The sequence below is a fragment of the Sphingomonas sp. QA11 genome (assembly GCF_028473665.1).
Lineage (GTDB): Bacteria > Pseudomonadota > Alphaproteobacteria > Sphingomonadales > Sphingomonadaceae > Sphingomonas > Sphingomonas phytovorans.
On sequence record NZ_CP098774.1, the window covers coordinates 3000172 to 3112706 of the forward strand.

The 112535-nt window shown below is 64.1% G+C and carries 113 protein-coding genes and 1 pseudogene (2 of these 114 only partly in view); 61 read left to right on the top strand and 53 right to left on the bottom strand.

Annotated features, from left to right (window positions below):
* Both NDN01_RS13805 and NDN01_RS13810 read left to right on the top strand, forming a co-directional pair.
* A protein-coding gene (locus NDN01_RS13805; RefSeq protein WP_272622077.1) for an alpha/beta hydrolase crosses the window boundary here: on the top strand, window positions 1-309 show its final stretch. 756 nt of this gene lie to the left of the window's left edge; 309 of the gene's 1065 nt are visible here — the last part of the coding sequence; its start codon lies beyond the left edge, outside the window; the stop codon is at window positions 307-309.
* 73 nt (window positions 310-382) lie between these two features.
* Complete coding sequence (locus tag NDN01_RS13810) at window positions 383-754, top strand: hypothetical protein (RefSeq protein ID WP_272622079.1); 372 nt, start codon at window positions 383-385, stop codon at window positions 752-754.
* A 46-nt stretch (window positions 755-800) separates the two neighbouring features.
* Here NDN01_RS13810 and NDN01_RS13815 read toward each other — a convergent pair whose 3' ends face one another.
* From NDN01_RS13815 to NDN01_RS13855, 9 genes are all read right to left on the bottom strand, one after another.
* Window positions 801-1154: a HesB/IscA family protein gene (locus NDN01_RS13815; protein ID WP_272622081.1), complete on the bottom strand. Its 354-nt coding sequence runs from the start codon at window positions 1152-1154 to the stop codon at window positions 801-803.
* On the bottom strand, window positions 1154-1621 hold the full coding sequence (locus tag NDN01_RS13820) for an SUF system Fe-S cluster assembly protein (protein WP_272622083.1): 468 nt from the start codon (window positions 1619-1621) through the stop codon (window positions 1154-1156). The genes NDN01_RS13815 and NDN01_RS13820 overlap by 1 nt, the downstream gene beginning before the upstream one ends.
* Window positions 1622-1628: 7 nt before the next feature.
* A complete protein-coding gene (locus tag NDN01_RS13825) occupies window positions 1629-2843 on the bottom strand; it encodes a cysteine desulfurase (protein WP_272622085.1) in 1215 nt (404 codons plus the stop codon).
* Between the two features lie 172 nt (window positions 2844-3015).
* The gene (locus NDN01_RS13830) at window positions 3016-3768 is read right to left on the bottom strand and encodes a SufD family Fe-S cluster assembly protein (RefSeq protein WP_272622086.1); all 753 of its coding nucleotides are present in this window, start codon (window positions 3766-3768) and stop codon (window positions 3016-3018) included.
* 103 nt (window positions 3769-3871) lie between these two features.
* On the bottom strand, window positions 3872-4615 hold the full coding sequence (gene sufC / locus NDN01_RS13835; protein WP_272622087.1) for a Fe-S cluster assembly ATPase SufC: 744 nt from the start codon (window positions 4613-4615) through the stop codon (window positions 3872-3874).
* Entirely contained in the window at window positions 4615-4935 is a 321-nt protein-coding gene (locus NDN01_RS13840) for a hypothetical protein (protein ID WP_272622089.1), read from the bottom strand. The genes sufC and NDN01_RS13840 overlap by 1 nt, the downstream gene beginning before the upstream one ends.
* The gene (sufB, locus tag NDN01_RS13845) at window positions 4935-6398 is read right to left on the bottom strand and encodes a Fe-S cluster assembly protein SufB (protein ID WP_272622091.1); all 1464 of its coding nucleotides are present in this window, start codon (window positions 6396-6398) and stop codon (window positions 4935-4937) included. The genes NDN01_RS13840 and sufB overlap by 1 nt, the downstream gene beginning before the upstream one ends.
* Complete coding sequence (locus NDN01_RS13850; RefSeq protein ID WP_272622093.1) at window positions 6398-6811, bottom strand: SUF system Fe-S cluster assembly regulator; 414 nt, start codon at window positions 6809-6811, stop codon at window positions 6398-6400. Before NDN01_RS13850 ends, sufB begins: the two co-directional genes overlap by 1 nt.
* A 94-nt stretch (window positions 6812-6905) precedes the next feature.
* The gene (locus NDN01_RS13855; RefSeq protein WP_272622095.1) at window positions 6906-7763 is read right to left on the bottom strand and encodes a helix-turn-helix domain-containing protein; all 858 of its coding nucleotides are present in this window, start codon (window positions 7761-7763) and stop codon (window positions 6906-6908) included.
* 248 nt (window positions 7764-8011) lie between these two features.
* On the opposite strand from NDN01_RS13855, the gene NDN01_RS13860 reads away from it, so the two are divergent.
* The 3 genes from NDN01_RS13860 to NDN01_RS13870 are packed head-to-tail and all read left to right on the top strand — an operon-like array spanning window position 8012 to window position 12585.
* The gene (locus NDN01_RS13860; protein ID WP_272622097.1) at window positions 8012-9058 is read left to right on the top strand and encodes a quinone-dependent dihydroorotate dehydrogenase; all 1047 of its coding nucleotides are present in this window, start codon (window positions 8012-8014) and stop codon (window positions 9056-9058) included.
* A gap of 32 nt (window positions 9059-9090) precedes the next feature.
* Window positions 9091-10755, top strand: a complete 1665-nt coding sequence (ggt, locus tag NDN01_RS13865) for a gamma-glutamyltransferase (protein WP_272622099.1) — start codon at window positions 9091-9093, stop codon at window positions 10753-10755.
* A 45-nt stretch (window positions 10756-10800) separates the two neighbouring features.
* A complete protein-coding gene (locus NDN01_RS13870; protein WP_272622101.1) occupies window positions 10801-12585 on the top strand; it encodes an AMP-dependent synthetase/ligase in 1785 nt (594 codons plus the stop codon).
* A gap of 115 nt (window positions 12586-12700) precedes the next feature.
* On the opposite strand, the gene NDN01_RS13875 is transcribed toward NDN01_RS13870, so the two are convergent.
* A complete protein-coding gene (locus NDN01_RS13875) occupies window positions 12701-15592 on the bottom strand; it encodes a M16 family metallopeptidase (protein WP_272622102.1) in 2892 nt (963 codons plus the stop codon).
* A gap of 266 nt (window positions 15593-15858) precedes the next feature.
* Between NDN01_RS13875 and NDN01_RS13880 the strand changes: the two genes are divergently transcribed.
* Window positions 15859-16668, top strand: a complete 810-nt coding sequence (locus NDN01_RS13880; RefSeq protein ID WP_272622103.1) for an aspartyl/asparaginyl beta-hydroxylase domain-containing protein — start codon at window positions 15859-15861, stop codon at window positions 16666-16668.
* A 28-nt stretch (window positions 16669-16696) separates the two neighbouring features.
* Here the strand turns inward: NDN01_RS13880 and NDN01_RS13885 are convergent, their stop codons facing one another.
* From NDN01_RS13885 to NDN01_RS13915, 7 genes are all read right to left on the bottom strand, one after another.
* On the bottom strand, window positions 16697-17398 hold the full coding sequence (locus NDN01_RS13885) for a fimbrial biogenesis chaperone (RefSeq protein ID WP_272622105.1): 702 nt from the start codon (window positions 17396-17398) through the stop codon (window positions 16697-16699).
* On the bottom strand, window positions 17386-19881 hold the full coding sequence (locus NDN01_RS13890) for a TcfC E-set like domain-containing protein (RefSeq protein ID WP_272622107.1): 2496 nt from the start codon (window positions 19879-19881) through the stop codon (window positions 17386-17388). Before NDN01_RS13890 ends, NDN01_RS13885 begins: the two co-directional genes overlap by 13 nt.
* A gap of 3 nt (window positions 19882-19884) precedes the next feature.
* Window positions 19885-20340: a hypothetical protein gene (locus NDN01_RS13895; RefSeq protein WP_272622109.1), complete on the bottom strand. Its 456-nt coding sequence runs from the start codon at window positions 20338-20340 to the stop codon at window positions 19885-19887.
* Window positions 20341-20401: 61 nt separating this feature from the next.
* A complete protein-coding gene (locus NDN01_RS13900) occupies window positions 20402-20980 on the bottom strand; it encodes a hypothetical protein (RefSeq protein WP_272622111.1) in 579 nt (192 codons plus the stop codon).
* Between the two features lie 96 nt (window positions 20981-21076).
* Window positions 21077-21655 carry a hypothetical protein gene (locus NDN01_RS13905; protein ID WP_272622113.1) on the bottom strand — a complete coding sequence of 193 codons (579 nt, stop codon included), beginning with the start codon at window positions 21653-21655 and terminating at the stop codon, window positions 21077-21079.
* A gap of 1244 nt (window positions 21656-22899) precedes the next feature.
* Entirely contained in the window at window positions 22900-23157 is a 258-nt protein-coding gene (locus NDN01_RS13910) for a hypothetical protein (protein ID WP_272622114.1), read from the bottom strand.
* A 39-nt stretch (window positions 23158-23196) separates the two neighbouring features.
* Window positions 23197-23547, bottom strand: a complete 351-nt coding sequence (locus NDN01_RS13915; RefSeq protein WP_272622116.1) for a hypothetical protein — start codon at window positions 23545-23547, stop codon at window positions 23197-23199.
* 345 nt (window positions 23548-23892) lie between these two features.
* Between NDN01_RS13915 and NDN01_RS13920 the strand changes: the two genes are divergently transcribed.
* Window positions 23893-24162, top strand: coding sequence for a hypothetical protein (locus NDN01_RS13920; RefSeq protein ID WP_272622118.1), 270 nt, complete (start codon window positions 23893-23895; stop codon window positions 24160-24162).
* 222 nt (window positions 24163-24384) lie between these two features.
* On the opposite strand, the gene NDN01_RS13925 is transcribed toward NDN01_RS13920, so the two are convergent.
* From NDN01_RS13925 to NDN01_RS13935, 3 genes are all read right to left on the bottom strand, one after another.
* The gene (locus NDN01_RS13925; protein ID WP_272622120.1) at window positions 24385-24534 is read right to left on the bottom strand and encodes a hypothetical protein; all 150 of its coding nucleotides are present in this window, start codon (window positions 24532-24534) and stop codon (window positions 24385-24387) included.
* Window positions 24531-24869: a hypothetical protein gene (locus NDN01_RS13930; protein WP_272622122.1), complete on the bottom strand. Its 339-nt coding sequence runs from the start codon at window positions 24867-24869 to the stop codon at window positions 24531-24533. The genes NDN01_RS13925 and NDN01_RS13930 overlap by 4 nt, the downstream gene beginning before the upstream one ends.
* 163 nt (window positions 24870-25032) lie before the next feature.
* A complete protein-coding gene (locus NDN01_RS13935; protein ID WP_272622124.1) occupies window positions 25033-25374 on the bottom strand; it encodes a hypothetical protein in 342 nt (113 codons plus the stop codon).
* 354 nt (window positions 25375-25728) lie between these two features.
* Between NDN01_RS13935 and NDN01_RS13940 the strand changes: the two genes are divergently transcribed.
* The 13 genes from NDN01_RS13940 (at window position 25729) to NDN01_RS14000 (ending at window position 35672) form a co-directional block, all read left to right on the top strand.
* Window positions 25729-27273 carry a DUF1800 domain-containing protein gene (locus NDN01_RS13940; RefSeq protein WP_272622126.1) on the top strand — a complete coding sequence of 515 codons (1545 nt, stop codon included), beginning with the start codon at window positions 25729-25731 and terminating at the stop codon, window positions 27271-27273.
* A 14-nt stretch (window positions 27274-27287) separates the two neighbouring features.
* Window positions 27288-28502 carry a DUF1501 domain-containing protein gene (locus NDN01_RS13945; RefSeq protein ID WP_272622128.1) on the top strand — a complete coding sequence of 405 codons (1215 nt, stop codon included), beginning with the start codon at window positions 27288-27290 and terminating at the stop codon, window positions 28500-28502.
* A 47-nt stretch (window positions 28503-28549) separates the two neighbouring features.
* Window positions 28550-28774 (top strand): hypothetical protein, encoded by a 225-nt coding sequence (locus NDN01_RS13950; RefSeq protein ID WP_272622130.1) that lies wholly within the window; start codon window positions 28550-28552, stop codon window positions 28772-28774.
* Between the two features lie 163 nt (window positions 28775-28937).
* The gene (locus NDN01_RS13955; RefSeq protein ID WP_272622132.1) at window positions 28938-29360 is read left to right on the top strand and encodes a DUF2147 domain-containing protein; all 423 of its coding nucleotides are present in this window, start codon (window positions 28938-28940) and stop codon (window positions 29358-29360) included.
* 276 nt (window positions 29361-29636) lie between these two features.
* Window positions 29637-30212 (top strand): NifU family protein, encoded by a 576-nt coding sequence (locus NDN01_RS13960; protein WP_272622134.1) that lies wholly within the window; start codon window positions 29637-29639, stop codon window positions 30210-30212.
* An 81-nt stretch (window positions 30213-30293) separates the two neighbouring features.
* Window positions 30294-30890 (top strand): malonic semialdehyde reductase, encoded by a 597-nt coding sequence (locus tag NDN01_RS13965; RefSeq protein ID WP_272622135.1) that lies wholly within the window; start codon window positions 30294-30296, stop codon window positions 30888-30890.
* Window positions 30883-31518, top strand: a complete 636-nt coding sequence (gene tsaB / locus NDN01_RS13970) for a tRNA (adenosine(37)-N6)-threonylcarbamoyltransferase complex dimerization subunit type 1 TsaB (RefSeq protein ID WP_272622137.1) — start codon at window positions 30883-30885, stop codon at window positions 31516-31518. Before NDN01_RS13965 ends, tsaB begins: the two co-directional genes overlap by 8 nt.
* The gene (locus NDN01_RS13975) at window positions 31515-31991 is read left to right on the top strand and encodes a GNAT family N-acetyltransferase (protein WP_272622139.1); all 477 of its coding nucleotides are present in this window, start codon (window positions 31515-31517) and stop codon (window positions 31989-31991) included. The genes tsaB and NDN01_RS13975 overlap by 4 nt, the downstream gene beginning before the upstream one ends.
* A gap of 110 nt (window positions 31992-32101) precedes the next feature.
* Window positions 32102-32518 carry a MucR family transcriptional regulator gene (locus NDN01_RS13980; protein WP_272622141.1) on the top strand — a complete coding sequence of 139 codons (417 nt, stop codon included), beginning with the start codon at window positions 32102-32104 and terminating at the stop codon, window positions 32516-32518.
* A 117-nt stretch (window positions 32519-32635) separates the two neighbouring features.
* On the top strand, window positions 32636-33058 hold the full coding sequence (locus tag NDN01_RS13985) for a Fur family transcriptional regulator (protein ID WP_272622143.1): 423 nt from the start codon (window positions 32636-32638) through the stop codon (window positions 33056-33058).
* A gap of 5 nt (window positions 33059-33063) precedes the next feature.
* On the top strand, window positions 33064-34008 hold the full coding sequence (locus NDN01_RS13990) for a lysophospholipid acyltransferase family protein (RefSeq protein ID WP_443025120.1): 945 nt from the start codon (window positions 33064-33066) through the stop codon (window positions 34006-34008).
* A complete protein-coding gene (gene miaB / locus NDN01_RS13995) occupies window positions 34005-35327 on the top strand; it encodes a tRNA (N6-isopentenyl adenosine(37)-C2)-methylthiotransferase MiaB (RefSeq protein ID WP_272622145.1) in 1323 nt (440 codons plus the stop codon). The genes NDN01_RS13990 and miaB overlap by 4 nt, the downstream gene beginning before the upstream one ends.
* 27 nt (window positions 35328-35354) lie before the next feature.
* Window positions 35355-35672: a hypothetical protein gene (locus NDN01_RS14000; protein ID WP_272622147.1), complete on the top strand. Its 318-nt coding sequence runs from the start codon at window positions 35355-35357 to the stop codon at window positions 35670-35672.
* A gap of 3 nt (window positions 35673-35675) precedes the next feature.
* Here the strand turns inward: NDN01_RS14000 and NDN01_RS14005 are convergent, their stop codons facing one another.
* The gene (locus tag NDN01_RS14005) at window positions 35676-36137 is read right to left on the bottom strand and encodes a helix-turn-helix domain-containing protein (protein WP_272622149.1); all 462 of its coding nucleotides are present in this window, start codon (window positions 36135-36137) and stop codon (window positions 35676-35678) included.
* An 80-nt stretch (window positions 36138-36217) separates the two neighbouring features.
* Between NDN01_RS14005 and NDN01_RS14010 the strand changes: the two genes are divergently transcribed.
* The 4 genes from NDN01_RS14010 to NDN01_RS14025 all read left to right on the top strand — a co-directional run bounded on the left by NDN01_RS14010 (window position 36218) and on the right by NDN01_RS14025 (window position 39676).
* The gene (locus NDN01_RS14010; protein WP_272622151.1) at window positions 36218-37048 is read left to right on the top strand and encodes an oxidoreductase; all 831 of its coding nucleotides are present in this window, start codon (window positions 36218-36220) and stop codon (window positions 37046-37048) included.
* Window positions 37049-37234: 186 nt separating this feature from the next.
* A complete protein-coding gene (locus NDN01_RS14015) occupies window positions 37235-38233 on the top strand; it encodes a PhoH family protein (protein WP_272622154.1) in 999 nt (332 codons plus the stop codon).
* Window positions 38226-38738 carry an rRNA maturation RNase YbeY gene (gene ybeY / locus NDN01_RS14020; RefSeq protein ID WP_272622156.1) on the top strand — a complete coding sequence of 171 codons (513 nt, stop codon included), beginning with the start codon at window positions 38226-38228 and terminating at the stop codon, window positions 38736-38738. Before NDN01_RS14015 ends, ybeY begins: the two co-directional genes overlap by 8 nt.
* A gap of 8 nt (window positions 38739-38746) precedes the next feature.
* On the top strand, window positions 38747-39676 hold the full coding sequence (locus tag NDN01_RS14025; protein WP_272622158.1) for a hemolysin family protein: 930 nt from the start codon (window positions 38747-38749) through the stop codon (window positions 39674-39676).
* 22 nt (window positions 39677-39698) lie between these two features.
* Here the strand turns inward: NDN01_RS14025 and NDN01_RS14030 are convergent, their stop codons facing one another.
* Window positions 39699-41318: an NAD(P)/FAD-dependent oxidoreductase gene (locus NDN01_RS14030; protein ID WP_272628211.1), complete on the bottom strand. Its 1620-nt coding sequence runs from the start codon at window positions 41316-41318 to the stop codon at window positions 39699-39701.
* A 129-nt stretch (window positions 41319-41447) separates the two neighbouring features.
* Between NDN01_RS14030 and NDN01_RS14035 the strand changes: the two genes are divergently transcribed.
* The 4 genes from NDN01_RS14035 (at window position 41448) to NDN01_RS14050 (ending at window position 47131) form a co-directional block, all read left to right on the top strand.
* A complete protein-coding gene (locus NDN01_RS14035; RefSeq protein ID WP_272622160.1) occupies window positions 41448-42494 on the top strand; it encodes a protein CsuE in 1047 nt (348 codons plus the stop codon).
* Window positions 42495-43272: 778 nt separating this feature from the next.
* Window positions 43273-44502 (top strand): HlyD family secretion protein, encoded by a 1230-nt coding sequence (locus tag NDN01_RS14040; RefSeq protein ID WP_272622162.1) that lies wholly within the window; start codon window positions 43273-43275, stop codon window positions 44500-44502.
* A complete protein-coding gene (locus NDN01_RS14045) occupies window positions 44499-46619 on the top strand; it encodes a peptidase domain-containing ABC transporter (protein ID WP_272622164.1) in 2121 nt (706 codons plus the stop codon). Before NDN01_RS14040 ends, NDN01_RS14045 begins: the two co-directional genes overlap by 4 nt.
* A 176-nt stretch (window positions 46620-46795) precedes the next feature.
* A complete protein-coding gene (locus NDN01_RS14050) occupies window positions 46796-47131 on the top strand; it encodes a hypothetical protein (protein WP_272622166.1) in 336 nt (111 codons plus the stop codon).
* Between the two features lie 67 nt (window positions 47132-47198).
* Here the strand turns inward: NDN01_RS14050 and NDN01_RS14055 are convergent, their stop codons facing one another.
* On the bottom strand, window positions 47199-47648 hold the full coding sequence (locus NDN01_RS14055; RefSeq protein WP_272622168.1) for a hypothetical protein: 450 nt from the start codon (window positions 47646-47648) through the stop codon (window positions 47199-47201).
* A 258-nt stretch (window positions 47649-47906) separates the two neighbouring features.
* On the opposite strand from NDN01_RS14055, the gene NDN01_RS14060 reads away from it, so the two are divergent.
* A protein-coding gene (locus NDN01_RS14060) for an IS630 family transposase (RefSeq protein ID WP_272628134.1) occupies window positions 47907-48970 on the top strand; the annotation gives its coding sequence in 2 pieces (ribosomal slippage) (window positions 47907-48398 and window positions 48401-48970; 1062 coding nt in all).
* Here NDN01_RS14060 and NDN01_RS14065 read toward each other — a convergent pair.
* Window positions 48971-49498 carry a hypothetical protein gene (locus NDN01_RS14065; RefSeq protein WP_272622169.1) on the bottom strand — a complete coding sequence of 176 codons (528 nt, stop codon included), beginning with the start codon at window positions 49496-49498 and terminating at the stop codon, window positions 48971-48973.
* Window positions 49499-49855: 357 nt separating this feature from the next.
* Complete coding sequence (locus tag NDN01_RS14070) at window positions 49856-50305, bottom strand: hypothetical protein (protein ID WP_272622172.1); 450 nt, start codon at window positions 50303-50305, stop codon at window positions 49856-49858.
* Between the two features lie 858 nt (window positions 50306-51163).
* Between NDN01_RS14070 and NDN01_RS14075 the strand changes: the two genes are divergently transcribed.
* The gene (locus NDN01_RS14075) at window positions 51164-52027 is read left to right on the top strand and encodes a S1/P1 nuclease (RefSeq protein ID WP_443025121.1); all 864 of its coding nucleotides are present in this window, start codon (window positions 51164-51166) and stop codon (window positions 52025-52027) included.
* 298 nt (window positions 52028-52325) lie between these two features.
* On the opposite strand, the gene NDN01_RS14080 is transcribed toward NDN01_RS14075, so the two are convergent.
* Both NDN01_RS14080 and NDN01_RS14085 read right to left on the bottom strand, forming a co-directional pair.
* The gene (locus tag NDN01_RS14080) at window positions 52326-53129 is read right to left on the bottom strand and encodes an acid phosphatase (RefSeq protein ID WP_272622174.1); all 804 of its coding nucleotides are present in this window, start codon (window positions 53127-53129) and stop codon (window positions 52326-52328) included.
* A gap of 53 nt (window positions 53130-53182) precedes the next feature.
* Window positions 53183-55000 (bottom strand): gamma-glutamyltransferase family protein, encoded by a 1818-nt coding sequence (locus tag NDN01_RS14085; RefSeq protein ID WP_272622175.1) that lies wholly within the window; start codon window positions 54998-55000, stop codon window positions 53183-53185.
* A 395-nt stretch (window positions 55001-55395) separates the two neighbouring features.
* On the opposite strand from NDN01_RS14085, the gene NDN01_RS14090 reads away from it, so the two are divergent.
* On the top strand, window positions 55396-55725 hold the full coding sequence (locus tag NDN01_RS14090; protein ID WP_272622177.1) for a DUF6968 family protein: 330 nt from the start codon (window positions 55396-55398) through the stop codon (window positions 55723-55725).
* A gap of 187 nt (window positions 55726-55912) precedes the next feature.
* Here the strand turns inward: NDN01_RS14090 and NDN01_RS14095 are convergent, their stop codons facing one another.
* Window positions 55913-56314, bottom strand: coding sequence for an OsmC family protein (locus NDN01_RS14095; RefSeq protein ID WP_272622178.1), 402 nt, complete (start codon window positions 56312-56314; stop codon window positions 55913-55915).
* 216 nt (window positions 56315-56530) lie between these two features.
* On the opposite strand from NDN01_RS14095, the gene NDN01_RS14100 reads away from it, so the two are divergent.
* Entirely contained in the window at window positions 56531-57658 is a 1128-nt protein-coding gene (locus tag NDN01_RS14100) for a dipeptidase (RefSeq protein ID WP_272622180.1), read from the top strand.
* A 65-nt stretch (window positions 57659-57723) separates the two neighbouring features.
* Here the strand turns inward: NDN01_RS14100 and NDN01_RS14105 are convergent, their stop codons facing one another.
* A complete protein-coding gene (locus tag NDN01_RS14105; RefSeq protein WP_272622182.1) occupies window positions 57724-59682 on the bottom strand; it encodes an amidohydrolase family protein in 1959 nt (652 codons plus the stop codon).
* A 520-nt stretch (window positions 59683-60202) separates the two neighbouring features.
* Here NDN01_RS14105 and NDN01_RS14110 point away from each other — a divergent pair.
* A complete protein-coding gene (locus tag NDN01_RS14110; protein WP_272622184.1) occupies window positions 60203-63289 on the top strand; it encodes a TonB-dependent receptor domain-containing protein in 3087 nt (1028 codons plus the stop codon).
* 171 nt (window positions 63290-63460) lie between these two features.
* On the opposite strand, the gene katG is transcribed toward NDN01_RS14110, so the two are convergent.
* On the bottom strand, window positions 63461-65662 hold the full coding sequence (gene katG / locus NDN01_RS14115) for a catalase/peroxidase HPI (protein WP_272622186.1): 2202 nt from the start codon (window positions 65660-65662) through the stop codon (window positions 63461-63463).
* Window positions 65663-65856: 194 nt separating this feature from the next.
* Between katG and NDN01_RS14120 the strand changes: the two genes are divergently transcribed.
* The 3 genes from NDN01_RS14120 (at window position 65857) to NDN01_RS14130 (ending at window position 68493) form a co-directional block, all read left to right on the top strand.
* A complete protein-coding gene (locus NDN01_RS14120) occupies window positions 65857-67182 on the top strand; it encodes a PQQ-dependent sugar dehydrogenase (RefSeq protein ID WP_272622188.1) in 1326 nt (441 codons plus the stop codon).
* Window positions 67183-67470: 288 nt separating this feature from the next.
* Entirely contained in the window at window positions 67471-67956 is a 486-nt protein-coding gene (locus NDN01_RS14125) for a winged helix-turn-helix transcriptional regulator (protein WP_272622191.1), read from the top strand.
* A gap of 69 nt (window positions 67957-68025) precedes the next feature.
* The gene (locus NDN01_RS14130; protein WP_272622193.1) at window positions 68026-68493 is read left to right on the top strand and encodes an acetyltransferase; all 468 of its coding nucleotides are present in this window, start codon (window positions 68026-68028) and stop codon (window positions 68491-68493) included.
* Here NDN01_RS14130 and NDN01_RS14135 read toward each other — a convergent pair.
* A complete protein-coding gene (locus NDN01_RS14135) occupies window positions 68486-68788 on the bottom strand; it encodes a polyhydroxyalkanoic acid system family protein (protein ID WP_272622195.1) in 303 nt (100 codons plus the stop codon). The two genes, NDN01_RS14130 and NDN01_RS14135, sit on opposite strands and share 8 nt — an antisense overlap.
* Window positions 68789-68799: 11 nt before the next feature.
* Window positions 68800-69219 (bottom strand): VOC family protein, encoded by a 420-nt coding sequence (locus tag NDN01_RS14140; protein WP_272622197.1) that lies wholly within the window; start codon window positions 69217-69219, stop codon window positions 68800-68802.
* 143 nt (window positions 69220-69362) lie between these two features.
* Between NDN01_RS14140 and lnt the strand changes: the two genes are divergently transcribed.
* The 3 genes from lnt to trmB all read left to right on the top strand — a co-directional run bounded on the left by lnt (window position 69363) and on the right by trmB (window position 73055).
* Window positions 69363-70979: an apolipoprotein N-acyltransferase gene (lnt, locus tag NDN01_RS14145; RefSeq protein WP_336298302.1), complete on the top strand. Its 1617-nt coding sequence runs from the start codon at window positions 69363-69365 to the stop codon at window positions 70977-70979.
* A gap of 74 nt (window positions 70980-71053) precedes the next feature.
* Complete coding sequence (metK, locus tag NDN01_RS14150) at window positions 71054-72271, top strand: methionine adenosyltransferase (protein WP_272622199.1); 1218 nt, start codon at window positions 71054-71056, stop codon at window positions 72269-72271.
* A gap of 103 nt (window positions 72272-72374) precedes the next feature.
* Entirely contained in the window at window positions 72375-73055 is a 681-nt protein-coding gene (trmB, locus tag NDN01_RS14155) for a tRNA (guanine(46)-N(7))-methyltransferase TrmB (RefSeq protein WP_272622201.1), read from the top strand.
* Here trmB and NDN01_RS14160 read toward each other — a convergent pair whose 3' ends face one another.
* The 3 genes from NDN01_RS14160 to NDN01_RS14170 form a co-directional block, all read right to left on the bottom strand.
* Window positions 73056-73751 (bottom strand): PilZ domain-containing protein, encoded by a 696-nt coding sequence (locus NDN01_RS14160; protein ID WP_272622203.1) that lies wholly within the window; start codon window positions 73749-73751, stop codon window positions 73056-73058.
* A gap of 230 nt (window positions 73752-73981) precedes the next feature.
* Window positions 73982-74242 carry a YjhX family toxin gene (locus NDN01_RS14165; RefSeq protein ID WP_272622205.1) on the bottom strand — a complete coding sequence of 87 codons (261 nt, stop codon included), beginning with the start codon at window positions 74240-74242 and terminating at the stop codon, window positions 73982-73984.
* A 172-nt stretch (window positions 74243-74414) separates the two neighbouring features.
* Entirely contained in the window at window positions 74415-75548 is a 1134-nt protein-coding gene (locus tag NDN01_RS14170) for a GNAT family N-acetyltransferase (RefSeq protein ID WP_272622207.1), read from the bottom strand.
* A gap of 79 nt (window positions 75549-75627) precedes the next feature.
* Here NDN01_RS14170 and NDN01_RS14175 point away from each other — a divergent pair, with 79 nt between their 5' ends.
* Together NDN01_RS14175 and NDN01_RS14180 are read left to right on the top strand one after the other, a co-directional pair.
* On the top strand, window positions 75628-76089 hold the full coding sequence (locus tag NDN01_RS14175) for a DUF2721 domain-containing protein (protein ID WP_272622209.1): 462 nt from the start codon (window positions 75628-75630) through the stop codon (window positions 76087-76089).
* Between the two features lie 53 nt (window positions 76090-76142).
* Window positions 76143-76493: a DUF4345 domain-containing protein gene (locus NDN01_RS14180; RefSeq protein ID WP_443025122.1), complete on the top strand. Its 351-nt coding sequence runs from the start codon at window positions 76143-76145 to the stop codon at window positions 76491-76493.
* A 43-nt stretch (window positions 76494-76536) separates the two neighbouring features.
* Here NDN01_RS14180 and NDN01_RS14185 read toward each other — a convergent pair whose 3' ends face one another.
* From NDN01_RS14185 to NDN01_RS14195, 3 genes are all read right to left on the bottom strand, one after another.
* Window positions 76537-78135 (bottom strand): amidase, encoded by a 1599-nt coding sequence (locus NDN01_RS14185; protein ID WP_272622213.1) that lies wholly within the window; start codon window positions 78133-78135, stop codon window positions 76537-76539.
* Window positions 78136-78235: 100 nt separating this feature from the next.
* Entirely contained in the window at window positions 78236-79987 is a 1752-nt protein-coding gene (locus NDN01_RS14190; protein ID WP_272622216.1) for a chloride channel protein, read from the bottom strand.
* Window positions 79988-80648: 661 nt separating this feature from the next.
* Window positions 80649-81194: a hypothetical protein gene (locus tag NDN01_RS14195; RefSeq protein WP_272622218.1), complete on the bottom strand. Its 546-nt coding sequence runs from the start codon at window positions 81192-81194 to the stop codon at window positions 80649-80651.
* Window positions 81195-81310: 116 nt separating this feature from the next.
* Between NDN01_RS14195 and NDN01_RS14200 the strand changes: the two genes are divergently transcribed.
* The 3 genes from NDN01_RS14200 (at window position 81311) to NDN01_RS14210 (ending at window position 84202) form a co-directional block, all read left to right on the top strand.
* The gene (locus NDN01_RS14200) at window positions 81311-82585 is read left to right on the top strand and encodes an MFS transporter (RefSeq protein WP_272622220.1); all 1275 of its coding nucleotides are present in this window, start codon (window positions 81311-81313) and stop codon (window positions 82583-82585) included.
* Window positions 82586-82604: 19 nt separating this feature from the next.
* Window positions 82605-82976: a PRC-barrel domain-containing protein gene (locus tag NDN01_RS14205; RefSeq protein ID WP_272622222.1), complete on the top strand. Its 372-nt coding sequence runs from the start codon at window positions 82605-82607 to the stop codon at window positions 82974-82976.
* Between the two features lie 206 nt (window positions 82977-83182).
* Complete coding sequence (locus tag NDN01_RS14210) at window positions 83183-84202, top strand: MlaA family lipoprotein (RefSeq protein ID WP_272622224.1); 1020 nt, start codon at window positions 83183-83185, stop codon at window positions 84200-84202.
* Between the two features lie 15 nt (window positions 84203-84217).
* Here NDN01_RS14210 and uvrB read toward each other — a convergent pair whose 3' ends face one another.
* The gene (uvrB, locus tag NDN01_RS14215) at window positions 84218-86416 is read right to left on the bottom strand and encodes an excinuclease ABC subunit UvrB (protein ID WP_272622226.1); all 2199 of its coding nucleotides are present in this window, start codon (window positions 86414-86416) and stop codon (window positions 84218-84220) included.
* Between the two features lie 160 nt (window positions 86417-86576).
* Here uvrB and NDN01_RS14220 point away from each other — a divergent pair, with 160 nt between their 5' ends.
* From NDN01_RS14220 to NDN01_RS14230, 3 genes are read left to right on the top strand one after another with little or no spacing between them, the layout of a single operon-like run.
* Window positions 86577-86744, top strand: coding sequence for a hypothetical protein (locus NDN01_RS14220; RefSeq protein ID WP_272622228.1), 168 nt, complete (start codon window positions 86577-86579; stop codon window positions 86742-86744).
* Window positions 86745-86771: 27 nt separating this feature from the next.
* Window positions 86772-87317, top strand: coding sequence for a DUF3617 domain-containing protein (locus NDN01_RS14225; RefSeq protein WP_272622230.1), 546 nt, complete (start codon window positions 86772-86774; stop codon window positions 87315-87317).
* Window positions 87318-87336: 19 nt separating this feature from the next.
* Window positions 87337-87732, top strand: coding sequence for a VOC family protein (locus NDN01_RS14230; protein WP_272622232.1), 396 nt, complete (start codon window positions 87337-87339; stop codon window positions 87730-87732).
* 34 nt (window positions 87733-87766) lie between these two features.
* On the opposite strand, the gene NDN01_RS14235 is transcribed toward NDN01_RS14230, so the two are convergent.
* Window positions 87767-88222 carry a hypothetical protein gene (locus tag NDN01_RS14235; RefSeq protein WP_272622234.1) on the bottom strand — a complete coding sequence of 152 codons (456 nt, stop codon included), beginning with the start codon at window positions 88220-88222 and terminating at the stop codon, window positions 87767-87769.
* Window positions 88223-88371: 149 nt separating this feature from the next.
* Here NDN01_RS14235 and NDN01_RS14240 point away from each other — a divergent pair, with 149 nt between their 5' ends.
* Entirely contained in the window at window positions 88372-88878 is a 507-nt protein-coding gene (locus tag NDN01_RS14240; RefSeq protein ID WP_272622236.1) for a hypothetical protein, read from the top strand.
* Window positions 88879-88881: 3 nt separating this feature from the next.
* On the opposite strand, the gene NDN01_RS14245 is transcribed toward NDN01_RS14240, so the two are convergent.
* The 6 genes and pseudogenes from NDN01_RS14245 to NDN01_RS14270 all read right to left on the bottom strand — a co-directional run bounded on the left by NDN01_RS14245 (window position 88882) and on the right by NDN01_RS14270 (window position 94514).
* Window positions 88882-90042, bottom strand: coding sequence for an MBL fold metallo-hydrolase (locus NDN01_RS14245; RefSeq protein WP_272628216.1), 1161 nt, complete (start codon window positions 90040-90042; stop codon window positions 88882-88884).
* A gap of 142 nt (window positions 90043-90184) precedes the next feature.
* Complete coding sequence (locus tag NDN01_RS14250) at window positions 90185-91552, bottom strand: MFS transporter (protein WP_272622238.1); 1368 nt, start codon at window positions 91550-91552, stop codon at window positions 90185-90187.
* A 35-nt stretch (window positions 91553-91587) separates the two neighbouring features.
* Window positions 91588-92508 carry a DMT family transporter gene (locus NDN01_RS14255; RefSeq protein WP_272628218.1) on the bottom strand — a complete coding sequence of 307 codons (921 nt, stop codon included), beginning with the start codon at window positions 92506-92508 and terminating at the stop codon, window positions 91588-91590.
* Window positions 92509-92604: 96 nt separating this feature from the next.
* Window positions 92605-92688, bottom strand: a pseudogene (locus NDN01_RS25980) (hypothetical protein); the annotation flags it as partial.
* Between the two features lie 125 nt (window positions 92689-92813).
* The gene (locus NDN01_RS14265; RefSeq protein WP_272622240.1) at window positions 92814-92990 is read right to left on the bottom strand and encodes a hypothetical protein; all 177 of its coding nucleotides are present in this window, start codon (window positions 92988-92990) and stop codon (window positions 92814-92816) included.
* A gap of 3 nt (window positions 92991-92993) precedes the next feature.
* On the bottom strand, window positions 92994-94514 hold the full coding sequence (locus NDN01_RS14270) for a fumarate hydratase (protein ID WP_272622242.1): 1521 nt from the start codon (window positions 94512-94514) through the stop codon (window positions 92994-92996).
* Between the two features lie 144 nt (window positions 94515-94658).
* On the opposite strand from NDN01_RS14270, the gene NDN01_RS14275 reads away from it, so the two are divergent.
* A complete protein-coding gene (locus tag NDN01_RS14275; RefSeq protein ID WP_272622245.1) occupies window positions 94659-97316 on the top strand; it encodes a putative bifunctional diguanylate cyclase/phosphodiesterase in 2658 nt (885 codons plus the stop codon).
* 81 nt (window positions 97317-97397) lie between these two features.
* Here NDN01_RS14275 and NDN01_RS14280 read toward each other — a convergent pair whose 3' ends face one another.
* Window positions 97398-98057, bottom strand: coding sequence for a glutathione S-transferase family protein (locus tag NDN01_RS14280; RefSeq protein ID WP_272622247.1), 660 nt, complete (start codon window positions 98055-98057; stop codon window positions 97398-97400).
* Between the two features lie 12 nt (window positions 98058-98069).
* Window positions 98070-98717, bottom strand: coding sequence for a dihydrofolate reductase family protein (locus tag NDN01_RS14285; protein ID WP_272622249.1), 648 nt, complete (start codon window positions 98715-98717; stop codon window positions 98070-98072).
* Between the two features lie 76 nt (window positions 98718-98793).
* On the opposite strand from NDN01_RS14285, the gene NDN01_RS14290 reads away from it, so the two are divergent.
* Entirely contained in the window at window positions 98794-99303 is a 510-nt protein-coding gene (locus tag NDN01_RS14290; protein WP_272622251.1) for a winged helix-turn-helix transcriptional regulator, read from the top strand.
* Window positions 99304-99421: 118 nt separating this feature from the next.
* On the opposite strand, the gene NDN01_RS14295 is transcribed toward NDN01_RS14290, so the two are convergent.
* Window positions 99422-99970 carry a hypothetical protein gene (locus tag NDN01_RS14295; protein WP_272622253.1) on the bottom strand — a complete coding sequence of 183 codons (549 nt, stop codon included), beginning with the start codon at window positions 99968-99970 and terminating at the stop codon, window positions 99422-99424.
* Window positions 99971-100094: 124 nt separating this feature from the next.
* On the opposite strand from NDN01_RS14295, the gene NDN01_RS14300 reads away from it, so the two are divergent.
* From NDN01_RS14300 to NDN01_RS14315, 4 genes are all read left to right on the top strand, one after another.
* Window positions 100095-100796 carry a response regulator gene (locus NDN01_RS14300; protein ID WP_272622255.1) on the top strand — a complete coding sequence of 234 codons (702 nt, stop codon included), beginning with the start codon at window positions 100095-100097 and terminating at the stop codon, window positions 100794-100796.
* A complete protein-coding gene (locus NDN01_RS14305; protein WP_272622257.1) occupies window positions 100793-102169 on the top strand; it encodes a sensor histidine kinase in 1377 nt (458 codons plus the stop codon). Before NDN01_RS14300 ends, NDN01_RS14305 begins: the two co-directional genes overlap by 4 nt.
* Window positions 102170-102564: 395 nt before the next feature.
* Window positions 102565-104511, top strand: a complete 1947-nt coding sequence (locus NDN01_RS14310; RefSeq protein WP_272622258.1) for a ribonucleoside-diphosphate reductase subunit alpha — start codon at window positions 102565-102567, stop codon at window positions 104509-104511.
* A 127-nt stretch (window positions 104512-104638) separates the two neighbouring features.
* On the top strand, window positions 104639-105088 hold the full coding sequence (locus NDN01_RS14315) for an endonuclease domain-containing protein (RefSeq protein ID WP_272622260.1): 450 nt from the start codon (window positions 104639-104641) through the stop codon (window positions 105086-105088).
* Window positions 105089-105159: 71 nt separating this feature from the next.
* Here the strand turns inward: NDN01_RS14315 and NDN01_RS14320 are convergent, their stop codons facing one another.
* Window positions 105160-105402, bottom strand: coding sequence for a DUF2171 domain-containing protein (locus NDN01_RS14320; RefSeq protein ID WP_272622261.1), 243 nt, complete (start codon window positions 105400-105402; stop codon window positions 105160-105162).
* Window positions 105403-105457: 55 nt separating this feature from the next.
* On the opposite strand from NDN01_RS14320, the gene NDN01_RS14325 reads away from it, so the two are divergent.
* Genes NDN01_RS14325 through NDN01_RS14350 form a run of 6 tightly spaced genes read left to right on the top strand, consistent with a single transcriptional unit; the run spans window position 105458 to window position 109028 of the window.
* The gene (locus tag NDN01_RS14325) at window positions 105458-105673 is read left to right on the top strand and encodes a hypothetical protein (RefSeq protein ID WP_272622262.1); all 216 of its coding nucleotides are present in this window, start codon (window positions 105458-105460) and stop codon (window positions 105671-105673) included.
* A complete protein-coding gene (locus NDN01_RS14330; protein WP_272622263.1) occupies window positions 105670-105984 on the top strand; it encodes a hypothetical protein in 315 nt (104 codons plus the stop codon). Before NDN01_RS14325 ends, NDN01_RS14330 begins: the two co-directional genes overlap by 4 nt.
* Window positions 105981-106172 (top strand): hypothetical protein, encoded by a 192-nt coding sequence (locus NDN01_RS14335; protein WP_272622264.1) that lies wholly within the window; start codon window positions 105981-105983, stop codon window positions 106170-106172. Before NDN01_RS14330 ends, NDN01_RS14335 begins: the two co-directional genes overlap by 4 nt.
* Window positions 106169-106444 carry a hypothetical protein gene (locus NDN01_RS14340; protein WP_272622265.1) on the top strand — a complete coding sequence of 92 codons (276 nt, stop codon included), beginning with the start codon at window positions 106169-106171 and terminating at the stop codon, window positions 106442-106444. Before NDN01_RS14335 ends, NDN01_RS14340 begins: the two co-directional genes overlap by 4 nt.
* Window positions 106445-106453: 9 nt before the next feature.
* Window positions 106454-107518 carry a ribonucleotide-diphosphate reductase subunit beta gene (locus NDN01_RS14345; RefSeq protein WP_272622266.1) on the top strand — a complete coding sequence of 355 codons (1065 nt, stop codon included), beginning with the start codon at window positions 106454-106456 and terminating at the stop codon, window positions 107516-107518.
* 49 nt (window positions 107519-107567) lie between these two features.
* Window positions 107568-109028 carry an ATP-binding protein gene (locus tag NDN01_RS14350; RefSeq protein WP_272622267.1) on the top strand — a complete coding sequence of 487 codons (1461 nt, stop codon included), beginning with the start codon at window positions 107568-107570 and terminating at the stop codon, window positions 109026-109028.
* Between the two features lie 245 nt (window positions 109029-109273).
* On the opposite strand, the gene NDN01_RS14355 is transcribed toward NDN01_RS14350, so the two are convergent.
* Both NDN01_RS14355 and NDN01_RS14360 read right to left on the bottom strand, forming a co-directional pair.
* Window positions 109274-109783: a hypothetical protein gene (locus NDN01_RS14355; RefSeq protein ID WP_272622268.1), complete on the bottom strand. Its 510-nt coding sequence runs from the start codon at window positions 109781-109783 to the stop codon at window positions 109274-109276.
* 134 nt (window positions 109784-109917) lie between these two features.
* Window positions 109918-110796: an alpha/beta hydrolase family protein gene (locus NDN01_RS14360; RefSeq protein ID WP_272622269.1), complete on the bottom strand. Its 879-nt coding sequence runs from the start codon at window positions 110794-110796 to the stop codon at window positions 109918-109920.
* Between the two features lie 304 nt (window positions 110797-111100).
* Here NDN01_RS14360 and NDN01_RS14365 point away from each other — a divergent pair, with 304 nt between their 5' ends.
* The gene (locus tag NDN01_RS14365) at window positions 111101-112246 is read left to right on the top strand and encodes a glycosyltransferase (protein WP_272622270.1); all 1146 of its coding nucleotides are present in this window, start codon (window positions 111101-111103) and stop codon (window positions 112244-112246) included.
* Window positions 112247-112291: 45 nt separating this feature from the next.
* Here the strand turns inward: NDN01_RS14365 and NDN01_RS14370 are convergent, their stop codons facing one another.
* Window positions 112292-112535: the final stretch of a hypothetical protein gene (locus tag NDN01_RS14370; RefSeq protein WP_272622271.1), read on the bottom strand. Its footprint extends 3176 nt past the window's final position; the window shows 244 of its 3420 coding nt (coding positions 3177-3420); its start codon lies off the right edge, out of view; its stop codon occupies window positions 112292-112294.

Below are 112535 nucleotides of genomic sequence, written 5' to 3' on the forward strand. Positions count from 1 at the left end.
GACCTGCCGGTGAAGGACGGCGTGGCCCAGCCGGACGTCCTCGCGCGATGGGCGGCCAATGCGCCACTGGCCATTGTCGACCAGTATATCGGCAACCTGCGGCACTATCGTGCGATCTCGATCGATGTCGGAGACAGGGACGGACTGAAAGTCGACGCGGAGAAGCTTCACACCGTGCTCGACAGCTATGCCATCGCCAACGGCTTCGAAATCTATCCAGGCGACCACACCAACAATGTCGCAATCCGGTTCCAGGATCAGGTGATCCCGTTCTTCAGCCGCAATCTCGTCTTCGAGAAGAACCGTTGAAGTTGCCGACACGAAGAGAATGGCCAATCCCGACCGCAATCGAACGATCATCGACCATCAGAGGAAGACAATCATGAAGCCTGGCTACGCAGCCGCCGCTATGCTGATCTTTGCGACCCCGGCCTTGCCGGCCCATGCTCAGGATTTCGATCCGATGGCGTTAGCCGACACCAACGCCGACGGCAAGGTGAGCCTGGCCGAGGCGACTGCTTTTTCCGCTCAGGGCTGGACCTTCGTCGATCAGTCGAACGCGGGGAAGATCAAGAAGGAGACCCTGCCCGACTTCATGCAGCCTTCCTTCGCGAGCACGAAGGCGGACGCCGAAGGCTATGTCTCCAAGGATGCGTTCCTCGCGGCCGTGCCCGATCGTTTCAAGGCAGCCGATACGAACGCGGACGGTTTCCTCAGCGATGCCGAGCTTCGAGGCTTTCTCGGAATGCCGTGATCATGCGGCATCTTCCCCGCACGGGCGGCGGGAAGATCGGATCGTTTCAGACCGTGAAGCTTTCCCCGCACCCGCATTCGCCCTTGGCGTTGGGGTTCTGGAATACGAAGCCGGCGGTGAAATCATCCTCGACCCAGCTCATGGTCGATCCGATCAGGTAGAGGATCGACCCGCCGTCGACGAACAACGTCCCGCCCGGCGTTTCGATACGCTCGTCGAACGGCTTGGCCTCAGTGACATAGTCGACCGAGTAGGCGAGCCCGGAGCAGCCGCGACGCGGCGTGGACAGCTTGACGCCGATCGCGCCCTCGGGCGCCTTGCCCATCAGCTCGGCGATCCGCGCCTCGGCGGTCGGGGTCAGGATCAGCGCCGCGGGGCGCACGCGCGTGGTCGTCGCCATCACAGCATCCCCAGTTCGAGCTTGGCGTCGTCGCTCATCTTCTGCGGATCCCAGGGCGGATCCCAGACGAGATTGACGTCCGCGGTGCCGACGCCCGGCACCGATCCGACGCGCAGTTCCACCTCGGCGGGCATGGATTCAGCAACCGGGCAATGCGGCGTGGTGAGCGTCATCGTCACCGAGGCATGGCCTTCATCGGTTACCTCGACGCCGTAGATCAGACCGAGATCGTAGATGTTCACCGGAATCTCCGGATCGTAGATCTCCTTCAGCGCATCGACCACCGCCTCATACAGCGCGCCGCCCGGCTCGCCGGTGGAAAGCGCCTCGGGCTTCTGTGCCAGGAAACCTTCGAGATAGTCGCGCTTGCGCTCGAACGTTTCGGTCACCCCGCCATCGACGCGCGCCTTGGGCGGCGCCTCGACCGAGGCGACCTCTTCAACCACAATCTTCCGCTCTTCGTTCATGCGAACCCTACCCGAAAATCCGTGTTACCCGCTCGATCCCGCGCACCAGCGCATCCACGTCAGCCGCGCCGTTATAGACGCCAAAGCTCGCCCGTGCCGTCGCCGGCACGCCCAGCGCCTCCATCAACGGCTGAGCGCAATGATGCCCGGCGCGGATCGCGACCCGCTCCTCGTCCAAGATGGTGCCGATGTCGTGCGGATGCACCCCCTCGATCGAGAAACTGACGATCCCGGCCGAATCCTCGGGGCCGTAGAGCGTCACCGAATTGATCTGCGACAATGCCTCGCGCGTCTTCGCGACCAGAGCCGTTTCGTGCGCGTGGATCGCGTCGAGGCCAATGCGCTCGACATAGTCGATCGCGGCATGCAAGCCGAGCGCGCCGACGATGTGCGGCGTCCCCGCCTCGAAACGGCCCGGCGGCGGGGCATAGGTGGTTTTCGCGAAGGTGACCCGGTCGATCATCGATCCGCCGCCCTGATAGGGCGGCATCGCCTCGAGCAGTTCAGGCCGCGCCCACAGCACGCCAATGCCGGTCGGGCCATAGAGCTTGTGGCCGGAGAAGACGTAGAAATCGCAGTCGAGCGCCGCGACATCCACGGCCATGCGCGGCACCGCTTGGCAGCCGTCGAGCAGGATCTTCGCGCCGACCGAATGGGCGATATCGGCAGCGCACCGCGCATCCAGAAGCGACCCGAGCACGTTCGAGACATGCGCCAGCGCGACCAGCTTGTGGGCAGGCGTGATCATCGCGGCCATCGCGTCGAGATCGATACGGTGATCAGGGGTGAGTGGGATGACGTCGATCGCGGCACCGACACGCTCCGCGGCCATCTGCCACGGGACGATGTTGGAGTGATGCTCAAGCGTCGAGAGCAGGATTCGGTCGCCCGCCGTCAACTGCTCGCGCGCCCAGCATTGGGCGACGAGGTTGATGCCCTCGGTCGCGCCACGCACGAACACGATCTCGTCGGCGCTGCCGGCACCGATGAAGCGGGCGACCTTCTTGCGCGCCGCCTCATAGGCAAGCGTCATGTCGGCCGAGCGCTGGTACACGCCGCGATGAACGGTGGCGTAGGTTTCGGCATAGGCGCGGTCGATCGCGTCGATCACGGGCCGCGGCTTTTGCGCCGTCGCCGCGGTGTCGAGATAGGCCCAGCCCTGCGGGATCGCCGGGAAGTCGGCGAGCAGGTCGAGCGGGCGGGTGGCGGTGAGCGTGGTCATGCGCTAGCGCCCAGAACCCTTCGCCCCTTATGGGAGAAGGTGGCGCGCAGCGCCGGATGAGGGGGAATGAGGTTCGGGATGCTCGCAAGCATCCCCCTCACCCTTCCCATGCCTTCAGCATGGGCCCCTTCCCTCTCCCACAGGGGGAGAGGGAGAAGAAGACTCTCCCCGCTCACAGCATCCGCTCCAGCGCAGCCTGCGCCGCCGTTTCCAGCGCCTCGCGCTCGCCCGCATCGGCAACGTCGTCGAACACCGATCCGATGAACGCGCGCAGCAGCAGCGCCTTGGCTTCGGCCGGCGCGATGCCGCGGCTGGCGAGGTAGAAGAGCGCCATCGCGTCGAGTTCACCGACGGTCGCGCCATGCGCGCACTTCACGTCGTCGGCGTAGATTTCCAATTCGGGCTTGGCGTTGGCGGTCGCGGTTCGCGTCAGCAGCATTGCCTTCACCGACTGGCTCGCATCGGTCTTCTGCGCATCGCGTGCGACCGCGACCTTGCCGAGATAGCTGCCGGTCGCGCGCGCGCCGAGCACCGAGCGGACGACCTGGTTGCTGGTGGCGTTCGGCTCGATGTGGCGCATCGTGGTCACGATCTCCAGCGTCTGCTCGCCGCCGCCGAGCATCGCCCCGCCAAGCTCGAAATGCGCGCCGTCGTGCAATGTCACATCGATCGCCACCCGGCCGAGCTTGCCGCCGGTGTTGAGCACATGGAACGTCGCCCGCGCTCCCGCCGCGAGGATGACGGCATAATCGCGGATCGCCACCGTATCGGTATCAGCGTCCTGCACGATGACGCGCGTGATCTCCTCACCGGCTGCGACATGGATCGTCTCCGGGGTTGCCACCGGCCAAACGGTCGCGACAGCGTCCAGATCACTATAGCGCCACGCTTCATCGCGGCGGGTGGGGATAGCAAGCGAGGTCATAGCGCACGCCCCATCGTCGCGCCTTCGCGTCTCCGCGTGAGCACGTAATTGGATTCACGCGAAGACGCGAAGACGCGAAGGAAAAGGGAAATGCCTGCGGCGCTCACGCTGCCATCGCTCCATAGCCCTCGGCTTCGAGCTCAAGCGCCAGCTCGGGACCGCCCGAGCGCACGATCCGGCCGTCCGCCAGCACATGCACGAAGTCCGGCTTCACATAATCAAGCAGCCGCTGGTAATGCGTGATCAGCAGCACCGCCTTGTCGGGCGCGCGCATGATACGGTTGATGCCGTCGCCGACGACGCGCAGCGCGTCGATGTCGAGGCCGGAATCGGTCTCGTCGAGGATCGCCAGCTTCGGGCCGATGATGCCCATCTGGACCATCTCGTTGCGCTTCTTCTCGCCGCCGGAGAAACCGACATTGACCGGACGCTTGAGCATCTCCTGGTCCATCGACAGCAGGTCGGCCTGGGCGCGGGCAAGCTTCAGGAACTCGCCGCCCGACAGTGGCACCTCGCCGCGCACCTTGCGCTGCGCGTTCAGCGCCTCGCGCAGGAACTGGACATTGGACACGCCGGGAATCTCGACCGGATACTGGAAGCCGAGGAACAGGCCCGCCGCCGCGCGCTCGTGCGGCGCCATCTCAAGCAGATCCTGACCGGCGAAGCTGACCGAACCCGAGGTTACTTCGTAACCGGGCCGCCCGCCGAGCACATAGCCAAGCGTCGACTTGCCCGCACCGTTCGGCCCCATGATCGCATGCACCTCGCCCGCGTTCACGCTGAGCGAGAGGCCCTTGAGGATTTCCTTGCCGTCGATTTCGGCACGGAGGTTTTCGATTTTCAACATCAATTCTGCCTCTTGGTGGAGCGCATCGCAATCACGCGTTCCAGATACTCATCCTTGCGAGCCTCGATACAGGCGGTCAGCGCCGCCGCATCCTTCGGCCTGGTCGCGGCGCACGCCACGCCTGCATCGCACCAGAACCTGTCCAGTTCAGCATCGCCGACCGAATGGGTAACCCGGCACACCCGCAACCGCCCCTTGCGGTCGATCTTCATGCTCACCCCGACCCGCTTGAGCCGCTGGCCGAGTACGACGATGTCTTCGATCGGTTCTTCCGGCGGCGCAGCCGGGCCGGCGAGTTGCAACGCCAGGGCGAGCATCATCACCCGACGCTCCCCTCGAGCGAAATCCCCAGCAGCTTCTGCGCCTCGACCGCGAATTCCATCGGGAGCTGCTGCAGCACCTCGCGCGCGAAGCCGTTGACGATCAGCGCCACGGCCGCCTCGGAATCGAGGCCGCGCTGCATCGCGTAGAACATCTGGTCTTCGCTGATCTTCGAGGTGGTCGCTTCATGCTCGATCTGCGCCGATGGGTTGCGCACCTCGATATAAGGCACGGTGTGCGCGCCGCACTGGTCGCCCAGCAGCAGCGAATCGCACTGGGTGTAGTTGCGCACGCCCTCGGCGGTCGGCGCCACGCGCACCAGGCCGCGATAGGTGTTGTCGGACCGGCCGGCGGAAATGCCCTTCGACACGATGGTCGAACGGCTGCCCTTGCCGAGATGGATCATCTTGGTGCCGGTATCGGCCTGCTGGCGGTTGTTGGTCACCGCAACCGAATAGAATTCGCCGACGCTGTTCTCGCCCGCGAGCACGCAACTCGGATATTTCCAGGTGATCGCGCTGCCGGTCTCGACCTGGGTCCAGCTCACCTTGCTGTTCTTCCCCTGGCAGAGCGCGCGCTTGGTGACGAAATTATAGATGCCGCCCTTGCCCTCGGCGTCGCCGGGATACCAATTCTGCACCGTCGAATATTTGATCTCGGCATCGTCGAGCGCGACCAGTTCGACCACGGCCGCATGGAGCTGGTTCTCGTCGCGCATCGGCGCGGTGCAGCCTTCCAGGTACGAAACATACGCCCCCTTGTCGGCGACGATCAGCGTGCGTTCGAACTGGCCGGTATTCTCGGCATTGATACGGAAATAGGTGCTGAGCTCCATCGGGCAGCGCACCCCTTCCGGGATGTAGACGAAGGTGCCGTCGGAGAAGACGGCGCAGTTGAGCGCGGCGAAATAATTGTCATGCTGCGGCACGACCTTGCCGAGCCATTTGCGGACGAGATCGGGATATTCGCGGATCGCCTCGCTGATCGACCGGAAGATCACGCCCGCCGCTTCGAGCTCCTTGCGGAAGGTCGTCGCGACCGAGACGCTGTCGAACACCGCATCGACCGCCACCTTGCGCGCGCCCTCGACCCCAGCGAGCATCTTCTGCTCCTCGATCGGGATGCCGAGCTTTTCGTAGACGCGCAGGATCTCGGGATCGACCTCGTCGAGGCTGCCGACCTTGGGCTTGGCCTTGGGCTCGGCGTAATAATAGGCGTCCTGATAATCGATCGGCGGCACGTTGAGCTTGGCCCAGTCGGGCGGCGTCATCGTCAGCCACAGGCGGTACGCCTTGAGCCGCCAGTCGAGCATCCATTCGGGCTCGTTCTTTTTGGCCGAGATGAAACGGACCGTGTCCTCGCTCAGGCCCTTTGGCGCGAATTCCTGCTCGATGTCCGAATGGAAACCCCATTCGTACGTCTTGTTCGCGGCGGCGTGCGCTTCTGCGTTCTTCGTGGCCATTATGCCGGCACCTGCGACAGGCTGGCGAGGCTGACGCCCGCGAGCGCGCCCTTTACCGCTCCGTTGACGACGTTCCAGTGCGGCTTCACCCGACAATTCTCCTCGATGCAGCAATCATGGCTGCCCTGGTCAACACAGGCCGTCATCGCGATCGGCCCCTCGATCGCCTCGACGATATCCGCCAGGCTGATCGCCGCGGCCGGGCGCGCAAGGCGAAAGCCGCCCCCGGTGCCCCGCGTACTCTCGATCAGGCCCGCGCCGGAAAGCCGGCTGACCAGCTTCTGCACGGTCGGCAAGGGCAGCCCCGTTTCTTCCGCCAGCAGGGTCGCGTTGAGCCGCGCCGCGCCGCCGCAATGGCGGGCAGCGGCGGACATCATCACGACCGCATAATCTGCAAGGCTGGAAAGGCGCATCTGGTCCAATCGGATTGATTCGTTCCGATTGGGCATGTGGGAGCCTGAAGCCCGAAGGTCAACCCCGTTCCTCCCCGGCTCGGGGCGGGTAGAATCATGTATCGCTGATCAGCGGGCTCACCTGGCCGCCAAGCGCGACTCGCTGGCTGATCGTCAGTTGCGACAACAGGCTGGGTTCAGCCTTGATCTGGCGCGGCGTGTAGCCAGTGAACTGCTTCACCTCGCGGATCAAGTGGGACTGATCGTAGAAGCCCCGCGCGATCAGGTCGTCGACCGACTGGCTTTCCGACACCAGGGCCACCGCGGCGCGGAGTGCGCGATATTTGCGCGCGAGCAGCTTCGGCGGCGCACCGTACAGCGCCTTGCACTTGCGCTCGACCTGGCGGCGAGAGAGCTTCGTCGCCGCCACCAGATCCTCCATCTCGGGCGACGGGCTGGCGGCGAGCCAGCTGTCGACATGCCGCACGAACGCAGTCGCGCTGCGGTCACAGCCACGCACCAGCTCCCGGATCAACTGCTCGGCGATCGCCACCCGCGCCGGGATGTCCGACGCGTCGCGCAACGCGTTGGCGGCAGCGCGCAGCCTTGGCCCGCCGAACAAGCCGGTCGCGTCGATCACCCGGTTGAGCATGCTCGAGGCATCGTTGCCGACCAGCGCCGCCCATCCACTCGCGGTCACGCCCATGCCAAGCACCAATACCGGCCCCTCGCACCTGACCCGCATCGCGCCGCTGGTCGGGCCGATGATGTGGATGTCCGACGCCTCCTGCAATGTTCCATCGGGGAAGCGATAGTCCGAGCCGCCCGGCGACAGGCGGAAGCGGAACTGCGCATGGTCCGCGCGCTCCATGTCCTCGAACAGCGGGACGTCCGCACGGAAGTGATAGAAAAGCGTGATGTACTCGGTGAGGTCCGCGGCCGGGACCGCGTAGTCCAGCTGGATATCCGCCACTGTTGCGCCCCTTTTTATGGGAGAGGCGTAACCCGCTCTGCGCCCAATGAAAAGAGGCCCGGCCGGCAAGCCGGCCGGGCCCAAGTGAAAGAGACCCCTGTTGGGAGCTCTTCGGGTCGCAAGGTTGTTAGAACAGTGGCGGGTTCTACTGTATTGGATGAAAGCGCCACATCGGTCATATCCGTCGCAATCTCGTCGCAGGTCGAATGATTTTTGACCAGCGCGTGCCGCGCTGCCAAAGCGCCGGAATGACTTTCTCCCTTCTCCGCCCCGCCCTGTTCAGCATCGAAGCCGAGCGTGCCCATGGGCTGACGATAAGGATGCTTGAAGCCTGGGGGCAGGCTGGCACGCCGTTCGCCACCGAATCGACCGATCCGCGCCTTCGCACGACCGTGGCCGGGCTGGACTTCTCCAGTCCGATCGGGCTGGCCGCCGGGGTTGACAAGGATGGCCGGGCGATCGACGGGTTCTTCGCCCTCGGACTGGGTTCGGTCGAGATCGGCACGCTCACGCCGGTGCCGCAACCGGGCAATCCCAGGCCGCGCCTGTTCCGCCTGGTCGAGGACCGGGCGGTGATCAACCGGATGGGTTTCAACAATGGGGGGCTCGACGCGGCGCTGCCCCGTGCCGCGGCCGCCAGGCGGCGTGGCGTGCTCGGCATCAATGTCGGCGCCAACAAGGATGCCGCCGACAGGATCGCCGACTATCGGGGCGGTGTGGAAAAGGCGGCCCTGATCGCGGACTATGTCACGATCAACATCAGCTCGCCCAACACGCCGGGCCTGCGCGATCTGCAACACGGCGCGGCGCTGGCCGAACTGCTCGCCGCATCGGACGAGGCCCGCCGCCTGCCGTCGCGACGCCCCCCCTTGTTCCTGAAGGTCGCCCCCGACCTTGAGCCCGCTGCGATTGACGAGATCGCCCGCGCCGCGACCGAGCATCATATCGACGGGCTGATCGTCAGCAACACGACCATTTCCCGCCCCGGCCTGCGCTCGCCCCGCGCGACCGAAACCGGCGGACTTTCCGGTGCGCCGCTCACCGCGCTCGCGCGTCAGCGACTCGCCGATTTCCGCAAGGCGACCGGAGGGGCGCTGCCGCTGATCTCGGTCGGCGGGATCGGCAGCGCGGAGGAGGCCTATGCCCGAATCCGCGCCGGAGCGAGCCTCGTCCAGCTCTACACGGCCCTTGTCTATGAGGGCCCCGGCCTGCCGCATCGCATTGCCCGCGGCCTGTCCCTCCTGCTGAAGCGGGATGGGCATGATCATATCGCTGATGCCGTCGGGGCCGGTTGACGTAACGTTTGTCACCGCTACCACATGGCCCCATGAAGAAGCTCCTGCTCGCGCTCGCCGTCCTGCTCTATTCTCCCGTCGCATCAGCCCAGGGAGTCGTCACCTCGGCCGATCCCCGCGCGACCGAGGCAGGCCGGCAGATATTGCGGGAAGGCGGCACCGCAGCCGACGCGGCGATGGCGATGATGCTGGCGCTGACCGTGGTGGAGCCGCAATCGAGCGGCATCGGCGGCGGCGGCTTCCTGATCCGCAACGACGGCAAGACCGGCAAGATGGAGACGATCGACGGCCGCGAGGCAGCGCCCGCCGCCGCGACGCCGCAACGTTTCCTCGGTCCGGACGGCAAGCCGATGCCCTTCAGCCACGCTTTCCAGGGCGGCAAGTCGATCGGCGTTCCCGGCAATATCCGGCTGATGGCGCTGACCCACAAGAAATGGGGCAAGCTGCCATGGAAGGCGCTGTTCGCGCCCGCGATCGAGCTGGCCGAGGATGGTTTCCAGGTCACAAAACCGTTGAACGACCGGATCGCCGGCATGTCCCGGATCTGGGAGAATTTCCCGGAAATCGCCAGCCAGTATACGGTCGACGGCCAGGCTCCCGCGGTCGGCGCGACGCTCAAGAACCCGGCGCTTGCCGCCATCCTGCACAGGATCGCCGACGAGGGCCCCGAGGCCTTTTATGCAGGCGACAATGCGCGGGCGATCGTTGCGGCCGCGACCGGTACCAGGATCAACACCAGCGATATCACCCTCGCCGACCTTTCCGCCTATCAGGCCAAGGAGCGGGCGCCGGTGTGCGGCACCTACCGAACGTACAGGATCTGCGGCATGGCCCCGCCATCGTCCGGCGCGGTGACGGTGCTCCAGATCCTCGGCATGCTGAGCCGTTTCGACCTGAAGAAGATGGGGCCGGCGTCGCCGGTCGCCTGGCATCTGATCGGCGAGGCGATGGAACTGGCCTATGCCGATCGCGAGAAATATCTCGGCGACACCGATTTCGTGCAGGTGCCGCTCAAGGGCCTGATAGATCCGGCCTATCTCGCCCAGCGCTCCAGACTGATCTCCACCACCGCGACGCTGCCGGTCTATGAAGCCGGCACGCCCCCCGGCGCGCAGGCGCGAACCGCCGCGGTACAGGACGAGGTTCACGGCACGACCCATTTCATCGCGATCGACAAGGCCGGCGACATCGTCGGCATGACCTCGACCGTCGAGGGACCGTTCGGCAGCCAGCTGATGGCGAACGGCTATATCCTCAACAACGAGCTGACAGATTTCACCTTCGCCCCCGAGAGGGACGGAGCACCGATCGCCAACCGGGTCGAGGGCGGCAAGCGGCCCTTGTCCTCGATGGCGCCGACGATCGTCTACGATTCGAAGGGCAAGCCAGTGTTCACCGTCGGCGCGGCGGGCGGCAAGACGATCATCATGCAAGTGGCGAAGGCGCTGATCGCGCATCTCGACTGGGGGATGAGCGCGCAGGATTCGATCGGCCAGGGACTGATCTATTTCAGCGGCCGGACGTTGATCCTCGAAAAGGGCACGTCGCTCGAGCCGATGAAGGCGCCGCTCGAGAAACTGGGCCATCAGGTGGTGATATCAAGCCTCGGCCTCAAGGCGAACGCCGCCGAGCTGACAACCAAGGGCTGGGTCGGCGCGGCGGATCCAAGGAGCGTCGGCACCGCGCTCAGCGAGTAGAAACCCGCGCAGCCGAACACGGCGCGCCCCTCCCCGGGAGAGACCATGCGAACGCTCGAACATTTTCCCAACCTCGTCACGATGTTCTTCACGCGAGCGCGGGAAAAGGGCGACAAGCCCTTCCTCTGGCACAAGACCGGCAACGAATGGGTGCCGACCAGCTGGCGTCAGACGGCCGACAAGGTCGCGAGCCTTGCCACCGCGTTGCGCGCGATCGGGCTCGAGCCCGGCGACCGGGTGATGCTGGTCGCGGAGAACCGCCCGGAATGGTGCATCAGCGACCTCGCCATCATGGCGGCGGGCTGCATCACCGTGCCGACCTACACCACCAATACCGAACGCGACCACGCCCATATCATCGAGAATTCGGGCGCAAAGGCAGTGATCGTCTCGACCGCGAAGCTCGCCAGGACCCTGCTCCCTGCCGCGATCCGCGCGACCGATGCGAAGATCGTCATCGGCATGGAGGACATCCGTGTCGGACAGTCAGGGGCGCTGAGCGTGCACAGCTGGCACAAGCTGATCGCCGAGCATTCGACCGATCCGTCGGCGATCGATTCGTCGGCGACGCGCGACGACACCGCCTGCATCATCTACACCAGCGGCACAGGCGGCGCGCCGCGCGGCGTGAAGCAGCATCACGGCGCGATCCTGCACAATGTCGACGGCTGCTGCACGATCATCAGCGAGGATTTCGGCTGGGACGACGAGGTCTTCCTCTCCTTCCTGCCGCTCTCGCACGCCTATGAACATACCGGCGGGCAGCATTTCCCGATCGGGCTGGGCGCCGAGATCTATTATGCGGAAGGGCTCGACAAGCTTGCCTCCAACATCGAGGAGACGCGCCCGACCATCATGGTCGTCGTGCCGCGCCTGTTCGAGGTGCTGCGCACCCGCATCTCCAAGGCGGTGGAGAAGCAGGGCAAATTCTCCAACTATCTGCTCGGCAAGGCGCAGGACATCGGCGCCAAGGAATATGAGGGGAAGATGGGGCTGCTCGACCAGCCGATGAACCTGTTCCTCAAGGCGACGCTCAAGCCCAAGATCCAGAAGCGCTTCGGCGGGCGGATGAAGGCGATGGTGTCGGGCGGCGCGCCGCTGACGCCGGAGGTCGGCATCTTCTTCCAGTCGCTCGGGCTGACCTTCCTGCAGGGCTATGGCCAGACCGAGTCGGCCCCGGTCATCTCGTGCAACCGCCCGTCGGTCGGCCTGCGCATGGACACGGTCGGCCCGCCGCTCAAGAACACCGAGGTGCGCATCGCCGAGGACGGCGAGATCCTGGTGCGCGGCGAACTGGTCATGCACGGCTATTGGCGCAACGATGCCGAGACGGCCAGGGTGCTGAAGGACGGCTGGCTTCACACCGGCGATATCGGGCTGATCGACCCCAAGGGCCGGATCAAGATCACCGATCGCAAGAAGGACATCATCGTCAACGACAAGGGCGACAATGTCGCGCCGCAAAAGGTGGAGGGCATGCTGACCCTCCAGCCGGAGATCGTCCAGGCGATGATCTATGGCGACCGCAAGCCGTACATGGTCGCGGTCCTCGTCGCCGACCCCGAATGGACCCAGGAATGGTGCGCGAAGAACGGCGATGCGTGCGATTTCTCGAGGCTTGCCGAGAATAGCAGCTACCGCACCGCGATCGGCGCGGCGGTCGAGCGGGTCAACAAGGACCTGTCGGTGATCGAGCGAATCCGCCGCTTCATCCTCGCCGACGAGCATTTCACGATCGAGAACGAGCAGCTCACGCCGTCGCTGAAGATCCGGCGGCACGTGCTGAAGGAAGTCTACGGGCCGCGCCTGGACGCCTTGTACAAGGGATAGTCAGTTCCTCCCAGCACGGGGCGGGGGCTTTCCGCAGACGGCATGTTTGCGGAAGCCCCCCTCCACCACGCGCTGAAGAAGCGCGCGGTCCCCCTCCCCGTGCCGGGGAGGAATATCATTTCGTCGAGGCGATCGTTCCCGCAGTGGATTTCGGGATGACCTCCATCGTCCAGTCGGTGTCGGGCCGGAGATATTTGCGCGCCGTTTCCTGGAGCTGGGCCGACGTCATCGTCGATATGTCGCTGAGCACGCTGCGGAACGCGGCGATGCGGCGTGGATCATAGGTCGCGCCTTCGAGCTGGAGCATCCAGAACTGGTTGCCGGTCGATTGGCGCATCAGCGCCTGAGTCATCGGGCCGATCGTCCGCTTCAGCTCGTCGTCGCTGACCGGATTGGCGACCAGATCGGCGGCAATCTCGCGCGAGAGCTTGAAGAACAGCGGGAGATTGACCGGCGCGACCTGGCCGACCGCGATCAGGCGGCCACCGCTCGGCAAACCGATCGGCCAGCTGCTCGACACGTTGGGGCTGTAGCTTGCGCCAGCCTCCGAGCGGAGGCGATCGAACAAACGGTCGCTGAAGATTGCAGCAAGCACGTCGAGGCGGCGACTCTCGGCGATCCCGTCGACCCCACCGCCGGTCGGCCAGGCGATCACCGCCGCCGCCTGGTTCTCCGGACCGTCATGCGTGCGGACCACGGGCGTGGCGTTGTGCGCTGGGAAGCGGACCGGCGGCACGGGCTGCGCTTCGGCCGCGCGCGGCTTCAGCGCGCCGACGGTACGCGCGACCGCGTCGATCGCCTTGTCAGTGCCGATATCGCCGAACACCTGCACCTCGATCGGGCCGGTCGCGAGCAGCGGCTCCCACAAGGCGCGGAACGCCTCGGGCGTGGTATTGCGGATCTCGTCACGGGTCGGCGTGCCCCAGCGCGGATCACCGGCGCGGAGGAGTCCGTCAAGATCGCGCGCGAGCACGCCGTCGGGCGAGGATTCGAGCCCGGCATAATTGGCGAGCACGGCGGTCTTCGCGCGGGCCAGCGGGCTCGGGTCCCAGCCGGGCGCGGCAAGCTTCGCGGCCATCAGACGGAGCTGATCGGACAGGTCGCGCGGCGAGGTCATGGCGGCGAGCTGGAACGCGTCGTCGTCGACGTCGAAATCGAGGCCGATGCGGCGACCCGCGGCCATCGCGTCGATATCGCCCTGCTTGAGCTTGCCGATACCGCCGGCGATCAGCGCATAGTTGGCCGCCCAGGCGGGCGATTCACGATCGGCCGGCAGCGCGTTGAAACCGCCGCCGAAACGCACGCGGACATAGACCCGGTCGGCCTCCGACGTGGTCGAATAGACCATCAGCCTGACGCCGTTGGAGAATTGGACCTGTTCAAGCCCGAATTCGGAAATCTTCTTGCGAGCGACCACCTTAGCCGGCGGGCCGAGCCGCGGGAGCTTCGAGAAATCCACCGCGGCCTGGGCGCTGCGGATTCCGGCGACGCCCTTCACATCGGCGCCTAGCACTGCCGCGAGCCTGGTCGCTGCATTGCTCTCCGGCTTCTGCGCGCTGACGATCGCACGGGTGGCGGTGCCTTCGAAGATCTTCTTCGTCGAGGCGAGGATTCGCGCCGGCGAGAACATGCCCTTGCGCCGTGCTTCGAGGAACACGTTCTGGATCACCGCCGCGCTGGTCGTCGTCTCGCGGATATCGACTGCCTGGACCATGTCGTCGGCGAGCTTGCTGCCGGCATCGGCGCGCGCGGTATCGACCATCGTCTTGTAGGCGATACCCTGTTCCGCCAGTTCGCGATCGATCTCCGCCTGGGATGGCGGGGCGGCCTGCGCATCAGCGATCACCGCGCGCACATCCTTCAGCGCGGCTTCCCAATCGTCGCCGACGGGCGCGACCTGAACGAAGGTGACGTTGGCCGATCGCGCCGGATCGTCAAGCCCGACCCGCGCCGAGAGATAGCTGCCGCCGGCGCGGGCGCGCGTTTCCAGCCGCCGGTTGATCACCGCGGTCGCGACCATGTCGACCAGCCGGTTCTGGTTGAAGACCACCGTATCGGCATTGAACTTCCACGGGCGCAGCACGGCCATCATCGCCATGGTCGGCAGGCCGGGCTCGACGATCGCGCTGGTGGTCGGCTCCTTCGCGCTGGGCACGCCGAAATCGGGCTCTGCCGGTGCCGGGCCGGTGCCGCGCCACGCGCCGAAATATTTGGCTACGAGCCGTTCGAACACCGCCGGATCGAGATCCCCCGAGACGACGACCACCGCGCGTTCGGGCCGGTACCAGCGATCGTGGAAGGCCTTCACCGTATCGGACGTCGCCGCCTCGAGCGTCTTGGTGTGACCGATGGGCGAGCGGTCGGCGAAGGGCTGGCCGGCGAAGAACAGGGCGTTCATCGCATCCGACAGGCGGACCTGCGGCCCAGGCTGCTCGCGCTGCTCCGCGAGCACGGCGGGGCGTTCGGCATTGAGCGCTGCCTGGGTGATATTGGGCTTGCTGACCATGCCGGCGAGAATCTTCAGGCTCTCGTCGAGCGACGCCTCGGTCGCGCTGGGCAGGTCAAGCTTGTAGACGGTCTGGGTCGGCGTGGTCTGGGCATTGCTGTCGGAGCCGAAGGTGGCGCCGAAACGCTGCCACACGCGCTTCGTCTCCCCATCCGGCACGAATTCCGAGCCACGAAACGAGAGATGCTCGATCAGATGCGCGTAGCCGAGCTCGCTGTCCTGCTCCATCAGCGAGCCGGCATCGATCCGCACCCGCACCGAAACCTGCCCCGGTGGCACACCATTCTTCCGTACCGCATAGCGCAGTCCATTGGTCAGCGTGCCGAAGCGCCAGGCGGCATCGGGCACGATGTCGCTGCCCTTGTAGAGCCAGGGATCGCGGCTCGCGATGTTGGAGCCGGAAGCGGCGGCAGGAACGGTCTGCCCGCTGACCGTCGGCGACAGACCGAGCAGGAGCGAGGCAATGAGCGACAGGCGCAACACGCGCGGGGTAAAATACATGGTTCCGATCCTAGCGGCGTAATCCGGCCGCGACCAGCGTTGGTGCGGCAAAGCTGAACCTGCCGTGAAACACCACGCCCTCGCCACGATTTGGACGAAGACGCCCGATAACCATTCAGCCTTCCCCGATCGCGGGGCGAGTTCGACAATGGCGCATATGTGGCTTTTCCGGGCCGGTGCGCTGCCGATAGTGTACGGAGGCGTGGTACCAGATGAGCGTCGAGACGAGACCGGACGCCAGCTCTTTGTGGCGCAAATCGGGCAAGATGTCCGACGGGCGCACCACGCGCATCCCCGATCTCAACGTTATTTCCGGATTGCCCAGCCCCAGCCCGACGCTTGAGGCGGAACGCAACCGGCCGCTGATCATCAAATATGGCAAGCATCTCCGCGGACTTTTCGACCGGCTGATTTCTTCCTCCTCGCTCGTCTCGAACGAACCGGTGCTCGACGTGCGCGACTTTCCCTGGACCGCCCTGCTGCGCGAGCACTGGCACGACATCCGCGACGAGGCGATCGCGGTCGCGTTGCAGGGTGACGCCTCGCCGAGCCTCGCCACCATCTCCCCCGATCACCGCGCGATCGCGGCGGTCAATATGTGGCGGTCCTTCTTCCTGTGGGGCTATGGCTTCGCGATCGAGGACAATCTGGAGCAATGCCCGAAGACCGCAGCGATCGTCGCGCGGATTCCCGGACTGAACAGCGCCTTCTTCTCGATCCTGGCGCCGGGCACGCACATTCCCGACCATCGCGGCGTGACCAAGGGCCTGATCACCTGCCATCTCGGCCTGATCGTACCGCGCGACGGCGACGTGCGGATGCGTGTTGACGACCGTATCGTGCGCTGGTCCGAGGGCGAGACGCTGGTGTTCGACGATACCTACCAGCATGAGGTGTGGAACGACACGGCGGGCACCCGCGTGGTGCTGCTGATCCAGTTCGCCCGGCCGCTGCACCGCCCGGGCAAATGGATCGCCGACCTGTTCCTGGGAATCGTGCGGCGATCCGCCTTCGTTCAGGAGGCGCGCGACAATATCCAGACCTGGAACGAAGCGGTGAAGCAACTGGACGTTTGATCGCGCGGCAGCGGGCCCGAACGGCCTGTCAGAATCGCTGTTGCGACGATGTCGACCCCATGGTCACGCGATATTCGACCGGCGCGGTGCTGGTCAGGGTCTGCTGCCAGACCTGTCCGGCATAGAGGCGCTTCGCGGGAAGCTTGGTGCAGCTGGCGGATGGCGCCGGGTCACATTGCCTGCCTTCATAGACCTCTACATTGCTGTTCCCCTGATTGCGCAGGGTGAGCACATTACCAGCCCGATCGCCCACCAGTTTCGTGACCGGGGCGGCGGGGCGATAGATCACGAGCACGTCATAGCCGACCAGCAGCTTCAACGCGGTCACCGGAGCATTCACCGGCCCGGCGACCGGTTTCACCGTGACCCGGTAGATCCGGTCCACCGCGCCGCGCGGCACGACGGCGGCAATCCGGATGAGCTTGTGCTCGCCCGGCTGGAGGATCAGGCGCTGCGGCGTGACCAGCAGGCCGCCAACGCCCGGATCAGTGATCGGCAACCGCTTCTCGTCGACCGCCCCTGGCGATACGATCTCCGACGGATCGACGACGACATAGGCGATTTCCTTTCCGTCGTTCGAGACATCGATATCCTGCGCCACCGCCCCGGACGGTCCGATATCAAGGACTGCCTGGCTCAGCACGATCCCGGCATGCGCGGCGGATGCCATCGGGATCGTCACGATCGCCGCGATACCGCCCAGTGCCCGCTTTATCTTTACGAGATGCATTTCACGTCTCCGAGAGCGGTATAGCCGTTTGTCGACCGCACCGCGCCCAGTTTCGCGCGACAGGCCTGCCCGTCCGCGCCGCGCGCGGTGATCTCCGCATCGCCGGATGCCTGGAGCTGGAAATAGCCGCGATGGTCGGTCGCGGCGACCGCCCCGTCAGTGGTGATGTCGGCATCGGCGACCGGACTGCCGTCGCCGCGTATCAGATGGCCGAACATTGCCAGCACCGTATCGGCTTTCCAATCGAGCCCCGCGACCGTGCCGGGATAGACATCGACCGACCGGGTCTGCGCGTCGAAGGCAACCAGATCGCCGCCCACCGGAAGTATCCGCACCCTGTACCGGCGATAAGGCGTCACGGCCAGGGTCAGGTGCTCGCCCGGCCCGATCTCCCCACGCGCGGCATCGTCCACCATGACCTGGAACCGCGTATCCCGCGCGGAACCACGGATGCCGACCGTGATGATACTGTCATTCTGGTCATGCGTCCCGACGCGCAGCACGTCATGTCCGCCGCCGAGCCCGGCCGCGATCGAGGTCTGCAACGTCATGGCATATTGGGTGGCGTTGCCCGAACCGGCAAAGCGCTGGACCAGGCTCGCCGACGCATAGCCCATCGGGCCGCGCTGATCGGCGGACGCCTGGAGCACCGTGCCGTCGGCGCTATGCTGCACCACTGCGGCACCGGCCAGTTCGCCGCCCATGACATTGTCGCGCTGGATCGTCGCCGCGACCTCCTCGATATCGCCGATGGCGCGATTACCGCCGCCGATGCCGGTCTGCGCCCCGGCGCGCGCACTCAGCGTGGAACGACCGCCGAATATCTGCAACTGGAGACCAAAGGCGACGGAATGGCCCTGGTTCGTCTCGGCATAGCTGCCGTCGAAGGTCATCTGCAACCGATCATGATGCAGGATCGGCCAGCGCACGACCGGCCCGACCGCATAGGAGGCGGCGTGCCCCTGATCGTGGCGATAATATCCGGTCATCCCGATCTGCGCGCCAGCCAAGTGATAGGAAAGATTGCCGACGATCTGGGTGAAGCTCGGGCTGGATGCCTGCACGCGGGCCGCGGCGATGTCGAACGGCGATGACAGGCTGTTGATGTAATCGTCGAACGGAATCAACGCGGCCCCGTCCCCGCTGTGCACGTGGCGGAAATCGAGATTGTAGCTCAGCGCGCCGCCGGTGGTCGACCCGATCTGCACGCCCTCCCCGACATCCCCGCTGCTCGACCCGAGAAGCGCCACCCGCGTCTGGACGATCGGGGAGAGATAGGTGAGACCAACCTCGCTCAGCACCTTGTGATCGGTCGCCATCACCACACCGTCCCAGGCAAGATGTGTCCCGAGCCGCCCGGCGACCCCGGCGCTCAGCAGCGGCGTATGCGCCACCGACACCCATCGATCCTGGCGGTCCAGCGCCAACAACCCCGCATTGGCGAAGAAGATGATCCGGCCGATCGGTGCGATCGCCGCGCTTTTGGTGAAGAAGCGATGTTCTGTCCGCGTCGCACCGCTCGCTTCCTCGATCCGGATATCGATGGGATAGGAGCCGTCGGGCAGGTTGCTGGTATCGAGCGTCTGGTTGCCAGCCTCGAAGCTGTGCGAGCTCATCAGCTTTCCCTCGCTGTACAGGTCGACGCGTGAGCGCTGGCCGAGGAACACGATGAGCGGACTGCCGGTCAATTGCAGGCGATCGGCGCGTGTATCGAATTGCGATCCGATGCCGACGCCCAGGATGCGCCGCCGCCCGACCAGGTCCGCGCCGGGCGTGTAGAACAGCCCGCCGACATAGCGAAGATCCGGCCGGTCGAGCTGGCCGGCAAGCGTATCGACGTCGAGCCCGCGCCCCGACGAAACCGACATCTCCGAGATCAGGCGGCCATTGCCCGCGGCCAGCACCGCCCGGTTGCGAAAATTATAGACCGCCTGCTGCCCGCTGCCGCCGGCGATGGCGGCGCCGATCGTATCCACCAGCGATATGTTCCTGCCATCGGGTTCGAGGAAGCGGTCGGCCGATACCGGTCGCGCAAGAAGGAGTTTCGGGTTCAGATAGAGATCGATCCGGAAATGTTGCTGGTCGAACACGATCGCCGCCGGTTCGGGCGTCGGCCGCTCGCAGGCAGCAGCGGTATCGAAGCACACAAGACGCGCATGAGGATCGAGATCACCGCTCAGGGCGCGGATCATCGCCGCGGGATCGGCGACGTCGGGGATTGCCGCCGCCACCTGGTCGGGATGAAGGATATGGACCCGCGCCGGATCGGCCTCGATCTCGAACTGACCGATCCGTCGCCCGCCGAAATAGATGTCGGCGACCAGGTTTCGCGACTGGTTGAGATCGGCGAAGTCGCTCGGCATGCCGGCAGTCACTACCGGCGCGCCGGTGCCGCGATCGGCAGCCCCGGCGGCCGGACGCGGAAGGGCGACCAGTGATGCGACCGTGCCAAGCAGGAAACAGATGGTCGCCGGAGCGCGCATCGTTCAGTCCGGCGCGAGGACGATCGTGAGCGTGCCGCCATAGCCGCCCGCCGTCGCGGCGCTGAGCGAGGCAGCGCGCAGGATCACGATAAGGCTGGCATTGCTCGTCTGGAGGACCGGGCAACTGAGCAGCGTGGTCTGCCCGGCAAGGGCGGCACCGGAGGAAAGGCTGGTCCCCGATGTCTGCCCCGAGGTTGCAGACCACTGCACTTCATAGGGCAGCAGGCTCGATCCGTTGGCGAGCGTGAACGCGCCCGATGCACCGGATCCGCTCGCGGTGACGGTATAGCGGCCGCCCAATATGCCACTATAGGCGCAGACCGATTCGCTCTGGAGCTGGTCCACGCCGACATTGGTGATCGTGCCGAAGGCGAGATCGCTGAGATGCGTGATCTGCACCGACTGCGCGGCCGCTGGCAACGGCACCGCAAAGGCCGCCGGCACAACGAGCCGCATCAATGTTCGAAACAGGGAGGAGCGGCAGGTCATGGTCGGTGTGCCACGCGCGCCGCTCAGCCGGTCATTGCGGCGTCACGAGCAAGGTCAGCGTGCCGGTGTAGCTGGTCCCCGACACCATATTCTGCAGGTTCGGCGACGTGATCGACACGATCAGGCTGGACGTGGTGGTGGGACTCGTCACGCAGGTCGGTGTCAGGGCAGTACTGGTCTGGCCGGTCAGGGCGGTGCCGGAGGTGAGCGCGGTGCCGCTGGTCTGCGCCGCGCTCGAGCTCCATTGCACGCTATAGGGAACACTCAGCGCGCCATTGGCGAGCGTGAAGGCGCCGCTGGTGCCGCTGCCGGTCGCCGTGATGCTGTACCCCTTGGTCGCCGTGTTGCTCCACACGCAATCGCTCTGCGCACTGCTGGCGTCGCTACCCGGATCGACGGCCGAGAAGCTCACATCCGTAAGCCCGGTGATCTGCGCGCGATTGGCGACACTCGCGGCGATGCTGACCGTGCCGGTAGAGGCCGCCCCCAGCGAGCCCTGGGTCGCGGCATCGGCCGAACCGGCCATCACCAGCGAGCATGCCGCAGCGCCGACAAGTGCCGTGTGGCGAATGGTGGAGACATCCGAGTCCTTGCTTGAACGAAAGCGCATGATGCAATTCCTGCCTTCAGCCAAAACTGCGCGGATATCGGCCGATCCGGCCCCCGCATTTTCCAAAGAATAACGACGGTGCCCTGCCCGGCCCCTTTATTGCGGGGTCACGAGCAGCGTCAGCGTGCCGGTGTAGCTTGTCCCCGCGACCATGGTCTGCAGGTTCGTCGAGGTGATCGACACGATCAGGCTGGATGTGGTGGTAGGACTCGTCACGCAGGTCGGCGTCAGGGCGGTGCTGGTCTGGCCGGTCAACGCCGTGCCGGAGGTGAGCGCGGTGCCGCTGGTCTGTGCCGCGCTCGAGCTCCACTGTACGCTATAGGGGACGTTCAACGCGCCATTGGCGAGCGTGAAGGCGCCGCTGGTGCCGCTGCCGGTCGCGGTGATGCTGTACCCCTTGGTCGCGGTGTTGCTCCACACGCAATCGCTCTGTGCGCTGCTCGCCGCGCTGCCGGGGTCGACGGCGGCGAAGGTCACATCGGTAAGCCCGGTGATCTGCGCACGATTGGCGACGCTGGCGGTGATGCTGACCGTGCCGGTCGAGGTCGCCCCCAGCGAGCCCTGGGTCGCCGCCTCGGCCGAACCGGCCATCACCAGCGAGCACATCGCCACGCCGACAAGCGCCTTGTGGCGAACGACACCGACATTAAAACCCCTGCTTGAACGAAAGCGCATAGCTGAATCCCGTCCTCGACCAATAGCGTGCGGACGCCGATCAATCCGGCACCTCCGCCTTTTCCGTACTTAGCAATGGCGGCTTAATGGATTCGGGGCTAACGCCTATGTAAGATCGCTATAGTAATTGTACCTAAGCTGGGCACCGCCCAGGCACAGTCACTTCGCTTGTCCAGAGTTACACAGCGTAATGACCGACGTGCCTTTTCGATCCAATTTTGCGCTGGACGATAAATCGGGCTGGCTTTGCACCCCTTCGGGCGAAAGCGTCAACTCAGCGGCTCAAGACGCCATATCATGAGGAACCCCCGCCCGGCATCGTCGATGTCGACGGCCTGAACGATGCTCCCGCCGACTGATCACGATCACACCAGCCATGCGTCGCAGCGAGCCACACGCTGTTGCGATGACAACAGCGTCGTGGTGGCGAATTGGCGAATCCTTCAGCTGCCCCTACAAACCCTGGCACGCCACAGCCAGATCCCGACGGCGGTCGCCTCCACTGAGTGGAGCGGCCGGGGATACCCGGCAAACAAACTTGGCGAGAAACAAGATAGGCAACTATTGCTGCAGCGTTGAAACACACATCGCGACCGCAGTTCTAACGGGTCGCCTTCCACTCGCCGGATCGATAAATGGGTAGAATAACGCCACCCACTCTAAATAGTGGCGTGACACCCCAGAGAAAAATCACGGGAAGAAGTACATCTGGCCCGGTTGCTGTACGGCCCATCCGCTTGACGCTCTTATACCAGAGCAGCTTGTCAATCCCGTAAAATGCAATCCGATTTCCTTGCCCGATGCTGCGGCCGTCATAGCCTGACTGAGCAGTGCAGGACACGAAGATTTCATTGCTGAATATGGCGCCGTTACGTCAAAATCGAGATTGCACAAATAAATATATCCAAACCCGAAATCCGTCGCGACAAAAGAGTATCTGTCGACTACCACTGAAGTCGGCTTTCCACGACACACTATATCAGCCTGCGCCTGTGTCGATAGTATCAGCGAGGCAGTTGTAATAAACAATCTCAGAAAAATACGTTTCATTTTCCTTAACCCTTTCGCGTTTAATCCAGCTAACCTGGATTCCACCCCAATTTAGTTCATCCAGACATCTGTTCCAGTAGTGCCCCACCATCGCTCAGCCGACCGTCGGTAGTTTACGAAGAATATTCTGCAGTACCAAGCTACCTCTGGATTTACATACAAAGTAACAGGTTTTCCGAGATTATACGCCATAGTCATTGTTGCCACGAACGTTTCGTAAACCGTGGAGCTTTTTCCACGAACGCGAAATTGAGATCGCAATTAGTCATGGTGGTGTTCAGCGCGACACGAAAGTGCATGGCGCCGGTGTCATTGACCTGAAGCACCGCTATTTTTCCGGAATATGTGTCGCTCGCCTGCGCCAAGCCGGGGATCAGGGCAACGAGAATCAATCCAAGAGCAGCTCTATATTTCATTGCATTGACCTCACTCGCTGATTTTTCCAGGAGCACAATGTTCCGTTGCCGCGCAATTTCAGCAGAATGCGAGCCCTATTGCGAAGTGATATCGCCAATTTGGCAAAATCCGCCTGCTACTGGAATGGTAATAATCTGCACGGTTTTGCCTAAGGAATAGAGCGTCAGAAGCGTTGCCACGCGTGTCTGATAATTGTCGTCCGATGCATTGATGAACGCCATATTGTTAGTAAAGCCGGGAAATCCGCTGTCCAGAAAGACACGGAAAGCATAATTGCTACCGCCGGAATTGCCTATGGTCGCAATCCGGCCCGTGGCCTGACCAGCATAGCCCGGACTTCCCGATAGTCCAACGAGCGCTATCGCCATCGAAGCCATGATTACCTTCCTGAGCATCATGCAATCCTCCCCCAACAAGCCGATCATCTTCCGACCGATCCATGGTCACGGCTGCAATTCGATAAAACAATCCATCGAAGTGCCCGCCATTAAATAAACGGATGAGTCCTCATCTGCACCGTCAGACCCACATCGGCCGACCCAATATTATGAACATGATCGCCAAGATATAAATGGCAGCGCAAAAAAATGAAAACCAGAGGACAGTGAAACGGACTACCAGGGCGGCAGTGCCGATTTATAGTAGCCTGGCCACCGACAGGCGAGCGTAGCCCAGGCCAGCCCTGTCGCGCTCACTTCTTGTCGCCGACCGGCGCAGCTGCGGCGCTGGTACGCAATTGAACGGACAAGGGGACCGAAACACTGATCGGGATGAGTTGGAAGCCGGCCAGGGGCACGACGATGAACGCCACTGAAGACGGCGTCGGAGTGGGAGTCGGCGTCGGGGTGGGTGTAGGCGTCGGAGTGGGCGTAGGCGTAGGTGTCGGCGTGGATGTCCATGGCGGGCACGTGGCTACGCCGCTTGTCGCGATGCTGTATTGCATCCGGTTTCCCGCCGGATCGAAGCAGGTGGTCATGGTGACGCCGTCGCTCGGCCCACCCGTCCGGCTGCTCGATATCAGTCGCCCCAGCGCGTCATAGCTATATCTGGTCGTCTCGCCCGCCGAAGCTGCGCTGCCAGCAAACACCCCGGACGCAACCCCGGTCAACAACAGATACCGCATACGCATGACATTTCCCCCGGTGAGCAAAAGCGCCTGAAGATACCGCCGAGACCAACGACAGGCACCGCGATCACTCGAACTGAGCGTGGTGCGGCAACCGGCTCGCGTCAATCGCGACGGAAGTTTTTTTAGCGCCATTTCAGCAGACATTCGGAATGCCGGCCGTTACCGCCCATTTCACCTCGCGAATGGAGGACACAATGACGCCGGTCGCCACGGTCGTGCCACGACGAATGGCTTTCCCCGACCAGCCATTGACGGCCGAATCCTTCAGCACGGTGGCCTTCAATATAGTCTTATATACGAAATATTCTCTCTCGTAGAGATGACAGAATTACAGGTCCCGGTTCCATAGATAATCAAGTTGCGACCAGCTGAATATGCGGTCAGGAGCGCAGACAGCAACGCTTTGCCAGCGTCGCCATTGGGAAGCTCCATTGCCCACAGGTCCTCGGTTGCGCATGCCGGTTTGCCGGTACGCGTTCCAGCCATCATGAAAGCAGATCCATCGGGACCTGCCGACACGTAGATATCGACCACTTTGCCGGTTTGCGCGCTCGCCATCGCCGATGACGAAGAAAAAAAAGCGATCGACGCGATCATTGTTCCGAGCATCCGTTTCATTGCATCGCTCCATTGCAGATTACAGCCAGGAGGCGGACGCAGCGCCCCCGCATACTACCGAACAGTTGGCCGACACTGCTCGCGTCGCCGCCGATCCGGCGCAGTTTTCCAAGACCACCATCGCCGCGGTCCCTGACGGATTTTTGGAACAACCCGACGGGAATCATTCGTTGACCAGCAGGATTCCCACGGTCTCCGTATCGCCCCAGATGGAGCAAGTACCGGTCCCGTGAATACTGATCGACTTGCGAAGCGCATATGCCGTCAACAGCACCGACAACTGGGCCTGGCCCTGGACCGTGCTCGCGTCGACCACCCAGCGCGTGGCGTACCCCGCGCCGCAGGATGGCGGCGCCGTGCGCGTTCCAGCATGCATAAAAATTACCGCGCCGTTTTGTGTCGCCTGCGGCTGAGTGATGGTGCCGCTCGATGCGTCGGATGCATGCGCCGGCAGCGCCACGACGCACCATGCCATGGCAGCGAACTTCAGGATGGTTCTCATCATGTGATTCCTTGGAGAATTTCGACGCGGGCGACGTCGAGCGGAGGATTCCCCACCACGGACACAGCCCAGACCAGCGACAGCCGACACGTTCCTGACATGACATTCCCCCGGAACGAAGCGAATCGACGAACCGGAGTCCGTCACATTTCGACATCGCTGCTGGCGAACGTCCTCAAACCCGTCAATCAATCTCTCCGGATAGCTCGATTTATTGTGACCATTCCGGATATTCTTCCGACATCCGGGCCTTCCGGCGGAGCTGTCGCGATTTCGCGAATCCGAAGCCATCCCTCGTTCGTTCAGCCGACAGCAATCACGCCGGTGCGATGAAAGCCGTCCGGGACAACGAGTTGCATGCTTATGCCGTTGCCGTCGCTTGCCTTTTTACCGTCCCCACCCCGCCTCGGCGCCCTGGCGTCGCTTGTGCTGCTGGCCGGCGCCGCCGCGCCGCCTGGCGGCGATGGACGGGACATGGCGATAGTCGATCGGGTGACCTGGGGGACGACGCCGTCGTCCGCCGCCGCGCTGACCGCGCATAAGGCAGCCGATCTGATCGACGCGCAATTGCGCATGTCTGCCGACGCACCGCTTCCCGCGGCGGCACAGGCGCAGGTCGATGCGATGGAGATCGCGCGCACGCCGATGGCGGCGCTGGTCGTCACCGTCGATGCGGAGAACCGGGCGGCCAATGCGCTGACCGATCCCGACGCGAAGAAAGCGGCGCGCGACGCCTATAACAAGCATATCGGGGCGCTCTCCACCGAGGCAGCGACCCGATCCATCCTGCGCGATCTCTATTCGCCGGCGCAACTGCGCGAGCAGATGACCTGGTTCTGGTTCAACCAGTTCAACGTCCAGGCGGCCAAGCGCGACATCCGCGCGATGGTCGGCGATTATGAGGACCAGGCGATCCGCCCGCATGCGCTTGGCCGCTATCGCGATCTGCTCGAGGCGACGCTGCGCCATCCGGCCATGCTGCGCTATCTCGACAATGACCAGAATGCCGCCGGCCATATCAACGAGAATTACGCCCGCGAGATCATGGAGCTTCACTCAATGGGTGTCGGATCCGGCTATACCCAGAAGGACGTGCAGGAGCTGGCGCGGATCCTGACCGGGGTCGGCGTCGACCTGAAGCCCGATGCGCCCAAACTGAAGCCGGCGCTCCAGCCACTGCTGGTCCGGGCTGGTCTGTTCGAGTTCAACCCGGCGAGGCATGATTTCGGCGACAAGGTCTTTCTCGGCCACCGCATCAAGGGATCCGGCTTCGACGAGGTGGAACAGGCACTTGACCTGATCGCCGCTTCGCCCGCGACGGCGCACCATGTCTCCGAACGCCTGGCAACCTATTTCATCGGCGATGCGCCGCCCGCCGCGCTGGTCTCCGACATGGCCGCGGCGTTCCAGCGCAGCCACGGCGACATCGCCGCGGTGCTGCGCACCCTGTTCAAATCGCGCGCGTTCGAAGCGTCGCTCGGCACCGCGTTCAAGGACCCGATTCATTATGCGGTGTCGGCGGTGCGCATGGCCTATGACGGCCGCGTGATCGCCAATGCCGGGCCGATCCTGAACTGGCTCAACCGCATGGGCGAAGGCCTGTATGCGCATGAGACGCCCGACGGCTATCCGCTGACCTCGGCCGCCTGGACCGGGCCGGGGCAGCTTGGCGTGCGATTCGAGATCGCGCGGCAGATCGGCGGCAGTTCGGCGGGGCTGTTCAAGCCGCCCGTGCCCGGGGCGACAGACCAGCCGGCCTTCCCGCAACTGCAGAACGCGCTGTATTTCAACAGCCTGCAACATCGCCTGTCGGCGCCGACTCACACCGCGCTCGACCAGGCGGTCTCGCCGCAGGACTGGAACGCGCTGTTCCTGTCCTCCCCTGAATTCATGCGCCGCTGATGTCGGAGGAAACCATGATCGACCGCCGCACCCTGCTCAAGACCGCAGCGATCGCCGCGCCCCTGGTGCTGGCCGGCCGCGCCTTTGCCGCCCCCCAGGCCGGCGGCGCGCGCATGCTCGTGGTATTCCTCCGCGGCGCCTATGACGCAGCCAACATCATCGCGCCGACCGGCAGTGATTTCTACGCGACAGCGCGACCGACCCTGGCGCTGAAGAAGCCCGATCCGGCCAATCCCGACGCCGCGTTGCCACTCGATGCCGACTGGAGCCTGCATCCCGCACTGAAGGATTCGATCCTGCCCCTGTGGCAGAAGAAGCAGATCGCCTTCGTGCCCTTTGCCGGCACCGACGATATGAGCCGAAGCCATTTCGAGACTCAGGACACGATCGAGCTGGGCCAGCCGATCGGCGGCACGCGCAACTATCAATCGGGCTTCATGGCACGTCTGGCCGGGGCGATCGGGACCGACAAGCCGATCGCCTTTACCGACCAGATGCCGCTGATCTTCCGCGGGGGCAGCCGCGCCATCCCCAATGTCGCGCTGAACGGCATCGGCAAGCCGGCGATCGACCCGCGCCAGGCGAAACTGATCGAGGCGATGTACAAGGGCCAGCATCTCGGCGCGAGCGATCTTGGCGGATCGGTCGCGCAGGGCTTCAGCGTGCGGGACACCGTCTACAAGTCGATTTCCGAGGAAATGATGGCGGCCAATCGCGGTGCGGTGAGCCCCAAGGGTTTCGAGCTTTCCGCGCGACGGATCGGGCGGCTGATGCGCGACCAGTTCAACCTCGCCTTTGTCGATGTCGGCGGGTGGGACACGCATGTGAACCAGGGCGGCGCACAGGGTTATCTGGCCGGGCGGATCGGCGAGCTCGGTCGCGGGCTGGCCGGCTTCGCCGACGAGATCGGCCCCGATGCCTGGGCGAGCACGGTCGTCCTGGTCGTCTCCGAATTCGGGCGGACTTTCCGTGAGAATGGCGACAAGGGCACCGATCACGGCCATGGCAGCGTCTATTGGGTGATGGGCGGCGGGGTGGCCGGCGGGCGTATCGTCGGGCCGCAGGTTAAGATCGCCGCGGAAACGCTCAACCAGAACCGCGACCTTCCGGTACTGACTGACTATCGCGCGCTGACCGGCGGGCTGCTCGCCCGGCATTATGGGCTTGAAGCGCGACGGCTCGAGATGGTCTTCCCGGGCACCGCGCCCGTCGACCTCAAGCTTGTCTGACCGGCACACCATCGGACAAGAGCCACCCAATCAACAGGAGAACAGCCATGTCCCGCATCGCTCTGTCGCTCGCCGCAATCGCCATGACCGCCACCGCCACCCCGGCTCTCGCAAAGGGATGCCTGAAGGGCGCCGCCGTCGGTGCGGTTGCCGGCCACTATGTCGGCAAGGGCCATGCCATGGCCGGCGCCGTAGCCGGATGCTGGTATGGGCATCACCGCGCCGCCGCGGCAGCCAAGACGCAGCGCGCCCAGGCGAAGGCGCGGCACTGATAGTCTGCTCTCCCCCGTTTCGCGTCGCATTGCGACCCGTTAGGGGACACACGCCCGTCAAGCACGGTTCAGCGCTCCGCGCGAGCCTGCGAGACGTGCGAAAGCGCCGTCGCGGCCAATGGTGGCTGCGACGGCACATGCTGCACGAGAAGGATCTTGAAGGATGTCGATCACGATGGTTCTGGCGGCGGCGCTGGCCGCATCACCAGCCCCTGCGGACCAGCAGAGCATCGCCATCGGACGGTGGAAGACGGAGACCCGGGGCGGCATCGTGGAGATCCAGCGCTGCGGCGCGTCCATCTGCGGGCGTATCGTCAGTTCAGATGCGCTGCGCGCCAACCCGGCGCTGGCGGACAGCAGGAACACCAATGCCGCGCTGCGTAACCGGCCACTACGCGGGCTGCAGATCCTCAACGGCTTCACTGCCGGTCCCGATGGCACCTGGCTCGACGGCACGATCTACAACGCCGAGGACGGCAAGACCTACAATGCCCGCGTGACCCCGGCCGGTACAAACCAGCTCAAGTTGCGCGGCTGCGTGTTCGTTCCCCTTTGCAAGACGCAGACCTGGACCCGCGTCAACTGACGTCCCCCTCCTCCGCCAATCATCGGGACTGCTGCCGTGTCTTCCAGCGCAGGAACTCCCCTTTTGGCCGCCATCGCGCGGATTGGATTCTCGACATGCAGGGCATCGCCCACCGACGCCGCTTCTGGTGTCCGATGAAGTGAAGGATGCGCATGCGGCGGTCCTGTCGCCGGGCGGGCGCTTCACCTTTTGAGCCGGGCGCTCCTGAACCCCGGCGATACCCGGTTTTCCACTTCGCGCCTTGATCCTGACGCCCGTCCGGCCCACATGCGACCCATGCTGATCGAGACCGAGACGACGCCGAACCCGGCGACCATCAAATTCCTCCCGGGCCGGATGGTCATGGAGGCAGGCACCCGCGATTTCGCGACGCCGGAAGAAGCCGAATCCTCACCGCTGGCAGAGACGTTGTTCGGACTGGGCGACGTGACCGGCGTGTTCTTCGGACGCGACTTCATCTCGGTCACCGCGGCGCCGGGCGTCGCCTGGGAAGGGCTGAAGCCCGATGTGCTCGGGCTGCTCCTCGATCACTTCAGCGCGAACATGCCGCTGTTCCGCCCGGGCAATGCCGGCGGAATTGCGGTTCCGGCCGCGGAGGAGATGTTCGCCGAAGATCCGGAGGACGCCGATATCATCGTGCAGATCAAGGACCTGATCGAGACGCGCATCCGGCCTGCGGTCGCGAATGACGGCGGCGATATCGTCTATCGCGGCTTCGACAAGGGCAAGGTCTATCTCCAGATGCAGGGCGCCTGTTCCGGCTGCCCCTCGTCCAGCGCGACATTGAAGAACGGGATCGAGCAGCTGCTCAAATATTACGTTCCCGAGGTCACCGAGGTTCGCGCGATCTGATCCGCCTCTGGATATTTGTCGCGGGATCGTGAAAAGCTGAGAACGGATACCCCCTGTTCAGCACTGGTCGAGGAATTACGCATGAGCGAGAAGCTGTCCGACGCGGCGCTCGACACGATCTTTCGCGTCGCGCGCACCTATAACGGCTATACCGACGAGCCCGTCACCGAGGGCGAACTGCACGCGATCTGGGACCTCATGAAATGGGGGCCCACCTCAGCCAACCAGCTGCCCGCCCGGCTGGTCTGGTGCGTGAGCGACGAGGCCAAGGCGAAGCTTGCCGCCTGTGCCAGCGCGCAAAATGCACCGAAGATCCTTGCGGCGCCGGTGACGGTGATTCTCGGCATGGACACCAATTTCCACGAGCATCTGCCCGAACTGTTCCCGCACAACCAGACGGCCAAGAGCTGGTTCGACGGCAACAGCGAGCTGCGCGTTGCCTCCGCGATGCGGAACTCGAGCCTGCAGGGCGCCTATTTCATTATCGCGGCACGTGCGCTGGGCCTCGATACAGGGCCGATGTCGGGCTTCGACAACGGCAAGGTGGATGCAGCCTTCTTCGCCGATACGCCCGCCGTCCACTCCAACTTTATCTCGACCCTGGGCCACGGCGACCCTTCGACGATCTTCGATCGGCTGCCCAGGCCGGAATTCGAACGGTTCAACACGATTGCCTGAAACGGCCCGGACCCTCGTCATCGAAACGGCCACCGCCGCCTGCTCGGTCGCACTGATCGAGGATGGGGCGGTGATCGGCGCACGGCATGAAGTAGTCGGTCGCGGCCATGCCGAACGGCTGGTGCCGATGATCGCCGAACTGCCCGAAGGTGGCCGGGCTGCGCGCATCCTGGTCGATTGCGGGCCGGGCAGTTTCACCGGCGTCCGCGTGGGGATTGCCGCCGCGCGCGGGCTTGCGCTCGGCTGGGGTGCCGAGGCGTTCGGCTACTCCTCGATGGCCATCGTGGCCGCGGCCGGTTTCGCGCGAAATCCGGATTGGCCGAGCCTTGCCGTCGTGCTTGAAGGCGGGCATGGCGAGGTCTTCATGCAGGCCTTCGACGCTCAGCTCGCGCCCGTTTCCGCGCTCGCCTCGCTCAAGCCCGAGGCGGCGCTCGCCCTGGTGCAGGGTCGCCCCGCGATCGGCAATGGCGTCCGATTCCTGCAAGCCCTGGACGACACGGCGCCTCTCACCGAAGCGCTGCCCAGCGCTGCCGACGCGGTGCTGCTGTCCCCGCCCCTTGTCACCCTGCCGCCCCGCCCGATCTACGGCCGGGCGCCCGATGCGAAACCCCTCGCGCCGGCTCAATGAGTACGATGCTGCATATGATCGAATTGCGTTCCGGCAGCATTGCCGATCTCGCCCTGGTCGATCAGCTTATGCAGGGAGCGTTCGATCCGCGCTTCGGTGAGGCCTGGACCCGCAATCAGTGCCTCGGCATTCTCGCCATGCCGGGCGTATGGCTGACCATCGCCACACTCGACGGAGACCCCGCCGGCTTCGCGCTGTCGCGCGTCATAGCCGACGAAGCGGAATTGCTGTTGCTGGCGACTGTACCTGCGATGCGACGTCGTGGCATCGCCGCTGCTTTACTACGTTCCGTCATTGCCGATGCCATAACATCTGGTGCAGTTACTCTTCACCTTGAAGTCCGCGACGGCAATGATGCCATCAAGCTATATCGTGGTACAGGTTTCGTTAAGGTTGGTGAGCGTCGTAACTACTACCGGGGCACCACAGGACAGGCTTTTGATGCCTTTACCTACCGACGCGACCTTTGCTGAAAACGGTTTCGATTCTACAATTGTTACTTGCACGTTGCGATCCAAAGTAGGATAGCGCGAGACACGGATGCGAGTTCAATGCAACCGAATAATGGGTCGAAAGGAATATAATGGATACGCAAAGCGAGTTGCAGGAAACCTTGATTACGCTGACCGCCGATATTGTTGCTGCACATGTCAGCAACAATAGCGTGGCCGTTTCGGACCTGCCGGTGCTGATCGCGAACGTGCATGGCGCGCTCTCGGGCCTTGGCGGCACCGCTCCGGCGCCGGAAGTGAAGCAGGAACCTGCGGTTTCGGTGCGTTCGTCGATCAAGCCAGACTACATTGTGTGCCTGGAAGACGGCAAGAAGCTGAAGATGCTGAAGCGCCACCTGATGACGCACTATCAGATGACACCGGAACAATATCGCGCGAAGTGGAACCTTCCGGCCGACTATCCGATGGTCGCGCCCAACTATGCCGAACAGCGCCGCACCCTGGCGAAGAAGATCGGTCTCGGCACGAAGCGCCGCAAGACGCGCTGACCCCAGAATTCGGCCCCCGGAGTCCCCTGCCCCTCCCCGCGACGGAAAGGGGGGCTCCGGCTTATTGCGAGTCGGTTGCCCTTTATCAATAAGCCCAAAGAGACTACATGACGTGCCATGGCACGCAAGATAGACCTCGAGGCCCTGTGCAATGAAAAGGGCCTGCGCATTACCGACCAGCGCCGCGTCATCGCGCGCGTTCTCTCCGAAGCGGAGGACCACCCGGACGTAGAGAAAGTCTATGCCCGCGCCTCGGCGATCGATCCCGGCATCTCGATCGCGACCGTGTACCGCACGGTACGCCTGTTCGAGGAAGCGGGCATCCTCGACCGCCATGATTTCGGCGATGGCCGCTCGCGCTACGAGCCGGCCCCTGAGTCGCATCACGACCACCTGATCGATGTCGAGACCGGCAAGGTGATCGAGTTCGTCGATCCCGAACTCGAACAATTGCAGAAGGCGATCGCCGAGCGGCTCGGTTTCCGTCTCGTCGACCATCGCATGGAGCTTTACGGCGTCGCCCTGGATCGCAAGGCGTAGGCCTGTTGACCGAAGCCCAACCGGGGGGCGCCATCCCGTCGACCGACGCTGATCGAAGACGGGCAGAGGCGGCGGCCGGGCATCCCGCACCAATCGACTTACTGGGCTGGGGCCGGATCGCGTTGCGCGCGTCGGGGCTGGCGCTGGGCCTGCTGATCACCGTTCCGCTCCATTATCTTTGGCGGCTGCTCCGTATCGGATCGCCCTGGCCCAAGGTCTTTCTCGGCTGGGCGGCGCGATTCGCCGGGGCGCGGGTCGAGCGAGTCGGCGTGCCGCTGAAGCGTGACGTCTTCTACATCTCAAACCATCTGAGCTGGATCGACATCCTGGCGATCGCCGGACAGAGCGGTACCGCCTTCGTCGCCAAGGAGGAAATCCGCGCGGCGCCGGTGGTGGGGTGGCTCTCCGTGCTCAACCGCACGGTCTTCGTGAAGCGCGAGAACCGCATGGGCGTCGCCGAGCAAATCAACCAGCTGCGCGAGGCGCTGGCGGAGAACTGGTCGGTCACCGTGTTCCCGGAGGGAACGACGACCGACGGCAAGTCGCTGCTGCCCTTCAAGACCTCGATGCTCCGCGTGCTCGAGCCGCCTCCGCCGGGCGTGCTGGTCCAGCCGGTGCTGCTCGATTACGGCGCGATGGGCGAGGAAGTCGGCTGGATCGGCGTCGAGACCGGCGTGGACAATGCCAAGCGGCTCCTGTCGCGGCGCGGCTCTTTCAGGATGCGGGTCCATTTCCTCGACCCCTTCGATCCGCACGATTTTCCGGGGCGCAAGGCAATCGCCGCGGAAAGCCGGCGACGGATCGAGGAAGCGCTGGTGAAAACGCTGGGCCACCCGATCAGGCCATTCGCCTATGATGTCGGACCAGTGCGCTACGAGGCACCCGTTCCTCCCCGGGATGGAGAGGATTTGCCGCCTCATTCCCCTGGACCTATAGCGCCGCCATCATGAAACCCTCCCCAAAGACCTTTCACGTCAAGTCGTTCGGTTGCCAGATGAACATGTATGACGGCGACCGCATGAGCGAGCTCATGGCCGCCGAGGGCCTGAGCGCGACTGACGACGCCAGTGCCGCCGACCTGATCGTGCTCAACACCTGCCACATCCGCGAAAGGGCGACGGAGAAGGTCTATTCGGACATCGGACGCCTGCGCAAGCACGGCCGCGCGCCGATGATCGCGGTCGCGGGCTGCGTCGCGCAGGCCGAGGGCGCCGAGATCGTGCGCCGGGCGAAGGTGGATATCGTGGTCGGCCCGCAAGCCTATCACAACCTGCCGGAACTGGTCGCGAAGGCCGCCCGGGGCGAGGCAGCACTCGATACCGACATGCCGGTCGAGACCAAGTTCGGCGCCCTGCCCGCCCGCCGCCGCGTACCACCCTCGGCATTCCTGACCGTGCAGGAAGGCTGCGACAAATTCTGTACCTATTGCGTCGTACCCTATACTCGCGGCGCCGAGGTCAGCCGGCCCTGGGCCGCGATCGTCGACGAAGCAAAGGCGCTGGTCGACGCGGGGGCGCGGGAGATCACCCTGCTCGGGCAGAACGTCAATGCCTGGACCGGCGACGATGCCGCGGGTCGCGCCGGCGGGCTCGATGCACTGGTCCGCGAGCTTGACCGGATCGAGGGACTGGCGCGCATCCGCTATACCACCAGCCACCCCAACGACATGACCCAGGGACTGATCGACGCGCACCGCGACGTCGCGAAGCTGATGCCGTTCCTCCATCTGCCGGTACAGGCCGGCAGCGACCGGATCCTCAAGGCGATGAACCGCAGCCACAGCCGCGATTCCTATCTGCGTATCCTCGACCGTGTCCGCGCGGCGCGGCCTGATATCGCCCTGTCGGGCGATTTCATCGTCGGCTTTCCGGGCGAGACCGAGGCCGAGTTCGCCGAGACGCTGAGCCTTGTCGATGCGGTCGGCTATGCCCAGGCCTTCAGCTTCAAATACAGTCCACGCCCCGGCACGCCCGCGGCCGACATGGACGACCAGATTGCGCCCGAGGTGATGGACGAGCGGCTGCAGCGGCTGCAGGCAGCGCTCAACCGCGACCAGGAAGCCTTCAACAAGGCAAGCGTCGGACGCCGTTGCGAGATATTGCTTGAGCGCAAGGGCAAGCTGCCCGGCCAGCTGATCGGCAAGAGCCCGTGGCTGCAATCGGTGCATCTCGTCGCGGACGCGGCGATCGGTGATCTGGTCGAGGTGGAGATCGAGGCAGCCTGGCCGAATTCGGTGTCGGGCGTGGAGCGAGTGCGCGAAGCCGCGTGAACCGCCTCATCCACATGGAGACAGACAATGCTGGCAAGTCTGGGCCTCGGGGGTGATGGTGATGAGATATGGGCGATCAACGATGTGGAGGATTCCTTCGGCATAGTGCTTGACGTGACGGATGCACCAACCTGGCGAACCGTCGGAAACGTGTGGACTTCGCTGCTCAAGGAGCTTCCCGCCGACGCGGTTGACGATCGCGAAACCTGGCGGCGCTTCTGCGCCGCGATCGCGCGCGAAACCAATGTCGACCCGACCACCATTGCTCCCGAAACCAGACTACTAGGCAGATACGGACTCATCGACATCATCCGCCAATGGTTTGGGCGAAGCACGGCGCGGTAGACATTAGCGAGCACGCGCCGCACGTCGGGGCTCCCCGCCGACTGCCCCATCTTCCGGCGCCTGTGCCGAACAGGCCTCGAATGCGCCAAACACGGGTTCAGGCCCCCTCTGCCCTCCCTCGAGCCAGGCGACCTTGGCGCGGGTATAGTCGACCATCGCGCCGAGTTGTCCGGCCTTTTCCTCCAGTCGAACGAGTTGCAGGCGCATCAGCTCCAGGCTGCGCGCCGGCGTCATGCCGCCTCCCTTATATTCGGCCGCCAAGGTGGCAATCTCGCGCAGCGAGAAGCCGAGCGACTGCCCCATCCTGATGAGCCGCGCACTCTCCAGATGCTCCTCGGTGAAGATCTGATACGGATTGGCGCCGCCCTTCATCCCCGTGTCAGGTTCGAGGAGGCCCTTGCGGATGTAGAAGCGGACCGTGTCGGTGCTCAGCCCGGCGCGTTTCGCGAATTCCGAGATCAGCATTGTCGAATATCCCTTGACCATGGACCATAGTCCACCCTTATAGGAATTGCTCCCTCGACTGTGGAGCATGAAAAATCGTGATGAAGATCGCACTGGTCACCGGCGCCTCGGCCGGTATCGGCGAGGCAACTGCCCGCCGCCTTCTCGCCGACGGTTACCGCGTGTTCGCCGCCGCGCGGCGGCTCGACCGCATGGCCTCTCTGGCAGACGCGGGCGCCGAACTGATCGACCTGGACCTCACCGTAGATGCCTCGATCGTCGCCGCGATGGAGACGATCCGCGCGAAAGCCGGGCGGATCGACATACTCGTCAACAATGCCGGTTATGGCAGCTACGGCGCGCTGGAGGATGTGCCGATGGAGGAGGCACGACGCCAGGTGGAGGTTAACCTGTTCGGTCTTGCGCGACTGTGCCAGCTCGCCACGCCGATGATGCGGGCGCAGAAGGATGGCACGATCGTCAATGTCACCTCGATCGGCGGCAAGTTCGGCGAACCGTTCGGCGCCTGGTATCACGCGACCAAGTTCGCGGTGGAAGGGCTGAGCGACTGCTTGCGCATGGAGCTGCGGCCGTTCGGCATCCGCGTCGTGGTGATCGAGCCCGGCGCGATTCGCACCGAATGGGGCGGCATCGCGCACCAGAGCCTGCTCGAACGATCGGGCGACAGCGCCTACGCGCCCTATGCGCAGCGCCATGCCGCAATGCTGGGCAGTGCCGACTCGTTCACCTTCGCCTCCCCGCCGGAAGTGGTGGCGAACATCATCGCGAAGGCGGCCGCCGCGCGCCGCCCACGAATCCGCTATGCGATCGGCGGCGGGGCCAAGACGTTCCTGCTGCTCGTCACGCTGTTGCCCGACCGGATGCTCGACGCGCTGATGTGGCGGATGAGCCAGTCGGGCAGGGTCGGATGAGCGTTGCCGGGAGGAAACAGGGCGACGAAGAATCGGCGGAAGCATCCATATTCCCCTGTCCTCCCCGCTCGCGCTCTGCCAAACTCGCGGATGGATGATGCTGACTCGCCCCCTCCCCGGAACCCCGCGCCGCGCGGTCAGTTCGGGTGAGTCACCCGCCCTTCCTCTCCCGCCCGAAGGAACCGCATGAGCCGCAAGCCTGTCCAAGCCCAGTCCGGTGACCGCAGCCGTACAGAGGTCGTGTTCGACAAGCCCCAGCTCATGCCGCAGCTCTTCGGCGAGTTCGACCAGAACCTGCTGCTGCTCGAGAACCGCATGGGGGTGTACATTACAGCGCGCGGCAACCGGGTCGGGCTCGAAGGCACGGCTGAAGCGGTCGCGGCGGCGCGCGACGTGCTGCAGAGCCTGTACAACAGAATCGTGCGCGGCGAGCGGGCCGATGCCGGGCTGGTCGATGCGGTGATCGCGATGTCGGCCGAGCCGACGCTTGCCGGCATCATCCGCGCCGATGCGGACGGCGCGCCGCAGGTGATGATCCGCACGCGCAAGAAGACGATCGTGCCGCGCACCCTGGCGCAGCAGCATTACATGCGCGAGCTGCTCAACCACGACATCATCTTCGCGCTCGGGCCGGCGGGCACGGGCAAGACCTATATCGCGGTGGCGCAGGCTGTGGCGCAGCTGATCACCGGCAGCGTTCAGCGGCTGATCCTGTCGCGACCCGCGGTGGAGGCGGGCGAGAAGCTCGGCTTCCTGCCCGGCGACATGAAGGAGAAGGTCGATCCCTATCTGCGCCCGCTCTACGACGCGCTGAACGACTGCCTCCCGGCGGAACAGGTCGAGCGGCGCATCCTGTCGGGCGAGATCGAGATCGCGCCGATCGCCTTCATGCGCGGCCGCACGCTGGCCGACGCCTTCATCATCCTGGACGAGGCGCAGAACACCACGCCGGCGCAGATGAAGATGTTCCTTACCCGTTTCGGCGAGAACAGCCGCATGGTGGTGTGCGGCGACCCCAAGCAGACCGACCTTCCCGGCGGCATGGCGGCATCCGGCCTGAACGACGCGGTCGGCCGGCTTGAGGGTGTCGAGGGACTGTCGATCTGCCGTTTCGGCGCGGGCGACGTGGTACGGCACCCGATCGTCGGACGGATCGTCGAGGCTTATGAGGGTGTCGATGCTTGAAACAGCCCTCTCGATCGAATCGCCCTGGCCGGAGACCATCGACTGGGAGGCGCTAGCGCTGCGCGCCGCCACCGCAGCGATGGAGCGCACGCCGCACGGGGACATGCTCACCGCCACGGCGCTGATCGAAGTCTCCGTCCGGCTGACCACCGATGAGGAAGTGCAGACGCTCAACGCGCAGTACCGCCACAAGGACAAGCCGACCAACGTGCTGAGCTTCCCGATGGTGCAGCCAGACCTGCTCGACACGATCGACCAGAATTCGGATGATGGCGAGGTGCTGCTCGGCGATATCGTGCTGGCGCATGGCGTCTGCCTTCGCGAGGCGGCCGAGCGGAATATTGCGATCGAGGATCACGCGACGCATCTGATCGTGCATGGCACGCTGCATTTACTCGGCTATGATCATATGGAAGATCATGAGGCCGAGGCGATGGAGAGTATCGAAACCGATGCGCTGGCGTCGCTGGGCCTGCATGACCCTTATCTGATACGCGAGGACTGACACACCACATGCCCGAAGGCGACAGTAGCACCGGTACCGCACCCAGAACGGACACGGCCGGCACCCAGGAAGGCAGCTTATGGCGCTCCTTCCGAGCCCTGATCTTCGGCGACCCTGGCGACGAATCGCTCCGCGCCCAGCTTGAAGAAGCGATCGACGCGCATGAGGACGATCCCGAGCCCGACGCGGCCGGCGACCTTTCCCCGCTCGAACGCCAGATGGTGCGCAACCTGCTGCATTTCGGCGAGCGCGACGCGGGCGATGTCGGCGTGCCGCGTGCCGACATCATCGCGGTCGAGGAGAAGACCAGCTTCGCCGCCCTGGTGAGGCTGTTCGCGGAGGCCGGGCATAGCCGCCTGCCGGTGTATCGCGGCAAGCTCGACACGATCATCGGCATGATCCACCTGAAGGACGTGTTCAATATCCTGGCGACCGGCGCCGAGCATCCCGCGACGCTCGAGGGACTGATCCGCGAACCGCTGTACGTGCCGATGTCGCGCGGCGCGCTCGACCTGCTGGCGGACATGCGGCAGAAGCGGGTGCATCTCGCCATCGTGCTCGACGAGTATTTCGGGACCGAAGGGCTCGTCACGATCGAGGACCTGATCGAGGAGATCGTCGGCGACATTGAGGACGAGCATGACGACGCGCCAGAGGCGCTGATCGTCCCGCTCGACGGCGGCGCCTGGGAGGCGGACGCGCGCGCCGAGCTTGAGGATGTCGGCGAGGTGGTCGATCCGCGGCTGGCCGAGGTAGACGGCGATATCGACACGATCGGTGGGCTGGCCGTGGTGCTGGCCGGCCATGTGCCCCATGCGGGCGAGTGCATCCACCATGACAGCGGCTGGACGATCGAGGTGATCGAGGCCGAACCGACCCGGGTCGAGCGGGTGCGCCTGCACCCGCCGGCGAGAAGGGCGGAGCCCGAGGGGAGCTGAGCGCTGGCCAGGCCCGACATCCCTATCCCATGATGCGCGAGGCGACTGCCTCGCCCACCTTGATTCCGTCCACCGCCGCCGAGAGGATGCCGCCCGCATAGCCGGCGCCCTCGCCGGCCGGAAACAGGCCCGCGGTATTGAGGCTCTGGAAGTCGGCGCCGCGCGTGATCCTGACCGGCGACGAGGTGCGCGTCTCGACCCCGGTCATCACCGCATCCGGATGATCGTAGCCGGGGATCTCCCGGCCAAAGGCGACCAGCGCCTCGCGCATCGCGGTAACGGCGAACTCGGGCAGGCATTCAGCCAGGTCAGTCGGGGACACGCCCGGCAGATAGGAAGGCACGACGGTCCCGAGGCTGGTCGAGGCGCGGCCGGCGAGGAAATCCCCCAGGGTCTGGGCCGGTGCCTTGTAGCTCGAGCCGCCCGCGACATAGGCGCGCGATTCCCAATGCCGTTGAAGCGCGATGCCGGCCAGGGGATGGTCCGGATAGTCGCGCGCCGGATCGATGCCGACGACGATGCCTGAATTGGCATTGCGCTCGTTGCGTGAATATTGGCTCATGCCGTTGGTGGCGACTCGCCCCTCCTCAGAGGTCGCGGCGACGACGGTGCCGCCGGGGCACATGCAGAAGCTGTAGACGGTGCGACCGTTCCCGCAATGGTGCGACAGGCTGTAGTCGGCCGCGCCGAGGATCGGGTGGCCGGCCGAATGGCCGAAACGGGCATCGTCGATCCAGGATTGGGGGTGTTCGATGCGCACGCCGATCGAGAAGGGCTTTGCCTCGACGAACACGCCCTCGTCATGGAGCATGTGGAAGGTATCACGCGCGCTGTGGCCGACCGCGAGCACCACATGTTCAGCCTCGAGATACTCCCCGGTGTGCAGGCGCAGCCCGCGCACGCGGCGCTCCCCTTGCGCGTCGGTCGCGATATCGATCCCGTCGACCCGGTGCCCGAACCGGTATTCGCCGCCTAGCCCCTCGATCGTCTCGCGCATGCTCTGGACCATCGCCACCAGGCGGAAGGTGCCGATATGCGGGTGGGCCTCGGTCAGGATCTCCGCCGGCGCGCCGGCCTTGACGAATTCGATGAGCACCTTGCGATCGAGATGCCGCGGATCCTTGATCCGGCTGTAGAGCTTGCCGTCGGAAAAAGTGCCGGCGCCCCCTTCCCCGAACTGGACGTTGGATTCGGGATCGAGCACGCTGCGACGCCACAGGCCCCAGGTGTCCTTGGTGCGCTGCTTCACCTCCTTGCCGCGATCGAGGATGATCGGGCGAAAGCCCATCTGGGCAAGGATCAGCCCGGCGAACAGGCCGCACGGCCCGGCGCCGATCACGACGGGACGAGGACCGCTCCAGCCGGACGGCGCCCGGACGGGAAAACGATAGCCGGTGTCGGGCGTCCGCTGGACATGGCGGTCCTTGCGGAAACGGGCGAGGACCGTGGCCTCGTCGCGAAGGGTCACGTCCACCGAATAGACGAGCTGGATGTCGGTCTTGTCGCGGGCATCGTGCGCGCGCCGGGCGACGGCGTAGCGGACCATATCCCGCGGCGTGATGCGCAGGCGCTTGCGGATCGCGGCCGCCAGGGCTTCCTCGGGATGGTCGAGCGGCAGTTTCAGTTCAGTGATGCGGAGCATCGCCGCGCCATAGCGGGGCGCGGCGATTTCGGCCACTCGCGCGGCGGTCGCCCCTTCGCCACCCTGCCCCGGCCGGTCCCGCGACGCGTTAGCACGGTATAAACGATCAATATCTATAGCTGCGCGGCGATGCGTATCATTTCGGCCAGCCTGAAATATGTTGCGTCGGCCATCGCCGTCTGGCTGGCTCTGCTCGCCGCCCCCGCCCTTGCGTGCACCCTCAGCCCCAACATCACCACCACGCTCGGCACCTATTCGCCCGCCGCGGTGAATGCCGGTGTCGTTCCGGCATTGCAGACCCGCGCCGGGATCGTCTGCCCCACCAGCGTGCTGGTGCTGCTCGGCAGCAACTATATCCGCGCCAAGTTCACCAGCCAGAACAATTTCAAGCTGAAGCTTTCCGGCGGCACGGCAACGGCGAACTATATCGCCTCGGCCGATCCGGCGGGCACCTACCGCTTCGCACAGGGCGCGACGCTGGATTACATGCAGAACAACCTGCTCAACCTTCTCGGCCTGCTGGGCGGGAGCTCGGCCGACCTGCCCTTCTATGTCACGCCCTCGTCCACCGCGATGCTGGCGCCGGGTACCTATACCGACACGATCACGATCCACTGGGACTGGAACCTGTGCCCCGGCATCGGCGCGCTCGGCCTGTGCATCGGCGTTCCGGATACCGGCAGCGGGGATACGGTCATCACGGTAACGCTGGTCGTATCCCCGCTGAACGTCGTCACGACGATCAGCAGCCTGACGACCTGGGACGGCACCAACGGCACCAGCAGGCCCAAGACGATCCCGGGCAGCCGGCGCCGTCTGACCGCCGCCGTCTCCAACCCCGACATCGTCCCGCTCGACAGCGGCACCCTGGCGATCATCGTGCCGACACCCGCCGGCTCGCTGGTGGCGCTTGACGGCGACGGCACATCCTCGGGCACGGTGTTCAGCCTGACCGAGGGCTCCCCCGCCTCCACCGTCACCCTGCGCTATGGCGGGCCGTCCGACGGCACCGACGATGTGGATTTCTCCTCGGACGGCGCGATTTCCTGGACGTACACGCCCATCGCCGGGAACGCCGCCTCGGAAGGCGCCGTCACCCATGTTAGAATCCGCCCGGAAGGGGCGATGGCGAAGCAATCGTCCTTCTCCGTATCGCTGCCCTATCTGCTGAAATAGCGGGGCCGCGGCGCCTTTCGGAGAGGCGAACGACAGCGATTCCGTATGCTGCACCGATGGGGAATAGAGTAGCGCGCTGTCAGGGCGCTGGCACAATAACCACCGCGATCTCGTGTTGGAGAATGCGCGCAACCGTCCCAGACTGGTGAGTATTCGCTGATTTTCGCGAGGCGATGGCGAGACGAACTGAAAAGCCGGCTTCTTGGCGTTTGCGCGGGTTTTATTGACGGGTGCAGCTTCCGGGATGCTCAGCGACTGCAGTCGCGCGCGCAAAAGGTGCATGACTGATTGCAGTGTTATTACTGCTCTACTTACCGAATTTCGCGAGGGGTATCGGATTTTCATCGCACTTTTCTTCAGGCTGGAATCAAGTGCTTCGCCGCTCGTTTCAGGCCGAGCGGGTCGAAGCGTTTCGCAGGATTTCAACATGGAGAGGCGCCGGGTTGAATCGGTGCGTCAGCGCAACTCGCCAGCCCAGAGTTATGGATATGGCTGCCAAGTCAGCGGCGAGGCTAACGAGATAAGCAAGAAAGGTTCCTCATATCGGCTGAGCACTCATAACTACCTCTAGGAGGGCGTGCGTCCGGAATACACAGAATCTGCCCTGGGAAGCACGGCATCCTTACACAATACATTCCCAGCCAAGAGTCGCCTTTGCGCCACCTTGGACGAGATCATCTAAACGCATCCAAATCCGATCAAATTTCGCCTGTTGTGGATCGATTTACGAGCTAACGACGTGCATGGGCCAAGTCCGCATACGTGTTCTGGAGGATAGATGACGCTCTTCAGAGAAGAAGTTCTAAAGAGGCAAGCCAAGCAGCTACATGGAGACATAAGCCTCACCTTTCCCATTGGATGGCACGTAATTGGTTTCGTACTTCTGGGCTCCGTTGGCACGGCCGCGCTTTTTCTATCAACTGCTTCTTATGCTCGAACTGAGACCGCGGTGGGCACGATCATGCCGGATCGGGGGGTCATTTCCATTGTCCCAGCCCGACCTGGCGTGATTACCGACCTCCGCGTCAAGGAAGGCGACAAAGTGACGGTGGGCAAGCCGCTGGCGATCGTAAGAGCTGAAGAAACGAGTTTTTCCGGCGCTGGAGCACAGAACGGGGTGTTAGACGCGCTCGCTGGCCAAGATCGGGGATTTCAGCAGCAACTATCCTCAAACGCCGAGGCGGCTGCGGAGGACGAGGCCCAGTACGCAGCACAAATCGCAGGTTTTCAGAGTGAGCTTGTCGAACTGGAGAACCAACTCGCAGTTCAACGTCAATTGGTCGCCACCGCTAGAACAGACTTCGAACAGTCGAGAGAGATTGCAAAGAGAGGCTTCATCAGTAGGCACGATATTCAGACGAGGGAGGAGGCCTTTCTCTCCAGACGTCAGCAACTCTCTGCGCTTGAGCAATCGCGGGCATCAAAGCAGGGCACCCTGCGGCAGGCCGAGCGCACAAGGCGCGTGGCGTCAGCGCGCGCAGCGGCGGCTCTGGCAAGCCTAATTTCTTCACGCGCACAGGTGCGTCAGCAAACGGCCGGCGCAGAAGCGGGACGAGGCTACATCCTGACGTCCCCACTGGCTGGGCGGGTCACCTCCTTGACCGCACATGCGGGCGACACGATCGCCAATCAAACGCCGGTGATGGCGATAGTGCCGGACGGAGCGCGCCTTCGCGCCGAACTGTTTCTTCCGACCAAGGCAGTTGGATTTCTGTCTCCAGGTCAGTCGGTCAGATTGGCAGTTGATGCCTTCCCCTTCGAACAATTCGGTACGTTCCCCGCAACAATTGTCTCGATCTCATCCGCGCCGCTATCGCGCGAGAACAAGGCGGGCGTAATGGAACCGATGTATATGGTGATCGCCAGCATACGAGAGCCAAGCGTTGAGGCATTTGGGCGCCGCCAGTCGCTTCGCGCCGGGATGACCCTCTCAGCGCGTATCGTCACTGAGCAACGCTCGTTGGTCGGCTGGCTTTTCGCTCCGCTGTTTGCCGTGGCGCGGCGATGACGGCGAAGCTCGATCTGGGTGTATTTTCCCGATCCCGCATCCGCCCCATTTCACAAACTGAAGTCGCAGAATGCGGACTTGCGTGTCTGGCAATGGTCGCCGGCTACCACGGCCTCGAAGTTGATCTGGGGACATTCCGTCGTCGTTTCGCGATTTCATCACGAGGAGCCAGGCTGTCATCTCTCATAAAGATAGCTGACAGTATCGGCATGAGCACGCGCGCCATCAAGGTACCGCTTGATCGCATCCATGAACTCGAGTTCCCGGCCGTGCTGCACTGGAATCTGAACCACTATGTGGTTCTGGAGGCAGTACGCGGGAGCAAAGCTTTGATCCATGATCCCGCCGGAGCCAGTAGATGGATGCCTATCGCCGAGGTGTCGAGTAGCTTCACCGGTGTCGCTTTGGAACTTCTGCCGTCGCTGAGCTTTGAAACCGGCGATGCCAGACAACGATTGCATTTGTCGCAACTCTGGCAAAGAATGAAAGGCCTCAAGCGGGCGCTGGGTCAAACCCTGATACTCTCGATTGTACTTCAAGCATTTCTTCTCGCATCGCCCTACTATATGCAACTGGCGATAGACAGCGCTCTCCCCGCGCTCGATCTCAATCTCCTAACCGTCCTCGCGATAGGGTTCGGTCTATTTGCAATCATCAATGCAATTACCGCTCTACTTCGATCGTTCGTTCTTCTTTCTGCCGGGGCGGCGTTCGGATTTGGTGTAGCGTCGAACATCGCGCGTCGCCTGTTCAGGCTGCCGATTGATTGGTTTGAGCGCAGGCAAGTGGGCGATATCTTATCGCGCTTTCAGTCAATCACGCCCATTCGGTCCTTGCTGGCAGACGGGGCTGTTGCAGCCGTTGTTGATGGCGCCCTGGCCTTTCTGACGCTCGGCTTCATGGTGTTCTACTCGCCTACGCTGGCAATGGTGTCCGTAAGCGCCTTCGTAATCTATGGCATCGTTCGGTGGGTTTCCTTCCCGCTGCAACGGGAGGCACAGACTTCGTCCATCATCACATCCAGTCGGGAGCAGACCGTACTCATCGAGTCCCTTCGGGGGATGACAACTCTCCGGATGTTCAATCGCGAAACGCTATGGCATGCCCTCTGGCAATCGAAGATGACGGATGCCGTCAATGCCAACGTTCACCAACAGCGAATAGTGATATGGCAAGCCGTCACCAACACACTAGTTTTCGGCCTGGAGAACGTCGTTGTAATTTGGCTCGCTATCGGCTTCGTCATTGGAGGTGGATTCAGTATCGGCATGGTTGTCGCCTATTTGGCGTACAAGGCGCAGTTCCTTGCGGCGGCGTCCTCTCTCATAGACAAGGCAATTTCGTTCAGGATGCTTGGCCTGCATCTCGAACGCCTCTCTGACATCGCGCTAGCAGACGAGGATGCCGGCTTTGATCAAAGTCGGGATTTGGAAACACCCTTACGGGGTCGCCTCGAACTTAAGGGCATTTCATACCGGTATGGGCCGGACGATCCGCTAATTTTACGCGATTTAGATCTCGTCATTCAACCTGGAGAATCGGTCGCTATCACGGGACCTTCCGGGGGCGGCAAGTCAACGCTCGCCAAAATTTTGCTGGGCCTGCTTGAGCCCCAAAGCGGAGAGATGCTGGTTGACGGTTTGCCGCTGACGCGATTTGGCTATCGTAGCTATCGCGATCAGGTGGCGGGCGTCCTCCAGGATGATGTCCTGTTCGGCGGTTCGATCGCGGAGAACATCTCCATGTTCGATGACGCAGTGGACATGGACCGGGTCATCGCCGCTGCACGCGCGGCCTCGATAGATGCAGACATTGCGGCGATGACGATGGCATACGAAACCTTGGTTGGCGACATGGGGACCGCTCTTTCGGGAGGGCAACGGCAAAGGGTGTTTCTGGCCCGAGCCCTGTACCGTCAGCCGAAGATGTTAATCGTGGATGAGGGCACCTCGCATCTCGATGAAATCCGTGAGCGCCGCGTGAACGCGGCCATCGCGGAAATGGGGATTACTCGCGTCATCATTGCGCACCGTAAAGAGACGATCGCCAGCGCGGACCGCGTCCTGATGTTATCTTCTGGGCGCCTCGAAACCATGCTAGAGACCTGCACCCCGTAGCATCGATGCATCTGGCGGACTGCAATGCACAATCAAGTACCGATCCGTGATACCGCCGGTGCAGCAGACAGGACGATCGGTTCCACTTTTCCTGAGACAGGGCGCCCGCCCGCTGCTATTGATTAATGGGCAAAGTTTCTTTGGTGCGCGAATTGTAACGAGAAGGACTCAGTACAATGATCAAGCATGTACTTGCTGCTGGAATTCTGCTGACTGCCTCGTCGTGTGCAAAACCGCCTGCCGATACGAAGATCGTTAACCTTTCGACTAAAGATATCGAGCTAAATTATTACGCTCCCGCTGTCGGCCGACATAAAATACACGTGGCTGCGGGCAAGGCCGGCTATTTGCAGGGCGTTCGAAGGGTTGCCGATGTTCAGGAATTGAGCGTCAACGGTCCTGAAAAATCATATTCGTTTTTAGGCTGGGCGCAGAAGCGGTCGGATAATACCTGCGATGGTGATTGCGTTGTCACTTGGAAAAGCAACGGTACTGTTACTTTTTCCAAATAGATAATTCTTAGAGACCCGCCAAAAGCTAGCTAGAATAGTGATGCGCTATAGGCTCTCTCGAAAAATACTAAAGCGCATGCTCACGAACAAATATATCATTCTTGTCAGTATGCTTGTGACGGGTCTGCAACACCAAAAGCTGCGCTCCATCGTCCGAACTTTCGAACGCCTGAGTGCTCAGCAGCACCTTTTCCGCCCCTGTGAAATGAACTTGCTCGCCAAAGCTGGCTAACCACCGGCAGAATTTATCTAAAATCGGAAGCTCGGGAAGCCTCTGCTCCAGAAAGAGGAACTGCCCCGCCTCATTGCATTCGAGAAAGACCCAGCGACCGCCGGTGTCAATCAGGAAGTCAAAGGCCCCAAACACGATACCCGACCGTTTCATATAATCGCGACATTTCTCCCGAATATCGTCCGGCGCATCAACTGAAGAAAATGGGGTCTCCTTCTTGCGGATTGAAAATCTCGAATCGAGATGAGCTTCCGCGTGATTGCCCGCGATCTTGACCGCGATCATTTCATCCCCGAACGCAATCAAGCGGACCTCAAATTCTCGATCCAACTTTTCCTGGACGATAATTGGGCATAGCTCGATGGCGAGCCGTTCAATGTCTTCGAGCTGCGGAACCGCAGCCGTTAGCTGCGAGATATTTCCAGTCTCCGTTTGCCAGGAATGCGGCTTATACCAGGTTGCGATGATGCTGACTCACGAGAGGGATTCCCAGGCTGCTGAAAGTCTGAATCAATGGCGCGCTGGGTTTTGGAGGGCGCGACCATGGGAACGGCGATCAGTTTGCGGGATGATTTTGACGGACCTGCGCTGAGACGGTTGGCGCGAGGGTCGAAGAGCGCGAACCAGGCGCGGCGGCTTTTGGCCTTGGCCGAGATTTACGATGGCGGCCGCCGGACGGCCGCGGCGCGGATCGGCGGGGTGGGTTTGCAGATCGTGCGCGACTGGGTGGTGCGGTTCAACGCCGACGGGCCGGACGGCCTGCTTGATGGCAAGGCCCCCGGGGCCCGTTCCCGGCTCAACGACGCCCAACGGCGGGCGCTGGTCGAGGCGGTCGAGCGCGGCCCGATCCCGGCAATCCACGGCGTCGTTCGCTGGCGGCTGATCGATCTGGCGCAGTGGCTCCATGACGAGTTCGCAGTGTCGCTCGATGAAACGACCGTGGGTCGGGAGTTGAGGAAGCTGGGCTACGTTAAGCTGACCGCGCGGCCTCGCCATCATACTCAGAACGAACTTGCCATGGAGGACTTCAAAAAGGGGGCTTCGCCGCCGAGTTGGCAAAGGTCAAAGCAAGCCTCCCCAAGGGCGCGGCAATAGAGATATGGTTCCAGGACGAGGCGCGCGTGGGTCAGAAGAACAAGATCACGCGGCGCTGGGCGCGGCGCGGGACACGACCCTCGGCTCCAAAGGATCAGCGCACGAAATCAGCCTATATCTTCGGCGCGATCTGCCCGGAGGAAGGCAAGGCCGCAGGGCTGGTCCTGCCCTTCTGCAATACCCAAACAATGTCGCTGCATCTGGCCGAGATATCGCTCGCCGTCGCGCCGGGGGCTCACGCGGTCGTGCTGATGGATCAGGCCGGTTGGCACATGACCGGCAAGCTCGATGTGCCCGCCAATATCAGCATCATCGCGCTGCCGGCCAAATGCCCTGAGCTCAACCCGGTCGAGAATATCTGGCAGTTCATGCGCGATAACTGGCTCTCCAACCGCGTCTTCACATCCTACGACAACATCGTCGACCAGTGCTGCGAAGCCTGGAACAAGCTCGTCGATCAGCCATGGCGCATCATGACCATCGGACGCCGCAAATGGACCCGTAGGTCATGATCAATGCAGGCTGGTATTATAGGGCTTTGAAATCATCTGCCTCGAGTTTGATCCGAACCCCAAAAGGGCATCGAAGTCGTTGGTGATAACGGTATTCGGGATATCGAATCCGACCGCCATTGCGGTATGAAGCTGAACCGCCTTCATATCAGCCGGTATCTGGTGAGTTGGATCATTGACGACAGACGCCTGCCTTGCAAGTAGCATCACGATATTGTTGACATGCTGCAAGCATTCGACCTCAATGGCCATGACGTCATGAGGCGATGCGTGCGCTGGAGCGACCGGCTTGCCTCGCCGCCTATTCCACACCACGTCAAAGTCGTTGAGGCACGTTTGCACCCCGCCCTGCCTCAGGTAAACGAGGGCTTTCCCTGAAGGTTTATCAAGCGATATCGTTGCAGAGCACATGTCCGGAAGGTCAGTAGGCATCCAAACGAACGCTTCAGATCCAAGTTGGACCAATCCCCATTGGACAGCCATCGCGTGGTAGTCATGCGGGCGAGTGATTATCAGAACTCGGGTCATCTACGCCCTATAAAACTCGATGTGCAAAAAGAACGCAGCTCCCCGTCACCGGACGAGAAGCCGCGCCCCAAAAAAGCGGTTATTAGCTGCCGCAGTCGTCCATTTCCCACTGAACTTCACCGCTTCCGTGGGAGCCCGGATTGCACAGACTCTCATTCCAAGTGATTGGAGCCCATCCCTGCCCTCCAGAGACCTCCTTGATCTCATCATCATTCATAACAGCAAGGCCAGTGGTTCTACCCAGTATTCTCGTTGGTTGACTACCCATCCCAATCCTCCTTATATAGCCCAAACACTGGGCCAACTCTATTTCATATAGAATTATATTTTAGTCAATCAGCGTCTACGATAGAACTTCTACTTTGATGCCGTGTCAAATGGGTACGATGCTGAAATATTCTGCAAAATCAAGCATTGATCCCATCGCGGATCAGAACTCTTCTGCCAGCCCGGCTGATGAACCGCAGGCCCTTCCGGGCAAAAATTGATCGTCGTAGGATGCACCCCACATCCGCTTGGCTGGCATTGCCAAACCTCGGGAGCAGCTTCACGTGTTGATGCCGTTGCTGTGGTCACCTTATATCCCGCAGCCCGAAGCGCTGGAGTCATCGCGCTCCCCATGTTTCTGGTATGAAAGTTCCCGGCAAGCACGAGGCCAGTACTGCGGGGTTTTGCACGCATGGCATCCAGAAAAAGTTGAGCCGCCTTCGCGTCAAAATCCCGGCCTCGCCCGGCACTGTTCAGATAGACAATTGTCAGCTTTTGCTTCTTCTCCAATGCGAGCGCGTGACAAAGCAGATCGCGCATCGCGCGGCTCGTCCGCCCATCCGCCGTAGCACCGCGCCAACTCTCCGGGACAGGGCCAGTTGCCGCTCCACAGGAGATAGTCGAACTGTCGCTGTCGAGCTCAAGACCGAGTACGAGCGGGCCCTGTCGCGACATCACGTCAACGAGATCGCGAGTGACAAGCGGAATTTCGTTGGAGCCGTGGGTGTCACCGAGCGCGAGTATCTCGCCGGTATGTATCGGAACAGGCAGTTTACCGATTGATGACGCTTGTGCTGCCGGGCCAACGAGGACGACTAGCGTAGCGAACGAACGGAAGAGGGACCCCATATACAGATACTCTCCTCGACGCGCAGACGTTAAGCGTTGAGGTTATGGGTATCGGCGGGATATTCGCATAGCTAGTTAAATTAGGTTCGAAACGGACCTAATGTCAGCCCGATACTGAACGCATCCGACACGATCGCGTGAGACAACTAACCTAATATACTGAAATATGCCGTGCAAAACCTTCACGAACTTTGGAAACGAATTGGCACCTTCCTATCTGCAAGGATGCCAAGCCTCTACAGATCTTCGCTAATCACAAGAAGATGTTATTTTTGCCACCACCATGCGTGGCCGTGCGCCAGACGATCAATGCCGCCCGAGAGCAACCGCCGGCAGTTTGGTGCAAGGCCGGCTTGACTCGCACCAGGAAACTTCCGTTAACGTAAGATGACGTCCGGCATCTGCTTCGCGGAGCCAGTCGTGAACCGAGCAAGATCATCGACGGGGAACGCCGGGATGGGGATAAGATACTGGCTGGCATGCGCGATCGGCGTCGCTGCCGTGGGAATGCAATCCGGCGAGGCTGTCGCATGGTCAAATCAGGGACACATGGTCACCGGCGCCATGGCATATGACGATCTGGCCAAGGCCGATCCTGCCCTGATTGCCAGGATCGAGGCGATCATGGCGGATCATCCCGACAAGGCGCGTTTCGAACGCGGGCTGGCGGGCTATTCGGGCGAGGCGCGCACCCGTCGTTTGTTCGAACTCATGGCGCGCTGGCCGGACGATGCGCGCGAGGGGCCCTATGATCATCCCGGCTGGCATTACTGGCTCAGGCTGATCCCGTCCCGGACCGACCCCGCCACCATCCCGCCCGCGATGCTGACGATGACCACCGGCCAGGCGGTCGAGGCGTATCGGCTCAACCTCGCAACCGTCAGCGACGCCTATGCGCCGGCAGCGGACCGGGCGGTCTCGCTGTGCTGGCTGTTCCATCTCGCAGGAGACATCCAGCAGCCGCTTCATGCCGGCCACCTGGTTTCCGGCCGCTTTCCGCTGACCGACCGTGCCGGAGGAAACAGCTTCGTCCGGCCAACGACCGGCGGGGATGCGACAAACCTGCATGCCTATTGGGACAATGTCGTCGGCGGGGACAATGAGGACGACGCCAATGTGGAGGCAGTGCGCCTCCGGCTCGGCCATGCATGGCCGCGATCCGCGCTCGTGGAACTGAGCGGGAAGGCCGATCCGGAAGCATTCCGGGCATGGGCGGACGAGAGCTTCGAGCTGGCACGGTCAGCCGCCTATGCGGGCGGAACCTATGAAGGTGCGACCACGCCGGCCGCAGCCATGCCGGTTTCGCCAGGCTATGAGACATCACGCCGAAGCATCGGTGAGCGCCGTGTCGCGTTGAGCGGCCATCGCATCGCCGATGCGGTCCGCGCAGCCCTGTCGAGCCAGGGCGCCTAGGACGCAAGATGGTTCGCGCAGAGGCGCTGAGGGCGCTGAGAAGGTCCGGTCAGCGGCTCGGGCCGAGCACCTTTACAAGCGGACTGCTTACCGGCGCACGATGATCAAGTCCGGAAATCATCTCCGCATTCTCTGCGCCCTCTGCGCGAACCCTCCTCTATAACCGTGCCAAGGGGCTGAATGTCGATCCGGCCTAGAATCCGTTCCTGCAAAACTGAAACGGCGGGGAGCGGGCCGGCACCGTTTCAGCAACGCTGAAAACGAATCTAGCGTCAGATCCGGCCCACCGGTCGAGGATTTATCGCTTGCCGCCGGGGAGCGTCGGCATCACGCGCTCGGCGATGAGCGCCTGCTCGGCCTCGCAGCCCTGAGGGTGCTCGCTTGCCAGGTTCGTTCGCAGTGCCGCAAGCTCGGCGCGCGCCGCTTCGAGATCGGTCTTGAACGCAGCCTTGGTCCGAACGAGTGCCAGGGTCGCGCTGGCTGACGCCATCCCCGCCTCAACCGCGCTCTCATTGTGGGCGCCGCAGACAAACCGGCTGTCACCATAGGCCCGGCCGCGATTGAGAATCTGCGTTGCCCGATCAGGCACGAGGTCTGTCAGGATGAATGCCCAGGTCCAGCCCCAGGTCGTGTGGCCCGAAGGATAGTCGAAACTGTCACCCAGTTCCGATTTGGGCTGGCAGATTTCGCCCTTGTCGATGTGGAAGGGGCGAGCGCGCTTGTAGAAATTCTTGGCGAGATTGGTCTGCGCTCCCGTGTCGATCCCGGCTCGCCCTACCACGCGGAGTAGCGCCGGGGCCGTCTGCGGCGTCAGCGTAACGCCGACGGCACAGCTGAAGTCGCGCATCAGGGCGGGTGGCGAATAATCGGCGTCGCTCGTGGCAAGCGCGCCGCGCGGCGTCTTGAGCAGCGCCCGCGTCGCGACGAATATCTTGCGATCGGTCTCATACCGGGGATCGCCCTTGCGCGGCGCCGGTTCGACGATCGTCGTGACGTCGAACTCGCCCGGCGTGAGATAGCCACTATATTGTTTTTGCGCCGGGGCCGCGCCGGCCAACATGGCCAGCCCGACCGCTCCGAATAGTGCAACACGCGACATCATCGTCCCCTTTGCGAACATAGTGCGGCGGGCATGCCGCCAGCTCAACCTTCATCTCAATAAGCGAGCGCGCATCCGTCAGCCCGCATTTCGGATGCGGCGGCATATACCAGGCGTCCGCCGTCCGGCATGAACTCGACGCACTCATACCGGCCGAAGCCCCCATCCGGCTTGCCGATCGTCCAGCCCATATCAGCGAGCGCCGCCTTGGTGGCATCGGGCACGCCGCTTTCGAGGCGCAGCAGGCCATTGGGCGGCAAGTCCGGCGAATCCTCGCCCATCGACTGGGACGATCCCTCATGGTGCCAGCGTGGGCTGTCGCCGGCCGCCTGCACGTCGAGGCCATAGTCCTTCCGGTTGACGATGATCTGAGTCTGTCCCTGCGGCTGCATATCGCCGCCCATCACGCCGAAAGCGAGCCAGGGCACCCCTTTTCGCGTCGCGAAGCCCGGGATGATCGTCTGGAACGGACGCTTGCCAGGCTGATAGATATTGGGATGACCTTCCTTCAGGCTGAAGAGCTGGCCGCGATCCTGGAACATGAAGCCAAGCCCGTCGGCGACAAGCCCCGAGCCCATGCCGCGGAAATTGGACTGGATCATCGAGACCATCATTCCCGAACTGTCAGCGCACGAGAAATATGTCGTGTCGCCGCGGCTCGGCGCCTGCCCGGGATAGACGGGGCTCAGGATGCGGTCCGGCCGGATCAGCCTGGCCCGTTCGGCGGCATATTCCTTGGAGATCAGCCAGTCGACCGGCACCTTCGAAAAGTGCGGATCGGCGTAGAAGCGCGCCCGATCCTCATAGGCCAGGCGCTTGGCCTCGGCCTGGAGGTGAATCGACAGCGGCGACTGGAAGCCAGCACCGCGCAGATCGAAATGCTCGAGCATGTTGAGCATCTGGAGCGTCGCGATGCCCTGAGTGTTCGCGCCCAGCGCATGAACCGTCACGCCGCGATAGTCGGTTTGATGCGGTTCGACCCACTCGCCATGATGGGCGGCGAGATCTTCGGCGCTCAGCCAGCCGCCGATCCTCTTGAAATAGGCGTCGATGGTGCGCGCAATCTCACCTTTGTAGAAGGCGTCGCGTCCGCCCCGGGCGATGAGGCGATAGGTATGCGCCAGGTCCGGGTTGCTGAAGATCTGACCGGTCCTTGGCCCCACGCCATTCAACCCGTAGACCTTCATGGCATTGGCCGTCTCCTCGACGCCAGAGCCCGGCCGGCTGAAGTTCCTGAGGCTGCCGCGGATATAATAGGCGATCAGCTCCGGGACCGGTACGCCCTCGCTGGCATAGGCGATCGCCGGCTCGAAGAGCTCGGCCCATTTGAGCTTTCCGTAACGCTGGTGAAGCATCCACCAGGCGTCGAGCGCGCCCGGCACCGACACCGAGACAGCGCCGAGCGGCGGAATTGCGCCGTTCCTGGCGCGGGAACGAACCGTCTCAAGGCTCAGGCCGTGAGGACTGCCGCCGGAGCCGGCCAGCCCCACCACCTTTTTCACCTTCGGGTCCCACAGCATGCAGAAGCAGTCGCCGCCGATCCCGGACGAGGTGGGCTCAAGGAACCCGAGACACGCGTTCATCGCAATCGCCGCGTCGACCGCCGACCCGCCTTTCTTCAGCGTCTCGATCGCCGCCAGCGTCGCCAGCGGGTGCGCCGATCCCGCGGCACCGCCGGTTCCGTATACCGCGCTGCGCGAGGCGAAGCTGGCGCCCACCGGCCGATCCCCGGCATGGACATCGGGGCGGACGAAACGGTCGTCCCCCTCCCCTTCGAATTTCGGCAGATCGGGTGCCGCGACACGGGTTTGCGCGAGCGCCGGCAACGCGAACGCCGCGGCCGGAATGGAGGCGATAAAATTCCTGCGAAGCATCGTGTTCTCCACTGAGCGATAGCGACGAGCATTGCCTGTCACGGGGGTGCACGCAAGCGGCGGCTTGCCCTGCGATCAGGACGGATCGCCATTCATGACCGTTCTGTCGGCGGGACGATATGGTTCGCGCGGAGGCGCAGAGGAGGCTGAAACAGTTTCGCCGGCGGCGCGGGCAGTTTGTGACAACCACGCTGTCCTCGACAGGCAGCTTACCAGCGCGCGATATTCGAGTTCGGTATCGCCTCAGCGCTCTCTCCGCCATGACGTGAATGTCGAGCCAATCCGGGCCGTAGATTCATAGACCGGCGATTCCGGTTCCGCCGCACTTGCGGACATAGGAAGCCCCGGTGGCGGCGCCCATTTGCCGCCGTTCCTCCATCGTGGCACAATAAAGAATGAGCGACGAACCCTTCATTGAGCGCATCTTCGAAAGCGGTGAAGACATCATCACGGCACGCTTCCTTCAGCCCGCTTTGGCTCCCGGCGGCGAGTATCAATGTCGATGGGCGATCGTATGGCCCGACCGGGTTCAGCAACGCTACGCGTGTGGCGTGGACGGTGTTCAGGCGCTGATGCTGGCGATGAAGTCCGTCCATTCGGAGCTTATGGAAAGCAACCTCTACAAGTCTGGGAAGCTAACCTATGCTGACCAGTATGACTTGGACCTACCGCCGGGTTGGGGAGAGGGGCAGCTTTATGTGCCGCCCGAACGAAAGGGCAGCTAACGCCGGATCGTGTCTAAACCTGCCCGTCGGCTCACCACCCAATCATTGCCGTTCAGCAACACGAACAGCGAGCGCTGTTCCTGATAGCGGACCGGCGAGTGTCGGTGGGAAGAGCCGCCCGGCGAGGCGTCCCGATACCGGTCGCGGCGAACACGGTGCGACACGCGCAAGCCGCCATCAAGGGCGTTCAGCCTACCCAATCGATCGTGATCGGCGCGCCGATCCCAAGCACGGCATGGACGGGGCAGGCATGAGCCGCAGCTTCCAGCTTGATACGCTGCCGTTCGTCGAATTTTCCGGGGACGCGAACATTTACCGCGATGCGCGCAATCCGGCGAGGCGTGTTAGCCATCTCCTTCGTAACGATTGCAGTGGCACCGGCGATGTCCCTGTTCATCGAATGCGCGGCGATGCCCATGATGCTGAGAATGCAGCTCCCCAAAGCTACGGATAGCATTTCACTGGGCGAGAAACTTTCTCCCTGCCCATGGTTATCCTTCGGTGCATCGGTAAGAACGATCGTTCCGGACTCCGCGTGCTCCGATCGACACCGTAGACTGCCTTCGTATGAAACCACTGTTGCGAGCATTCGGATATCTACCTGACCAGGGCGTTGGCCGTTACCTTTTGATCGCAGCCGTCGGCCATTTGCCAAGATGGTCCAAAAGCTGCCGAACGGCAAACCACCCAATGCCGGCCGACTACGCTCACAAGTTCACGGCCCAATCTGAAAACGACAAAAGTTTCGCTGGCGTGATAATTTGAGGTGGAGCTAGTCTTCATGTTTCCAAACAGGGGGCATGTCATGCAGTTGTCTCGGCGCGAATTGATCGGCGCTCTAGCCGCGCTTCCGGCTGTCTCGTCAGCCCGGGCGGCCGCGCCCTCGGGCTATCCCGCGCGCGACTATGACCGCGCGATCGTGATCGACGGGCTTGGCGGCCTCGTGGACCCCTATGGCAAGGAGGGAGATCCACGCTTCAGCGCGCGCGGCTGGGCGGAGCTCAGGCAATCCGGCGTCAGCGCGATCCATTGCACGGTCAACGAGGTCGGCAACGAGCCAGATGTCGCCGACAAGACGCTGCGGAACCTTGCTGCCCTGGAAGAGGTGATCGCTGACAACCCCGATATGTTCGTTCGCGCGACACGTGTCGCCGATATTCGCGCCGCCAAGGCCGCAGGCAAGGTCGCGTTGTATTACGGCTTCCAGGATACGAGCCTGATCGGCGCCGACCTCAGCCGCATCGAGCTGTACCACGGCCTCGGCGTGCGGATCATCCAGCTCACCTACAACAAGAGGAACCTATCGGGTGACGGCGCGATCGAGCCGGCCAATGCCGGGATTTCGGACCTCGGCCGCAGGACGATCGAAGCGATCGAGGCGCAGAAGATCCTGCTTGACCTTTCCCATGGCGGGCAGCGCACCGTGGCCGAGGCGATCGCTCATGCGAAACGGCCGCCGATCATCAGTCATTCGGGCTGCCGCGCGCTCAACGACAATCCGCGCAACATTTGGGACGCCGAGATGAAGGCACTGGCCAACAAGGGCGGCGTGTTCGGCATCTATTACATGCCGTTCCTCGTCGCGAACAGCAAACCGACCCGCGAAGACCTGCTGCGCCATTTCGACCATGCGCTGCAAATATGCGGCGAGGATCATATCGCGATCGGCACTGACGGCATGATCTCCAGGACGGTGATCGACGATTCAGCCCGCGCGGCGCAGCGCAAATTCCACGAGGAACGAACGAAGAAAGGTATCGCCGCGCCCGGAGAGGGGCCCGACATCTTCAATATCGTCGCCGATTATGACACCCACCTGCGCTTCCGCATGCTCGCGGACGATCTGTCCGCGCGCGGCTGGCCAGCGGCCCGGATCGAGAAGCTGCTCGGCGGCAATCTGGTTCGACTTTACACCGAGGTCTGGGGCGGATGAGTTTCGGCCCGACGGGGTCGCTACAGCCTATCCCGGCCTGAGTTCATGACGATATATTCGCCGTATCATTTCGGCATGCCGCTCAGTCCGCTCGCCTGGCGCAGGGCCGCGCCATTGAGCCGGTAGCCGTCCAGGAAAACGGTATCGACATAGCGCAGATTGGCAAGGTTCCGCGACACATCACCGTTGACGAGGATGATATCCGCCGCCTTGCCCTGCGTGATCGATCCGGTGCGGTCGTCCATACCGGTCATCCGCGCGGGAACGATCGTCGCGGTCTGCAGCGCCTCGGCATTGGATAGCCCCGCGCTCTGATAGAGCTCGAGTTCACGGACCAGTTCGAGCCCGTACCCGTCGGTACCGGCCACGATCCGCACGCCCGCCTGGTGAAGCCGGCCGACCAGCCCAACCATCTTGTCGAAGCTCTTGCGGAAATCTTCCCGCGTAAGGCCCCCGAACAGGGGATAGCCGGCAATCTTCCACCCACGGGCGACCGCTGGCGGCGCGATATCGACGAACGGCGCATATTCCGGGGAGATCGCCTTTCCGTCCGAGGTCAGCAACGGTTCCCAAACCGTCAGCGTCGGATCGATGATCGTCTTCCGCTTGGCCAGCTCGGCATAGAAAGCCTTCATCGCGGGGGAATCGAGGTCGACATCCTTGCCATATTTCGCCGGCCCCTCGAGCCGCGCGGCCGTGTTGGCCTTGTCGACGACCTCCTGCGGCATCGCCTGCATCATGATGAAGTTGATATGGGTGACCTCGTCATACCCGGCGCGAACCGCATCGAGCGGACGCATGCCGGCGGGTACGTGCCCGTGGACGTGGAGGCCAAGCCGATGTGCCTCGGCCGCCGCCGGGGCGATCCATGCCGGATCCATCGAGGTGTAGAATTTGACGCCCCACAGCCCCGCCGCCTTGATCTGGGCGACCGCCGCCACCGCTTCCTTCGCCGAAGAGACGGTCAGCGCGCCCTGCGCGGCGAGCGGATCCTTGCGGTCGATGATCACGGAGATCTTACCGTCGGGCGCGAGCAGATCACCGGCCGCGCGACGCTTGTAGATGCTGTGCGCCTCGTCGATCATCGAGCCGGGGCTGCGATAATTGGTCATGCCGGTCGCGAGGTTCTGCAACAGGTTCCAGTCGTCGCCGACATGCTGGTGCGAGTCCCACAGGCCCGGCAGAAGCGTCTTGCCGCGCCCGTCGATCACGGTCGCGCCGGCCGGCGCCCTGATCGACCCTGCCGCGCCCGTGGCCGCCACCTTCCCGTCGGCGATCAACACCGCGCGGTCGGGCAGATAGCGCCCGGCGATCGAATCGAACATCTGCACATGGTCGATCAGCGTAGGCGTTCGATTGGGCGGGCTGAGGAACTGACGGGCAACATCGCGGACCATGGCGGCTGTCGCCTCGTCCTGCAGGTCCTTGAGCTTCGGCCCGTTCTTCTCATAGCCTTCGGGCAGCAGCGAGAGGACACCGGCGTTGCCGAAGAAATGATTGTCCTTGTCGAGCCAGACCGGGGTGGGCGCGAAACCATAGCCGCGGATGAAGGCCAGCTTGACCGTCGTTGCGCCCTGCGGCCCATCGATCTGAACGGGTTGTCCGATAGCGATGCTGGCATGACCGGTCGGCAGGAGATCGATACCCCCGGCACCCGCGGCGACCAGCGCCTCGATATCGCGCTCACCGGCAAGCCATGGGCCGCCATAGGTGTTGTAGCGCTTGGCACCGAACGGCGCGGAACCGGAATCGACCGACGTCTTCCAGCGCGCGACGCCGCCGTCATCGACGCTGAAATCCTCAGTGGCATCGCCCTGATCGGTATAGCCGCGAATGGCGATCGCCGTCGGCCTGCCATCGGGCCCGGTCGTCATCACCTCGTCGGTTTCAGTGACCCATCCGCGCAGCGACATCGACATGCGATAGGCCGTGTGCCCGTCCGGCATCTTCCACGACCAGACGTCCCCATGCTTTCCGGCCGTCGAGCTGATCGTATAGTGGCGAGCCCCGGATGGGGGCACCATCAACTGCTCCTTCGATGCCGGCTCGGCGCCGGCAATCGATGCGGTCGCAGCAAGCAGTGACGCAAACAATATCCGGCGCATGTTTGTTACCCCATTCAAGCAAGAATAGCGGGAGACTGGCAAGCTGCGGCTGCCGGCGCAATGGTTGATTGAGCCGCGGTTGCCACGCGGAGATTCAATGCGGGCGCCAACGCAGGAAAGCGCCCGAGGATCGCGGTCAGGCGCCCTGGCCTTCGCGTCCGGAACCGGCCATCCGTTCGTTTCTCCCAAGGTGGCCGGCCGGTTCCTTTTGAAGCTTCGCGCAGTGGTATCCAGGACTCCCCCCTTGGCGACACCGAACGACGCCAGAGCTTGAGATTGATGACAAATTCATGAAATTCCCACCATAGGCAACTGGATTTGTTGCTGAAATGTTACAGCACTTCGATGAAATGCAGTACTGGGGGACCCGCCGATTGACCCGATGTTCCCGTGGCTCTCATATCGATGGTCAGCGACTATTACAGAGAGGGTCCGCATCATGACGGGGCATTCTTCCTTCGGACGGAGTGGCGCGCTGCGCCGCATGTTGTTGGTCGGAATCGCAGCGGGAAGCATGACGGCGGCTGGTGCCGCGTCCGCGCAGACAGCGGCGAACGCCCAGCCCGGCAACGGACTCCAGTCCGGCCATGAGGAGACGGACCAGCCCGGCAACACCGCTGCCCCGGACGACATCATCGTCACCGCCTCGCGCATTTCGCGTTCCCCGATCGCGGCGCAGCCGACCGAAGGCATCACGGCGTCGGAAATTGCCAAGCGCGGCTACACCAACCTGGGTTCTGCGTTGCAGGAACTGCCGGTGTTCAGCGTGCCGACCAACAGTCCCGTCGGCAGCCAGGGGTCATTCGGCGCCGGGCAGACGTTCGTCAACATGTACAATCTCGGGTCCCAGCGCACGTTGACGCTGGTCAACGGGAACCGTTTCGTGACCACGGCCACCTCGTCGATCTTCGGCGTCGTCGCGGGCAACCCCGTCGATTTCGCCTCGCTACCGGTCAATCTGGTCGACCGCATCGAGACGGTCTCGGTTGGCGGCGCCCCGATCTACGGATCGGACGCGATTGCCGGCACCGTGAACGTCATTCTGAAGAAGAATTTCGACGGACTGGCGTTCAACGCCCAGAACGGCATCTCCGAAAAGGGCGATGGTGGAAACTACAACCTCTCGCTTCTGGCCGGCAAGAACTTCTCCGAGGGACGCGGCAACGTCACGTTGAGCGTTCAATATGACAAGCAGAACGGAATTCCGACGTCCGATCGGTTCTACACGAGCGCTGACGGCCCTTTCTTCGCCACGGCTCCAGACGGTGCGGCGTATCGCCAGCAGCTATATTATGGCGGCCAGCGCTACGAGGTGTTCACCAACACCGGCATGCCGTTGGTCGCCGACGACGTGCCGATCTACGGCGGTGCGGCGATAGCAGCCGTTACGGACGCGCAGGGCCGCCCGCTGATCTTCAACTCGAGCGGACGCCTTACGCCTTTCGTCTTTGGCCAGCAAACGAACAACGGCCTTATCCAGGCAGGCGGGGACGGTTTTCGCATTCGAGACTATGACAATTTCCTGACCGACAGCAGCCGCCTGTCCGCGACAGCGCTGTTCCACTACGACTTCAGCGACCGCCTCCGCTTCTCGGGCGAGGCGTGGTACGGGCGCACCATTGCGACCAACCTTCGCGCGCAGCCATTCTATAACACAGCGCTGTTCAAGCCTGCCGGAGAGACGAATGGCAACCTCATCATGAGCACCGCCAACCCGTTCCTGAGCGCGGCGGATCGCCAGACGATCATCAACAGCCTTGCCGCGAACCAGATGGATACGAGCACTTTCCTGCTGGCGCGCGCGAACACGGACCTGGCAACCGGCAGCTTCAAGACGACCTCGAATCTGTATCGCCTGGTCGGTGGTTTCGACGGGGACTTCAATGTCGGCAGCCGCGCCTTCTCCTGGGAAGTGAAGGCGATTTACGGCCGCTCCGACACGGAAACCACCACGCGCGAGGTTGTCACCCAGAATTTCTACAACGCGCTCAACGCCGTGCGTGACGGCAGCGGTAATATCGTCTGCGCGCCCGGCTATACGAGCGCAGCGATCAAAACGATCAGTTCCACGTGCGCTCCTCTCAATGTATTCGGCACCGGCCAGGTAAGCCAGGCAGCGCTGGACTATATTACGGCGATCGCGAACCCGAAGCAGCGCAATACCCAGTTCGACCTGATCGCCGACATCAAGGGCTCGATCGTCAAGCTACCGGCGGGCGATGTGAAGTTTGTGCTCGGTTACGAACATCGCTATGAGTCGACCAATTTCCAGCCTGGCGCTTTCTATCGTGGCCATGACAATGGTGACGGTACCTACACCCAATATGGCAATACGATCCCGATCACGCCGGTATCCGGTGCCTATCACACCGACGAAGGCTTCGGCGAACTGAACATTCCGGTCGTTTCGAGCGACATGAACATACCGCTGATCAACAGCCTCGAACTGCAGGCGGCGGGCAGATACGTCAAAAACAGCATAACCGGCGGTTTCTGGACCTATACGGGGGGTGGTAAATATTCACCGCTTCGCGGCCTCACGCTGCGCGGCAACTATACCCGTTCGTTCAGGGCACCGGCGATCACTGAATTGTTCGCGCCAGTGGGACAGGTCTACAACACGGCGAACGACCCCTGCGATTACCGTTTTATTTCCGGTGGCCCGGATCCCGCGCGTCGCTCGGCCAACTGCGCTGCCGCTGGATTGCCCGCCAAATTCGTGTCGACCGTCGTGGATTATACCGCCCCAGGCGCGAGCGGCGGCAATGAAAAGCTCAGCAACGAAGTTGCCAATAGCTGGACCGCGGGCGGCGTATTCCAGCCGACCTTCATCCCCGGCCTTCAGATATCCGGCGATTATGTACGCATCGACGTCCAGAACGAGATTGCGCAGCTTTCCCTGACCGACGTCATGAACGCATGCTACGATTCGACGAATTATCCGAACAATACCTATTGCAGCAGCTTCACGCGCAACGCCGCCGGGCAAATCACCAATTTCTTCACCGGATATTATAATATTGGTATCGAACACTTCGAGGGCGTGCAGGCATCCTTCAACTATACCCTTCCACTATCGCGCCTCGGCATGCCCGAATCCGCCGGGAGAGTTTCCCTTGGCGTGAACTATCTTCATACGCTTCAGCATTACTACAAGATCGGCAGCGGAGACATTCAATATACCGTTGGCGGCATCCAGGAACCGAAGGATAACTTCACCGCGAACTTGAATTACGACAAGGGCGGATTCAATTTCATGTGGCAGACCATTTATTATGGTCCCGCCCGCATCAATGTGAATGTGCCCACCAGTACATACCAATATCCGACGCTTAACAGCTATTTCCTGTTCAACGCCTCGGTCGGATACGATCTGTCAAAACAGTTCAACATCCGGTTCATGGTGAACAACGTGGCGAACAGGTCGGTTCCTTTCCCCTACTCCCTGGGGGATTACGGGCAATCGCGTTACTACGATGCCATCATGGGCAGGTATTTCAGAGTGAATGTCGGGTTCAAATTCTGAGACCGGCCATGGCGTGATCCATGGGATACGGGAGAGCGCATCCCATGGACTACAACGCGACGACGTCTTTTCTTCAAGCGCGCCAGCCCCGAACGCTCTTTTTTCGGCAACGAACCAGGCGATCGCAAATGAATGGCCCCGACGCTTGCCGCGCCGGGGCCATTCGCGAGCTCACGCCAGATCGAACCGATCAGCGTCCATCACCTTCGTCCATGCCTTCACGAAGGCATCAACGAACGCCTTGCCTGCATCATCGGTGGCATAGGCCTCCGACAGCGCGCGGAGCTGCGAGTTCGACCCGAAGACCAGGTCAACCCGGCTGCCGGTCCATTTCTGCGCACCCGTCGCACGATCATGCGCCGTGAAGATCCCGTCGCCCGATGCCGTCCACTTCATCGTCATGCTCGTCTTCAGCAGATTGACGAAGAAGTCGTTGGTCAGCGTTTCGGGACGGTCGGTGAAGACACCCAGCGGCGATCCGCCATGGTTGGCCCCAAGCACGCGCAGGCCGCCGACCAGTACGGTCATCTCCGGCGCGGTCAGAGTGAGCAGATGGGCGCGATCGACCAGCAATTCCTCGGCGGAATAGGCCGAATTTTCGCCGGCATAGTTGCGGAAGCCATCGACCTTCGGCTCGAGCGGGTCGAAGCTGCCGGCGTCGGTCTGATCGGCCGTGGCGTCAGTGCGGCCCGGAGTGAAGGGCACGATCACGTCATGGCCGGCCTTCTTCGCCGCCGCCTCGACCGCCGCCGCGCCGCCTAGCACGATCAGATCGGCGAGCGACACTTTCCGGCCGTTGCCGTCCTCGGTGCCGTTGAACGCCGCCTGGATCTCCCCAAGCTTCGCCAGCGCCGCGGCCAGTTCGGCCGGCTCGTTCACCGCCCAGTCCTTTTGCGGGGCAAGGCGGATGCGCGCGCCGTTGGCGCCTCCGCGCATGTCCGAGCCGCGATAGGTCGAGGCCGAGGCCCAGGCCGTCTTCACCAGCCGCGATATCGACAGGCCGGAATCGAGGATCTTCGTCTTGAGCGAAGCGATGTCGGCCGAGTCGATCAATGGATGATCGACCACCGGAACCGGGTCCTGCCAGAGGCGCGGCTCGGCCGGGACTTCCGGGCCAAGCAGGCGGTTGTGCGGGCCCATGTCGCGATGAGTCAGCTTGTACCATGCCTCGGCGAAGGCCTTGGCGAACTCGTCAGGATTCTCATGGAAGCGCTTCGAAATCTTGCCATATTCCGGGTCGAGGCGAAGCGCGAGATCGGTCGTCAGCATGGTCGGCCGGTGGCGCTTCGACGGATCATGCGCGTCGGGCACCGTCTCGGCGGCATCCTTGGCGACCCATTGCTGCGCGCCGGCGGGGCTGCGAGTCAGTTCCCATTCGTGCGCGAACAGGTGATCGAAAAAGCCGTTGCCCCATTTGGTCGGCGTGTCGGTCCAGGTGACCTCAAGCCCCGAGGTGATGGTGTCGCCCGCATTGCCGGTGCCGTAACTGTTGGCCCAGCCGAGCCCCTGAAGCTCGATGCCGGCACCCTCCGGCTCCGGGCCGACATATTGATCGGGCACCGCCGCGCCATGCGTCTTGCCGAAGGTATGGCCGCCGGCGATCAGCGCGACGGTCTCCTCGTCGTTCATCGCCATGCGGGCGAAGGTTTCGCGGATGTCGCGGGCCGAGGCGAGCGGATCGGGGTTGCCGTTCGGCCCTTCCGGATTGACGTAGATGAGGCCCATCTGGACGGCGGCCAGCGGATTGGCGAGATCGCGCTCCCCGCTGTAGCGCTTGTCCCCGCCGAGCCACTCGCGTTCGGGACCCCAGTTGATGTCCCGCTCCGGTTCCCAGACATCGACACGGCCGCCCGCAAATCCGGCGGTTTCGAAGCCCATCGATTCGAGCGCGCAGTTGCCGGCGAGAACCAGCAGGTCGGCCCAGGAAAGGCTGCGACCATATTTCTGCTTGATCGGCCAGAGCAGGTGACGCGCCTTGTCGAGGTTGGCATTGTCCGGCCAGCTGTTGAGCGGCGCGAAACGCTGCGTGCCCGAACCAGCGCCGCCACGGCCGTCGCCGATTCGATAGGTGCCGGCGCTATGCCACGCCATGCGGATGAACAGCGGCCCGTAATGGCCGAAATCGGCCGGCCACCAATCCTGCGATTCAGTCATCAGCGCAAAGATGTCGGCCTTGACCGCGGCCAGGTCGAGGCCCTTGAACGCCTCGGCATAGTCGAACGCCTCACCCAGCGGATCCCCCGCGGGAGGATTCTGATGCAGCACCGTCAGATCGAGCTGGTTGGGCCACCACAGCCGGTTGGTCATTTCGAACAGGACCGCGGCGCCGTCGACACGGCCCCCGTCCATCGGGCACTTCGCTTGCTCGTTCATGGCGTCTCCAATGCTGTTTCTGCTTGTAGCGGGGCAGACTATGTCACCCCCACCCTGATCGATGAAACGGATTAATCCGCACGCTCTGATCGAACGAGTGATTTTTGCGGCGAGCGTTTCCAGTGGCCAGGCCAAGGCCCCGCGCGACGATACCGCCTCTTCCTTTAGCCTTCCCGCTGGCGTAACCTTATCTCATGCGCAAACACATCCTCATCATCACCGGGATCCTCATCGTCGCGGCGATCGCCTTCTGGTTCTGGCTTCGCCAGCCCGATGTCGCTCAACTGAAGGTAGAGGCGGTGATGGGCGCCCGGCCCGAGATCACGCCGCCCCGGGTGCAGAGCTTCCCGACGATCCAGGTCGCCGATGCGGTCGGCTGGGCGCAGGGGGCGGCGCCGACGCCAGCCCCCGGCCTGGCGGTGAAGGCGTTCGCGCGCGGGCTCGATCATCCGCGCTGGCTCTATCGCCTGCCCAATGGCGACGTGCTGGTCGCCGAGACCAATTCGCCGCCGCGCAAGGGCGGCGGCATCGCCGGCCGGGTGATGGGCTATCTGATGGGCCGGGCCGGTGCCGGCGTGCCCTCGGCCAACCGGATCACCCTGCTGCGCGACGCCGATGGCGACGGCGTGGCGGAGACCCGCACGACCTTCCTGTCGGGCCTCAACTCGCCCTTCGGCATGGCGCTGATGGGCGGGTATCTCTATATCGGCAACACCGATGCAGTAGTCCGCGTGCCGTACAAGGACGGCGAGACTCAGATCGCCGCCAAGCCCGAGACCGTGGTCAAGCTGAACCCGGGCGGCAACCACTGGGCGCGCAACGTGATCGCCGATCCCGACGGGAAGACGCTGTACGTAACGGTCGGATCGTCGAGCAACATCGCCGAGAACGGCATGGAGGCGGAGAAATTCCGCGCCAACATCCTGCAGGTCTATCCCGAGGCGAAAACCTTCCGCATCTACGCATCCGGCCTGCGCAACCCCAACGGCCTGGCATTCGAGCCGCATTCGGGCGGGCTGTGGGTGACCGTCAACGAGCGCGACATGCTCGGATCGGACCTCGCGCCCGATTATATGAGCCAGGTCGAGTTCGGCGACCAGTTCGGCTGGCCCTGGTATTATTGGGGCGGCTATCCCGACAATCGGGTCGAGCCCGGCAATCCGGCCCTCCAGCAATATTCGAAGCGCCCGGATTATGCGCTGGGCGCGCATACCGCTTCGCTCGGCATCACCTTCGCGGGTGATGCGAAGCTGGGCCCGCTATTCGCGAACGGCGCGTTCGTCGGCCAGCATGGATCGTGGAACCGCTATCCCGTCTCAGGCTACAAGGTGATCTTCGTGCCGTTCGGCGACAACGGCTTTCCGCTGAAGGGCGCGAAGCCGGTCGATGTGCTGACCGGCTTCCTCGACAAGGACGGCAAGGCGCAGGGCCGCCCGGTCGGCGTGATCACCGACAAGACTGGCGGCCTGCTGGTGGCTGACGATGTCGGCAACGTGATCTGGCGGGTGGCGGCGAAATAAAGCGGCGGCGAAGGGGCGCGGCCCGGAAAGTTTCGGGCTGCGGCCGGTTCCCCCCGAAACCGCCGCAGCCCGTGTCGCGTGTCCGCGGCTTGCGCCGCCCGCGCTCCTTCCCAACTTCCCTGGCCAAAAGTCCCTGGCCCAAAATATCTCGGCTCAAACCATTGAGGTCGAACCAGATCGGACCATCGTATAGCTTCCGTGACGCTGGCCGATAGTTTAGGAGAAAAAGATGCTACCCATTCCGGGTAGCGGGGCCGTCCCGGCCATGTCACCGGAAGGGGCAAGCCGATGAGCGAACGTGTCGTCACCAACCCGTCGAAGATGGGGGAGAACTGGCGCGTCGCCGTGTGCTCGCTGATGAACCTGTTCCTGACGATGCACCGCACGCTGGCCGCGGCCACGCCGGTCGGGCCGACCGAATTGCTGATCTACACGACCGTCTCGGTCGCCAATGTCCAGCGGCTGATGCGCGAGCGGACTATCCCCGAGCATCTTGCCGGCACCGAGATCCTGCCGCGCGAATGGGTCGTGCCGATCTCGCGCAATGCGATCGCCACGGCGAGCGGGCTGCCGCGCGAGACGGTGCGCCGTCATGTCGCGCGGATGATCGAAAACGGCCTGCTGATCGAGGACGTGCGCGGCGGGGTCACCCTGCCGATCGGCGTCATCCAGGATCGCGGGCTCGAGCCGTTCCTCGAGGGCATGCTCACCAATTTCGCGCGCGGCACCGAGGAGTTGCTGCGGACCGGGGTAATCCGGATCGAGAATGATTAAGCGTTCGATTACCGCGTTTTCCGGGCCGCCGGCTGTTCCGGCCGGTTCGGAAACGCTAAAGGGCCGCCAATGCCCCATATACGCGAATCGAGGCCCGGGGATGGCGACCGGATCGTCGCGATCTGGCGCGCTGCCGTCGAGGCCACCCACGACTTCCTGACCCCGGACGACCTCGAGGTGATCGATTCGATGGTGCGCGTGTTCCTGCCCGGTGCGGCTCTGTGGCTCGCGGTTGACCAAGACGACCGGCCGATCGGGTTCATGGGCTTGGGCAAGGACCATATGGATTCGCTGTTCATCGATCCGACTTTCCGGGGGCAGGGGATCGGGCGGGCGCTGGTCGCCCATGCGCTGACGCTGCACCCGACCCTGACCACTGACGTGAACGAGCAGAATGAGCAGGCGGTCGGGTTCTACGAACGGCTCGGCTTCGTCCGGACCGGGCGGTCGCCGACGGACGACGAGGGCCGCCCCTATCCGCTGATTCACCTGCGGCTGGACACGCGCGCTCGGGCCAGGGCGTCCGGTTCTATTTGAGCAGCTTCCCGCCGCTCTCGGTCAGCTTGTCGCGGATCTTGCCGGCGAACAGCCGGAGCATCGGCGGCAGGTCGAAGGTCGCGTGGATGCGGGTCTCCATCACGTCGAGCCGGCTCGCGACTCGCTGGCCTATCGCCTCCACGGTGAAGACGAGCGTGTCGCCTTCCCAGCGATGCTCGGTCACCGCCCCACCGGGCACGAAAGAGGCAAGCTTGCCGATCCCCTTCTCGATCCGCGCGCGTGCCACGGCGAGACCAAGCTTGTGGGGGATGTCGACGCTGATCGGCTCATTCATTGACTGCCTCCTCAGCGCGCGAACAACATGGCGTCGTCAGCGAACGCCTTGAATTCGAGCGCGTTCCCGCTTGGATCGCGAAAGAACATCGTCGCCTGCTCGCCCACCTGCCCCTTGAAGCGGACATGCGGCCCGATGCCGAAGCCGATGCCCGCCGCCTTCACGCGTTCGGCAAGCGCTTCCCAGTCGGCCATCTCAAGCACCACGCCGAAATGCGGCACGGGCACGTCATGGCCATCGACCGCATTGGCCACGGCGACCGGCTTCGCCGCCGGATCGAGATGCGCGACGATCTGATGGCCGAACAGGTCGAAATCGACCCAACCCTCGGCACTGCGGCCCTCGGGGCACCCAAGCACGCCGCCGTAAAAGGCGCGCGCGGCGGGGATGTCGTGGACGGGGAAGGCAAGGTGGAAGGGGCGAAGGATCATGCGGGTGCAATAGACCCAATTCGCCGCCCTCGTCACCCCGCATCCCTCGGCGAAACTCGAGACGGGCTTGTTCCTGGGCCCACCGTTCAGCATACGAGCCGCCGACGCACTTGCGGCCCGGTGGATGCCGGAACAAGTCCGGCATGACGGAAGTGAGGAAGGCCTTGCTCGACAATCAGGTTCAGGCATTGACGCGGATGGCGATGCGTCGCCCCGCCCTGCTCTCCCTCGCGCTCGGCGCGCTCTCAGCGACGGGTTTCGCACCGCTCGACCTCTGGCCAGTCGCGCTCGCCTGCTTCGCACTGTGGATGTGGCTGATCCACGAAGCGCCCGGCCTCAGGCCGGCGCTGCTGCGCGGCTGGCTGTTCGGTACCGGCCACTTCGCGGTGGGCAACAGCTGGCTGCAGCACCCCTTCCTCTATCAGGACGCCATGCCGCACTGGCTCGGCTATGTCGGCGTGCTGCTGGCGGCATTCTATCTCGCCATCTATCCGATGCTCGCCGCCGGCCTCGCGTGGCGCCTCGCCAGCCCCCGCGCGGCGGGCCACTCCGGAACCAAGCCGGGCCTCGCTTATCTCCTCGTGTTCGGCGCTGCCTGGATCGTCACCGAATGGCTGCGCGCGACGATGCTCAGCGGCTATCCGTGGAATCCGCTCGGCGTGATCTGGGTGCCGGTGATCGGCATCGCGCGGATCGCGGCATGGACCGGCACCTATGCGCTGTCCGGCCTGACCATCGTCGTCGCCGGAATGCCGATCCTCGCGGCCGGGCGGCGCTGGCGTGCGCCGGCGGCGACCCTTGCGATCCTCGCCCTGCTTGCCCTGTCCGGCATCCACCGCGAGGCCTCCCGCACCTTGGTTCCCGCCGGTCGGCCCCATATCCGCGTCGTGCAGCCGAATCTGGACGAGGAGGAGCGCCCGACCCCCGATTATGCGGAGAACAGCCTGCGCGCGCTCGAATCGCTGGCCGGCACGCCCGGCGCGCATCCGCGGCTGATCGTCTGGCCGGAAGGCGCGCTGCGCTTCTTCATCGAGGACGGCTATCCGGTCGATTATTACTGGAACGGCTCGCCTGTCGCCATCCGCCGCCGGATCGCCGCGCTGCTCGGCCCGCGCGACCTGGTACTGACCGGCGGAAACGCGCTTCAGTTCGACGGCGCGGGCAACCTGACGGCCGGGACCAATTCGATCTACGCGATCGACGCGAAGGCAGCGATCCTCGCCCGCTACGACAAGGCGCATCTGGTGCCGTTCGGCGAGTATCTGCCGCTCAGGCCGCTGTTCACCATGGTCGGGTTGCAACGGCTGGTGCCCGGCGACATCGATTTCGCACCGGGGCCGAAGCCGCGCACCATCGCCCTGCCCGGCTTCGGCGATGTCGGCATGGACATCTGCTACGAGATCGTCTTTTCCGGCCAGGTGATCGATCCGGCACATCGGCCCGCGGTGATCTTCAATCCCTCGAACGATGCATGGTTCGGCGCCTGGGGCCCGCCCCAGCACCTCGCCCAGGCACGGTTGCGCGCGATCGAGGAGGGCGTGCCGATCATCCGGTCGACGCCGACCGGCATCTCCGCGGTGATCGCGGCCGACGGCCGGCTGCTCGACAGCCTGCCCCTCCACAAGGCCGGCACGATCGAGCTTCCCCTGCCACAGGCGGGCGCACCCACGCTGTTCTCGCACCTCGGCAACTGGATGGCGCTGCTGGTCGCGACGGCAATGCTGCTCTTGGCCGTTGCCTTCCGGCGGTCGCCTCGCTAGGAACCACATATAAGGAAAGCTTTATATGCGGTTTCCGGACGCCCCGGGGGCCGCCCTAGCCAAGGGTAGACTTGATGCGCGCTTCGTTTCTCTTCACCTCCGAATCGGTCTCCGAGGGCCATCCCGACAAGGTCGCAGACCAGATTTCCGACGCAGTGGTCGACCTGTTCCTGTCCAAGGACCCCTATGCGCGCATCGCCTGCGAGACGCTGACCACGACCAACCGGGTCGTGCTCGCCGGTGAAATCCGCTGCAAGGGCGTGTTCGAGAATCACGAATGGGCGCCGGGCGCGAAGGAAGAGATCGAGGCAGCGGTCCGCGCGACCGTGAAGCGGATCGGCTATGAGCAGAGCGGCTTCCACTGGGAGAATTTCTCGTTCGAAAACCACCTGCACGCCCAGTCCGCGCACATCGCGCAGGGCGTCGACGAGAACGGCAACAAGGACGAAGGCGCCGGCGACCAGGGCATCATGTTCGGCTATGCGACCGACGAGACCCCGGACCTGCTGCCCGCGACGCTCTATTACTCGCATCGTATCCTCGAAAAGCTCGCGCATGACCGTCACAACAAGGTCGTGCCGTTCCTCGAGCCTGACGCGAAGAGCCAGGTGACGCTCGAATATCGCAACGAGGTTCCGGTCCGCGCAACCGCCCTGGTCGTCTCGACCCAGCATGCGCCGGGCTATTTCTACGACGGCAAGGAAGGCAATCCGGAACTCTACAAGGAGCTTCGCGACTATGTCATCGGCGTGTTCAACGACGTCCTGCCGGAAGGTTTCGTTGACGCCGACACCAAGATCTACGTCAACCCGACCGGCCGTTTCGAAATCGGCGGCCCTGACGGCGACGCAGGCGTCACCGGCCGCAAGATCATCGTCGACACCTATGGCGGTGCAGCCCCGCACGGTGGCGGTGCCTTCTCGGGCAAGGACCCGACCAAGGTCGACCGCTCGGCCGCCTATGTCGCGCGCTACCTCGCGAAGAACATCGTCGCCGCCGGCCTCGCCCGCCGCTGCACGATCCAGCTCAGCTATGCGATCGGCATCGCCGAGCCGCTGTCGGTCTATGTCGACACGCACGGCACCGGCACGGTTCCGGAAGCCAAGCTTGAAGAGGTGCTGCCGAAGCTGGTCCGCCTGACCCCCAAGGGCATCCGCGAGCACCTGAAGCTCAACGCCCCGATCTACCAGAAGACCGCCGCCTATGGCCATTTCGGCCGCAAGCCCGAGGGCGAGTTCTTCACCTGGGAAAAGACCGACCTGGTCGATGAGCTCAAGGCCGCTATCGCCTGAGCCATCCGGACAAGAGCAAGCGAGAAGGCGCGGTTCCTCACGGAGCCGCGCCTTTTTCGTTGAAGGCTTGCACCGAAGCCCCACGCGGCTATGGCCCCCGACGATGAACGATCCGACCACCATCCGCCGTCTCTATGGCCGACGCCAGGGGCACAAGCTGCGCCTTGGCCAGGCTGCGCTCGTCGAGGAATTGCTGCCGCGGATCAGCGTGCCCGAGAGCGGGCCGATCGACGCGACGACCCTGTTCGGTGAAGAGCGCCCGCTAGAGGTCGAGATCGGCTTCGGTGCTGGCGAGCATCTCGCCGGACAGGCGGCGATGCGGCCCGGCACCGGGTTTATCGGGTGCGAACCCTTTCTCAACGGTGTGGTCGGCGCGCTCAACCATGTCCGCGATGGCGACCTGGAGAATGTCCGGCTGCACATGGGCGACGCGCTCGACGTGATCGAGCGCCTGCCCGACGCATCGCTCGACCGCGTCTATCTTCTCCACCCCGATCCCTGGCGCAAGGCGCGCCACGCCAAGCGGCGGATGGTCAATCACGGTCCGCTCGACCTGATTGCGCGCAAGCTGAAGCCGGGCGCCGAATTCCGCCTTGGCACTGACGATCCCACCTATTGCCGCTGGTCGATGATGGTAATGAACGCCCGGACCGACTTCATCTGGCAGGCGAACCACCCGCGCGATTTCCTGACCCGCCCCGACGACTGGCCCGAGACCCGCTACGAGCGCAAGGCGCGACGGCAGGGCCGCGAGGTATGGTACTTCCGCTACCTCAGACCCTGATCAACCAGCCTGCGCGTCCGGCTTGTCGTCGGATGCGGCATTGCGGCGTTCCCGCGCCTGGGCCTGCATCGTCGGCACCCAGCGCGCCAGCGCCTCGAACGCGATCGGGTTGTCGAACGCGATGCCGGCATGCTCCTTGTCGCGCCAGCGCACCGATCCCGCGATCGGGGGCAGGCCGTTGAGCATCAGGATCAGCTTCTCCCCTTTCTCAAGCGGCTCCCCGGGCGACACCCGCCCGCCCGCCTGCGAGATGTTGCAGAGAGTGACGGCATAATAACGCGCGCCGACGCGGATGCGCGCCTTGACGTCGATGCCCACGCGCGGCGCGCGCGGCTGTTGCGACGACGGCGCATAATCATGGTTGTCGGCGAGGATCTTCGCCGCGTCCACCGGCTCGTCGAACTTGACGCCGGCCAGGCCGTCTCGACGCCAGAGCACTCGCCCCGAAACCGACTGGCCGGACTTGAATTCAGCGCTAACCAGATCGCCAATGTTCAGTTCGGAGTAGATATGCGCCATCAAACCGCCCGACGAAATGTTGCGGACCAGGCACAACTCCTCGCTATACGGCGTCTGCAGCTTCGCGACGCGCAACACCGTTACATGCCGTCTGGCCTGACGCCGCTCTTCAGGTAGTAGCGGTCGGCTGGAGAAGGAAAACGTCGTCAACTCGCTGTCATCGAAATGATCCAGCATAGGGGCACCTCTTACGAGCGATGTTTGTACGGCATCGCCAATAGCGTGAAAGGTGGTGATCACCCCCCGCGCAGCAGCGCCCCTCCTGATCCATATTATCGTTTATAGCCCCTGCGAAATCCTTAACATTACCCCCATTTTGGTGGAGATTGTATGCAAGATCGGGCTGTGCAGGGAGCCCGGCTAAGGACGCCGGGCTCCCCCGCCTTGCATCGGAATCAACGCCAGGGTCACCGATTATCGAGCTGCGACCTTACCGCCGCGAGCCCAAGACGGGTGACGCGATACGGTCCTCCGTCGAGGCTGGCGATGAGTCGTCGCCGCCTGAGCTTGCGGAACAACGGCATGGTGCAATCGGCCAACACATAGCCGTCACGGGTGAAGCAATCGACCGCGACGATGCGGCTGCTCTCCTCGTCGCGCCGGTGGACGATCCGCCCACCCTGCGCCAGCGCGTGGAGCACGCGCTGTTCGTATTTCGAGATATTCATGGGAATGTCGGCCCCTGAAAAGGGGTTGAGGCCCGCACAGCCTAGCTGCCCGCCTCCCCGAAGGAGTGCGGTAAGCGGCTGCACACGACGCCTGGCCTCGGAACACAGGTTCCGGTCAGGCAATCAGCGGGCGACAATCTCAGACATTAACCACTCCGAATTGGAGCAGAGTTCATAGGCCGGGCGGCGGAACCTCGTCAACCGCAGGCGCCGCGTGACGCTGGCCGCTGCGTTCCCACATCCCGCGCAGCCCCCGTCCCAGCAAGGCGGGAAGGCCGGGCCGTACCAGCATCCAGTCGCGGATCGCCGGGCCCTTCTCCGCTCCGATCACCCGCTTATAGCCGCTGTCACCAGCTCCCCAGTCGACCGTGTGGATACCGTCCTCCATCGCGCGGACGAGGTTGCGGTAATAGAGCAGCTTGCCCGGCGACTGCTTGGCGAAGGCTGGATCATAGCTGTTGGCGATGGCGTATTTGAGCGTGCCCGCGTTCACATCGAACGAAAACGCCGCCGGCGCCCCATCGACGGTGAGCAGCGCCGCCCACAGCATCTCCGCCAGGACCGGATCGCCGGTCGCGGCGCGCCAAAAGGCGCCATGGCCACTCATGGTGAACTTGGCGTCGCGTCCGTCGGTGCGGGCGGCAATCCAGCTCTTCTCCTCGATCGCTGCCAGTAAATCGAAGGCACCGGCCGCCAGTTCAACGCCCTGCAGGAACCGCCAGTCGAGCACGCCATGCTCACCCAGATGTTTTTCATGGTAGCGATTCTTGCGCAGCGTCGAGGTGCGCGGCCAGCCGCCATCGGCCTGTGCCGCGACCATATCGAGGACATAGCTGTCGGCGACGAAGCGATCCAGCGTCACCCAACCCCTGCCCCGTGCGATCGCGAGCAACGGCTGGAGCGAAGGATCGCCATCGCACACCGGCCCGATGCGGAGCGCGTTCACTTCCTGGCCAAGCCGGTCGAGCAGCGCATCGAACGCGCCGTCGCCAGCATCGACGCTCGCGGGAAAGCTGCGGAAGGGCCAGTAGCAGCCGGGCACCGCGGCAAGCCGGGCCGCCGCCGGGCCGAAGCGGACCATGGGCAGCGCGATCACCGCATCGCCGTCACGCTCGACCAGGATCGTTCGCGCCGATCCGCCATAGGCGGCAAGCGCGGCGGCGAACCATTGATAGCGCAGGAAGCGATGCGTTTCGGGTGCCGCCTGGGCGACGAGATCAATCGCGCCGGACAGTCCATCGAGCACGAAGGCGCGCGTCGCCGGCGGCAGGCGCGTGAATTCGGCGAGCAGCATCGGCTTCGTCATCGTGTGGGTGTTAGCCGCCATCGGTTACCATCCGGTTCGCGCTTGACCATCCCGTCGCACAGCCGCCACAGTCCCTCGCGTGGAATATTCGCCTGCCGTCACGACGATCGCCCAGACGATCCAGCTCTCGCTCTCGCCCGTCTTCATGCTGGCGGGCATCGGCGCATTGCTCAACGTGCTGGCGGGCCGCCTGTCGCGCGTGGTCGACCGCGCGCGGGCGGTGGAGGCGCTCCATCCCCGCTCGACCGGCCCGGAGCATGACCGGCACGTCTGGGAGTTGCGCCTGCTCGACAAGCGCATGTCGGTCATCAACGCCGCGCTGGTGATGGCGGTGTCGAGCGCGGTCATGACCTGCCTCGTCGTCGCGCTGCTGTTCGTCGCCGAACTGGCGCGGCTGCACATCGGCACTATCGTCGCGCTGTCCTTCATCCTGGCGATGATCCTGCTGATCGCCGCGCTGGCCGCCTTCCTGATCGAAGTGCGCATGTCGCTCCGCGCGATCCATATCCGGCCCGAGCTGCTGGAAAAGGACCGACGCTGAACGCCGTCGTCGAAAAGCGGTTGCTCCAGGCGGTGGTGGCGATCGCCTGCCTGGTGCCGCTGATCACAGGCGGGCAGAGCATCCTTCGCGGCCCGGGCTTTCTCGGCCATCCACCGGTGATCCCGACCGATCTCGACAGCCATTTCCGCTATATCTCCGGCATCTTCTTCGCGGTCGGTGTTGCGTTCGCGACCTGCGTGCCGGAAATCGAGAAGAAGGGCCCGCGCTTCCGCCTGCTCGGCGCGCTGGTGATCGCGGGCGGGCTCTCGCGTCTGGTCTCGCTGATCGCGGTCGGCGTGCCGTCGACGGGACACCTGTTCGGGCTGACGATGGAACTCGGCGTCGTACCGCTGCTGCTGCTGTGGCAGGCTGGCCTCGCGAAAAGGTGGGGCGCTCCGGCCTGATCTATCATCCCCGGCAAAGGTCGGGGAAAAAACAAATGAGCCGTTACTGCATCCCCTCCAGCCCCGGCCCCGCATCAGCCACCGGCAGATATCGCGGCGCGACCCGCGCATGGCTCGCCTGCTCATAGGCATAGCCTGCATTCAGCACTGCCTGATCGCCATGGGCCGTCGCGATGAAAGACAGGCCGACCGGCAGCCCCTTCACCAGCCCCATCGGCACGGTCAAGTGCGGATAGCCGGCGATCGCCGGCAGGTCGCTCGCGCTCGGGCCGGTGAAATGATCGCCCGACACGCTGTCGCTCAGCCAGGGCAGGCCATAGGTCGGCTCGACCAGAATCGTCGCGTTCGCCTTTGCCAGCATCGCATCGATCCCCTCGAGCCCGGCCAAACGCAATGATTTCGCGCGCGCGCCGAGATATTCGGCATCGGCGAGGCCCCGCGTCTTCGCCGCGTCGAGGAAGAGCTCTTGCCCGAAGAACGGCATCTCGGCCGCCCTGTTCGCCTCGTTGAACGCAATCACCTGATCGAGCGTCCGCGTCGTCACCGCCTTTGGCGTCGTCACGAGATAGGCGTCGAGGTCAGCCTTCAGCTCGACCTTCAGCACCTCGAATTCAGCTTCCCCCATGCCGTCGAGCTTCGGCTTCTCGACATCGACCAGCACAGCGCCGGCCGCCTTCAATATCGCGAGCGCCGCCTCGAACGTCGCCTTCAGCGGCGCCGACATGTCGGGCCGCAGCACCGCAACGCGCAGCCCCTTCAGCGAGTCCGCCGACAGGCCAGCGGCGAAATCGCGCTTGTACTTCGCCGCGTCCTTCGTCGCGGCATCCGCTGGATCCGACGCGACCATGGCCGAAAACAGGATCGCGACATCCTTCACGGACCGCCCCATCGGCCCCGGCGTATCCTGGCTGTGGCTGATCGGCACGACATGAGTGCGGCTGACCATGCCGATCGTCGGCTTGAGCCCGACCAGCCCGTTCATCGCGGACGGGCAGACCACCGACCCGTCAGTCTCGGTGCCGATCGCCACCGCCGCGAAATTCGCCGCGATCGCCGCGCCCGACCCGCTGGACGAGCCGCAGGAGCTCCGGTCGAGCGCATAGGGATTGCGCACCAGGCCGCCGACCGCGCTCCACCCGCTTATCGATCTGGTCGAGCGGATGTTCGCCCATTCCGAGAGGTTGGTCTTGCCGAGGATCACCGCCCCGCCCTTGCGCAGTTCAGCCACCACCGGCGCGTCGCGGCCGGTGACATTGTCCTTCAGCGCCAGGCTGCCGGCGGTGGTGGCGATCGGATCGCTGGTCTCGATATTGTCCTTGATCAGGACCGGAATGCCATCGAGTGGGCCGAGCAGCCGGCCGGCCTTGCGCCGGGCGTCGCTTGCCCGCGCCTGGGCGATCGCATCGGGGTTGACCGCGATGACCGCGCGCAGCGCCGGTCCGCGTCGATCCATCGTCCGAATGCGGGCGAGATACGCGCCCGTGATGGCTTCGCTCGACCTGCCCGGCCCACCGCTCGCCATCGCGGCCTGGAGCTGGTCGATCGACTGTTCCCCGAAAGTCGATTTGACGCGTGCCGGGGATGCGAGCGCGACACTCGACAACAAGGCGGCCGACAACGAAACGACAGCGAAGACGCGCATCGAATTCCCCTTTTCCGGACGACCAGAGACCTGACCGCACCAGCCCGAACATGCGGCAGCGCTTCTCGCGGAACAAGCCGGCGGAGCGGCGCAAGCGCGCTTACTCGCCGAACAGGTCGCGCTGTCCCTTTTCCAGCTCCTCGGCATAGCGCCGCCGCACGAACTTCTCCGACAGCACGCCCAGCACGGCCCCGTCGGGACCCGTCACGGCAAGCTCGTCGACCTGATCAGCATCGAACCGCGCCATGATCGCCACGATGTCAGCATCGGGCGCGAGTGGGGCTGACGGGACCGGCACCAGCGACGCCACCGGCGCGCGCTCGTCCACGCCATCGGCATAGGCAATGGCCGGCACGACGATCCCGGCATAGCCGCCGTCCGGCCCGACCAGCACGGCCCGGCTGGCAGATCCCAGCGGGAAGCGCCGACGAAATTCGGCGACGCTGATATCGGCCGGCGTCGCCTGCGTCTCCCGCCGCATCATCCGCCCTGCGGTGAGTGTCCTGACCCAACCCACGTCGCGGGCACTCTTGATCGTTTCGCCGCGCAGATGGAGCCGCCAGGTGGAGAAGGAATAGCCGAAGCGTGCCCGCACGATCGTGCTCGCGACGAGCGACGCGGCGACCACCGCGCCGGTCAGGAAAAAGTCGTGGGTCGCCTCAAGCACGAGCATCGCGACCGTCATCGGCCCGCCGACCACCGCAACCGCCAGCGCTGCCATGCCGACGACCGCCGCATCGTCCTGGACCAGGAGCGGGTGTCCGGCGACCTGCCCGAGCAGGCCGGCGAACAGATGGCCGACCAGGGTGCCGATGAACAGCGAGGCGAAGAACAGGCCGCCGCGAAAGCCGAAGCCGAGCGACACGATCGAGGCGAGGCATTTCGCGGCCAGCACCAGCGCGATCAGCGACAAAGGGAAACCGATCGCCAGATCGAGGTGCAGCGCACCATGTCCCGACGACAATACCTGCGGCGACACCATCGCGATCGGGATCAGCAACGCCCCGCCGATCGCCGGCCGGATATGGCCCGGCAGCCGCAGCGCGCGCGTACCCGCCTCGACGAGCGCGACAGCGCGCATCAGCCCGATGCCGAGCACGGCACACAACGCGCCGAGCAGCGCGTAGAGAAGGTAATCGACCGTCGGGACGGAAACATGCGTGGTGGTCGAGACGATATAGGGCGCGATGCCCACCGCCTGCGACAGGCTCGCGCCGGCCAGCGCCGCCGCCGCGACCGGCGCGATGGCCGATGGCGTATAGGCACCGATGACGATCTCGAACGCGTAGAAGGCACCAGCCAGCGGCGCGCCGAACGCCGCGGCGATCCCGGCGCCCGCTCCGGCGCCCACCAGCGTACGCAGATCGGCGCGGCGCAACCTCAGCGCCCCGCCCGCCACCGATCCCACCGCGCCGCCAAGCTGGGCATAGCCAGCCTCAAGCCCGACCGACGCGCCGAAGCCGTTGGAGATCACCGTCTGGCCGGAAATGACCAGGCTGTCGGCCATCGACATATGGCCGCCGTGAAGCGCATTCGCCTCGACCGCGTCGACCATCGCCCGCTTCCGGGCGCGGGTGAGCCAAGTGAACCCGGCCAGCACCAGGCCACCGAGCGGCAGCATCAGCAATTGCAGCGGACTAAGGGAGGTCAGGCTGCTCAGGCTCGTCATCGTCGGCAGCCGGAACAGCAGGTGCTGCAACGTCCGCGCGATGCCACCGAGGATGACGGTAAGAAGCCCGGCCGCGCCGCCGGCGGCGATGGCAAGCACGATGAACCAGGCTTCGCTCGACCGGAATCTCCGGCGCAGACGCGCGAACCAGGTCAGCGCGATCAGACGGGGATGAAGCGACATCGCGCATAGCCTTGCGCCCGGTTCGACCCGCGAACAAGCGCCGATGGCAGAAGAATTCAGACCCCGGATATGAAAAGAGGCTGCCGGGCCCGCAGACCCGGCAACCTCCTGACATGGTCAGCGGCCGGATGTTCCAGCCCGGGAGACCATGCGAACCGCAGCTTCGATAGACGGCAGCGTTGATTGGAGGAAGATACCCCCCGCCGTCATCCCGATAAAGCTAGCGGTGCGTCCCCCGAACGAACTGAACCGACCCCATTGCTGAACCATGAGACATCGGATCACCTCCTTTCGCTTGTTAAAACGCCGTACCCAGGACTGGGCACGACTCCTGTTTGAATCATCCGAATCGCATAAACAAGTCTTGTAATGTTTTGCGTTTTCGACGATTCTCCTCCGTCTGCGTCGGGCACCCGCCGGGCCTTTGCCAAAGGCGACGCGCAGCCTCTCCCCAGCCGCCCGGTCAATGCCGCTTGAAATACTGGACCTCGCGCTCATGCTTCTCCGCCGCGGCGCGGCTGTCGAAGGTACCGAGGTTGCGGCGCTTGCGGGTATCGGGATCGACCTTGCGCAATAAAGCCGATACTCGCCCGATTTAAGCTTGCGGATCATGGCATTCTCCTCGCGGCGAAAAACGCGCGAGGCGCAGGGTTTATCCCCTTCAGCGCCGGCAATCCTCGGTCACGCGCTCGATCTCGGCCCAGGCGGGTATCACGAGCGTCGAAGAACCGGCCTGTTCCACCACGAAACGGCCGCGGCTGAAGCCGATCGCGTCGAGCAGTCCATCGCGCGGCTGGATCGCGACCGCCACATAGGGCGGCGTGCCGCCGGTCGGCGCGGCGGACAGCGTGCGCAACAGGGTCGAGGTGCGGATCGTCATCGCCACCGGCCCGGCGGCAAAGCCCTGGCGCGACAGATAAAGGGCGTTCGCCGCCCGGTCGCAGCGCAGCGTCAACAACGCATCAGCGCCGGGAACGCCGAACAGCGCGATCGAGCCGCGACCGTCCTGCCGATAGACCCAGTCGCCCGGCGTCATCGGCCAGTCGCGCCAGTCCTTGCCGACCGGCGTCGCGGTCGGCCTGGGAGCCGGCGGCGGCGGAGTATGGACGGGGGTCGGAACCAGCCTCGGCACAGGCCTGGGCGGCGCGGTCGGCCCGACGCAACTGGCCAGGGCGATCATTACGGCGAGAAGCGGAAGCAGACGCATCGCCATCTCTATGCGCGAAGCAGCCATGCGGCTCAACCGCCCGTCTTGCGCGCGCGCGAGATTTCGCCTTTGTTACAGTCGGGTCGTGCAAGGACACGGATGGGGAGAGACAGCACATGGCGATCGATGCCAAGCGACTGAAATCAATCGTTGGCGGATCGGCTGGCAATCTGGTCGAATGGTATGACTGGTACGCCTATTCCTCACTGTCGCTCTATTTCGCCGCGACCTTCTTTCCCAAGGGCAACCTGACGGCGCAGCTGATGGGCACCGGCGCGATCTTCGCGGTCGGATTCGTGATGCGCCCGATCGGCGCCTATTGGATGGGCCGCTATGCCGACACGCACGGCCGCAAGGCGGGGCTGGCGCTCTCGGTCGGGTTGATGTGCCTCGGCTCGCTGATGATCGCGCTGGTGCCGGGCTATGCCGTGATCGGCGTCGCCGCGCCGATCATCCTGGTGCTTGCCCGCATGATCCAGGGCCTGTCGGTCGGCGGCGAATATGGCGCGAGCGCGACCTACCTCTCCGAAATGGCGACCCGCGACCGGCGCGGCTTCTGGTCGAGCTTCCAATATGTCACGCTGATCGGCGGACAGCTTACCGCGCTCGCCGTCACGCTCCTGCTCCAGGCCTGGCTGAGCAAGACGGAGCTGTCGTCCTGGGGCTGGCGCCTGGCCTTCGCGTTCGGCGCGGTGCTGGCGCTGATCGTCTATGTCCTGCGCCGCCGGCTGGCCGAGACCGCCTCGTTCGAGAACCAGTCAGCCGACCGGCCCAAATCCAGCCTCGCCGCCTTGTGGAAGGCACATCCGCGCGAATTCCTGCTGGTCATGATCATCAGCGCGGGGGGAAGCTGCACCTTCTACACCTACACCACCTATCTGCAGAAGTTCCTGGTGAACACGAGCGGCTTCGAAATCCAGACCGCGACCCAGGTGATGACCGCCGCGCTGATCGTCTACATGATCGCGCAGCCGGTGTTCGGCATGCTCGCCGACACGTTCGGGCGCAGGCCGATGCTGCTGCTGTTCGGCATCGGCGGCATGATCGTCACGGTGCCCGTATTCAGCGCGCTGGCGGTGGCGCACGATCCGCTGGTCGCCTTCGCCATCATCCTGGTGCCGCTGATGCTGCTGTCAGCCTATACCTCGATCAGCGCCCTGGTGAAGGCCGAGCTGTTCCCGGCGCATATCCGCGCGCTGGGCGTCGCCTTTCCCTATGCGATCGGCAATGCCGCGTTCGGCGGCACGGCCGAATATGTCGCGCTCTGGTTCAAGAACGCCAGTATCGAGGCAGCCTTCTACTGGTACGTCACCGCGATCCTCGCCTGCGCGACAATCGCATTTCTTATGCTGCCGGAAACGAAGCGTACGAGTTTGATCCTCGAGGATTGACCGATTTGGAGGAAAGACCATGTCCAAGAACCAGCCCCCCATTCAACTGCTCGCCCATTCGAGCGAAGCCGATGCGATCAAGGTAAAGACCCGCGAGGGGGAGAAGGTCGGCTCAGTCCAGGAATTCCTGATCAACAAGCGGACCGGCCAGACCGCCTATGTCGTCCTGACGATCGGCGGATTCCTCGGCATGGGCAAGGCCTTCTATCCCCTGCCCTTCAGCCTGCTCGCCTATGATCCGTCCGCTGACCTCTACATCGTGCGGATCGAGCGCAGCGTGCTCGAAGGCGGGCCGAGCTGGGCGAACAATGCGCCGCTGTTCGACCAGGCCTATGCCAATCGCGTGGCCAGCTATTACGGTGCCGCGCTGGAGGACCTGTCGCTTGGCTGATCGGGCCTGTCCACAGGCCGGGGCACGAGCGCCGGGGCCGGCCGGAACAGCCGATCCGGCATGAGCGCGTGGAAATATGACACTGATGCGATGCCGTCATCTGAGGAAACCGGAATTGGTGACGTCCTAGAGGTGAGGCCGATGCGATTGCGGGCGCCCAGCACCCCATCGCGCAGAACCGGGCGGCCGGCAGAAAGGACAACCATTTGAGTATTCCGGCTTTTACCACCGCGTTGCTGCTGGCCAATGCATCGGCAGGCATGGGTGACACCCAGCCGGCCACACCTGCCATGGTCCAGTTCGCTCCCGCGACGAGCGGCCAGGAAGTAGCTCAGCCGGCGATGCCACCAGTCGCGGTGGAACCGACCCCCGGCGTTCGGCCGCCACCGGCCGAACCGGCCGCCGTGGTGCCCGCTTCCGCCGCGGACCAGAATGATATCATCGTGACGGCGCGTCCGCGCTCGACCCCGGGCGATCCTCTCGGCGCGGTCAACGCCCAGTCCTTCGAGGTCACCCAGTCAGTCGACAAGGCGTTCGTCGGCCCGGTCGCGCTCGCCTACAAGAAGAACATCCCCGGACCGATCCGCAGCGGCCTGCGCAATTTCCTCGGCAATCTGCGCGAGCCAGTCGTCTTCCTGAACTTCCTGGTGCAGTTAAAACCCGGCAAGGCGGGGGAAACACTCGGCCGTTTCGCGGTCAATTCCACGATCGGCGGCGCCGGCCTGTTCGATGTCGCGAAGAAGCGCCCCTTCAACCTGCCGCGCCGCCCGAACGGCTTCGCCGACACTCTCGGCTATTACGGGGTGAAACCCGGGCCTTTCCTGTTCCTGCCGCTGATCGGACCGACCACCTTACGCGATCTCGTGGGCGGTGGCGTGGATAGCCTGGTACTGCCGATGTCTTTCGGCACGCCGTTCAACAAGCTCTACTTCACTGTTCCACGCGGTGTCATCAGCGCGATCGACTATCGCGCCGAGTTCGACGAGAAGCTCAACGAGCTGCGCGAAAATAGCGGCGATCCCTATACCGCCGCCCGCACCTTCTATCTGCAGAGGCGCCAGGCCGAGATCGACGGGCTGCGCGGCAAGCGCCACAAGAGCACCGTTCCAGCGCCCGAGCTTACCAACCCAACGCTGCGGACCTCGGCGCCGGAGCCTCGCGAAAGCGAAGGCAGCGCGGCTCCCCGCACGAGCCCGACTGAGACTGCCCCGGCACCCCGGGAATAGCCGGGGCGGCCGGGCTCAGGAGCGGCGCCCGCTCCCTCCCATGCGCATCTTCTGGCTCTTGCCGTAGCGGGTCTTGCGGGTGCCGGGCTTGCCTTCGTTCGAGCGGCCCATCACCGGCGCGCGATGCTCGTCCGCCGGGAGCCCGAGTTCTTCCGCCTCGAGCGACCGAATCTCGTCGCGCAGGCGGCCGGCCTCCTCGAATTCGAGATCGGCTGCGGCAGCGCGCATCTTCTTCTCAAGCTCCTCGATATAGGCGCGCAGATTGTGGCCGACCATGTGCGGCCGATCGTCGCCGATCTCGACCGTCACCTGGTCACGGCTCGACACGTCCTGGATGATGTCGCCGATATTGCGGCGGATCGTCTGCGGCGTAATGCCATGCTCGGCATTATAGGCGAGCTGCTTCTCCCGCCGCCGGGCCGTCTCGTTCATCGCGCGCTCCATCGAGCCCGTGATGCGATCGGCATAGAGGATCACCCGCCCGTCGACGTTACGCGCGGCGCGACCGATGGTCTGGATCAGCGACGTCTCGGAACGGAGGAACCCTTCCTTGTCGGCGTCGAGGATCGCGACCAGCCCGCATTCGGGAATATCGAGCCCCTCGCGCAGCAGGTTGATGCCGACCAGAACGTCGTACACGCCCAGCCGCAGGTCGCGGATCAGCTCGATGCGCTCAAGCGTCTCGACGTCCGAATGCATGTAGCGGACCTTGATCCCAGCCTCGTGCATGAACTCGGTCAAATCCTCCGCCATGCGCTTGGTCAGCGTCGTCACGAGGGTGCGGTACCCGGCCTCCGCTGTCTTCTTCGCCTCGACGATCAGGTCCTGCACCTGTTCCTCGACTGGCTTGATCTCGATCGGCGGATCGATGAGCCCGGTGGGCCGGATCACCTGCTCGGCGAAGACGCCACCGGTCTGCTCCATCTCCCACCCGCCCGGCGTCGCCGAGACATAGGTGGTTTGCGGGCGCATCGCCTCCCATTCGTTGAAACGAAGCGGCCGGTTGTCGATCGCCGACGGCAGGCGGAAGCCATATTCGGCGAGCGTCAGCTTGCGCCGATGGTCGCCCCGCGACATGCCGTTGATCTGCCCGATCGTGACATGGCTTTCGTCGATGAACAGCAGGGCATTGTCGGGCAGGTACTCGAACAAGGTGGGCGGCGGCTCGCCCGGCATGCGGCCCGTGAGGAAGCGCGAGTAATTCTCGATGCCAGCACAAGACCCGGTCGCGGCGATCATCTCAAGGTCGAAGTTCGTGCGCTGCTCGAGCCGCTGCGCCTCGAGCAACTTTCCTTCAGGCACCAATTCCTTCAGCCGCTCGGTCAATTCATGCCTGATGGCCTCCATCGCCTGTTTCAGCGTCGGCCCCGGCGTGACATAATGGCTGTTCGCATAGACACGGACATAGTCGAGGCTGGCGACTTTCTTGCCGGTCAGCGGATCGAACTCGACGATCTCCTCGATATCGTCGCCGAAAAAGGAGACGCGCCAGGCGGTATCCTCATAATGCGACGGGAAGATTTCCAGCGTGTCGCCCTTCACCCGGAAATTGCCGCGCTGGAACGCCGCGTCGTTGCGCTTGTATTGAAGCGACACGAGCTTGCGCACGATCTCGCGCTGGTCGACCGTCTGGCCCTTCTTCAGGTCGAAGATCATCGCCGAATAGGTCTCGACCGATCCGATGCCGTAGAGGCACGAGACCGAGGCCACGATGATCACATCGTCGCGTTCGAGCAGCGCGCGCGTCGCCGAATGCCGCATCCGGTCGATCGACTCGTTTACCGAGCTTTCCTTCTCGATGTACGTGTCGGACCGGGGCACATAGGCCTCGGGCTGATAATAATCGTAATAGCTGACGAAATATTCGACCGCATTCTCGGGGAAGAAGCTCTTGAACTCCCCATAGAGTTGCGCCGCGAGGATCTTGTTCGGCGCCAGCACCAGCGCCGGGCGCTGCACCGCCTCGATCACCTTGGCCATGGTGAAGGTCTTGCCCGAACCGGTCACGCCGAGCAGCACCTGGTCGCGCTCGCCCGCCTCGGTCTGCTCGACCAGTTCCGCGATCGCCGTCGGCTGATCCCCCGACGGCGTATAGTCCGAGACGAGCTTGAACTTCCTGCCGCCCTCAGCCTTGGGCGGTCGCGCTGGGCGATGCGGGACGAAGTTGGTGCCCGTTTCGGGCTCTTCGAGACTGGTGCGAATCTGGATTGCCATAGTCGCGGAATATGGGGAGGAAGACGCCAGCCCGCAACGAACGGGAACGGTCGCGTGTCACTTCCGCATCGGAGCATAAGGCGATGAACGGGTTTCGTGCCGCCGCAGGAAGCTTGCCGGTCGGGCGAGCAAGGACACGTGCCGATATACCGGCTTCAACGTGAACGGCGGGCACATCTGCACCTTCGCCGGTGGTGCCATGACGGTGACATCGAACGGCAGCTATACGGCCGCCGCGCTCGATCTCGATGATACGAGGCAGAATGCGGATGACGACGAGGACACATATGATAGGCCCGCGCATCAGGTCGCGCTGACCGTGACGTGACATGAACGATCCAAGAGGGGAATAACGATGCGAATCCAGATTCTGCTGGCCGGCGTCGCGGTATCGCTCGCGGCGTGCGGCCAGCCCGCGCCGGACGCGAAGACGGCTACCGCGGCCAACACTGCCACGCCCGCCACGCCGGTGGCCATGAAGGTGCCCCCGCGCATTCCAGGCGAATGGGAATATGTCACGAAGGTGGAGCTTCTCGACGTGCGGGGCGGCCCGCCCGGCCTGGCCGCGCAGATGCGGAAATCGTCGCCGGCCACCACACGCCGCGAGTGCATGAGCAAGGAGCAGGCCGAGGAGGATATCAGCAAGGCCGTGCAGAAGGACCAGGGCGGCTGCCGCTTCGAGCGGGTCGAGACCGTCGCCGGCAGCATCGCCGGCACCGCGATCTGTAGCAATGGCGGCATGGAAGCCACCGGCAAGATGAACGGTACGGTGAAGCCCACCGCGATCGACATGATCGTCGACATGACGATGAAGCTGCCCAGCCCCGGCACGGCGGCGCCCGCCGAGATGAAGATGCGGATGACGATGGCCGGCAAGCGGGTCGGCGACTGCCCGAAATAAGCACCAAGGGAGAAAGCAGATGACCGGTTACGTGACGATCGGCACCAATGATGTCCCGCGGGCCCAGGCCTTTTACGATGCGTTGCTGGGCACGATCGGCGCAAAGCGGCTGATGGAGGTTCCGGAGCATGGCGGCTTCACCTTTTACGGGACCGGCATGGGATCGCCCGTGATCGTCATCACCAACCCGTTCGACGGCGGCAAGGCGAGCGTCGGCAACGGAACGATGATCGCGATCCCGATGGACGAGCGCGCCAAGGTCGACTCATTCCACGCCAGGGCGATGGAACTGGGGGCATCGGACGAAGGCGCACCCGGACTCCGCAGCGACGAGGGCCCGCGCGCCTTTTACGGCGCCTATTTTCGGGATCTCGACGGAAACAAGATCTGCGCCTTCCGGATGGGCGGAGCGTGATTGAGCTTTCCCTCCCGCCCGCCGGGAGGGGAGCTCAATAGATCCGCCGATAGGCCACGCGCCACATCACCAGCCCGATCAGGGCGGAAAGTCCGGCCAGGATCACGCTCGTCGCGACGGCGCTGATCCAGCGGAACATCAGCGTGCGCGAATCGGTCGGCGGCATCGCGAAGAGACCGAAGCCATAGGTCTGGCCGCCGAGGAACAGGGCAAAGCCTGAGATCGCCCCGATCAGCGCCGCGGTACCCGGACCACGTCGCTGCAACGCATGCGCGACCAGCCACAACGGCCCGGCGACCGCCACCACGGTCATCGCAGTGATCACCGCGCCGACGACGAAGCCGACCGCGATTCCCAAAAGCGACGGCGCTCCGCCGATCGCGACGAGGATGCTGGCGACAATGCCGCCCACGAGCCCGCCAGCGCCGAGCGCGAGACCGGCGCGATCCAATGTCGTGTCATATCCGCGCAGCGCGACCCGCTCGGCCAATGTCCCTACTCCCCCGGTGGGGCTCCATATCACCGCCGCGCGCCGCGCCCAAGCCCATCCGTTGCGGTTGATCGGGGCTGGTACGGCATCAGTTTAACCCTGATGCAATGCTTCGCGTCCATCCTGCCGGATGCGAAGGGGGAAACGTCATGCGCTCATGGCTCGCCGCGATTGCGCTCACGCTGCTTGGCGGCTGCACCCCGCCCGACGACCCCGACAACATCCCCGAGCGCGGCCATTGGGAATCGAGCGTGAGGCTGGTTGCCCTGACGATCGACGATCGCGCGGTGACTCGCGAAGAAGTGCCCTTCGCCATGCCACCGGACAAGAGAGAGGACAGGGGCTGTGTCGAACCCAGGCTGAGAACGATGGAAGAGGCCAACGCCACCATCGCCAATCTGAGCAAGGTCGATTGCCGGTTCGAATCACTCAACCTCGACGGAAACGCAATCGCGGGCGGCGGGCGATGCGCGCCGCAGGCAAAGGCCGGTGTTTCGGTCGGCGCGACCTTCACCGTGAACGGCGACGAGGCCCCTGACCGAATCCACTCCCTGCTTGAATTGAATGCCTATGCCCATTTGCAGGACGGACAGACGGTACGAGTCCACACCGCTTATGTCATCGACTGGAAACGCCTCTCCGCCTGTAGCCGGTGACGATCAGCGCAGCGCCCTGACCGCCGCCGTATCGAGGCAGCGCATCATATCGGCGCGCGTCACCACCGTCCGGGCAGCAGGCGACGCATAAGGCGGGACCATTGTCGGCTGGCCGAGCGCCACCGTATCGAACCCGCGCAGCCCGGCACATTTCTCCGCCGCCGCGAGCAGCTTGGGTGGCGTATCATAGGCTTCGTACGAGAGACGGAACGTACCCCAGTGAATTCCGATGCCGGTCGATGCGCCGAGACGGCGATAGACCTCCACCGCGTCGATCGGCCCGACATGGCTGCCCGAAGCCATCTGCCCGGCCTCGAAGCGAAAGGCCCCGATCGGGATCAGCGCCAGTCGGACCGGCCCCAGCGCCCGCGCCTCGTCCGGCCATTTCAGGTCGCCCGGCCCGGTATCTCCGGCGAAGAAGACATTCCCGCCCGGCAGCCTGACGACGAAGCTCGACCAGAGCGCCCGATTGCGATCGGTGAACCAGCGACTGTCCCAATGATGGTTGCGGGTGACGACCACGTCGACACCCGGCTTCACCGCGACCTTGCCGCCCCAGTCGCGCGCGATCGACGGCACGCCGGCCTGGCGGATGACGCTGTCGTTGCCGAGCGCGGTGACGATACGCGGACGGTCGCGATCCCACAGGCGCTTCAGGCTCGCCAGATCGAGATGGTCGTAGTGATTGTGGCTGACCAGCACGAGATCGATCTTCGGTAGATCGTCGAAGGCGATACCCGGTTCAGCGACCCGCTTCGGTCCGATACCGAGCGGCCCGGAACGCTCGGCCCATATCGGATCGGTCAGGATGTTGAGGCCCTGGGTCTGGATCAGCACCGTCGCATGACCGATCCAGGTCACGGTCATCGCCTCGCCGGCAACCCGCGCCGGGATCGCCGCTTGGCGGACGGCGACATGCCTGGGCCAGGCCGGGCGGCCGTCACTGCCCGTAAGGTAGCGCGCGAAGAATCCCGCCCGGCTGCCGCCCGCCGGCACGCGGATGGTATCCTCGTCGCCGTCCGGGTTGAAGAAGCGCTGCCCGTCGAAATGGCTTGAGACAGGCCCGCGATAATAGATTCGGTCGAGGAAACGGGGAACGATGGTGAAGGCCAGGCAGATCGCCACCGTTCCGAACAGCAGCATGGTCATCAGCCAGCGACCCATGCGCGCCAAACCTCTCAGCGAATCCATCTCCGGCCCGTCCCATAACCATTGCCAGCCCGCAAGCATGTTGGGGCGCGATTGTGGGCCGCGTGGAGCGCCCCGCTTCTCTCCTCGTGCACAGTTCCCCGCAGGTCGCGAAAGGCTAGACCGTCTCCACCCGTACCAGCAGCCACCCGCACAGCCCCGCGCCCACCGCCATCGCCGCCGCCATGATCGCCGCGCCGTGAAAAGCATCGAGCGACACCCCGCGCCCGTCGCCGGTCAGCACCAGCCCGATCAGCGCCACCGCGATCATCCCGCCGATCCGCGCGGTCGCGTTGTTGACGCCTGAAGCGGCGCCGGTGTGTCGATGGTCGACAGCCGCCATCACCGTCGTGGTCAGCGGCGCGACCGCTGTCGTCATGCCGATCCCGATCAGCAGCATGCCCGGCAATACGTGCCGCGCATAGTCTATCCCCTCGCCCGGCATCGCCGCGAACAGCGCGAAGCCGGCGCCCGTCACCATCGGCCCGATCGCGAGCAGCGGCCGGGCGCCGATCTTCGCCGCGAGAGCCCCCACGCTTCGCGAGCCGAGCCCCATGATCAGCGGCAGGGGCAGTACCGCCGAGCCCGCCGCCGCCGCGCTCCAGCCGCGCGCGATCAGCAGATAGGGCAACAGCAGCAGCGCGCCCGACAGGGCAGCGTAGAGCAGGAAGGTCAGCAGGGTCAGGCCAGTGAAGGTGCGCGTCCCGAACAAGGCAAGCGGTACCATCGCCCTGTCGCCCAGCCGCGCCTCAAGCGAGACGAACGCCACCAGCGCGATCGTGCCGCCGCCGATCATCGCCGCGCCGATACCGCGCTGGTGCGCCGTCATCAGGGTCAGACCCCAGACAAGCAGGCCGAGCCCGACGGTCGCAAGCATGGCCCCGAACCAGTCGGGCGGGCTTGCGTCCTCGTCATAGCCGCCCGGCACATAGCGCCAGCCCATGGCGAACGCCGCCACCGCGATGGGCAGGATCAACGCGAAGATCGATCGCCAGCCGACATGATCGACCAGCCAGCCGCCAAGCACCGGGCCGATCGCGCCCCCGATCGCACCCGCCGCCGCCCAGGTGCCGATCGCCCTGGCCCGTGCCGCGCCCTCGAAATCAGCGCCGAGGATCGCAAGGCTCGCCGGGACAAGCAGCGCAGCCCCGACACCCTGGCCGATCCGCGCGGCGATCAGCCAGCCCAGCGTCGGCGCGACCATGCAGGCAAGCGTGGTAGCGGCGAATGCCAGGAGCCCCCAGAGGAAGGTCAGCTTGCGCCCGACCCGGTCGGCCAGCGCCCCGCCGATCAGTACCAGCGCCGACAGGGGCAGCATGAAGCCGTTGACGATCCACTGAACGCCGGTGCTGTCGGCGCCCAGGCCCCGTGCCATCGCCGGCAGCGCGACATTGACCACGGATCCATCGATCATCGCGACGCTCGATCCGAGCACGGTCGCGATCAGCGCGCCGGTGCTCCCCGTCTTGCGGCCAGCACCTGCCATCCTGTCAGTTCCCGGCTCTCATGCGGTCATCGTCCCTAACGCGTTCCGGCCAGCGCGAGGATCACCCCCGTCACCACCAGGATCAGGCCAAGCCCCTCGCTGCGCACCATGCGCTCGCCGAGATAGAAACGCGAGAAGGCGAAGGTGAAAGCGACCTCGACCTGCCCGACGATCCGTACGAGCGCGACAGGCGCGGTGGCGAAGCCGGTGAACCAGCAAGCCGATCCGATCGAGGAGAGCAGCCCGACCTGGCCAGCAACCCGCCAGTTGGCAAACACCGCACGCACCTGGTCACGCTCGCGCAGGAACAGGTAGCAGCCCTGCATCGCCACCTGCAGGCATATCGTCGTCGCCAGCACGATCAGCGCTGCCCGGATCGGGTCCGGCGTCACCACTTCCTGAGTCGCCCGGCGAATGCCAATCGCGGTCAGCGCGAAGAAGAAGCCCGAGGCAATGCCGCAAAGCGCGGCCGGCTGGCCCAGCGCGCGCACGAAATCCATCGGCCCCATGCGCTTGCCGCCGGTCGACAGCACCATCACGCCAAGGACACCGCAGCCGATGCCGGCCAAGCTTAACGGGCTCAGCCGTTCGCCGAGCAGCAGGAAGGACAGGATCGCGCCCTGCACCGCCTCGGTCTTCGAATAGGCAGTGCCGACCACGAAATTGCGGTGGGAAAAGGCCATGATCAGCAGGTTCGTCGCGACGATCTGGGCCAGCCCGCCCGCGGCGCAGAACAGCAGAAACCAGCGGCCGAGCACGGGGAAACCGCCCGATGCGAAGAACTCCTCATAGCCTACAACCAGCAGGATCGCGAAAGGCAGGCCATAGAGATAGCGCACCAGGCCTGCGGCGTTGACAGACATGCTGTAGCTTACGCGTTTCTGCACCGCCGTGCGCCACGCCTGCACCGCGCCCGCGACGATCGTCGCGGGCAACCAGATAGGAGAAGTGATCACGTTTCTATTCCTCCCCATGCTTTGCATGGGGAGGGGGACCAAGCGCCCGACCGGATGCTGGCGCCGAAACTTAAACCCGCCCGGCTTCCCGCGCCGCCATTGCCACAAACGTACCTCCGGCGCGGTCATGACGCGTCGCAATTTCCTCGCACATTCCACTATCCTAGGGCTGGCTCGCATTTCCCCTCCACCAGCCCAGGGCTGGTCCCCCTCCCCATCTGCGATGGGGAGGAATAGCTTCGTCTCTGTCCGTCGGCCACGTCGCCACCGTCGTCGCCAGAAAGGCAAGGATCGCTGTCTCGTCCTTACTGGAAGCTGCTCTGGATGTTCGGCCGGAAATAGAACAACGTCATGGTCAGTTCCGAACCTGCGCCTGTCACGCCCCTCACGGGTTTCGCGGTCCGATCGCCCAGCACATCCTTCAGCTTCCTGGCGATCGCGTCGGGCGCGAGCGGCGAGGTAAGGACGATGCGCCGGGCCATGAGTCAGACACCCGCCAGCAGCTTCTCCCGCGCGATCTTCTCGCGCCAGACGAGCGGCGCGAGCTGGTGGACATTCTGCCCCTCGCTGTCGACCGCCACCGTCACCGGGAAATCGCTGACCTCGAATTCGTAGATCGCCTCCATGCCGAGATCTTCGAAGCCGACAACCTTCGATCCCTTGATCGCCCGCGCGACGAGATAGGCCGCGCCGCCAACCGCCATCATATAGGCCGATCTGTGATCACGGATCGCCTCGGTCGCCGCGGGACCGCGCTCGGCCTTGCCGACCATCGCCAGCAGCCCCTGCTCAAGCATCATGCGGGTGAACTTGTCCATCCGCGTCGCGGTCGTGGGGCCTGCCGGACCCACCACCTCTTCCCCGACCGGATCGACCGGACCGACATAATAGATCACGCGGCCCTTGAACTCGACCGGCAGCTCCTCGCCCGCGTCGAGCATGTCCTTGATTCGCTTGTGCGCCGCATCGCGCCCGGTGAGCATCTTGCCGTTGAGCAGCAGCCGGTCGCCATGTTTCCAGCTCTGCACCACCTCCGGCGTGAGCGTGTCGAGATCGACCCGGATCGCTGCCTGGTCGGGCTTCCAGTCGACATCGGGCCATTCGTCCAGCTTCGGCGCTTCCAGATAGACCGGGCCCGATCCATCAAGCGTGAAATGCGCATGACGGGTCGCCGCGCAATTGGGAATCATCGCCACCGGCTTGGATGCTGCATGGGTCGGCCAGTCGAAAATCTTCACGTCGAGGATCGTCGAAAGGCCGCCAAGCCCCTGAGCGCCGATGCCAAGCGCGTTGACCGCATCGAAGATCTGGATGCGGAGCGTCTCGATATCGTTGCGCGGACCGCGCTGCTTGAGCTGCGCCATGTCGATCGAGCCCATCAGGCTTTCCTTGGCGAGCAGCATCGCCTTCTCAGCCGTGCCGCCGATCCCGATGCCCAGCATGCCCGGCGGGCACCAGCCGGCGCCCATTTGCGGGATCATCTCAAGGACCCAGTCGAGGATCGAATCGCTCGGGTTCATCATCTTGAACTTGGACTTGTTCTCGGACCCGCCGCCCTTGGCCGCGACATCCACCGAGACTTTCGACCCCGGCACCATCTCGACGTGAAGCACGCTCGGCGTGTTGTCCTTCGTGTTGCGGCGAGTGAAAGCCGGATCGGCCAGGATCGAGGCGCGCAGCTTGTTCTCCGGATGGAGATAGGCGCGGCGCACGCCCTCATCGATCACTTCCTGCAAGGAGCGGACGCTCTCCAGCCGGCAATCCTGGCCCCATTTCACGAACACGGTGACGATGCCGGTATCCTGGCAGATCGGCCGGTGGCCCTCGGCGCACATGCGGCTGTTGGTCAGGATCTGCGCGATGGCGTCCTTGGCCGCCGGGCTCCGCTCAGCCTCATACGCGACGCCCAGGGCGCGGATATAATCCATCGGGTGGTAATAGCTGATGAACTGCAGCGCGTCGGCCACGCTCTCGATCAGATCGGCTTCGCGGATGATGGTGGTCATGTCGGTTCCGTGAGGTAGTGAATCGGGAATTGAATCGGGGTTGCCTTATGCCGGTGGCGGCGCGCGGCCAAGGGGCGGCGCAACCCTTCCTTCACCATCGCGCGCAAGGATTTTGGCAAGGTTCGCTCACTATAGCCAGACTGGATGCTTGTCGCCTTCCACCCCTTCCGCGCCCTGACCTCAACCGCCGGCGCGTTCCGGGATGATCTTGCGCCCGTTTCGGAAACGTCCGACGCGCATCTGAATGCCCTGCGCGTTCAGGTCGACCAGCTCGCGGCCACCTGGCCTTTCGCGCTGGTGGCGCTCATCGCCGCGCCGGCAATGCTCTGGTACGGGGCGTTCAATCTCGATCGTCTTGACCTGCTATCGGGCATCGAACTGCGCGGCTCGATCGGCGTCGGGCTCGGCATCTTTGCCCTGGCCCTGCTCAAGATCCCCGCTCTCGCCGAGGCATCGCCGCACGCGCATATCCGCGCGATGACGCTGATCGGCGCCGCCATCGCCGTCCTGCTCTTCTCGCTATTGGGCATCAGCGCGAAATTCCCGGCGAGCACCGTCCAGCTTGCGGCCTTCGTCGCGATCTTCGCAACGATCGTCATCCTCGTCGTCGTGCTTCATCCAGTACGGGCTGCGACGATCGGCTTTGCCGCCGCACTGGTCGGGACGATCACGCTTCAGAACGGCTTCGGCATGGCCAGTGGCGTCGCCTTCGCTTTCCTGGTTTGCCTCTCGATCGCCACCTATAGCCTCGCCCGCCATGACCGCTCAGCCGCCGGGAACCGCGGCGCGGCCGAGATCCGGGGCAGGATGGCCACGCGCCTGGTCCATGAATTCGAAAGCCACACGACCGGCTGGTTCTGGCAGACCGACAGCCATGGCCGGCTGATCTATCTTTCCGACAAGGTCGCGCAGGAACTGAACACCAGCGAGACCCCGGCGATCGGCGAGATGCTGACCGCATTGTTCCGCATGGACAGTGCCTCGCCCGAGACCGAGCGGACCCTTGCCTTCCACCTTTCCTCGCGCACGGCCTTTTCCAACTATTCGGTCCGCCCCGCCAGCACCGGCAAGCTGGAGCGCTGGTGGTCGATCTCGGGCAGGCCTACGGTCGACGATCTGGGGCGCTTCCAGGGCTTTATCGGCAGCGGCAGCGACCTGACCGAACGGCGCCGCGCCGATGCGGAAATCACGCGTCTCGCGCTGTTCGACAGCCTGACCGGCCTGGCCAACCGCCAGCGCATGCGGCTGTCGCTCGATCAGATGCTCAACCAGCCGTCGGGCACCTATCGCGCGACCTCGCTGCTGCTGCTCGATCTCGACCGGTTCAAGGCGGTCAACGACACGATGGGCCATCAGTCGGGGGACGCGCTGCTCAAGCAAGTCGGCCAGCGGCTTCAGCGCGCGGTCGGCGAGGCCGGCCTGGTCGGGCGGCTCGGCGGCGACGAGTTCCAGGTCGTGCTGCCGAGCGAGGCCAATCGCGAGCGCCTGGCCGATCTCGGCCGCTCGATCATCGCCGCGCTTTCCCAGCCCTATTTCATCGACGGTTCCTCGGTCACGATCGGCTGCTCGATCGGCATCGCCATCGCGCCGGAGCATGGCCGCGACGCCGAGACGCTGATCCGCAACGCCGACCTCGCGCTCTATGCCGCCAAGGCCGACGGACGCGGCATCCACCGCTTCTTCCGTGAAGAACTGCTGGTCGGCGCGCAGAGCCGCAAGCAGCTTGAGGACGATCTCCGCCACGCGCTCGCGCAGGACCAGTTCCATGTTGCCTATCAGCCGGTGGTCAGCACCAGAACCGAGCGGATCGTCGGCTATGAGGCGCTGATCCGCTGGGATCACCCGACCCGGGGCGCCATCTCCCCAGCCGAGTTCGTGCCGGTCGCCGAGGATTGCGGACTGATCGAGGCGATCGGTGCATGGGTGCTGCGGACTGCCTGCACCGAGGCGGCGACCTGGCCAAGGGACATCCGAGTCGCGGTCAACGTCTCGCCGATCCAGTTCGCCAATCCGGCGCTGCCTGCGGTGGTGACGAGCGCGCTTGCCAGATCGGGCATCGCGCCGGACCGGCTCGAGCTGGAGATCACCGAAGGCGTGTTCCTCGACGAAACCGCCTCGTCCGAGACAATGTTCAAGATGCTGAAGGGCATCGGCGTGCGGCTCGCGCTCGACGATTTCGGTACGGGCTATTCGTCGCTCGGCTATCTGAAGAAAGCACCGTTCGACAAGATCAAGATCGACCAGAGCTTCGTGCGCGGCGCCACCATCGCGGGCAACCGCAACGCCGCGATCATCGGGGCGATCGTCACGCTGGCCGATACGCTGGGCATGGAAACGACCGCGGAAGGCGTCGAAGGCCAGGACGAGATCGCGCTCATCCGCGAACTCGGCTGCAGCCATATCCAGGGCTATGTCTACGGCAAACCCGCGCGCGCTGCCGAAGTGGTGAAGCAACTCGCGGCAGCCGACGGGATGGCCACGGCGTCGGGCTATCGCGTCAGCCGCGCGCCGCGCCATTCGATGATCCGCAACGCGCGGATCACGGCGGGCGACGTCGCCGGCGATATCCGCATCCGCAACATGTCCTCGACCGGCGCGATGATCGACGGCATCGATGTCGACCCCGACGCGATCGGGCTCGAGATCATGATCGAGCTGCTTGAGGAGCAGATGTTCCCCGCCACGATCCGCTGGGCAACCGACGGCAAGGCCGGACTTGAATTCGCGCAGCATTTCAACCTTGAACGGCTGAATCCGCAGACCGCGTCAGCGCAACCGCCCTCGGCACGCAGATCGGCCTGATCCTCCGGGTCCTCACTCGGAACGCCTATTGCTTCCCACTGCCGAGCTCATGCCGGAACAGGTCCGGCATGACGACGGCGTTCAATCGCGGTCAGTCGGCGCGCCGAGCGGGAAATAGTGGCGGTACGGCCGCGCCTCGTCCAGCGCCCGCGCATAGGAAGGCCGTGCCAGCAACCGCGCCCGATACGCCCAGACATTGGCGTATTTCTGCGGGATCGCATGAGTCCAGTCGGCATAGAGCAGCGCCGGTGCCGCCGCGCAGTCAGCCAGGCTGAACGCCCCGCCCGCGGCCCATTCGCGCCCCTCCATCCAGCCGTCGAGCCACGCATAGGCGGTATCGAGCATTGCCCGGGCCTCCTCGACAGCCAGCGCGTCGCGCTTGCCTTCCTCGCGCAGGGCATCGAACACGACCCGGCCTTGCGCATTCATCACATAATTGTCGAAGAACCGGTCCATCATCCGGACCTCGATCGCCGCATCGGGATCGGCCGGTATCAGCTTGACCGACCCCGGATAATGCACGCCGAGATATTCGACGATCACGCTCGATTCCGGCACGACCCGGTCGCCATCGACCAGCAGCGGGAAGCGCTTGACCGGCCATAGCCGGGCGAACTCGCTCGCCACGGGCTCGCTTTGGTCGAGCGCCTTGTACTCGAACGGAATCTCGTTCTCGTAAAAGGCGACCAGCGCCTTGTGGCAATAGGACGACAAAGGATGTGCGTAGAGTTTGAGCGTCATGCCGGGCTTTCCTTATTGCTTCGTCAAAATGATGTGCGTGGCGTTCTCGCCCAGCGCCTGCTGGCTCACCGCATAGCCAAGCGCCGGCAGGTCGAGCCCCGCGAACAGCGCCTCGCCCCCGCCCAGCACGACGGGCGAGATCGCCAGATGCACTTCGTCGATCGCCCCCATGGTCAGATATTCCCGGATCGTCGCGGCGCCGCCGCCGACGCGAATATCGCGGTCGCCCGCCGCCTCGCGGGCAAGTCGCAGCGCCTCTTCGGCCCCCTCGGTGACGAAATGAAAGACGGTGCCGCCGTTCATCTCGACCGGCGCCCGGGCATAGTGCGTGAGGACGAAGACCGGGCAATGATAAGGCGGGGTGTCCCCCCACCAGCCTTTCCATCCGTCGTCGGACCAGTCGCCACGACTGTGCGCGAACATGTTGCGGCCCATGATCCAGGCACCCATGCCTTCCATCGACCGCGCCGCATGGGCCTCGTCGACGCCCGTTGAACCACCCTGCTGACCGAACATCGTGCGAAAGGTCGTGGTAGCGAAGGCCCATTCGTGGAGTTCCTTCCCGCGCAAACCGAGCGGGTTCTCCAGACTCTGATCGGGGCCGGCCCCGAACCCGTCCACCGATATCGAAAAAGCGCCGACACGAACCCTGCTCATCATGCTCTCCTCCGGCAAACCGCTTGCGAATCAAAACCAGTTGTCGCCTTACATAACCGATCCTATATTGCAACCGGTCATGACAATCCACGTCGAAGATCCGCGCTCGGGCTGTCCCATCAACCTCACCATCCAGGCATTAGGCGATCGCTGGAGCCTGATCGTCATCCGCGACATCATGTTCGGCAATCGCCGCCATTTCCGCGAGCTTCTTTCGCGGTCGGAGGAAGGGATCGCGTCCAACATCCTGGCTGATCGATTGAAAAAGCTGGTGGCGGCGGGTTTTCTGGCCATCACCGACGATCCGAGCCACAAGCAGAAGCATTTCTACAGCCTGACCGAGCCGGCAATCCAACTCGTGCCGCTGATGGCGCAATTGGGCGCCTGGGGGCGGCGGCATCTGCCCGTCACCCCCGACCTGGCGATCCGCGCGCAATTGCTGGAAGAAGGCGGGCCGGAGATGTGGGCGGATTTCATGGACGAGCTGCGCACCGAGCATCTCGGCATGCCGCCGACAGGCCGCCCGAGCGTCGCGATGCGGCTTCAGGCGGCTTATGAAGCGATCAGGGGGGCTCAGGCCCAGGCCTGACCCACCCACCGCCGTCACCCCGGGACCTGTCCCGGGGTCCATGGTTCCGCACTCGCAACGGCCGCGCCTGCGGGACGGTGGATGCCGAAAAGAGTCCGGCATGACGGTGAGCGTTGTTTTACCCCGCGCTGTTGCCGACCGGCGCCGGGGCAGGCGGCGCTGCCGCGGCGGGCGGCGGCGGAGCGTCAGGACCGTCACGATCAGGACCCTCGCGACCGGGACCTTCACGACCGGGACCATCCGGCCCGCCATGCCTTCCGCCATGGCCTATCGGCCCAAGTGCGGTCACCGTGCCGTCCGCGCCGACCAGGAAGGAGGCGCGCAGCAAGCCGTTCCGGTTCCAGCCCTGCACCGTCACCGAGCTGCCGGCCGTGACGAGGCCATCGGACCGCGGCCCGCCCTCGATCATCGTACGGCCGCTCGCATCGGCCAGGATGAAGTTCGATCCATAGACCTCCCCGACCTTGCCGCGCACGGTGACCAGGCCCTGGCCGGTCTTGAGCGAGGCGATCGTCACGGGATTGAGCGGCGCCACCTCGATCGAGGGGCCGGCCATCCGCGCCGCGGTCGCGCCAACCGCACCGCCAGCGCCCAGCAGGGCGATGGCGGCAAGGGTCATGCGAAGCGACGGCTTGCGTGCCGGCTTTTCGGTGGTTTCTTCAGTCATTCGGTTTCACTCCATCGTTTCCGAGTGAAGCCGTGATAGCGATACCCGCCCACACCCCGCTGAACCTACCCGTTCAGTTTCGGTTTAAGCCACGGGCCTAGCGCGGTGACGGAAAGGAGCCCCGATGCGCATCTTGCTGGTCGAGGACGACGCGGCGCTCGCCGACGGCATCGCCCGGGCGCTGCGCGCCGAGAATTTCGCGGTCGACATCGCCGGCAACGGCGAGGACGGCGCGCATCTCGGCGATACCGGCATTTATGATGCGGCGGTGCTGGATCTCGGCCTGCCAGTGAAACCGGGCATCGCCGTGCTGCAGGAATGGCGCGCCGCCGGCCGAAGCCTGCCCGTGCTGATCCTCACCGCGCGCGACGGCTGGTCGGACAAGGTCGAAGGGTTCCGCGCCGGGGCCGACGATTATCTGACGAAACCGTTCCGGGTCGAGGAGCTGGTGATGCGCCTGCGCGCGCTGATCCGCCGCGCTGCCGGCCATTCCGCCACGCTGATCGCCTGCGGCCCGCTCAGCTTCGATGCACAGACCGGCCAGTTCGAACTCGACCGCCTGCCGCTCCGCCTCACCGCGCTCGAATGGCGCGTGCTCTCGGCGCTGATGCTGCGCAAGGAAGCGGTGATCGACCGGCTCGACCTGCTCGAGCATGTCTATGAAGGCGATGTCGATCCCGATTCCAACTCGCTCGAAGTGATCATCGGCCGGTTACGGCGAAAGATCGGCCGCGACCTGATCGAGACGGTGCGCGGCCGGGGCTATCGTCTGACCGGGCGCCTGACCGGGCACCCGACCGGGCACCCGACCGAAGCCCGGCCATGAGGCTGATGCCGCGATCGCTGTTCGGCCGCCTTGCCGCGCTGGCCGCTCTCGCGACGATCGCGGCGCTCGCCTTCGCCGCGCTGGCGATTGGCGCGGTGCTCGAACATTTCGTCATGCAGGGCCTCGACCAGCGCCTCGACGCCCAGGTCGCGCTGCTTGCCACCGCGGTCAGCCCCGACGGCACGATCGATCGATCGCGCCTTGTCTCCCCCGCGCCGTTCGACCGGGCCGGCTCAGGCTGGGGCTGGCGGATCGATGCACCCGCCGGGAGCATCGCCTCGGCAGACCTCCCCCGGATCGAGCAGCCCCCGCCCCCCGACCTGCAGGATCATCGCCATCGCCGGCGCGAGGAAGGCGAGCCCCGGCCGCTCGACTGGCGCGATGCGAAGGGTGGCGCCCGCCACGCGCGCAGCATCACCGTCCGGACGAGCGCCGGCCCCGTGCGCATCGCCGCCTCGGCGCCACGCGAGATCGTCGAGCGGCCGCTGCGTGCCGCCATGGCGCCCTTGCTCGGCTCGCTCACCCTGCTCGGGCTGGCGCTCGGCGTCGCGACCCTGGTCCAGCTCCGTCTAGGCCTACGCCCGCTCGCCCTGCTGAAGGAGTCGCTCGCCTCGGTCCGTGCCGGGCGCGCGGAAGCCGTCCCCGGCGACCAGCCAGCCGAACTCCAGCCACTCGCCGACGAACTTAACGCCCTGCTCTCCGAAAACACCGCCGCGCTCGCCAATGCCCGCAGCCATGTCGCCAACCTCGCGCACGGCCTGAAGACGCCGCTTGCCACGCTCGCGCTGCGCCTGGACGAGCGGGGCAGCGACCCGGACGGCACGATGGCCGCCGAGGTCTCGCGCATGGACAGGTCGATCCGCCACCATCTCGGCCGGGCCCGCGCCGATGCGTCGGGCGGCGCGACGCGGCGGCGCACTCTGCTCGAACCGGCGGTGGACGGCGTCGCCGGGGCGCTCGCGCGAATCCATGCCGACCGCGCCATCGCCTTTTCCCGATCAATGCCAGCCGGGCTCGCACTGGCGGTCGACCCGCAGGATCTGGACGAACTGCTCGGCAATCTGCTCGACAATGGCTGGCGCTGGGCGGTAAGCCGAATCACGCTGTCAGCCGAGCCCGGCCCCGCCGCAAAAGCCCGAATCGCCATCGAGGATGACGGCCCGGGCATTGCCGCCGGAGACCGGGCCGAAGCCCTGCGCCCAGGCCGCCGACTCGACGAAAGCGGGGACGGCCACGGCTTCGGCCTGTCCATCGTACGCGAACTGACGGAACTCCATGGCGGCACCCTCGCGCTCGAGGCGGCACCCGGCGGCGGGCTGCGCGCGATCGTCACGCTGCCGATGGCGGCACCACGCCCCGATATGAAAATATAGGTGCGTTCCGCGTTCGTTCCCTTGCAATCCACGAACCCCGCAGAACTCCACGCGTCGTTGCATCGCACCGCTTCGCCGATGCCATGAACTGACTCAAATTAGCGACGAACCGAGTCTCCCAACTGTCATTTACCGTCTTGCGGTCCGGATCGAATGAGCACAATCTGTTGGGGTTGAGTTCGGGGGCGAACCCAAGAACTGGTAGAACAACCACCGCGACCCCATATTGCGGAATGTACCAACCTCGCGTCGCAAGTCGCGGGCAGGGCAGAGTTTGTTCCCCATGGGCGCCCTAGAAATGATATCATGGGGGTTCGCCCCCGATTCGAACGGACCGGGAACGCCAGTGGGCGGGACGGTCGTGTATGTTTGATGAAAGACAGGGGCAGAGAGCGATGGATTTCAGAGATACCCAGGAGGCAAGCGTAACCATGGCCACCGATACGATCGACGCCGCCGCGAGCGCCGCGCCTGCCGCCGACACATCGAGCAAGAATGGTGGCGCCAAGCGCAAGCTGGCGGCGCGCGGCGATTCCAAGGAAGTGAAGCCGCAGCTCTACCCGGTCGAGGTCGATCATTCGCGCGACGCGCTGCTCACCGATTTCGGCAAGGAGACGCTGAACGACCGCTATCTGCTCCCGGGCGAGCGGTACCAGGACCTGTTCGTCCGCGTCGCCTCGGCCTATGCCGACGATGCGGCGCATGCGCAGCGAATCTACGACTATATCTCGCGCCTGTGGTTCATGCCCGCCACGCCCGTGCTGTCGAACGGCGGCACCGGCCGTGGCCTGCCGATCTCCTGCTTCCTGAACTCGGTGCCCGACAGCCTGAACGGCATCGTCGACACCTGGAACGAGAATGTCTGGCTCGCCTCGCGCGGCGGCGGCATCGGCACCTATTGGGGCAATGTGCGCGGCATCGGCGAGCCGGTCGGCCTGAACGGCAAGACGAGCGGCATCATCCCGTTCGTGCGCGTGATGGATTCGCTCACCCTCGCGATCAGCCAGGGCTCGCTCCGCCGCGGCTCGGCCGCCTGCTATCTCGACGTCTCGCATCCCGAGATCGAGGAATTCCTCGAGATCCGCAAACCCTCGGGCGACTTCAATCGCAAGGCGCTGAACCTGCATCACGGCGTGCTGATCCCCGACGCCTTCATGGAGGCGGTGCGCGACGGCGCCGAATGGAACCTGACCAGCCCGAAGGACGGTTCGGTCCGCGGCACGGTCGATGCCCGCGCGCTGTTCCAGAAGCTGGTGGAGACCCGCCTCGCCACCGGCGAGCCCTACATCGTCTTCTCCGACCATGTGAACAAGGCGATGCCAAAGCATCACCGCGACCTAGGCCTCAAGGTCTCGACCTCGAACCTGTGTTCAGAGATCACGCTGCCGACCGGCAAGGACCATCTCGGCAATGATCGCACCGCCGTCTGCTGCCTGTCGTCGCTGAACCTTGAGACCTGGGATCAGTGGAAGGGCGAGAAGGGCTTCATCGAGGACGTGATGCGTTTCCTCGACAATGTCCTGCAGGATTTCATCGACCGCGCCGAACCCGGCATGGAGCATGCCGCCTATTCGGCGATGCGCGAGCGCTCGGTCGGCCTCGGCGTGATGGGCTATCACAGCTTCCTCCAGGCCCGCGGCCTCGCCTTCGAAGGCGCGATGGCCAAGAGCTGGAACCTGAAGATGTTCAAGCACATCAAGGGCCAGGTCGACGAAGCATCGATGCAGCTCGCCGTCGAGCGCGGGCCGTGCCCCGACGCCGCCGACATGGGCGTGATGGAGCGGTTCAGCTGCAAGATGGCGATCGCGCCGACCGCGTCGATCAGCATCATCTGCGGCGGCACCAGCGCCTGCATCGAGCCGATCCCGGCGAACGTCTACACCCACAAGACGCTCAGCGGCTCCTGGTCGATCCGCAACCCGTATCTGGAAAAGCTCCTCATCGAGAAGTCGAAGAACTCGGACGCGGTGTGGAACTCGATCCTCGAGCAGGGCGGCTCGGTGCAGCATCTCGACTTCCTTACCCAGGAGGAGAAGGACTGTTTCAAGACCAGCTTCGAGATCGACCAGCGCTGGCTGATCGAACTCGCCGCCGACCGCACGCCCTATATCGACCAGTCGGCGTCGCTGAACCTGTTCATCCCGGCCGATGTGGAGAAATGGGATCTGCTGATGCTCCACTTCCGCGCGTGGGAGCTTGGCATCAAGTCGCTCTATTATCTCCGCTCGAAGAGCATCCAGCGCGCCGGTTTCGCCGGCGGCGTTGAGGCCGACAACACGATCGACCTGCGCGAGATCCAGGTCGAATCGAAGGATTATGACGAGTGCCTGGCGTGCCAGTGAGGTGGTTCCGTTAAGTCCCCCTCACCCTTCCGCGCCTCCGGCGCTCCCTCCCTCTCCCACAAGGGGAGTGGGAAATAGCGAAGCGCGACCAAACTCCTCTCCCCTTGTGGGAGAGGAAGGGGCCCGCGTGGCGAAGCCGCGTGGGAAGGTGAGGGGGAATGCAGAAGGCCTGACGAAACGCCAGTTGCTATCCTCGACAACGACCGCCCGTGCACGCGATTTACGCCGCGACCCGACCGAGGCCGAAAAACTACTGTGGCGTGCGCTACGCGAAGCCTTTTCCCATGCGAAATTCCGCCGCCAGGTCCCGATGGGCGGCTATTTCGCCGACTATTGCTCGCATGCCGCCAAGGTGATCGTCGAGGCTGACGGCGGCCAGCATGCCGATGCCGTGACCTATGATGCGCAACGCACCCGCTTTCTCGAAGACGAGGGCTATCGGGTGCTGCGTTTCTGGAACAATGATGTCCTGACGAACATCGATGGCGTCATCGCAACGATAGCACCGCATATCCCTTCTCCCCCTGTGGGAGAAGGTGGCCCGAAGGGCCGGATGAGGGGGAGTCGCACGCGGTGACCTCAGCCCCCTCACCCTCCCATGCTTCGCATGGGCCCCTCCCTCTCCCACAAGGGGAGAGGGGAATTAGCTCACGCCTCTTCCTCGAACGTCACCGCCACGTCGCCGTTGGCGCTGAGCCGCACCTTGTCGCCCTCGACATCGGCCACCAGGCCGAGCGAGATGAAGTGATGGTGCCCCTCATGACGCCCCTGGCCGCTGTCGGCCTTGGTCAGTTTGATCCGGTCGCCCTCCACATGATCGACGGTCCCGACATGGACACCGTCGGCGCCGATGACTTCCATATGTTCCCTGATTGTGCTCGCGTCGGCCATATGCATTCCTCCTTCGTTACGGATGCCGCCACACAACGCGCGCAAAACCGATTCGATGCAAGCGACCGGAGTCCTGGCCATGTTGGTGACCATCGCCTGTTTCTGCGTCTTCCTCGGCGTGCTGGTGACGATGATCGCCAGCCGCGAGGCCAAGAAGGATGCGCTCGGCCAGCGCATCCCGCCCGAACAGGCGAAGATCGTCGCGCTGGTCCCGTTCATCGTCGGCGTCGGCCTGCTCGCCTACAGCCTCTATCTGAGAGTGGTCCAATGAACCGCACCCGCCTCCGCACCCTTGCCGCCCTCGCGCTCGTCGCGACCCTGTCGGCCTGCGCGCACCAGATCGGTTCCGCGGTTCAGCCAAGCGCGCCCGGCTTCCTGCTTGGCGTGTGGCACGGCATCATTTTCCCGATCGCCTGGTTCCTGTCGCTCTTCATGCCCGACGTCGCTGTCTATGCGGTGCCGAACAATGGCGGCTGGTATGATTTCGGCTATTTCATCGGCATCGTCTTTTTCGGCGTCGGATCGCACCGCGGCACCCGGACCGTCTACAGGACCGTCTATGTACGGGGCCGCAACGGATGAACCGTGCCCCACTCATCATGGCCGCGGTCGCCGCGACCTCCGCTGCCGGCGGGCTGTACGTGTTCACGCGACCGGCGCGGAGCGAAGGCGCCGTCTATGGCCGTCGTATCGCCGGCACCATGCTGATCGCGCTGGCGCTGCTGCTCGGCCGCTTCGCCTGGGCGCTGAATTCGTGGGGGGCAGCATGAACTGGTGGCTTCCCCTGACGCTGGCGCTTGCCTGGCTCGTGGCCGGGACTTTCGGCCTCCGCCAGATCAGGCGCTCATCCGAAAGCGTGTGGCAAGGCCTATTCTCAGCCACCACCACCGACCCACCGCCCTATGACGCCCGCCGCTGGCAGCACCGCGTCATTGTGGGTTTCTCGAAATCAACCGGCTGGCTTGTGATTGCAGGCGCCGCCTTCCTCACCCTCATGTCCATCCTGGTCGCGATCGGCGTCGTGCCTCCCGCCAGTAACTAAGGAACTACCATGTCCCTCCTCGAAGCCCGCAAGCAGTACAAGCCGTTCGAATACCCCTGGGCGTTCGAGTTCTGGAAGCGCCAGCAGCAGATCCACTGGATGCCGGAGGAAGTGCCACTAGGCGAGGATTGCCGCGACTGGGCGCAAAAGCTCAGCGACCATGAGCGCAACCTGCTCACCCAGATCTTCCGCTTCTTCACCCAGGCGGACGTCGAGGTGCAGGATTGCTATCACGAGAAATATGGCCGCATCTTCAAGCCGACCGAGATCAAGATGATGCTCGCCGCCTTCTCCAACATGGAGACGGTGCATATCGCGGCGTACAGCCACCTGCTCGACACGATCGGCATGCCCGAGAGCGAATATGGCGCCTTCCTCGAATATAGCGAGATGAAGGACAAGCATGATTACCTGCAGGGCTTCGGCGTCGACACCGACGAGGATATCGCCAAGACGCTGGCGATGTTCGGCGGCTTCACCGAGGGGCTTCAGCTCTTCGCCAGCTTCGCGATGCTGATGAACTTCCCGCGCTTCAACAAGATGAAGGGCATGGGCCAGATCGTGTCGTGGAGCGTGCGCGACGAGAGCCTTCACTGCGAGGGAATCATCAAGCTGTTCCACGCCTTCTGCAAGGAGCGGGATTGCCTGACCAAGGCGGTCAAATCCGACATCCGCGAGATGTGCCAGACGACCGTGCACCTGGAGGATAATTTCATCGATCTCGCCTTCGAGATGGGCCCGGTCAACGGCATGACGCCCAAGGAGATCAAGAAGTATATCCGCTACATCGCCGACTGGCGGCTGGGCCAGCTCGGCCTGAAGCCGATCTACATGATCGACGAACACCCCCTGCCCTGGCTCGCCCCGCTGCTCAACGGCGTCGAGCACGCCAACTTCTTCGAGCAGCGCGCGACGGAATATTCGAAGGCCGCGACGCGGGGGAACTGGAACGAGGTGTGGGACGGGTTCGACAAGCGGCAGAAGGCCAAGGGCGGCAAGGCTGCGAATGAGGATGCCGGGGATGCGGCTGGCGGCGGGGATATGTTCTCGCAGGCTGGCGTGGCGGCGGAGTGATGCGCGTAGCGCGCAGCTTCAAGTCTGATACTGGAGCGAATCGAGCGATATGCACATTCATGACCCTAAACGATTAGTTGAGTCTCTTTGCGCACTCCCTCAAGAGACGGGATGGGTAGAGTTTAAAGAGAACAAGTTCAACGAAGATTCGGTTGGTCAGTATGTGTCATCGCTAGCGAACTCCGCTATGTTTGACGGCAAGGATGCTGCCTATTTAATCTTCGGAGTCAGAGACGACGATCACACTATCGTTGGCACTAGGGTAGACCTATTAGGAGAAAAGGTCGGGTCAGAATCTTTTCTCCTGTGGCTCAATAAGTATCTTGATCCGCATATAACGATAAATACCGAATCGGTGGATATAGATGGCAAAAATGTGCAGATTCTCTGCATAGACCCAGGCTACCGTCAGCCGGTTAAGTTCAAAAAGATACCATATATTCGAGTATCATCTTCTCAACAACCGTTGTCGAACTACCCTGAACGGGAGCGCGCGCTCTGGCAGATAACTTCTCGCTATTCCTTCGAGACAAGCACATTGAAGGATCATCTCACTTTCAGCGAGATAGAGAAAGCGTTCGCCCTTGATGTTCTACTAAATAGAATAGGAAAGAAAACACTTTCCCGCAAAATGAAGGTAGATTACCTAACTATCTCTGGTCTTATTAAAAGTGATTTACAAGGAAAATTTGAAGTTTCCTCATTATTAGCGATCGCCAGTGCGAGAGAGTTTCGTGAATTTCCCTCTCTAGAGAACAAGGGTTCTCGAGTAATCGCATACAAAGGAACCAACAAACTAAATGCCTTGGCCGACAAGGAAAGCCACAAGGGCCATCTTGTTACCTTCGTAGGATTTCTAGAACATGTGATGAATCACATACCTAGCGTAGAGGAAATGCAGCACGGAGTTAGAAAGAAGATTTACGCTATACCTGAAATTTCTATACGAGAATTTTTGGCGAACGCCCTTGTTCATCAAGATTTTACTGACGCCACGTCAAAACCCGTAGTTGAGGTGTTTAAGGATAGGGTGCGCATATCAAACCCTGGACTTCCACTTGTATCCGTCGACCGGTTCATTGATACACCGTCAAAAAGTAGGAACCCGCGTTTCGCTAGGCTTATGCGGGAAGCTGGATTCTGTGAGGAACGGGGTAGCGGAGTCGACCGCGCCATCACGGAAATCGAGAAGGCGGCACTCCCGCCGCCTTTGATCGAGGAAGTTGAAGGCTCGACCGTCGTAACGGTTTTCATGCCTAGGCGATTCGCTAACATGAGCCAGGAGGAACGCATTAGAGCCTGTTTCCAACATGCGTGCTTGCGACATGAGCAAGGCGATCCAATGAGCAATACAACCTTACGTGAGCGATTCGGGCTTTCGCAGAAGCAGTATCCACAGGTGTCGATCGTGATCCGAGACGCATTGGCCGCTGGGAGGATAAAACCTCTTAGTGAGGATCAAGGAAATCGGAATGCGAGGTACGTCCCGTTCTACGCGGCCGTTTCGTAATTCGTTGGCGGAACCGTAGGGCGAAAGAAGATTTATCGCAGTAATATCAATGATATATCCCCTACCACTTTCGTAAGCGCGCCTGCCTTATATCCAGCAAACGCAGATTTAAAGGGATACTATATTAATTCATAGGGATCACACCGATAGCCCGGTCAGTTCGCCGACCGATCTAAATCAGCCAGCGCTTGCTCCACCTCATATCAATCCTCCAGCGTCACCCTATCGAATGACACCTCGATCACTCATCGAAGAGGCGCATCCATCAGCCAGCAGGCAATCTGCCGACGCAAGGCCGGGCTCACTTCTTCCCAGAAGCCACCCGATACCGCCGTGGCAGAATCCAACGGCCACTCCTCCGTTCGTATGAAGGAGGACAACTGAAGCGCGGCGTTCAAAGACGTCGATCCTTCCCACAGCGTCAGCCACGGTTCAATGGGCCGGTCGAGCGCCGCCAACCCGCACAGCCAGCTATCCGCCGTGTATCCATAACCCGGCAGCATATCGAGCGACGCGCAAAATCCCGCCTCGAACACGGCCGGCACCGCACTGTGCTGGTCCGTATCCCACTCTTCCCACCGCCCCATCTTCAGCTTGCTGGCTATCACCGCCGGTTCTGCCCCGAGCCATGTGCCATCGCATGCAGCAAGCTCCAGGATACGCGGCAGAAAATGGCGGTAGTCGCGTTCCGAACCTACCGTCGTGATCGCCCAACCCGAATAAGGACCGATGGCCTCGGCACTCAGGTCACGCAACGGTACTGACGTCAGGGTACGCAGGAGCCTATCCCCATTCCGCGAGGGAGCCGCACGCCATTGTGTCGGGGGTGCCTCCCGGGCAAACGCTTCATAGCTTCGCTCGACGGCAGAACGCAGAGCCTCGTCGGCAATCACCGCCCCAACCCATCCAGCCACCGAATGATCTCGCTCTCAAGCCGGATGCGCCGGTCGGACCAGCCATGGTCGGTCGCGACATGCACGGTCGACAGCTTCTTGCCCCCGGCCGCCTTCACCGCGGCGGCCAGGCGGTCCGCCTCCGGCGCGAAGCCGTCGTCGGAGGTCAGCACGAACAAATTGGTGCCGGTCAGGCGCGGTCCGGCCTTCACGAAATCGAAAGCGTCCGCATGGGCGATCGCCTCGTCCGCCATGATCGTGCCGCTCGTATCGGCCAGCGCCTCAAGGCCGTTGGCGGCGAAGAAGCCCGCCGCCGTGTCGCGCGGCATCCGGCCGAGAAAGCCGATATTGCCGGGCGAGATCATCGCGGCACCGATCAGCGCCGGATCATGCGCCGCCGTCAGCGCCGTCACCCATCCGCCCAGGCTGTGCCCGACCATCGCGATGCGTTTGGGGTCGATGCCGAGGCGTGCGGCGTTGGCCGGGGTGCGCAGCCAGGCAAGCACCGCATCGGCATCTTCGAGGTCGTTGGCGAAGCGATAGCTGCCGGGGCTGCCCCAGGAGCCGCGATAGTTGAAGGTGACGACCGTCCACCCGGCCCGCCGGATCGCCTGGGCGAGATCGAGATTCTTCTCATGGCCGGGCAGGCCGTGGCACAGCAGCACCACCGGATGCGGCCCCGCCCCCGCCGCGACATAGGCGAGACCGTTGATCGCCACGCCGCCGCTCGGGATATGCAGCACCTCCATCCGCGCGGGATGCGCCGCGTCGCGCACCGGATCAGTGAAGATCGCCGCCGGCACCTCCTGTGCCGCCGCAGCCTGCCCGGTCGCCGCGATCGCCAGCGCGGCCAAGGCTATGATCCAGGTTTTCATCGGCTTGCCCCCCTGTTCGGCTTGTGCCGCCAGCGTATCAGATACCAACATTCCGAACCCGATCAAAACGGCCATCCTCACCGGCCGTGCGCCTGCCTACAGGCATGACAAAAATCACGTCCCCGAGGAGCCCGTTTTCATTCGATTTCCCTCGTGAAAGCCGGGCAACCGGCCGATATCCAGGTCGATTTATGTCACACGCCATCTCGACTTCACGGGCATATCGCCGATGGACGGAACATAATCCGGCGTCACGACACTACTTGTCGCACCATGCCGCCTATTGCACCTGAGCGGTATGCCCGTGCCCGATCCCGAAAAGATCCTTCTGATCACCCTGATGGATCCGGACGCGCCGCCGGGTGGGCGGGAGCTTCTGTGCCGGCTCAACGCGCGGGCGCTGAAAATATTGTTCGGCGAGTCCCTGACGGTTCACCGGCTGACGAAGAGATCAGTCGCCGGCCTGATCGACACCATGCGCGGGCATCCGGGCGAGGCCGACCGGCTGGAAACGGCGCGCATCCTCGCCCGGATCGGCGACGTCTCCGCGGGGCAGGTGTTCGTCGACGGGTCGAGCCTCGGGCATCTCGTCCCGCCGATCAAACGCGCCTTTCCCGACGTCCGGGTGGTCACCTTCTTCCACAATGTCGAGGCGCGCTTCTTCCTGGGTGCCGTCCGGGCGAAGCGAACGGTTCTGTCGCTTCGCCTCCTCGCCGCGAACTATGCCGCGGAGCGCAACGCGGTGCGGCACAGCGACGCGATCATCTGCCTTTCAGCACGGGATTCGGAGGGCCTGAGTCGCGTCTATGGCCGCGGCGCCGACTATATATCGCCCATCGCGGTCGAGGACGCCCTCCCTTCGCCTCGCCCCGGGCCCCTGTCCCGAAGCGAGCACTACCTGCTTTTCGTCGGCGGCGCCTTCTACGCCAACCGGCGCGGGATCGAATGGTTCTTGCGGGAGGTAGCGCCGCGATCCCCGCTGCCGACCATGATCGTCGGGCAAGGCATGGAAGCGCTAAGCGGGGAATTCGGCGCCTCGCCCAACATCCGCATCGTCGGCGCCGTTGACGATCTCGCCCATTGCTATGCCGGCGCCTGCTGCGTCGTCGCGCCGATCTTCGAGGGATCGGGCATGAAGACCAAGGTCGCCGAGGCACTGATGTTCGGCAAGCGCATCATCGGCACCAGCGAGGCTTTTTCGGGCTATGGCCCCGCCGTTGCCGCGGCCGGATGGCGGGCCGAGGACGCGAACGGCTTCCTGGCGGCGATACGCGACGCGGCCGGGGCCGACCTGCCGGCGTTCGACCCGGCGTCGCGTGCGCTGTACGATGCCTCCCACTCCTTCGCCGCCGCGATGAATCGCATGGCGACGATCATGCTTCCGGCATCGGATCGACCACGGGTTGCAGCCGAGACGATGGTGCGGGGAATGACGACGCCCGTTTCCTGAACGCCGCCGCGACGGGGCCGGTCCCTGTCGCGGCGGCGTATCGGATCACGCCTGCCTGAACACCGCCTCGATCCGCGTGTTGCGATCGATCGGCAGTTTGATCGACTGCCCGGTCTTCTCGACTGTCTTGCCGCCCTGGCTGACCACCCAATGGTCGATCACCGTCCCCGCGCTTGCCTCGACAACCGCGATCTCCGTATCGCCCTGCTTGCCGTCGAAGATCCGATAGGTTTCCGTGAAGCCGTCAGCCGACAGGGCGGGCAACCCCAGCGCGGAGAAGCCGTCGGAC

Bases quoted from the DNA above. Each gene is read 5' to 3' on its own strand.
- NDN01_RS13810 (WP_272622079.1), top strand. From the start codon at position 383: ATGAAGCCTGGCTACGCAGCCGCCGCTATGCTGATCTTTGCGACCCCG.
- NDN01_RS13815 (WP_272622081.1), bottom strand. From the start codon at position 1,154: ATGGCGACGACCACGCGCGTGCGCCCCGCGGCGCTGATCCTGACCCCG.
- NDN01_RS13820 (WP_272622083.1), bottom strand. From the start codon at position 1,621: ATGAACGAAGAGCGGAAGATTGTGGTTGAAGAGGTCGCCTCGGTCGAG.
- NDN01_RS13825 (WP_272622085.1), bottom strand. From the start codon at position 2,843: ATGACCACGCTCACCGCCACCCGCCCGCTCGACCTGCTCGCCGACTTC.
- NDN01_RS13830 (WP_272622086.1), bottom strand. From the start codon at position 3,768: ATGACCTCGCTTGCTATCCCCACCCGCCGCGATGAAGCGTGGCGCTAT.
- sufC (WP_272622087.1), bottom strand. From the start codon at position 4,615: ATGTTGAAAATCGAAAACCTCCGTGCCGAAATCGACGGCAAGGAAATC.
- NDN01_RS13840 (WP_272622089.1), bottom strand. From the start codon at position 4,935: ATGATGCTCGCCCTGGCGTTGCAACTCGCCGGCCCGGCTGCGCCGCCG.
- sufB (WP_272622091.1), bottom strand. From the start codon at position 6,398: ATGGCCACGAAGAACGCAGAAGCGCACGCCGCCGCGAACAAGACGTAC.
- NDN01_RS13850 (WP_272622093.1), bottom strand. From the start codon at position 6,811: ATGCGCCTTTCCAGCCTTGCAGATTATGCGGTCGTGATGATGTCCGCC.
- NDN01_RS13860 (WP_272622097.1), top strand. From the start codon at position 8,012: ATGACTTTCTCCCTTCTCCGCCCCGCCCTGTTCAGCATCGAAGCCGAG.
- ggt (WP_272622099.1), top strand. From the start codon at position 9,091: ATGAAGAAGCTCCTGCTCGCGCTCGCCGTCCTGCTCTATTCTCCCGTC.
- NDN01_RS13870 (WP_272622101.1), top strand. From the start codon at position 10,801: ATGCGAACGCTCGAACATTTTCCCAACCTCGTCACGATGTTCTTCACG.
- NDN01_RS13875 (WP_272622102.1), bottom strand. From the start codon at position 15,592: ATGTATTTTACCCCGCGCGTGTTGCGCCTGTCGCTCATTGCCTCGCTC.
- NDN01_RS13880 (WP_272622103.1), top strand. From the start codon at position 15,859: ATGTCCGACGGGCGCACCACGCGCATCCCCGATCTCAACGTTATTTCC.
- NDN01_RS13885 (WP_272622105.1), bottom strand. From the start codon at position 17,398: ATGCATCTCGTAAAGATAAAGCGGGCACTGGGCGGTATCGCGGCGATC.
- NDN01_RS13890 (WP_272622107.1), bottom strand. From the start codon at position 19,881: ATGCGCGCTCCGGCGACCATCTGTTTCCTGCTTGGCACGGTCGCATCA.
- NDN01_RS13900 (WP_272622111.1), bottom strand. From the start codon at position 20,980: ATGCGCTTTCGTTCAAGCAAGGACTCGGATGTCTCCACCATTCGCCAC.
- NDN01_RS13905 (WP_272622113.1), bottom strand. From the start codon at position 21,655: ATGCGCTTTCGTTCAAGCAGGGGTTTTAATGTCGGTGTCGTTCGCCAC.
- NDN01_RS13915 (WP_272622116.1), bottom strand. From the start codon at position 23,547: ATGATCGGCTTGTTGGGGGAGGATTGCATGATGCTCAGGAAGGTAATC.
- NDN01_RS13920 (WP_272622118.1), top strand. From the start codon at position 23,893: ATGAGTTGGAAGCCGGCCAGGGGCACGACGATGAACGCCACTGAAGAC.
- NDN01_RS13930 (WP_272622122.1), bottom strand. From the start codon at position 24,869: ATGAAACGGATGCTCGGAACAATGATCGCGTCGATCGCTTTTTTTTCT.
- NDN01_RS13935 (WP_272622124.1), bottom strand. From the start codon at position 25,374: ATGATGAGAACCATCCTGAAGTTCGCTGCCATGGCATGGTGCGTCGTG.
- NDN01_RS13940 (WP_272622126.1), top strand. From the start codon at position 25,729: ATGCTTATGCCGTTGCCGTCGCTTGCCTTTTTACCGTCCCCACCCCGC.
- NDN01_RS13945 (WP_272622128.1), top strand. From the start codon at position 27,288: ATGATCGACCGCCGCACCCTGCTCAAGACCGCAGCGATCGCCGCGCCC.
- NDN01_RS13950 (WP_272622130.1), top strand. From the start codon at position 28,550: ATGTCCCGCATCGCTCTGTCGCTCGCCGCAATCGCCATGACCGCCACC.
- NDN01_RS13955 (WP_272622132.1), top strand. From the start codon at position 28,938: ATGTCGATCACGATGGTTCTGGCGGCGGCGCTGGCCGCATCACCAGCC.
- NDN01_RS13960 (WP_272622134.1), top strand. From the start codon at position 29,637: ATGCTGATCGAGACCGAGACGACGCCGAACCCGGCGACCATCAAATTC.
- NDN01_RS13965 (WP_272622135.1), top strand. From the start codon at position 30,294: ATGAGCGAGAAGCTGTCCGACGCGGCGCTCGACACGATCTTTCGCGTC.
- NDN01_RS13975 (WP_272622139.1), top strand. From the start codon at position 31,515: ATGAGTACGATGCTGCATATGATCGAATTGCGTTCCGGCAGCATTGCC.
- NDN01_RS13980 (WP_272622141.1), top strand. From the start codon at position 32,102: ATGGATACGCAAAGCGAGTTGCAGGAAACCTTGATTACGCTGACCGCC.
- NDN01_RS13985 (WP_272622143.1), top strand. From the start codon at position 32,636: ATGGCACGCAAGATAGACCTCGAGGCCCTGTGCAATGAAAAGGGCCTG.
- miaB (WP_272622145.1), top strand. From the start codon at position 34,005: ATGAAACCCTCCCCAAAGACCTTTCACGTCAAGTCGTTCGGTTGCCAG.
- NDN01_RS14000 (WP_272622147.1), top strand. From the start codon at position 35,355: ATGCTGGCAAGTCTGGGCCTCGGGGGTGATGGTGATGAGATATGGGCG.
- NDN01_RS14005 (WP_272622149.1), bottom strand. From the start codon at position 36,137: ATGCTGATCTCGGAATTCGCGAAACGCGCCGGGCTGAGCACCGACACG.
- NDN01_RS14010 (WP_272622151.1), top strand. From the start codon at position 36,218: ATGAAGATCGCACTGGTCACCGGCGCCTCGGCCGGTATCGGCGAGGCA.
- NDN01_RS14015 (WP_272622154.1), top strand. From the start codon at position 37,235: ATGAGCCGCAAGCCTGTCCAAGCCCAGTCCGGTGACCGCAGCCGTACA.
- ybeY (WP_272622156.1), top strand. From the start codon at position 38,226: ATGCTTGAAACAGCCCTCTCGATCGAATCGCCCTGGCCGGAGACCATC.
- NDN01_RS14025 (WP_272622158.1), top strand. From the start codon at position 38,747: ATGCCCGAAGGCGACAGTAGCACCGGTACCGCACCCAGAACGGACACG.
- NDN01_RS14030 (WP_272628211.1), bottom strand. From the start codon at position 41,318: ATGCTCCGCATCACTGAACTGAAACTGCCGCTCGACCATCCCGAGGAA.
- NDN01_RS14035 (WP_272622160.1), top strand. From the start codon at position 41,448: ATGCGTATCATTTCGGCCAGCCTGAAATATGTTGCGTCGGCCATCGCC.
- NDN01_RS14040 (WP_272622162.1), top strand. From the start codon at position 43,273: ATGACGCTCTTCAGAGAAGAAGTTCTAAAGAGGCAAGCCAAGCAGCTA.
- NDN01_RS14045 (WP_272622164.1), top strand. From the start codon at position 44,499: ATGACGGCGAAGCTCGATCTGGGTGTATTTTCCCGATCCCGCATCCGC.
- NDN01_RS14050 (WP_272622166.1), top strand. From the start codon at position 46,796: ATGATCAAGCATGTACTTGCTGCTGGAATTCTGCTGACTGCCTCGTCG.
- NDN01_RS14055 (WP_272622168.1), bottom strand. From the start codon at position 47,648: ATGATCGCGGTCAAGATCGCGGGCAATCACGCGGAAGCTCATCTCGAT.
- NDN01_RS14065 (WP_272622169.1), bottom strand. From the start codon at position 49,498: ATGACCCGAGTTCTGATAATCACTCGCCCGCATGACTACCACGCGATG.
- NDN01_RS14070 (WP_272622172.1), bottom strand. From the start codon at position 50,305: ATGCGCGATCTGCTTTGTCACGCGCTCGCATTGGAGAAGAAGCAAAAG.
- NDN01_RS14075 (WP_443025121.1), top strand. From the start codon at position 51,164: ATGGTCACCGGCGCCATGGCATATGACGATCTGGCCAAGGCCGATCCT.
- NDN01_RS14080 (WP_272622174.1), bottom strand. From the start codon at position 53,129: ATGATGTCGCGTGTTGCACTATTCGGAGCGGTCGGGCTGGCCATGTTG.
- NDN01_RS14085 (WP_272622175.1), bottom strand. From the start codon at position 55,000: ATGCTTCGCAGGAATTTTATCGCCTCCATTCCGGCCGCGGCGTTCGCG.
- NDN01_RS14090 (WP_272622177.1), top strand. From the start codon at position 55,396: ATGAGCGACGAACCCTTCATTGAGCGCATCTTCGAAAGCGGTGAAGAC.
- NDN01_RS14095 (WP_272622178.1), bottom strand. From the start codon at position 56,314: ATGCTCGCAACAGTGGTTTCATACGAAGGCAGTCTACGGTGTCGATCG.
- NDN01_RS14100 (WP_272622180.1), top strand. From the start codon at position 56,531: ATGCAGTTGTCTCGGCGCGAATTGATCGGCGCTCTAGCCGCGCTTCCG.
- NDN01_RS14105 (WP_272622182.1), bottom strand. From the start codon at position 59,682: ATGGTGCCCCCATCCGGGGCTCGCCACTATACGATCAGCTCGACGGCC.
- NDN01_RS14110 (WP_272622184.1), top strand. From the start codon at position 60,203: ATGACGGGGCATTCTTCCTTCGGACGGAGTGGCGCGCTGCGCCGCATG.
- katG (WP_272622186.1), bottom strand. From the start codon at position 65,662: ATGAACGAGCAAGCGAAGTGCCCGATGGACGGGGGCCGTGTCGACGGC.
- NDN01_RS14120 (WP_272622188.1), top strand. From the start codon at position 65,857: ATGCGCAAACACATCCTCATCATCACCGGGATCCTCATCGTCGCGGCG.
- NDN01_RS14125 (WP_272622191.1), top strand. From the start codon at position 67,471: ATGAGCGAACGTGTCGTCACCAACCCGTCGAAGATGGGGGAGAACTGG.
- NDN01_RS14130 (WP_272622193.1), top strand. From the start codon at position 68,026: ATGCCCCATATACGCGAATCGAGGCCCGGGGATGGCGACCGGATCGTC.
- NDN01_RS14135 (WP_272622195.1), bottom strand. From the start codon at position 68,788: ATGAATGAGCCGATCAGCGTCGACATCCCCCACAAGCTTGGTCTCGCC.
- NDN01_RS14140 (WP_272622197.1), bottom strand. From the start codon at position 69,219: ATGATCCTTCGCCCCTTCCACCTTGCCTTCCCCGTCCACGACATCCCC.
- lnt (WP_336298302.1), top strand. From the start codon at position 69,363: ATGACGGAAGTGAGGAAGGCCTTGCTCGACAATCAGGTTCAGGCATTG.
- metK (WP_272622199.1), top strand. From the start codon at position 71,054: ATGCGCGCTTCGTTTCTCTTCACCTCCGAATCGGTCTCCGAGGGCCAT.
- trmB (WP_272622201.1), top strand. From the start codon at position 72,375: ATGAACGATCCGACCACCATCCGCCGTCTCTATGGCCGACGCCAGGGG.
- NDN01_RS14160 (WP_272622203.1), bottom strand. From the start codon at position 73,751: ATGCTGGATCATTTCGATGACAGCGAGTTGACGACGTTTTCCTTCTCC.
- NDN01_RS14165 (WP_272622205.1), bottom strand. From the start codon at position 74,242: ATGAATATCTCGAAATACGAACAGCGCGTGCTCCACGCGCTGGCGCAG.
- NDN01_RS14170 (WP_272622207.1), bottom strand. From the start codon at position 75,548: ATGACGAAGCCGATGCTGCTCGCCGAATTCACGCGCCTGCCGCCGGCG.
- NDN01_RS14185 (WP_272622213.1), bottom strand. From the start codon at position 78,135: ATGCGCGTCTTCGCTGTCGTTTCGTTGTCGGCCGCCTTGTTGTCGAGT.
- NDN01_RS14190 (WP_272622216.1), bottom strand. From the start codon at position 79,987: ATGTCGCTTCATCCCCGTCTGATCGCGCTGACCTGGTTCGCGCGTCTG.
- NDN01_RS14195 (WP_272622218.1), bottom strand. From the start codon at position 81,194: ATGCGTCTGCTTCCGCTTCTCGCCGTAATGATCGCCCTGGCCAGTTGC.
- NDN01_RS14200 (WP_272622220.1), top strand. From the start codon at position 81,311: ATGGCGATCGATGCCAAGCGACTGAAATCAATCGTTGGCGGATCGGCT.
- NDN01_RS14205 (WP_272622222.1), top strand. From the start codon at position 82,605: ATGTCCAAGAACCAGCCCCCCATTCAACTGCTCGCCCATTCGAGCGAA.
- uvrB (WP_272622226.1), bottom strand. From the start codon at position 86,416: ATGGCAATCCAGATTCGCACCAGTCTCGAAGAGCCCGAAACGGGCACC.
- NDN01_RS14225 (WP_272622230.1), top strand. From the start codon at position 86,772: ATGCGAATCCAGATTCTGCTGGCCGGCGTCGCGGTATCGCTCGCGGCG.
- NDN01_RS14230 (WP_272622232.1), top strand. From the start codon at position 87,337: ATGACCGGTTACGTGACGATCGGCACCAATGATGTCCCGCGGGCCCAG.
- NDN01_RS14240 (WP_272622236.1), top strand. From the start codon at position 88,372: ATGCGCTCATGGCTCGCCGCGATTGCGCTCACGCTGCTTGGCGGCTGC.
- NDN01_RS14245 (WP_272628216.1), bottom strand. From the start codon at position 90,042: ATGGGTCGCTGGCTGATGACCATGCTGCTGTTCGGAACGGTGGCGATC.
- NDN01_RS14250 (WP_272622238.1), bottom strand. From the start codon at position 91,552: ATGGCAGGTGCTGGCCGCAAGACGGGGAGCACCGGCGCGCTGATCGCG.
- NDN01_RS14265 (WP_272622240.1), bottom strand. From the start codon at position 92,990: ATGGCCCGGCGCATCGTCCTTACCTCGCCGCTCGCGCCCGACGCGATC.
- NDN01_RS14270 (WP_272622242.1), bottom strand. From the start codon at position 94,514: ATGACCACCATCATCCGCGAAGCCGATCTGATCGAGAGCGTGGCCGAC.
- NDN01_RS14275 (WP_272622245.1), top strand. From the start codon at position 94,659: ATGCTTGTCGCCTTCCACCCCTTCCGCGCCCTGACCTCAACCGCCGGC.
- NDN01_RS14280 (WP_272622247.1), bottom strand. From the start codon at position 98,057: ATGACGCTCAAACTCTACGCACATCCTTTGTCGTCCTATTGCCACAAG.
- NDN01_RS14285 (WP_272622249.1), bottom strand. From the start codon at position 98,717: ATGATGAGCAGGGTTCGTGTCGGCGCTTTTTCGATATCGGTGGACGGG.
- NDN01_RS14290 (WP_272622251.1), top strand. From the start codon at position 98,794: ATGACAATCCACGTCGAAGATCCGCGCTCGGGCTGTCCCATCAACCTC.
- NDN01_RS14295 (WP_272622253.1), bottom strand. From the start codon at position 99,970: ATGACTGAAGAAACCACCGAAAAGCCGGCACGCAAGCCGTCGCTTCGC.
- NDN01_RS14300 (WP_272622255.1), top strand. From the start codon at position 100,095: ATGCGCATCTTGCTGGTCGAGGACGACGCGGCGCTCGCCGACGGCATC.
- NDN01_RS14305 (WP_272622257.1), top strand. From the start codon at position 100,793: ATGAGGCTGATGCCGCGATCGCTGTTCGGCCGCCTTGCCGCGCTGGCC.
- NDN01_RS14310 (WP_272622258.1), top strand. From the start codon at position 102,565: ATGGATTTCAGAGATACCCAGGAGGCAAGCGTAACCATGGCCACCGAT.
- NDN01_RS14320 (WP_272622261.1), bottom strand. From the start codon at position 105,402: ATGGCCGACGCGAGCACAATCAGGGAACATATGGAAGTCATCGGCGCC.
- NDN01_RS14325 (WP_272622262.1), top strand. From the start codon at position 105,458: ATGCAAGCGACCGGAGTCCTGGCCATGTTGGTGACCATCGCCTGTTTC.
- NDN01_RS14330 (WP_272622263.1), top strand. From the start codon at position 105,670: ATGAACCGCACCCGCCTCCGCACCCTTGCCGCCCTCGCGCTCGTCGCG.
- NDN01_RS14335 (WP_272622264.1), top strand. From the start codon at position 105,981: ATGAACCGTGCCCCACTCATCATGGCCGCGGTCGCCGCGACCTCCGCT.
- NDN01_RS14340 (WP_272622265.1), top strand. From the start codon at position 106,169: ATGAACTGGTGGCTTCCCCTGACGCTGGCGCTTGCCTGGCTCGTGGCC.
- NDN01_RS14345 (WP_272622266.1), top strand. From the start codon at position 106,454: ATGTCCCTCCTCGAAGCCCGCAAGCAGTACAAGCCGTTCGAATACCCC.
- NDN01_RS14350 (WP_272622267.1), top strand. From the start codon at position 107,568: ATGCACATTCATGACCCTAAACGATTAGTTGAGTCTCTTTGCGCACTC.
- NDN01_RS14360 (WP_272622269.1), bottom strand. From the start codon at position 110,796: ATGAAAACCTGGATCATAGCCTTGGCCGCGCTGGCGATCGCGGCGACC.